Genomic DNA, 115,343 nt, shown 5'->3' with positions numbered 1-115,343 from the left:
GAGCGGGATAAAAGAAGGATAGGAAGATGAGAGGAGGTAGGCATAGGAACGCTGAATAAGGGTTCGGTATATTCTTTTTCTATGAATCAGAAATTTCCTGTGCTAATGAATGATGAAGCGAGCAAGAATAATTTATAATCCTACTTCTGGTCGTGAGTTGTTTAAAAAGAGCTTGCCAGAAGTATTACAAAAATTAGAACAAGCTGGATATGAAACATCTTGTCATGCAACAACTGGTCCTGGAGATGCGACTGTGGCAGCGAGGCAAGCTGCGGATCGTAAGTTTGATGTTGTTATTGCAGCAGGTGGTGACGGGACGTTAAATGAAGTAGTAAATGGTTTAGTAGGGCATGAACATCGTCCGAAATTCGGTATCATTCCAGTTGGGACGACAAATGATTTTGCACGTGCAATTGGTGTACCGCGTTCTATTGAAGAGGCAGCAGATATTATTTGTGAAGGTAAGACTGTTCCACTAGACCTAGGCAGAGCAAACGATACATATTTTATTAACATTGCTGGCGGTGGCCGCATTACAGAATTAACATATGAAGTACCAAGTAAGTTGAAAACAGTTTTGGGGCAGCTTGCTTATTATCTAAAAGGTATCGAAATGCTGCCATCATTACATCCAACATATGTTGAAATTGAGTATGATGGCAAGCTATTACAAGAAGAAATTACGATGTTTTTAATTACGAATACGCGCTCTGTTGGTGGTTTTGAAAAGGTTGCACCATATGCATCTATTAATGATGGGTTATTTGACTTATTAGTGCTAAAGAAGGGCTCTATTGCTGATTTAATTAAAGCAGCAACACAAGCACAGCGCGGTGAGCATATTAATAATCCAAAGGTGTTATATACGCAGGCAAATCGTATTAAGGTTCATTCACCGGATAAATTAATGATTAATCTAGATGGTGAATATGGCGGAGATGCACCGATGGAATTTGAAAATATATATCATTGTCTTGAACTATTTGTTCCTGAACATAAAGAGGATGCCTTATAAAAGGCATCCTCTTTTATGTTCAGGAGAGGGGAACAAGGAAGGCAGCAGGTTCTTATTTTTATTGCTATTTGTCGCAAGATCGATATCCTTTGTCGAATCGCTGATATCTTGAAAAAATTGCCGATAAAATTTCATTTATCATCTTCCACTAATAAACTCTATTGCTAAAACTTCTGTTTTTTCTTTTTATAAATAAAAATTGATAGCATCGTAATAAAATCGCCAAACGATTAGACTAGATTTGAATTGTAAATTGGGAGTTGGTTTGATTTTTATGGTATTTTTACAATCCGTTCATCTTACATCCACATTTACTTGCTACACTGAATGTGAAAAGGGCAGAAAGGTAGGGTGTTATGGAGAAGATAAAGGCAATACTCTTTGATAAAGATGGAACGTTAATGGATTTTCACTCAATTTGGATAAAGGTAGCAGAAGAACTTGTAGCTGAACTTGTAGAACTACATCGATTACCTCAATCATTACGGTTAACTATTTTAGAAAAAATTGGTGTTGAAGGGGCATTCGTTCATCCACGTAGTGTATTGGCAGCAGGAACAAGCCACGATATAGCGAAAATTTGTTGTAAGTATATACCGTCTGTTAAAGAGAGTGATATGCATCACTGGATAAGTGAAAAACTATTTACTCTTATGTACGAACATCGTTCACATATGAGAATGACAGCAGACTTACCAAAACTTTTACAAGTATTGAAAGAAAAAGGGCTCATTTTAGGTATTGTGACTGCGGATGATTTTGCACCAACAGAACTCTTTTTAAAGCAGTGTCAATTAGAGACGTTTTTTGATTATATTGTAGCTTCAGATACATTTCCAGCCCAAAAACCAGATAAGCAAATTGTAGAATCATTTTGTGAAGAGTTTGGGTTAGACCCAAGGGAGGTAGTAGTTGTTGGGGATACGCCAACAGATTTACATTTAGCAAAAAATAGCGGTGCTTGTTATGCGATTGGAGTTCTTTCGGGGACGGGTGATCTTCAAACATTAGCACCACTTGCAGATATTGTATTAGATTCTGTTGGGCATTTCATTTCTGATTCTGGAGAACTGATTTGGGAACGAGAAAAGTCTAATCTATAAATAAAATAAGTCTATATCGACTCGTATTAAGTCGATATAGACTTATTTTTTATGTCGAAATACTGAGAAGATTAGAAAGTTAGCGCATTTATAAGTTGGCATACATCTTGCAATATAGAAAAAGAAAATCATAGCATAGAAAAGGATGGGAGAAACGATGAATACAAAATTCGCTAAAGTAAATGAACAAATTCCAGGACCGAAAGCATCTTCTTTATTAGAACGCCGTCAAAATATCGTACCAAGGGGCGTGAGTAATGGGATTTCAACATTCGTACAGTCAGCTGATGGTGCGCTTGTAACAGATGTAGATGGAAATCAATTTATCGATTTTGCAGGAGCGATTGGAACAATTAACGTAGGACATTGCCACCCTGCTGTGAAAGAGGCGCTTCATAAACAAGTAGATCAATATATTCATACTGGCTTTAATGTAATGATGTATGAGCCATATATTGAATTAGCAGAGAAGCTTGCTGCATTAGCTCCTGGAAACTTTGAGAAACAAGTATTGTTTTTAAATAGTGGTGCTGAAGCGGTTGAAAATGCCGTGAAAATTGCTCGTAAGTATACGAAAAGAACGGGCATTATTGCGTTTTCGAAGGGATTTCACGGTCGTACATTGATGACAATGACGATGACAAGTAAAGTAAAGCCTTATAAATTTGGATTCGGTCCATTTGCACCAGAAGTATATAAAGCACCATTCCCATATGAATACCGTCGTCCAGAAGGTTTAACAGATGAACAATATGATAACTTTATTATCGAAGAATTCAAGAATTTCTTAATCTCAGAAGTTGCCCCAGAAAGCATAGCTGCTGTTGTAATGGAGCCTGTTCAAGGCGAAGGTGGTTTTATCGTTCCAAGTAAGAAGTTTGTGCAAGAAGTGCGCCGTCTTTGCTCTGAACATGGCATTTTATTTGTAGCTGATGAAATTCAAACAGGCTTTAGCCGTACAGGAAAATATTTTGCCATTGATCACTATGATGTCGTTCCAGACTTAATTACTGTTTCGAAATCATTAGGGGCAGGAGTACCGATTAGTGGAGTTATTGGGCGAAAAGAAATTATGAATGAATCAGCACCAGGAGAACTTGGTGGAACATACGCTGGAAGTCCATTAGGATGCGCTGCAGCATTAGCTGTTTTGGATATTATCGAGAATGAAAAATTAAATGAGCGAGCTCTGCATGTAGGGAAAGCTGTAATGGATCGCTTTGAGGAAATGAAGAAAAAGTATAACTGTATTGGTGATGTACGTGGTTTAGGAGCGATGTGTGCGTTTGAGCTTGTTAAAGACCGTACAACAAAAGAGGCAGATAAAGCATTAACAGCAAGTTTATGTGCTGAAGCAAATAAACGTGGACTGCTCTTATTATCTGCTGGAACGTATGGGAATGTAGTTCGTGTCCTAATGCCACTAGTTATTACAGATGAGCAATTGGAAGAAGGGCTTACAATTATTGAAGATTCCTTGCAAGCTTGTTATGAGCAAGCAGATATCGCTCGTGTGTAAATAATATTGAGATAAAACCTTTCCTTTTGGGTGGGAGAGAGCGTCCGTCCATGCATAGAAGTGGTCAGGTCCTTTTCCTACCCCATGCTAAGTAAAAAAAGAGAAAATGAGTGCGGATTCCCTTTTGTTTTTTTCATGGCATTAACCTATCTGCCTGAAAATCAAAATGGATTTACAACAAATGTGCAATCATTCTAGTTTACTCTGTTCGAAAAAAATACAGAAAATTCCCTTAAATAAAGATTTCACTTTATAATGAAATGTAAGTAATAATAAAGTGAAGCAATGGACCCTGAATTTGAGGAGTGGCTGGAATGGTTGCAGAAAAGGAACGAGCATTTATGGATTTAAAAGATGTGTTTGAATATGCATTTGATGAGATTTTTGTTACGGATGAGAAAGGGACTGTTGTCCGTGTAAATAGCACATGTGAAAGACACTATCAATTATCTGCTGAAGAGCTAGTAGGAAAACATGTAAAAGAGCTGCAAAAAGAAGGGATTTTTTATCCATCTGCAACATTGGAAGTAATTGAGAAGAAAAAGCCAATTGAACTTGTTCAAACAACAAAGTCGGGAGAGTATTTGCACGTTCGAACAAGACCTGTTTTTGATGAACAAGGGAATTTACGAAGGGTGATTAGTTACTCTCGTGACCTTACGGAACTCTATCAATTACGAAAAAAGGTAGAGGAGATGGATAATCAGTTAAAGACATATAAAAAAGAGTTAAGAGAAACGTATGAATATGAAGGACTTATTTTTAAAAGTATAGCTATGCAAAAAATAGTCGCAACAATCAAAAAAGTATCTATGGTAGATAGTACAGTTCTTATTTTAGGTGAGACTGGAGTAGGGAAAAGTAGATTAGTACGTCATTTGCATGAAGTGAGTCATCGCAAAAATGAAATGTTTTATGAAATTAACTGTGCGGCATTACCGACAAACTTAATTGAATCGGAACTGTTTGGCTACTCAGGTGGTTCTTTTACAGGCGCAAATCGCGAAGGGAAAAAGGGCATTTTGGAGTTAGCTCATAAAGGGACTCTTTTTTTAGATGAAATCGGTGAAATGCCACTTGAAATTCAGGCGAAACTGCTGCAAGTGCTACAAGAAAAAACATTCCGCCCAGTAGGAGGTAGAGAACTAAAAAAAGTAGATGTTCGAATTGTGGCAGCTACGAATAGGGATTTAGCTGAAATGGTAAAGCAAGGGACGTTTCGGAAAGACTTATATTATCGTCTTAATGTCATACCGATTCAAATTCCGCCGCTGCGCGAGAGAACAGAAGATATTTTACCGTTAGTTTATCATTACCTACAACATTTTAATGAAAAATATGGACGTGATGTAAAGTTAGCACCTAGCACATTACAAATACTCGTAGGGTATCCTTGGGAAGGAAATAATAGAGAAATAGAAAACGTAATTGAAAGGATTGTCATTACTGCTGATGACATTGTCATGATAGAAGACTTACCGATATCTATGCAGGAATCTACAGTTGAGCAATCCGGTCAAAGCCTCTATAAAATGTTGGAAGAAGTAGAACGAAATATTATTCTTAAAGCGTATAAAACACATGGATCAAGTTATAAAGTCGCAGAATTCCTGAAAATAAGTCAATCTGCAGCTACTAGGAAAATTAAGAAGTTTATAGGGGAGGAATATTTAGTTGGGAGAGAAGAAGGAACTTAAAAAAGTACTATCACGTTTTGATGTTCTTTTCCTTGCGATAGGTGCAATGCTTGGATGGGGGTGGGTTGTACTTTCGGGGGATTGGGTTACGTCTGCTGGTTCTATGGGGGCAGTTATTGCTTTTATTATAGGCGGATTACTTGTTATTTTCGTTGGATTAACATATGCTGAGCTTGCCTCAGCTATGCCAGAAACTGGCGGCGGTTTATTATATGTATATAAGGCATTTGGAAAGAAGGCAGCCTTTATTGCTTCTTGGGCAATGGTACTAGGCTATGTATCAGTTGTTACTTTTGAGGCTGTTGCACTTCCAACCGTTGTAGACTATGTACTACCAGACTATCAAAGCATATATTTATGGACAATTGGTGGCTGGGATGTATATTTAACATGGGCAATGATTGGGATGGGGGGAGCACTCCTTATTACAGCTATTAACTATTTTGGGGTAAAAACAGCAGCGGTATTTCAAAGCGTATTTACAATATTCATTGTCGCGACAGGTATCATGCTTGTCTTTGGTGCTGGCTTGAATGGCGATACGAAAAACTTAGAACCGTTTTTTATAGACGGTGCGGGCGGTGTGATGGCTGTCCTTATTATGGTTCCGTTTTTATTTGTTGGTTTTGATGTCATTCCACAAGTAGCAGAAGAAGTTAATCTTCCGTTCAAAGAAATTGGAAAGCTTTTAATTTTCTCTGTCGTTTGTGCCGTCATTTTTTATCTTTTAATTGCTTTAGGTGTATCGATGGCGTTAGATCAAAATACATTAATGCAGACAAAACTAGCAACAGCTGATGCAATGGGAGCTGTATTTGGTTCGAAAATCTTTGCGAATATCTTAATTTTTGGTGGATTAGCAGGAATTATTACAAGTTGGAATGCTTTTATTATAGGGGGTAGTCGCGTCTTATATGCAATGGCGAAAACAGGAATGGTTCCAGCTTGGTTTGGGAAAGTCCACCCAAAATATAAAACACCTTCAAATGCTATTATATTTTTAGGGATGCTTTCATTCTTTGCACCATTACTAGGAAGACCAGCACTCGTTTGGATTGTAGATGCTGGTGGGCTTGGCATTGTTGTTTCTTATCTATTAGTTAGCCTGTCCTTTTTAGTACTACGTAAAAAGGATCCGAATATGAAGCGACCATTCAAAGTGAAAAAAGGAAAAGTTGTTGGAAGTATTGCAACGATCCTAAGTATTGGGTTTATTTTGCTATATATGCCTGGAATGCCAGCTGCATTAATTTGGCCATATGAGTGGTTAATGGTATTAGGCTGGGTAGTTTTTGGAGGCTATTTCTTTGTTAGAATGATTTTCGGTAAGTATGAAGGAAACAACTTAGAAAATGAAGAGAATATAAAGGAGGAAGAGAACATTGGATAAAAAAGCGACGTATGTAAACTTAGATCAAAAAGCGATGTATATAAATGGAGAATGGATTAAGCTACAGGAACAAATTGAGATTAATAATCCGGCTACGCAGGAAGTATTTGCAACTGTTCCAAAAGGTGGGGTCACTGAGGCAAAGCAAGCTGTAGATGCCGCACATGAAGCTTTTAAATCTTGGTCAAAATTAACGGCAGCTGACCGTGCACAAAAATTAAAAAAATGGTTTACATTAATTGATGAAAACAAAGAAGAAATTGCAGCGATTATGACGAAAGAACAAGGAAAGCCGTTTGCAGAAGCACTTGGGGAAGTGAACTATGCAAATAGCTTTGTAGAGTGGTATGCGGAAGAAGGGAAACGAGTATACGGTGACATGATCCCAGCTTCTCACCCGAATAAACGCATTTTAGTAACGAAGCAACCTGTGGGCGTTATTGCAGCGATTACCCCATGGAATTTTCCAGCGGCAATGATTACAAGAAAAGTAGCCCCAGCACTTGCAGCAGGCTGTACAGCAGTTGTAAAACCTGCAAGTCAAACACCGTTAACAGCATTAAAATTAGCTGAACTTGCACATGAAGCTGATATCCCAAAAGGTGTTTTAAACATTGTAACAGGTAGTGCAAAGGCAATTGCCGATACTTGGATGGAAGATGGACGCGTAAGAAAGGTTTCATTTACAGGATCAACTGAAATTGGCAAAGAATTAATGTGTGGAGCTGCGAAAACGATGAAGAAAGTTTCGCTTGAGCTAGGTGGTCATGCTCCATTCATCGTAATGAACGATGCGGATTTAGATAAAGCAGTAGAAGCAGTAATTGGTTCGAAATTCCGTAATGCTGGGCAAACATGTATATGTACAAATCGTGTATTTGTGCAAGAAGCGGTGTATGGAGAGTTCGCAGCGAAATTCCAAAAGGCAGTAGGACAGCTTAAAGTAGGTGATGGATTTGGAGAAGGTACGACTGTAGGACCACTTATCGATGCCAATGCTGTAGAAAAAGTACAGGAACATATTGAAGATGCAATTAAAAAAGGTGGCGAAATTCTGTATGGAGGCCAAACACTTACAGAATTAAATGGTCACTTCATTGAGCCAACGGTCATTGGAGGCGCCAATGACACAATGTTATGTATGAATGAAGAAACATTTGGTCCAGTTGCACCAGTTGCGAAATTTGAAACGGTAGAAGAAGTCATTGAGCGTGCGAATAACACGCCATATGGTTTAGCGGCGTATGTATTTACAAAAGATATTAGCCAAGCCTTTCAAATTAGTGAAGCATTAGAATATGGAATTATTGGCTTGAACGATGGACTTCCATCCGTTGCACAAGCTCCATTTGGTGGATTTAAAGAAAGTGGGATTGGTCGTGAAGGCGGTTATTTTGGAATCGAGGAATATTTAGAAATTAAATATATTTCGTTAGGATTGTAATTTCTATTTGTTAGTAGCTATCTTCTACGGAAGATAGCTACTTTATTTTGTTTGTTGGGAAATAAGAGTTGGCAGTCTCTTATTTATTGTTGTTATTTGTCGGTTAGTCGATATCCTTTGTCGAATTGCTGATATATTTGAAATTGCGCCGATATATTTTGAGAAATGGTCGATATATTTGGGAAATCGCTGATAAAATTTTATTTACCATCTTGCGTCAAAGACTTTCCACAGCCCAAATAAAAAAACACTCTAAAAAAGAGTGTTTTTCATTAGGATTTATAAAGTTTTGATTTAGAATGCCCAATTCCCTTTACGGAAAATCGGTTCATGTGTGCCGTCCGCTGTAATACCGTCAATATCAAGCTCAGCAGAACCAATCATAAAGTCTTCATGTGTAATACTAGCGTTTGCACCATTTTCTACAAGCTCTTCTTTTGACATTGTTTTACCGCCTTCTAAGTTAAATGCATAAGCATTTCCAATTGCTAAATGGCAAGATGCATTTTCATCAAATAGCGTATTATAGAATAAAATATTTGTGTTAGAAATTGGTGAATCATGAGGTACTAATGCAACTTCTCCTAAGAAGTGAGAGCCTTCATCTGTCTCAACTAAATGTTTTAAAGCTTCTTCGCCAACGTCAGCTTTATAGCCTACAATACGTCCATTTTCGAATGTAAGTGTAAAGTTATCAATGATGTTGCCTCCAAAAACTAATGGTTTTGTGCTTGATACTTGTCCATTTACACCTGTTTTTAATGGCATTGTAAATACTTCTTCTGTTGGAATATTAGCCATAAATGGTACATTCTTTTCATTTAGGCTACCAGCTCCAGCCCATACATGTTTTTCTGGAAGTTCAATTGTTAAATCTGTTCCAGGACCTGTATAATGAAGAGCTTTATAATGTTTTTCATTTAAGTAGTCTACTTTTTTATGTAATGTTTCATCATGTTTTTTCCATGCTTCCACAGGGTTTTCTAGGTTTGCACGAGTTGCTTGGAAAATTGCATCCCACAGTTTTGCTTCCTGCTCTTCCGGTGCCACATCAGGGAATACCTTAGCTGCCCATTCTTTCGTAGGAACAGAGATCACACACCAGCTTACTTTATCTGCTTGTACATAATCACGGTATACTTTCATTGCTTCTCCAGCAACTTTATGAGCACTTGCAATTTTTTTAGCATCTACACCTTTTAATAAATCTGGATTTTCTGCATAGATGGACATAAATGCAGCGCCTTCTTTTGCTAATTCTTCACGTGCATGTGCCTTCCAAGCAGGAAATTCTGAGAATGCTTCTTCAGGGGCTAAATCAAATTTTAAACGTGTTAATACTTCATCGTTCCAATCTACATATACATGTTTTGCACCTGATTTATATGCCTTTTCTGTAACAAGACGGACAAATGGAGCAGCTTCAAGTGGGGCATTAATAGATAATGTTTGTCCAGGCTGAATATTAACACCGACATTGACTGCAAGAGCAGCATACTTTTCTAACGTTTGTTCAAATGACATATGTATAATCTCCTTTATTCGAAAGATTTCTTATATACATAATACAAGAAAATTTCAAAAATATAAATAGAACTCAATGTGTATTCACTTTTATCCAGCATCTCACCTCAAAAAACGAGGAAGATAGGTGGGGGCGGGCTGATTAAAGTTTCACTTTATATCGTTATAATAAAGTGGTGGTAGTTCAAAGAAATAAATAGTTAAGAAGTTTCTCTACTGCGAAGTCTTTTTCTCTTTGCGGGTTTGTTACAAATGATAACAATGTAGCCGACAACAAAGATGAAAGGAATTAAAAATACATAACTAGGAATGCCAAAAACATAATGACTTTTTATACTTAAAAATAATAGATGTAGGAAATCAAAAAGAGCATGTAATTTCATCGGAACCTCCAATGTGTTTTTTACAAATTATAACATTTAAGAAAGTGGTACTACATGTTCAAGACTAAAATTTAAGCTGATTTTAAAGTTGGAAAAGTAAAGAAAAGGCTACTTTTTCATAAAAGTAGCCTAAAAAACGATTAATATTTTTCTTTTACAAGCGACATGAACTGGGCCATTGTTGTATTAGGGCCAACAAAGTGTCGCTTAATTAAGTATTGTTCATTCGGCGTGCCTTTTGTAATATGAGTTCCATAATCGGTAGTTACTGCAAATTCATAATGTTTCTTCGTTTCTTCCACAGCTGGATCATTATAAGAACCTACCGGATAGGCAAGGGCAATGACCTTTTTGCCTGTAAGATTTTCGATTTTTTCTTTTGATGCACGTAATTCTTCATCATAATTAGCTGTATAAGCCATCATTGTATGGTTAGCAGTATGAGATTGAATGGAAAAAATACCTGAATCAAGCATTTGTTTTATATCATCTGTCGTAAGACGATTTGGTGTATCAATAGTACTTGAAACGAGGAATTCTGTTGCTGCTGGTTGGAATGTATCATCTTTTAATTTTTGTAAAATATGAAGAGCATTCATATTGTTTTTTCGACCATCATCCATTGTTACAAAGACAGGCTTATTGACGCGGTTTACATCACCCCAACGTTCAAACGTTAACATTGTATAACCGTTATCTTTTAAATATTGCATATGCTTTTCAAACTGTTCTGGTGGTACATATAAACCTAAATCACCATCACTTGGTCCAGGGTATTTTTCAATCGCATGGTACATAAGGAAAGGTACATATTGCTGGAATGTAATCGTAGATTTCACTAGGGGAACTTCTGTGTTGTCATCTTTTAATCCCACTGTTTCAATTTGAAATTCTCCACGTTTTAAATGAAATGATTGTAAATGAAACGGGAGAGCAAAATCACGAGCTTTGTCTTGTGATACAAAGGTTTGTTTACTTTCAGGGCCGTCAGCTGTACGCCAAATATTGTAACGCACTTCTTTAAATGAATCCTTTAAACCTTTTGTATAAAGTGTCGTATTTTTTGCGTTGTATTCAAATGGATCCCATGAAATGATTCCTTGTGTTAAAGGTATTTCTACTGCTTTGGTCTGTACTTCCTTCGTTTCGTGTTTGCCCTTGTAAGTTGCTTCTTTTGTTTGTTTTTCACTAGCAGTACTAGTGTTACAACCTACGAGAATAGCAGAAGAAAGCAAAGCGATACATGCATATTTCTTCATAATATCATCCTTCTATTGTGTTTTTATATTTGGCTCTTATATGTAATAAATTCTCTATCTGTTTTTTTATAAGAGATTGTTTATGTAAAGCATACCCTTGTCTATCATATCACTATGGAATATAGAGGGGAATAACTCTTTTGGGAGAATTCGACAAAAATGATGTGTATTTGCAAAGAATTTGTCTTGTGTAAAATTTTTTTGAACAAAAAAATTACCTTCGAAAATAGTAGTTTTCGAAGGTAGTTTTAAAGAACACTCTTTTCACTTTTGGTTTTTGTTGTTGGATATTTCTTCACTGCAAATAGACAAAAAAGATTTTCTGACCAATATTAGTATATATTTATCTCTTGATATATAAAAGAGAAATTTTATGAAAGGGTGTATGCAATTTTGCATATTATTAGATGCTCACTTTTTGAGATGAAAAAATCACCCTTATCCTCTCGAAATAGAAGAAGATAGGGTGATTCATGATTAAATAAATAATCCAGCAATCGTAGCGGATAAAATAGAAGCAAGTGTGGATGCAAATAGCATTTTCCAGCCAAACTTAGATACGACGCTTCCTTGTTTTTCAGACAGGGCACGGATTGTACCGACAATCGCACCGATTTGACTAATACTTGCGAAGCTAATTAAGAATACGGTAACGATTCCAACTGTACGTGGAGATAACGTTTTTGCAACTTCTTTTAAATCAAGAATAGCTACGAATTCATTTAACACAATTTTTGTTCCCATAATTCCACCAGCTGGGATGATATCGTGAGCTGGAATACCCATTAGGAATGCAAATGGAGCAAGAACATAACCGAAGATTTGTTGCAGTGTAATCGCATATCCCATTGCGCCTGAAGCTGCACTAATTACGTAGTTTACAACTTCCATAACACCGATAAAGGCAATCATTAAAGCAGCAACGATACCTGCTACTTTTAAGCCGTCTAGTGCACCGTTAATCATTGCACCGATAAAGCTGTCACCGAATAGGCTTCTATCAAATTTTTGAACTACTTCTTCTTCTTTTTGTGTGTCAACTGGTGTTAATAATGAACAAACAATTAAGCTAGAGAATAAGTTCAATGGAAGTGCTGCTAGTACATATTTTGCATCTAACATCATAACGTAAGATGCTGTAACAGAAGCTGAAACCGAGCTCATTGCTGAACAGCAAATGATAAACATACGGTTTTTATTGAAATGTTTTAAATCATTTTTAATAACGATTAATGCTTCACTTGAACCGAAGAATACAGAGTTCACTGCATGGAATGATTCAACGCGTGGTAAACCAGTAATTTTTGAAATCGCACCGCCGACAACGCGAACGATGAATGGTAAAACGCCTAAATAACTAAAAATAGAAAGTAGTGCTGAGAAAAAGACGATAATTAATAGTACATTTAAGAAAAAGACAAAGTCTCTTTGGATTCCGTTAAAGAGGAAATCAACACCTGTTGTACCAAGTTTAATCAGCTTGTTGAAAACTTTACTAATAAAAATGATAATTTGCTGACCAATCTTTGTGCCAAACATAAACCAACCAATTAAAATTTGGAAACCAATCATAATAGCAATTGCACGGAAGTTGATTTTACTTTTGTTGTTTGACAAAGCAAAACATAAACCTAACACGGCAAGAATACCGATAATGCTCATTACATATTGCATGTAGTTGCCCCTTTCAGAAGTTCGTATAAAGTTTTTGCATAAAACGCTCGTTATATAACTAATAAATACAAATTGAAAAACCAGCATAAAAACCGACATAAAAGCCCTTTCCTTTAGAGGGAAAAGAGAATCCAGCCAAGCATAGAAGCGGTCAGGTCCTTTTTTAGCCCCATGCCAAGTGAAACCATAAAGAGAAAACGAGAGTAGGTCACCTTTTGTTTTTCATGGCCGCGGATTATATGCTTGAAAAACCGACATCCTTTTTTAGGTTGAAGAGAGAATCCAGCCAAGCGTAGAAGCAGTCAGTGCCTTTTTCAGCTCCGTACCAAGTGAAACCAAAAAGAGGAAGCGAGAGCTGGTCACTTTTCATTCTTTATAGCCGCAGCTTATATGCTTGGAAATCAAAATGAAAATAAAGTTAGAGAAGTTTTATGTCATACGTAAGATGTCTGACCTTTTAGAAAAGTAAAAAATAAAAAAGACCCATATGGATTCACTTTCATCTATGAGAGAAAGCTAATCAATATGAGTCTTTGTATACACAAAAAGCTAGTATTCATTAGTTTTCCCCATAGTCCAGCAATTCTCGGTTGCCGGGTAGAAACTCTCGATCCATATTATCGAGTATATATGAGGTAACATCGTCCGTATTAAATTATTAGTAGCGTAACATTAATAGAGAAGCACCGTCAATAGCTTTTTTTCTTCCAATAGAAAAAGACCATGTAAGTATGATAAAATGTAACGCAGTGTTATGAAAAAGAGAGGTCGGAAAATGGTTAATAAAATGACGCCACCAGTTGAAAAAAACGAGTTCATAGATGTAGTATTTGAAGATTTAACACATGATGGTGCCGGTGTTGCGAAAGTAAAAGGATATCCTATTTTCGTCAAAAATGGATTACCAGGTGAAGAAGCACAAATTAAAATTATTAAAGTAAAGAAGAATTTCGCGTTTGGTCGTTTAATGAAGCTTCATACAGAAAGTCCATATCGTAAAGATGCAGAATGTCCAGTTTATAACCAATGCGGCGGTTGTCAGCTTCAGCATTTAACATATGAAGGACAACTACAAGCAAAACAAAAACAAGTGCGTGACGTAATGCAGCGCATCGGTGGACTACAAGATGTACCAGTTCATCCTGTTCTCGGTATGCAGAATCCTTGGGTTTATCGAAATAAAGCACAAGTACCAATTGGAGAACGTGAAGGCGGGCTTGTAGCTGGTTTCTATCGTCAAGGAACACATGACATCATCAATATGGAAACATGCTTAATTCAAGCAGAAGAGAACGATACGTTAATTCAAGAAGTAAAACGTATTTGTGAAAAACACGGTATCTCAGCGTATAACGAAGAGCGCCATAAAGGAACGCTCCGCCATGTGATGGCTCGTTACGGACAAGTAACAGGGGAAATTATGCTTGTCTTTATTACACGTACGGCAGAACTTCCAAATAAAAAGGCGATTATTGAAGAAATTACAGCGAAGTTCCCAAATGTAAAATCAATCGTTCAAAACGTAAACACGAAACGTACAAACGTAATTTTCGGAGACACAACAACAGTCCTATACGGATCAGAATATATTTATGATTTTATCGGTGATATTAAGTTTGCTATCTCAGCACGTTCTTTCTACCAAGTAAACCCAGAACAAACGAAAGTGCTATATGACAAAGCATTAGAGTATGCGAAGTTAGATGGGAACGAAACAGTAATCGACGCATATTGCGGAATCGGATCAATCTCACTATTCCTAGCGCAAAAAGCAAAAAAAGTATATGGCGTTGAAATCGTTCCAGAAGCAATAGAAGACGCAAATCGAAACGCTGCATTAAACAACATGACAAACGCTGAATTTGCAGTAGGAGAAGCGGAAGTCGTTATTCCAAACTGGTACAAAGAAGGTGTAATTGCCGATACAATCGTTGTCGATCCGCCGCGTAAAGGCTGCGATGAAGCATTACTAAACACAATCATCGACATGAAACCAAAGCGCGTTGTATATGTATCATGTAATCCGGCGACACTTGCACGTGACTTAAAAGTATTAGAAGAAGGCGGATATAAAACGCAGGAAGTTCAGCCTGTTGATATGTTCCCGCATACGACGCATGTGGAGTGTGTGGCTTGGCTTGCGTTGGTATAATAGAAAAGCAGTTGATATAGAAAAAATCTATACCATCTGCTTTTTGGTTTATAAACATACCATTTAGGATCGATTTTAGTTAAAATAAACATTGCCGATTTTCACAAATTATAAATGCACAAATGTACTTGTGTTTGATAATAAGTTATGAAGCATGATATAAGTGTAACATTTGGCTTTATATTTTTTAATCGAGAGTTTGAAGTTGTAACCATATTGAGAGGATTTGAGTTTGAAATGATAGATAATTTTTGGCGTGATTTACCACGACCATTTTTTGTACTTGCACCAATGGAAGATGTGACAGATGTTGTTTTTCGTCACGTAGTAAGTGAAGCCGGTCGACCGGATGTATTTTTCACAGAGTTTACAAACTCGGATAGCTATTGTCATCCAGAAGGTATGAAAAGTGTACGTGGCCGTTTAATTTTTACAGAAGATGAACAGCCAATGGTGGCGCATATTTGGGGAGATAATCCTGAATATTTCCGTCAAATGAGTATTGGCATGGCAGAGCTAGGATTTAAAGGTATCGATATTAATATGGGCTGCCCAGTACCGAATGTGGCATCAAGAGGAAAAGGTAGTGGCCTTATTCTGCGTCCAGATGTTGCAGCAGAACTAATTCAAGCAGCAAAAGCGGGCGGACTGCCTGTTAGCGTAAAAACACGACTTGGCTTTAAGGAGGTAAATGAGTGGGAGGAGTGGCTAACGCATATTTTAAAACAGGATATTGCGAACCTTTCTATTCATTTACGTACAAGAGAAGAAATGAGCCAAGTAGATGCGCATTGGGAGCTAATTCCGGAGATCAAAAAATTACGTGACCGTATCGCACCAAATACGCTACTAACAATCAATGGGGACATTCCTGACCGTCAAACGGGGATGGAGCTTGCTGAAAAATATGGTATTGATGGTGTTATGATTGGGCGAGGTATTTTTAAAAATCCGTTTGCTTTTGAAAAAGAGCCAAAAGAGCATAGCAGTAAAGAACACCTTGATCTTTTAAGACTACAGCTTGATCTTCAAGATCAATATGCGGAAGTACTGCCACGTTCAATCACAGGGCTTCATCGCTTTTTCAAAATTTATGTAAAAGGATTCCATGGAGCTGCTGAATTAAGAAATCAATTGATGAGCACGAAATCAACAGATGAAGTGCGTGCATTGCTTGATAAGTTTGAGGCGAGTGTTGATGAGACAGGGGACAGTGAAATGGTGTAACTCTCAAAAGTTAGAGGGAAATGAATTACATCAACTCATGTGTACTTATTTTAAAAAAAAGCAGCCAGCTCTCTGATTAGGGGGCGCTGCTTTTTTAAGTTTTTTGAAAAGGATTAACGAAACTATATTGAATTCGAATATTTCCAAGCGATATTATAAGAGACGCTTTCTACTCGTGAATATAGAATTGAAGGCGTAAGTTTTTAGTGTTAGAAAGCTCTTTAACTTAGTTGAAAGTGAAAGGTATAGTTTTTCACGGGATTATCGGGGATTTTTTCCATTTTTCATTTGTGATAATATGAATAAAGCTTAAGTGGGATAGATCTTATGGAGGTTATTATGAAAAAAGTCGCTGTAATACAGGATTTATCATCCTTTGGAAAATGTTCATTAACAGCCGCGATTCCGGTTCTTTCGGTAATGGGGGTGCAGGCATGTCCTTTACCAACTGCTATATTGTCTTCACAAACAGGTTATCCAAGTTTTTTCTGTGAAGATTTTACATCTAAAATGCAATATTTCGAAGAGGAATGGAGCAAGCTTCATGTAACCTTTGACGGAATCTATACTGGTTTCGTAACTGGCCGAGAGCAAATTGATAATATTTTTCGTTTTTTAGATAAATTTCATACAAAAGAGAACATCTTACTTGTTGATCCTGTGATGGGGGATATAGGGGAGGCCTATAAACTTTTTACAGAAGAATTGTTAGTACGAATGAGAGAACTTGTGAAATGTGCAGATGTGATTACACCAAATGTAACGGAGTGCTGTCTATTAACCGGATTATCTTATGAAAAACTATATAGCTATTTAAATGAAAGTGATTTTATCAAAGCGTTAGAAGAAGCTGGAAAGACATTGCAGCAAGAAACTGATGCTAAGGTGATCATAACTGGCGTGAATCCACCGTCAGCAAATCCAGATAAGCAGTTTATCGGGAATATGTATTTGGACGAGAATAAAACCTTTTATGACGCGATTCTGTATAATGGTAAAAGTTATTCTGGTACAGGTGATCTATTTGCTTCGGTCATAATGGGAAGCATGATGCGAGGAGAGGACCTAGAAAAATCTGTACAGCTTGCAGAGGCATTTCTAACAGCAGCCATTCATGATACTTCCTTGGAAAAAATTCCTGAAGTAGAGGGAGTTAACTTCGAAAAATATTTGAGAATGTTATTATAAAGTGAAACTTTAATCAGGATAAAATGTTAAAGTATTAATTTAGCGGACAGTAGTTTGAAAATTATATTTAACATAATATATAAATCCAAATGAAAAAACGAACATCAACCTATTCTTTTTTTAGATGGGAGAGAGCATCCGGCCATGCATAGAAGCGGTCATTGCCTTTTTTCGCCCCATGCCAAGTGAAAACAAAAGGAGAAGGCGAGTGGAGATCTTCTTTTGTTTTCATAGCCGCGACTTAGGTGCTTGAAAATCAAAATGGATATATATGTTGGAAAATCAAGTTGGATATATATAGTTTTTTAAGCACGTTAGAGAATACACTTTGACGGTTAGATAAATAACCAACATTTCAGGAGGAATAGCAATGGCTATGAGCAATAATGATATATTAAAGAGAGTAAGATATGCTATGGATATAAAAGATATAGATATGGTGGAAATATTTAAACTTGGTGGCATGGAAGTAACGAAAGAAGAAGTAGTTGATATGCTTACAAAAGTAAAGAAAAGTCCACAACATGAGGCTGAAAATGCGGATGTAGTCGAAGAGGATTACGTATTAACATGCGATATGATGATGTTAGAGGCATTTTTAAATGGATTTATTACTTTAAAAAGAGGAAAACAAGATCCGAAACCAGGACAACCTGCGGCACCTTTACAGAGTAATGAAAGTGCCAATAATCTTCTTCTAAAGAAAATGAAAATAGCACTATCTTTAACGAGTGAGGATGTGCTTGCTATATTAGATAGCGTAGGAGTTAAGGTGACAAAAGGAGAGTTAGGCGCTCTATTAAGAAAGAAAGGCCATAAGAATTACAAAGAGTGCGGTGATAGATACGCAAGGAATTTCGTAAAGGGATTAGCTGTAAAGTATAGAGGATAAGTATTGTAACATTTATGGTGAAGCAGTAAATGATATAATAGATAGAGTAGGGTGTTTGTAACCTACTCTTTTTTATTTGTAAAAATAATATGAACAAATCCGCTATATAAATACGGATTGAAAAACCGACATAAAACCATTCCTTTTAGATGGGAGAGAGGATCCGCTCATAGGTAGAAGCGGTCATTGCCTTTTTTCGCCCCATGCCATGTAAAAACAGAAGGAGAAAATGAGTGAAAGTCTCTTTCTGTTCTTCATAGCCACAATTTATATGTTAGAAAATCAAATTAGATATATATAGGTGATGAAATGGTACATACATATTTAGGTGAGACAATTCATTTTCATATAACTTATAAGAAGAAAAAATCAGTACGTCTTTATGTAGATTCGTACGGGAATGTGGAAGTACAAGCTCCAAAAGGAACGCCTGTTGAATACTTAGTCCAATTGTTAGAGGAGAAATGGGATTGGATTCAGAAAACACGTAAGGAAATGAAGGAGAGAATGCACGGGCCACAGGAGAAGGCTTATAATCAAGGCGAGAGCTTTTTATATTTAGGGAACACATATCCGATACAGATTTCTCAAGATGCAAGTATTGGGCAAGACAATGCAGTGTTTGAAGGGGATAAGCTGCATATATATGTGAAAGAGCTTGAGGATGAGAAAATAAAACAAGCTTTAAAACGATTTTATTACCAGCAGTGTAAAGCGTTAGTAGAGAAGAGTATAAAATCTTATCAAAGTAACTTTAAAATAAAGCCACGTTCCATCCGTATTTCAGATAGTAACCGTACATGGGGAACTTGTGATTCCAATCTACAATTAACGTTTAATTGGAAGCTGGCAATGGCACCGCCGAGGGTGATTGACTATGTAGTTGTTCATGAAATGTGCCATATGGTTCATTTAAATCATGATCGCTCTTTTTGGCGTCTTGTTGGGAAGATAATGCCTGATTATAAGGGAATGGAAAACTGGTTAGCGCTATCAAGTTGGAAGATGACGGTTTAGTAGTGACATCGTTGGAGCGATTACTATTACACTACAGTTTTAGTTTATAATTGCTTCTCCTCTTATAACTGAACTCACAAACATCCTAATGTATTGCCGCATACACTCTGGACATGTGGAGTGTGTGGCTTGTTAAAAATGAAGAATAGATATATGACTGTGAGTAAGAGCCTCTCCATGTGGATAGGCTCTTGTTGATTTTTGAAGAATCAGAAGGAATATATAGCTATATTTATTTTTCTTTCACGTTATCAAAGTGGTTAAAATTAAATTCATCAGCAAGAGTAAATGCTCGGAATCCATTTTAAAATACTGATTAATGATTATACATCACTAACACATTACAATAATTTTATAGGGAGTGGTTTGAGCTGGTATACTTTTGGTGGTAGCGCCATAGACAACAATTAGGTTTCGGTTTATAGGAATTCTGGTAAAGGGTTGCCCATTTATTAATAAAATTTGAGTATATGGGGAAATATTTAATCTTAATTGGCCATCGCTGCTCTCTAATTGGTTGTTAAAATAGTCTACTTTCACATTTCGATCCAGTGTATCTTTGGCCATAACAATTGCTCGAAATTGTGGAGGGTATATGAGGGGAACAGGCGCGTTTGCATCATAATATCCAGTTACCCTATCTCCTACTTCTACTATTACATTGTCAACAAAGTAAGTAGTAGGTGCTACTACGAAATTTACTAAAGTTCCAAATCCATTATCTACAGATATTAATTTGTAACAACCCGCTCCTGCCTCATTTTCTCCTATCGGAAAATCACTAATCATGGTTATGGTACCGTTAAAAGATTGGAATTTTATCATTCTTGTACCTCCATAGCTAATTAAACTCATACCTATATAGATTATGCATTTTTAAGGTTGTTGTGTTATTTATCAATTCTTTCTGGGTTCTTCTCTATTCTAGAACGCTAAGAAGAACCCTAATTTTAATCAGGGTTCTTTTTAGAAAAAGTGTAATTTTGCTTAATAGCTTAAGAAGGGCACCTCACCTTTCTTGTATTTGAAATAAACAAAATCAAGAAAAGTAATTGAATATTAGGGAGTAACGGCTATTGTCCTACTTTCCATACCGAATCCAATACTCTCCATCTTGTTCTTCCATCTTGTACCCATGATATCCATCTGCTAATAGCTCTTGCTGACCAGCTATATCCTGCATTGGAAGTGTTTCAATAGCTTTCCAGTCTTTCTTTTCATCTATCTTCAAGTCTTTAACGAAAATATAACGGATACGATCGTTATACTTTTCCTTCAGCGCCGCAATCTCCATCCCTTGCGCAAACTTATCTTTTAAACTTGGAATATTAAACGGCGCAACTGTACAACAAACGTAATCATATTTGCTGTCTGACTGTGTTAATTGTTCCATAATCACTTTTGCTAATATTTTTTGCATTCCATTACCACGGCACTTTGGATGAACATTTGAGATTTCTTGATAGATGACGCGGTCTAATTCTTCATGTGTTAAACCGATATCAAGCCCTAAATGTTCATCATCAATAGGCGGAGCTAAAAGAGCACGAAATGCAATCAGTTCTTGCTCTATAAATGCACCAATCATCATACCGTTACCATCTAGTATGTATTGAAATTCTTCGCGTGAGAGCGGTTGTAAGCTAGCTTTATTTTCTAATGCTTCAATTACAACATCCTGCAAAGATAAAATTTGCTCGATGTGCTCTAAAGATAATGGTGTAACTTGAAAGCTTTGCTCGTTTTGTTTTAATGTTCCTTCATAAAGAATGTTCATGTTGTAGTCCTCCTTTAGCGAACAACGTCTTGAAAGACTGTTAATTCATGTAGTATATTTTCATTCACATCAACACCTAATCCAGGCTTTTCCGTTAAGCGAATAAAAGGTACGTCATAGGAGAGATTGCCGACATCTTTCGTGAATTTTAACGGCCCTGTCAGTTCGACGCTTGTAATGATTTTTTTAGAAAAGGCAACATGGAATCCTGCCGAAGAAGCAACAGATGATTCAACCATGGAGCCAACTTGGCATTCAATGCCGGCCATTTCTGCTTGATGAGCGAGTTTAACAGCAGGATAGATGCCACCGCATTTCATTAGTTTAATGTTTACTTTATCAGCTGCTTGCATTTTGATAATTTGGCGCATTTCACGAGAATTTTTTAGTCCTTCGTCAATCATAAGCGGTATGTCTGTTTTGGAGCGAATATAAGCCATAGCATCAATATCGTCAGCTATAACAGGCTGTTCAATCCAATCGATGTTCAAATGTTTAAGTGAGCGCAAGGCAGTTAATGTATTTGCACTGTTTTTCCAGCCTTGGTTTACATCAACACGAATAGCAATATTACTTCCTACTCGTTCACGCACAGCTTCGATTCTTTCCACATCTTTTTTGACATCTGTCCCGACTTTCATTTTAAAAGATTGATAGCCTTTGTTCATCATGGAAGCAGCTTCTTCTGCCATATCTTCTGGAGAAGCGATGCTTAAAACATGAGTAATCGGAAACTCTTCATGATAACGACCACCGATTAATTGATATACAGGTTGCTTTAACTTTTTACCCATCACATCAAAACAAGCAATGTCAATCGCAGCTTTTGCAGTAGGGACGCCGTAAATGGTTTGATTCATGATGTCGTGTATTTTCTCAATATTCATTGGATTCATGCCAAGTAAGGCTGGCGCTAACGTATGTTTTAAAACATGAAAAGTACTTTCCCACGTTTCACTTGTAACGTGGTCATCGGCTACACCTTCACCATAGCCGACAATTCCTTCATCTGTTTCGATTTTTACAATAATTGAAGGCATATCATAATAAGTGCCGTAGCTAATAATAAATGGATCACGTAGTGGTAAACGAATTGCATAGAGATGGATTGCTGTAATTTTCATTGAATAGACCCCTTCCTGTTTACAATACTTTTGTACATTTGATATAGTGACGTTAAATAGTCGTTAAATAGTAATAAGGAGCTTGAGCAAATGGTGATAAAAATTGCAGTTATTGGTTCACATGATTTTATGCAACAACTTTTACCTGTTGCCCACAGAATGGAAGATATAGAGATTGAACCTTATATTTATGCTCTTCCAAAAGAATCTCCAGAAATTATTCAGCATTTAAATCCATGTGATGTTATCTTTTTTTCTGGTGCTTTACCCTATTATATTTCAAAAGAAATAAGAGAACAAATGCCAATTCCAAGCGTTTACTTGCAGCAAGATGAAATGGCGTTTGCGACATCTTTACTTTCCGTTTTATATCATCAAAACATTCGTCCAGAGCGCATTTCAATTGACTTAGTGGATTCTTCTTTTGTTACAAATGTTTTTCATGATATTGGTATAAAGAATACTCCGCATGTTATGGGTTATCAAGACATGTTTCCTAAGATGATTGAAATAAACGAAATTGTTACCTTTCATTATTCTAAATATCAATCGGGATTAATCGATTTAGCACTAACGAGTGTTCATGCTGTCTATGATGAGCTTATAGAACGTGGTGTTCCTGCAGAGCGAATGCTCGATCCGACAAAATCGATGATACAAGGGTTACAAGATGCAAAAGCAAAGGCACAGTTAGCAAAAAGTAATTCAGCAACTGTAGCAGTTTGTTTCGTATCATTCTCGTCAGAACATCATATGCCAATTGAACATCTCAACATGTTTGCTCGTGGAATTCACGGTTCATTTCGACAAGTAGATAAAACTTCATATGTTTTGTATACAACACGTGGTGATATTGAAGGGTTTATTAACACAAGTTCTTTCCAAACTTTATTTAACAATTCGAAAGATCCTATAGCGCTTGGATTCGGCTACGGAAGCACAGTGAGAGAAGCAGAGCAACATGCTAAAATTGCTCAAGGTTTCGCAGCTAATCATCCAATAGAGAGTTGCTGTTATATTTTGACGGATGAAAAAGAGCTGCTGGGTCCTTTTCCAAAAGAAAAAAAAGTACATAGCCTTAAAAATGATCATCCTGAGCTATTAAAGATAGCGAAAGAAACAAAGCTTAGCCCGGCAAACTTATCAAAAATTATTCAATTTAGTAAATCGCGTTCATCGCTCCAATTTACAGCAGCGGATCTTTCGAACTACTTACAAGTAACAAGACGAACAACAGAACGTATTTTAAAAAAATTAGTTGATTACGGATATGCAAATATTTGCGGCGAGGAAATGCCTTATCAACAAGGACGTCCCCGCGCTATTTATGAGTTAAAGATTCCTATCTACTCGTTTTATCCGGCTACGAAAGAGCAGTGACTAGGCTTCTAAAGTTGTTTCTTGCTCCTTTTGCAGTTGTAGTTTCTCAGTTTCGGAAAGTTTTGTAATTGTAAAACCTGTGAATCCATACAAAATAGAAATGATAGGTACAATGAAATTTAATATAGCATAAGGGGCGTATTCAAATGCACCTACTCCAAGAGTTGCGAGAATAAATACACCACATGTATTCCAAGGTACAAAGACGGAAGTTAAGGTTCCGCCATCTTCTAAAGCTCTGGATAGGTTTTTTGAATGAAGTCCTTTTTCTTTATAGGCATTTGCATACATTCGAGAAGGAACGACGATAGAAATATATTGTTCTGAACAAGTGAGATTCGTAGCAAAGCAAGAAAGGATTGTAGAAGATATAAGTCCTTTCGCTGATTTAGCAAGTTTTAAAATTTGGTTTACAATGACTCGAAGGATACCGGTATGTTCTAGGACCCCTCCGAAAGTCATAGCGACAATGGTCATGGAAACGGTATTCATCATAGAATCTAAACCACCACGGTTAAATAAATCATCAACTAGTTTGTTTCCAGTTTCGATGACAAAACCATTTTGTAAAGCGCTGACGGAGTCTGAAACAGAACTACCTTGAACAAAAACTTGGGATAAGAACCCTAAAATAATGCCGACAAGAATAGCTGGAATAGCCGGTACCTTTTTCGCAACTAACACCATAACAATTAATGGAATAACTAATAAGAAAGGTGAAATAACGAAACTATCTTGTAATACGTTTAATGTTTTTTCGATACCTTTTGTATCAATCGTATTTGCACCAAAGTTTCTGCCTAAGAATGCATAGACAAGTAGAGTAATAATTAACCCTGGAATCGTTGTAAAAAGCATATGGCGAATATGGACAAATAAATCGGTATTTGTTAAACCGGATGCTAAGTTTGTTGTATCTGAAAGAGGAGACATTTTATCGCCAAAATAAGAGCCAGAAATAATCGCACCAGCAACCATTGGAGCAGGAATACCCATACTAATTCCAATTCCCATACCAGCAACGCCGATGGTTCCCATTGTTGACCATGAACTTCCAATCGCCAATGCAACAATGACACAAATAACTGTAATGGAAACTAAAAATAGAGAAGATGTTAAAAGTTTTAAACCATAATAGATCATCGTTGCAACAATCCCGCCGCCAATCCAAGCGCCAATTGTTAGACCGACAAGAATAATAATGACGATAGCTGGGAGTGCAAGACGAATCCCTTTATACATTGCTTCTTCAATTTCTTTCCACGTATAGCCAAAACGCCAGGCAACAAGCGATGCAACTGTTGTCCCAATAATAAGCGGAACATGTGGACTTTGTTTTAGCACTACAATTGTAATCATCATGACAACGATTGTAATAATTATTGGAATGATAGCTATACCAAAGGACATTTCTTTTTTCATATTTTACCTCCTAATGTATATTTGTTTAATAATTTTAAATTGTCGCAAAATGGACGTTTATTATGGTTATAATAAACGTATTTTCTTACACTCGTCAATGTAAAAGGTTTATAATTTGCTGAAAATTCAGTTATAAATAAGGGGAAATACATATTTTTTTGCACCTTAAAAAAGGAGTTATTTTATTATTAAGAAGAGTAATTTGACATCCGAATGAATATTCAATATATTTTTAAAAACATTAGTATTAGAAAAAACTATTTTATTTATAGAGTTTAGGGAAGGAGAACAAAAATTGAAAACAATAGAGCTGCAAGAGCGTTTAACTGAAATTTTTCAGCATTTACACGAAAACCCTGAAGTAAGTTGGAAGGAATATGAGACAACAGCTTATATTACTAAATTTCTAGAAGAAGAAGGAATTTCATATAAAGTATTTGATGATTGTCCTGGGGTGATAGCCGAAATCGGAATGGGAAAACCGGTTATTGCAATTCGTGCCGATATGGATGCACTGTGGCAAGAGGTAGATGGGGAATTTAAGGCGAATCATTCCTGCGGTCACGATGCTCATATGACAATTGCGATGGGGCTTATTTTACAGTTGAAAAATGTCAATTGGGAAAGCGGAACAGTTAGATTTATTTTCCAACCTGCAGAAGAAAAAGGGAACGGCGCTTTAAAGATGGTGGAGAAAGGGGCTGTTGACGACGCTGATTTCTTATTCGGTGTTCATTTACGCCCAATTGAGGAATTACCTTTAAAAAAAGCAGCACCATCTATCCGTCATGGAGCAGCAGGGTTCTTAGAAGTGAATATACATGGGGATGATGCGCACGGTGCAAGACCACATCAAGGTGTGAATGCGATTGACGTCATTTCCATGATTAATATCGGATTAAAAAATCTATGGCTATCGCCGCAAAAATCATACTCTGTTAAAATGACGAAATGCCAAGCTGGTGGAGACAATTTAAATATTATTCCAGGGAATGGACAATTCGCTTTAGACGTAAGAGCTGAGAATAATATATTGCTAGAAGAGTTAATGAAAAAGATAGAGCATGTCATTCAGTCGGCTGAATCAATGGGAACGAAGATTTCTTATGAATGGGTTGATATTGCACCTGGAGCAGAGGTATCGGAAGAGGCAGAACAACTTATGCGTAAAGGGATTCTTGAAATATACGGTGAAGAAGGTTGCACACCGCCACTTTATACAACAGGGAGTGATGACTTTCATTACTATACAGTGAAAAGACCGCATGTAAAAGCTGTTATGTTAGGGTTAGGGGCCAATTTAAAACCAGGGTTACATCACCCTTATATGAAGTTTGATCACGCTTGTATCATGGATGGGGTAGAAATATTGAAGCAAACTGTGTTAAAAGCTTTAAAATAAAAACCTGATTTTATCAGGCTTTCTAGAGTATCAGGAAACGAGTACCGACAGATTTTTTGTCGGTATTTGTTGTTTGAGCGATATCCTTTGTCGAATGGCCGATATATTGTGAGAAATGGTCAATATATTTGAAAAAACGCTGATAAAATTTCATTTACCCATTCTTGTTTTCCTTCACAACCTGAAAGGCCTGATTTTATCAGGCTTTTTTCTGTGGTGTATAATAAAAAGTATTATTTCTTAAATGGGAGCAAACCAATGAACGAACAATATTATGATGCGGTATTCAATATAAAAACAGTAGGAGAACAAAAAGGATTCAATAAATCTTTACATTACCATCGCTATGAACCAACACCATATAGCGGGCTAGAAGAACTGTTGAATCAATATGAAATAAGTAGTAACGATCGGATCATAGATTTTGGGTGCGGAAAAGGGCGGTTAAACTTTTATATTCATCATAAGTGCGGTGCTTCAGCAGTGGGAATTGAAATGAATGAAGAGTTCTATAAAGAAGCGATGGAAAATCGTGAACGTTACGCGAGAAAGGTGAAAAATAGTAAAGATAAAATTGGGTTTCAATGTTGTTTAGCGCAAGAATATGAGATTAATCCGCGTGACAATCGATTTTATTTCTTTAATCCATTTTCTGTGCAAGTGTTTATGAACGTAGTGAATAACATTTTGCTTTCGGTAGAAGCGGTGGAGAGGGATGTTGATCTCATCTTATATTACCCTTCAGAAGATTATATTTTCTTCTTAGAGAATCAAACTGCATTTGAGCTGAAAAAGGAAGTTAGATTGCCGGGGGCTTATGAGAAAAATGGGAATGAAAGGTTTTTAATTTATAGATTAGGATCGTAAAATAGAAGTTGGAAGAAGAATATATTTATCAATATTTGTCGTTAAGTCGATATTCCTTGTCGAATCGCTGATATATTGAAAAAATCGCCGATATAATTGAAGAAACGATCGATATATTTGAATTATCGCTGATATAATTTTATTTACTATTTGATAAACTCAAAAAAGCAGGTGCCAAAGGCACCTGCTTTTTTAAAATCCACGTCCGTTTTATTAGTTACGGATTAAGTAATCAAATGCACCTAAAGCTGCATTCGCACCTGATCCCATAGAAATAATGATTTGTTTGTATGGATTATTTGTACAGTCACCTGCAGCAAACACTCCTGGTACGTTTGTAGCGCCGTGCTTGTCTGTTACAATCTCACCGCGAACACGTTCAACAGTGTCGCCTAACCAATCTGTGTTTGGCACAAGACCGATTTGAACGAATACACCTTGTAATTCAACGTGGTGAACTTCTTTAGTTTCACGATCGATGTAAGAAATACCGTTTACTTTGTCAGTACCAGTAATTTCTTTCGTTTGAACGTTTTTCAGAACAGTTACGTTAGGTAAGCTGTTAAGACGTTCTTGTAATACAGCGTCAGCTTTTAATTCTGGCATGAACTCAAGAACAGTTACGTGATTAACGATACCCGCTAAGTCGATAGCTGCTTCAATACCAGAGTTACCGCCGCCGATAACTGCTACATCTTTTCCAGTGAATAATGGACCATCACAGTGCGGGCAGTATGCTACACCTTTGTTTTTGAACTCAGCTTCGCCTGGTACGCCAACATTACGCCAGCGAGCACCTGTTGAAACGATTACGCTCTTACTTTTCAGAATAGCGCCGTTTTCAAGTTCCACTTCAATAAGTTCTTTTTTCTCTAAACGTTTCGCACGTTGTAGATTCATTACATCGATGTCGTATTCTTTTACGTGCTCTTCAAGGCTTGCTACTAGCTTAGGACCTTCAGTGCGTTTTACGCTGATGAAGTTCTCAATGCCCATAGTATCCATTACTTGACCACCGAAGCGCTCAGCAACGATACCAGTGCGGATGCCTTTACGTGCCGCATAAATTGCTGCACTTGCACCAGCTGGGCCGCCACCAACAACAAGAACATCGTACGGATCTTTATCAGAAAGCTCTGATGCATCTGGACCGTTACCCATTTTAGCTAAAATTTCTTCAAGTGTCATACGACCGCTTCCGAAAGATTCACCATTTAGGTAAACAGTTGGTACTGCCATGATATCTTTACTTTCTACTTCCTCTTTGAATGCAGCGCCGTCAATCATAGTATGTGTAATACCAGAGTTTAGAACGCTCATTACGTTAAGAGCTTGTACAACATCAGGGCAGTTATGACAACTTAGGCTGATATAAGATTCAAAATGATATTCGCCTTGAATGTTTTTTATTTGATCGATTAATTTTTGTTCAACTTTTGGAGCACGTCCACTAACTTGTAGTAAAGCTAACACTAATGAAGTAAATTCGTGTCCTAATGGAATACCAGCGAATACTACACCAGTGTCTTCATCAGGGCGATTTACGCTAAAGCTTGGTGTTCTCTCTAGTTCAACTTTTTCTACTGTAATCTTAGATGACATAGTAGCTAATTCGTCTACTAGAGATAGCATATCTTTAGATATGTTATCGTCTCCTGCGCTAACTTTAAGTAAGATATCGTTCTCCATTAACTGAAGGTATTGGGATAGTTGTGTTTTTATATCTGCATCTAGTATCATTTTGATCGAACTCCTTAAATTTTGCCTACAAGGTCAAGGCTTGGCTTAAGTGTTGCAGAACCTTCTTGCCATTTAGCTGGGCAAACTTCACCTGGATTGTTGCGAACGTATTGTGCTGCTTTAATTTTGTTAACAAGAATGCTTGCATCGCGGCCGATACCGTCTGCATTGATTTCCATAGATTGGATAACGCCGTCTGGGTCAATGATGAATGTACCACGAGCAGCAAGACCTTCTTCTTCAACTAATACATTGAAGTTGCTAGTGATTGTGCGAGTTGGGTCACCAATCATAATGTATTCGATTTTGCCGATAGTTTCTGAGCTATCATGCCATGCTTTATGTGTGAAGTGAGTGTCTGTAGATACAGAGTATACTTCAACGCCTAGTTCTTTTAAAGTTGCGTATTGGTTTTGTAAATCTTCAAGTTCAGTTGGGCATACGAATGTGAAGTCTGCTGGGTAGAAGCAAACTACGCTCCATTTGCCTTTGAAACTTTCATCAGTAACTTGGATAAACTCTCCATTATGGTAAGCATTCGCTTTAAACGGTTTTACTTCTGTGCCGATTAATAACATATTACAATTCCTCCTAAATGTGGGTTTTAAGCAACATAAATTAGCTTGCTCATAAAATAAAGTTTTTAATTAACTATAATAATTCTAATTCGATATTTATTATCATATAGAATTGTTTATTTTGTCAAGGGGAATGTACAACTTTATTGAAAAGAATTATCAATTGATTTGAAGATGTAAGGTTTTTTCCCTTGAAATGGATGAACTACTGGTAAAATCTATTGTTTCCTTTAACTCTATTATAGTAGAAGGTACGATGAATAACTCGAATTATAATTTGAATATTATTTGAAATTTCAAGTCATTCTTTTTAAGTGAGGTCATTCCATAAAAAATACTTTTGTATAGGTAAATAAAGCGACTATGTATATTAAAAACCGATTGGTGAAAATAATCAGTAGAGGATGAAGAAAAAGCACTGATTAAAGTTTTATCATTTTAACTGAGAAGCCCTTTCTCTAAACAAGGTATAGGTGGGGAGGAATTTTCGATAGGTGGTCGCTTACATGTTTTTTGTACGCGATTTTGATCCTATACGATATAATAAATATGGAAATATAAGGGGAGGAGAGCGTATATGGCAACCACAAAAGAGGGTGTACATGTAAAAGGAACAAAAAAGTCACTGCCGGATGGGTGGGCTACCTATGCCTTTCGATACGCTATTTTCCCCTCGCAAGAACAAGCAACGAGATTAGAAAGGGCGTTCGGATGTGAACGAAAAGTGTATAACGAATACGTTGCTGGTTTGTATGAATATCTAGAATCTATCGCTTTTGAATGTGGGTTCATTCGCTATAAGGTTCCGAATTACACAACGATTACCGCCAAATACGATTATTTAGATAGAAGTAACGATTCTTTTGTGTATAATGACGCAAAATGAGATTTCAGGCAGCCATTAAAAAATATAATGAGACATATGCAAAACGCCCTGTACAATACAAAAAAGCAGTGCGAAAAAAGATGAAAACAATCGGATATGTTCCCACATTAAAAGACATCAAAGGTATGCCTCAATTCCACAGTAGAAAACAAGGGAAATTCAGCTATACGACGAACCAAACAAATGGAAATATTAAAATTACGCAAGTGAATGGTTCTTATTTGTTATGTATTCCAAAGTTCCAGGAAGGTATTTCGATTCATCTCCACCGAGAATTACCAATTGACGGAATCATCAAAAAAGCAACCATTAAGAGAGAAGGGACAAACTACATTGTTTCTCTTTCTGTTGATTGGTTTTGTCCACATGAAAAACAGGTAGAATTAATTACTTCTGAAGAAGTAATTGGATTAGATTATAGTCAAAGTGAATTGTATGTAGACAGTGAAGGACGAACAGCGCAGTATAGCCGATACAATAAACTCATCGAAAAACGACAACGAAGAATGAACAAATCTTTAGCGCGCAAATGGAGATGATCAGTTTCGTCTAGAAGTAGCAAAACGTAAATTTTCATTTATGACGAATGCGCAGGCTTTACTTCATGGTGATTTACATACTGGTTCTGTATTTGTAAGAAAAGACTCTACCAAGGTGATTGATCCAGAGTTTGCTTTCTATGGCCCGATGGGATATAACGTTGGGAATGTGATGGCAAATTTAATGTTTGCTTGGGTAAATGCTGATGTGGCAAATGAAATTGGAACACTTGGTGTATCCGTTTTAGCAAAATACTATAACATCCCATTTTATGTCGCAGCACCAACGCCGACAATTGACTTAAAAACGCCAACAGGTAAGGAAATCCCAATTGAAGAGCGAGATGCTTCTGAGGTCATTAATCGATTTGGACAATATTCAGCTCCAAAAGAAAGTAAAGTATATAATCCAGCGTTTGATGTAACACCACATGAAAACATAACGGCAATTATTACGGAAAAGGGAATTGTTAGGGCTCCGCTTACTGAGAACTTAAGAAAGCTATTTTAGTCATTATGAAATATATAAGTGCAAATTGAAAACATAATATAAGACCCTTCTTTTTTGCGCGGAAAATCATTATCGGTCAAGGGTCCTTCTTTAAAACAGTATTTAGCGGCAATTTATATTGATAAGGCTTTTATTTCCAGTAAAGCGCTGAGCTTCCATGAAGGTTTGACAGATACGTCTATCGATGAAGGGGAAGCGAAGCAAGCGATGCTTAGCAAATCGAGTGAAGTCATTGTTTTAGCGGATCATACGAAACTCGGAAAGATTGCCTTTTATGAAGTGTGTAATAAACAGTGCATTACAAAAATTATTACAGATGAGCTTGTACCGCTGACACTACTGCAACAAGAATGTATTAACAACTATAAAGAATATGGGACACCAATTATTTTAGCAAACTAATCATCAAAAGGTTCACATCAAGGGGGATGTATATATGTTACTACAAAAAGAAAGAGAAGAGATTGTAGCGTATGGAAAGAAAATGATCACTAGCGGATTAACAAAGGGAACTGGTGGTAATATTAGTATCTTTAATCGTGAGCAAGGTCTTGTTGCGATAAGCCCAAGTGGCTTGGATTATTTTGAAACAATGCCTGAAGATGTAGTTATATTGAATTTAGATGGCGAGATTGTAGAAGGTGAAAGAAAGCCTTCTAGTGAACTAGATATGCATCTTATTTATTATAGAAAGCGTGAGGATATCAATGCGCTTGTGCACACTCATTCGCCTTATGCAAAAACAATTGCATCATTAGGATGGGAACTTCCAGCAGTATCTTATTTAATTGCTTTCGCAGGACCGAATGTACGCTGTGCACCTTATGAAACATTTGGAACAGAAGAATTAGCTGAGGCAGCTTTTGAAGGCATGATTGACCGTCGTGCAGTCTTACTTGCGAATCATGGTTTAATGGCTGGTGGGAACAATATAAAAATGGCGTTTACTGTTGCGGAGGAAATTGAGTTTTGCGCACAAATTTACTATCAAACGAAGTGTATTGGAGAGCCGAATTTGTTGCCAGAGGAAGAAATGGCAACATTGGCGAAAAAGTTTGATGGGTATGGTCAACAGTAAGATGAATGAATAGAAAAATCCCTTGAGAGTAATTACATTCTCAAGGGATTTTTTCTATTTCTTCAATAATAGATACATAAAATAAGGAGCCCCAATCAAAGCAACCATAATCCCCGCAGGAATTCCACTTGGTTCTACAATATGACGACCAATTGTATCTGCAAGTAATAATAGCCATCCGCCGATTAATATAGCGACAGGGATAAATAGTTGATGCCTTGGCCCAACTAAAGATTTTGCGATATGAGGGGCCATGAGTCCAATAAAGGCGATTCCTCCTGTGACCGAAACGGCAGAAGCTGCTAATGCGACGGCAGCTATGAGAAGCAAGCGGCGTTCTTTTTCAAGTGCGACACCAACACCGATTGCTACATGCTCGTTTAAGGCAAGGAGATTTAATCGATTTGCTTTATAGAAAGTAAATGGAATGAGTACGGCTAACCACGGAAGGAGTGCTAACACAAAAACCCAGTCATCTCCCCAAATGTTTCCCGCAATCCACTTTGCGATAAAGTCTACTTTTGCACGTTCAGCAGATGAAATAAGGACAATCATCGTTCCAGAAAGAGCAAATGAAAATCCAATTCCTGTTAGTGTCAGTCTTATCGGCTGAAGTCCAGCTGTTTTACTATATGAAAATATGTAAATGAGACAAGCTGTAAGAAAGGCACCAATAAATCCAACGATTGGTAAGAGGTAAACAAATGAACCTGCGTCGATTGGAAAATATAAAAAGAAAAGGGCAACCGCAACGCCAGCCCCTGAATTAATACCGATAATACCAGGTTCGGCTAAATCATTACGCGTTATGCCTTGCAGTATAGCCCCTGATAAGGCAAGTGCCATACCAGCTAATAGTGTAATTACAATTCGCGGTAATCGAAGAGAAAATAAAATAAATTCTTCTTTAAATGTACCTTGGCCCAAAAGTGTAGGTAGCAGTCTATCATAAGATAGTGAGGCTGCTCCTAGGCCCATTCCAATCGCGATGGTTGTTGCAATAAGCATCAGTAAGGCAAGCACGATTACTCGTTGTTTTTTAGCTTGTTGAATCATGAGAACGATCTGCCTCCTTTACGTACGATGAATAGGAAGAATGGTAAGCCTATGATTGCGATAATGGCAGCGATTGGTGTTTCATATGGAGCGTTAATTGTGCGTCCAAGTGTATCCGCTAATAGCATAAAAGAAGCACCAGCAAGAGCAGACATCGGTATAACAAATCGATAGTCAGGTCCGACAATAGGGCGGACCATATGAGGTACCATTAAGCCTATGAATGCCATATTCCCCACAAGTGCAACAGAAGCACCAGCAAGTAAAATGATAACGATAAAAAGAATGATTTTAATGACGATAATTTTTTGACCTAATCCGACGGCTACTTCTTCGCTCAGGCTAAGAATGGTCAATTTCTTTGAAAATAAGATTGCAATGAATATGCTAACTGAAATAATTGGAACAACGACTTGTAATTGACTCCATGATGTTCCGATTACACCCCCAGCAGTCCACATAGATACGTCTTGTGAGATTTTAAAGTAAATCCCGACTCCCTCTGAAACAGCGATTAAGAATGCAGAAACAGCAGCACCAGCTAGTACAATTCGAAGAGGTGAAAGTCCACCTTTTTTCACCATACCAATTCCGAAAACCATAATGGCTCCGACAGCAGCTCCGACAAAGCAAGCAATCATCATATAAAAATAATTTACGGAAGGGATAAATGCAATTGTAATTGCGAGTGCAGCATTCGCACCGCCAGTTAGCCCGAGTAGCCCTGGATCAGCGAGCGGGTTTCGCGTGATGCCTTGCATAATCGCACCAGAAACAGCGAGTCCAGCTCCAACAAAAATGGCTGCAATTTCACGTGGCAAGCGGAGTTCACGGATGAGGGAGAATTTTTCTCCACTAACATTGGAAGTCAGCGCTATCCATACATCCTTTATAGTGGTATCTGCTGCGCCAAATACCATGGCAATCATAAATATAATAAAGAACATAATGATTCCTAAAATGAGTTTGTATACAAAGGAAGTGGAACGTAGATTGTCTTTTGTCATTAGTTTCACATCTTTTCTTTTCATAGAATAAAGGAAGAGGAATCCTTTAAATAAGAATTCCTCATTGTTGTTATATTATTTACCAAGAAAGCTTTTCTTGAAGAAATCTAATTGGAAATCTAATGTAATTGGATCATTAAAGTAGAATTCTTTCGCGTTTACTTCAAAAGCTTTATTGTTTTTCACAGCTGGAATGTTTTTGTACGATTCTGTTTCTTGGAATGAATTATTCGTATCGTTGTTTTTACTTATAATTAAGTAATCTCCAGCATACTCAGGTAGAACCTCAGCAGATAATGCGTAGTAGCCATCTTTTAGGGCTTTTTCTTTTACTTTTTCAGGCATTTTTAATTTCATTTCTTGATAAAGAATTTCTGTTCCGCGGCCCCAGTTATCGCCGAATACATAAATTTGTTTGTCAAAGTTTTCGATAACAGAAACAGTTGTATCTTCACCAATTTTTGCTCTAATATCTTTTCCAGCAGCTTGCGCACGTTTTTTGAAGTCATCAACCCAAGCTTTTGCTTCTTTTTCTTTATTTAGTAGTTTACCGATTTCTAAATGTTGTGTTAAGTAGTCTACTTTTCCATATTTGAATGTTACAGTAGGAGCGATTTTCTTTAACTTATCAATATTTTTAATGTTTGATAAACCAATGATTAAATCTGGATTTAATTCGATAATTTTTTCAACATTTTCATCAGATACTTCTGTAACATCTTTTAATTTATTCTCAAAACGTGGATTCATTTTAGACCATGAATCTACACCAACAAGATTTACACCTAGGGACATTACGTTACCTGCGAATGATGATAGTACAACAACGCGTTTTGGATTTGCAGGAACTTCAACTTTCCCGTTTTCAGATTGGTATGTAATTGTTTCTGATTTGCTTCCCTTTGCAGTTGAATCGTTTTTCTTATCTGTCGAGCCGTTGCTACAAGCACTCATAACGAGCACGAATAGAACTGTAAGTGAAATGAATAATTTTTTCATTTTTCTTCTCCTTTTATAAAGTGTATGTAATGTATAGCTTTCTAACAAGGTAGGTGTCTCATAATTAATTGTGCCCACAAATCTTGATATTGAGATTTTTTATCATAAAATAGTTGAGTAGTCTATAAATAAGTGAAGCGTTATTTTCTCTTCCAATTTTGTTAATCGCTTACATATTGATAATGATTATCAATATTAACTCTTTAAATAATATAATTTTATCTTTTTGTCTTGTCAATAGTAATTTTGATTGTAAATTTAACGGAAAAAAGGTATATTTTATTGAGAATGATAATCATTTAAAAGAATGGTCGAGGAGTGAACACAAATGAATCCAGAAGAATTATTTGATGTGACCGTGATTGGAGGAGGTCCGGCAGGGCTTTACTCAGCGTTTTATAGTGGACTAAGAGAAATGAAAACAAAAATAATTGAATTTCAGCCACAGTTAGGTGGAAAAATACATGTTTATCCCGAGAAAATGATTTGGGATATCGGGGGATTGCCACCGGTTACTGGAGCAAGGTTAATTGAGCAGCTTGTAGAGCAAGGGTTAACATTTCATCCAGAAGTAGTATTAAATGAAAAAGTAGAATCAATTACTAAGAATCCAGAGGGGATTTTTGTGTTAATCACTTCCTCTGGTCAAAAACATTTTTCAAAAACAGTCATCGTAGCTACTGGAAGCGGCATATTAAAACCGCAAAAGCTAGCAATTGAAGGTGCAGAGAGATTTGAAGTATCAAATTTAAATTATACTGTAAAATCTTTAAAACAATTTAAAGATAAGACTGTTATCGTCTCAGGTGGTGGGAATTCTGCGATAGATTGGGCAAATGAATTAGAGCCAATTGCGAAAAAGGTTTATTTAACATATAGAAAAGATGCTTTAGCTGGTCATGAAGCACAAGTTACCCAGCTTATGAATAGCTCAGTTTCCTGCATCTTTCATACATCGATTACGAAATTAATTGCAGGCGAAAATCATGAAGCGATTGAACGTGTGGAACTGACTAATCACGAAACAGGAGAGGTTTCCTATTTACCAATTGATGAAGTAATCATTAATCACGGTTATGAACGTGATATGACGTTATTGGAAAATAGCGATTTAAATGTTGAAATTGCTGATGATTATTTTATTGCTGGGAGTACGAATAGTGAATCTTCAATAGAAGGATTATATGCTGCTGGAGATATTTTAAAGCATGAAGGGAAATTGCATTTAATTGCGGGTGCTTTCCAAGATGCTGGAAATGCTGTAAATAAAGCAAAACAATTTATTCAGCCAGATGCGAGTGAATATGGAATGGTATCATCACATAATGATGTATTTAAACAGCGTAATAGGGAGCTTATTAAGCAAATGATAAAATAGAAGAAAAAACAGAGGGGAAACGAGTGTAAATCTCATATATCTTTTTTATAGCAGATATATGAAAGATGTTTCAATTACTTTTGATAACAAATAAACACCCAGTCACTTTCCTATCTTTATTAAGAAAGGAAGGAGGCTGGGTGTTTATCTGTTTACTATGTTTTTTATCATTTGTATTACACCGGTTTCTTCAGGTCACGCCTTTTACGTGTATTTTGAAAGAAGAGAATACAGAGACGTGAACATTTTATTTGTAAAATTTTTTTATCTCTTTTTAGAGATAAGGAAAATTACGCTGTTCCTTGTGTGTACTGATCAGGAAATTGTTTGTTTTGTACAGAAGAAATGTATTGTTTTCCATGTTTTCTAGCAACAGATTCTAATATGTGACGTACACGTTTTGTAAGTTGCCCTTTGCTTTGGAATGCTTCGCAGTATGCATCATAGTAAGCATATTTAGCCCAGAGAAAATCACCTTGCTTGAATAAGAAATGATTTTGATACCATTCTCCAATGGTATTATAGTTTACGTCTTCATTTGCAGTCTTTGTTTGCTCAATAATTCTTTTTGGTAAAGCTTTAGAAAGTTGAGCGGCAGTGTTTGTTGTTTCCGCTTGTAATGATTGCTCTAACATTGTAATGATGTGACGAGTTGCCATATGTTAACTCTCCTTTTTGTAAATGGATAAATGCCATCTATATTTTTTGAATACTCACTATATTATTATACAATATATGGAATGCATCTACCTGCTTTTTGATTTGTATTTACAAAATCTTTTTATTTTGTTTACAAAATTGTCCTATAATGAAGTAAGATGAATGCTGTATATGAAAAAATAATAAGGGAATGAAACCATTGTATATAACGATAAAAGAAGCAGCGGAATATTTAAATCTTCCTGAATCTTACATTGAAGAATTAGTTCAACAAAAACGAATTCGAGCTTTGTATGACGGTGAGCAATATTTGCTGAATAAAGAACAGTTCAACACACATTTAGAGCAAATGGAAAAATATAAGCAGTTAGTAGAAGAAATATTAAATGAGCCAATTCCAGAGGATATGGATGTAAAAGACGAAGATTAAATTTCTTGGGTTTATAGCGTCGTATTCTATGAAAAATTATACAGAACCAGTTTTATAAATACCGTTTCAAGAGCTGTAGGATAAGCATCTTGAAACGGTATTTTTTATGATGAAATAATAAAGTTTTTTGTATAAGATGGAGGACTAATATCAGGATGGGCATTGATAGAAGCCATGTTAGTCTTTTATACATAAGGGGTATATGTACTCCCGTGTTAAAAACATATTTTTGTATAATGAGACAATCGTAGAGAACGTAACCTGTATAGATACATATACTATCAGTGCAAACGACTTATAAGAAACTGAAAGGAGTTTTCTCATGAGCACCATTAGTAATGACTTGCTGTATGAATTGATTGGAGAAAGTGTTAGAGTGAATCGAGGTGGACGAGAGTCCCAAAAAGGTACAGTGGTCGCAGTGTATTTGGATTATTTCATTTTATTAAGTGAAAACAAAACGTTTTACTATTATCAACTTCAACATCTAAAAAGTATTACAAAGAATGCAAAAGACGTTGCTGCAGATATTGGAGTTTTACCAATATTTGCAGAAGGTGAAGATTTTCAAGATTTACTACAAATTTTAAAGCATCGTTGGGTAAAAATTAATTGTGGTGGTCTAGAAAAAAATGAAGGAATTCTACAAGATGTTTCTTCTGAATATGTGACATTAATTGTAAAAGAGGAAATTGTACAGATTCCACATTTTCATATTAAAAATGTAACTTATGACATACAGGCACTAGAAGATGAAATATATGGCTATCAAGACTATCAGTCAAATAACTAATAATCCAATCAAAATATAATATATGTTCCATATTCAAAAAGTAAGGGGAACAAGATAATCAAGTGGATAATCGAGGCAAATAGTAATAAAGCAAAAGGAGGGATAAAATTGGAAAATATATTACCTGAAAATCAAATAGAAAGCTGGGTTTATCAAAGCGTAAAAGTAAATCTTGGAGGACCAGAAAGCTATACGGGTGTTTTGTTAGAGGTAGGCGATGATTATCTCATTTTACAAGGAAATACGGGAGAAGTCATTTATTATCAACGGCAGCATGTAAAGGGTGTTGTGAAAAAGAAAAAAGAGATAGAATTAAGTCCTTATTTTATTGAGCAATATTATGTGGATGGTACCTCGTTTCAAGAGATACTAGGTAGCCTTAAGTATAAATGGGTCAAAATCAATCGTGGAGGACTAGAAAGTGTAGAAGGGGTATTAAGTGAAGTAAATGAAGAGTACATTACAGTAATAAACCGTGATGAAATAATCTACGTTATTAATTTTTACATTAAAAACGTGAATCAAATCGTTCAAACTCATAAAGATGAAGAAGAGTAATGTATTAGTAAGAAGAGGAAAATATTTTTCGTTGAATTGCTATTATTTTACTATAGTTTAGATGTCCCCTCTGCTATTTATGCTGGTGGACAGAGATTATTGTGTCGTTCTGCATACATGCTTTCCCCTTAGTATTCTTTTTTAGCTACATGTGAATGAGAGAAAGAGAGGGAGCCACTCTTTGAAGAAGGGAGGATACAGATGAATGAACTAAGCAAAAATATTGGAGAATATATCTATGTTACATTAATTGGTGATAAAAGGTTTAAAGGAATATTAATTGATGTGGGCAATGATATTGTTGTTATTTATGATGGAAAAGATCATATCTATATTTCCTTATATCATATTCAGTATTATAAATTTATGGCGAGTTTTGTGGCCGAAATACAAAGAACAGAAATGGATTCTATCATGAAAAGCGAGTCGCCGTCCATTTCCCTACGAAAAGTCTTGAGCACAGCTAAAGGGATTTTTACAGAGGTTTATGTGGTGGGTGATCACTCTATCCATGGTTATGTTACAGGTGTTATGAATGACTATTTAGTATTCTATAGTCCCGTTTATAAAATAGTATATATTTCTTTAAAACATCTAAAATGGTTAATCCCCTATCAAGAAAATCAAATTCCGTACTCCCTCAGTAAAAATGAACTTCCAGTTAATCCATTAAATATTACAATAGCTAGAACATTTGAAGAACAGCTAATCAAAATGTCAGGAAAAATGATGGTGTTTGATTTAGGAGAACATGCAAATAAAATTGGGAAGATGACGAAAATTGAAGATAGTCATATTGAGTTAGTTAAGGCGCGTGATGAAAAAATATATTTAAATATTAAACATGTAAAATCGGTTCATTTTCCGTAAGGAGTTAAGAAGGCTTGCTTTTTCTTTTATATATGTAGAAGAAAAGGTCGAGCCTATTTTTATCCCGCTATTTGCGGGCAGTAAGAACCAAGCCTCAAGAGTCAGCGAAAGCATTGTCCAGCTCTAGCGGCTAGAATCTCCGGTCGTTTAGCCCCATCGGACGAGGTAAAAAGCGCCTCTCTGCCTAGGGCGCGGGCGTCCTGCGATTTTGAGCGAGCTGCTTCCGCTTTTCTAAAGAAGTTAGGAGGTGAATCAACTACCTGTAAAAGCCTGATTGGCGAGGGCTGATAATCGATCAGTGGGGGGATGAAGAAAAAGCCCACTGATTAACGTTTCACCTTATGTCGTTTTTTAATTTAGATCTATAATAGCTATTTCATATGGGACGATGTATTATGAAATTTATATGACGTAATAACTAGATGAGGAGGAATCCATATTTAAAGTAATGTTTAAATATGGTCAAAGAGTTACAGGTTGCTCTGACAACAATTTCATAAGTATAATTTAAAGAATTAACCAATGCAACATACTGTTATATTGCTTAAGAGGGGTTATTTGGATGAGTAAATTACAAAGCTTAATGCAGGAAGAAAAAGAAGCTTTAAAAGTATTTTTATTACTATTTTATATTATTTTATTTGTATATAACATTGTATATATACTGCAATGAACATAAACGAGGCACAAGTCGGATGGCCAGAGGGTGGACTAGGATTTTGGATATATATTTTTGTAAGTTTATTATTTCCGACTTCCATGTATCTTCAAAAGATAGGGCATACATATGCTGTTAAATATTTATTTTTAATGGGCTATATGCTAATTGATGTTATCAATAATGTAATGATTTATTTAAAAGCAGATCGCGTATTTGAAAATGGAAATATGGTAGAAATATTTCTAATACTTTTCGCACCGGTCTTTGTCAATAAAAAATATTTTTATTTAGTTGCTTTCAGCGTAATTGGGAAGTATACGTTTTTTACTTTATTGTTAAAAGATATAAAAGTTATTATCCCCTTAGTACTGTGTATTTTCTTTTTCATTATTTCCAACTCTTTATTAAAGAGGTTTCAGTCGTATGTTCGTACAGTTGTGACAGTGCTCAAAGATAGGGAAAAAACAGAAAATCTTGTGTTGATTGGAAAAATGTCTACAGCAATTGGGCATGAAATTCGAAACCCGCTAACAGCTTTAAAAGGATTTACTCAAATTCAAAAAGAACGCAATCCAACCGATGCTGTTAGTTACGATATTATGCTACAAGAAATTGAGAGAATCAATGGGTTTGTTAGCGAGTTAATGCTACTTGGAAAGCCAAGACCAACAACTTATCAATTGTGTGATATGCAAAAGATTTTGTTATATGTTGTTCAATTAATGGAAAGTTATGCAATGCAGTATGATGTAAAAATCGATATACAGGTAGATGAAGACTTACCTGATATAAATGGTGACGAAAAACAATTAAAGCAAGTAGTATTAAATCTTGTGAAAAACGGAATTGAATCTATGATGGATGGCGGAAACTTAAAGGTTTATGCATCTAAAACAATTGACCAAAAAATTTGTATTTTCATTCAGGATGAAGGATGCGGTATGGATAGTGAAAAAATAGATAAACTTGGAAAAGCTGTTTATACAACAAAGGAGAATGGAACGGGTCTTGGCTTAATTATTACACACAAAATTATTGCAGAACATCGAGGGGATATCAAATTTGAAAGTGATATTTGTGAAGGGACAAAAGTAGAAATAACATTGCCAACTATATCGAAATTAGAAACAAGAGCACTTTTCTGAAAAGTGCTCTTGTTGTGTAAATATAAACATTTTATAAAAAGATTCGAGAATGCTTTTTTTTATAAAACACTTAGTTTATAATGGAGAAAAATATCGGTATGCAGCTTCTTGCTCATATAACGGTTTGTAGTTTTTTGTTTTACGTGAACTAAAAAGAGGGGTGCATACGCATCCTTTTTTCTATGCAGATATTATGAAAGAGGTGGTATGATGGAATTAACATTAAATTCGACTGTATGTTTACACAACATTCAATTTCGAAAAGAGCAAAAGAATTATATTGTAAAAGATACAATTACAGGCGAAAAATATGAAATGCCGCCACTTTGTATTGATGCACTTGCAATGATGCGTGACGGCTTTTTATTAGGAGAGATCGAAGAGAAATTAAAGGAAGAATATCCAAAAGAAGAAGTAAACATTCTAGAATTTACGAGGCAATTGTTAGAACTAGAGCTTGTTGAAATGGTTGACGGAGAAGAAATCATTTGTACGAAAAAGAAAGATAAAGACTATTTTGCATGGGTTCGTCCTCGAATTGAACAATTTTTCTTTCATTTAAATCGAAAATACCGAAGCAGAGATCAATGATGATCTCTGCTTTTTTATTGCAAGAACGAAAATAGATATTCACCCAACTAAGGATTCCAGCATATGGTAACTTATGTAAGTAGACTGCTATAAAGTGAAACTTTAATCAGTGGGGGTTTTCTTCATCCCCCACTGATTATTAGTTGAACCAATCGGGCTTTTACGGGCAGTTGATCTCCCACCTAACTTCTTTGCCTTCGCTGAATTTTAAGGTGGGAGTCTTACTGCCCGTTAATGCGGGGTAAAGGAGTGAGGGCAGTGACAGGAAAGATTTTAAATTATTATGCTGGAGGAAATACAGCGAGAGGTTTTTATAGCTTATATGAGGAAAATGTAAGTGGATTGGAAAGGCTTTTTATTTTGAAAGGTGGTCCAGGAACGGGGAAATCCTCACTGATGAAAGCAATTGGGCGTGAGTGGGTTGGAAGAGGATATGATATTGAGCTTTTGCATTGTTCTTCTGATAATAAATCCATCGATGGTGTTATTATCCCAAAATTAAAAGTAGGAATTGTAGATGGAACAGCACCACATATCATTGAACCAAAAACACCTGGAGTTGTAGAAGAATATGTAAACTTAGGTGTTGCATGGGATTCCGAGAAATTACGAAAACATAAAGATGAAATTACACGGTATATTTCAGAAGCAAGTGGCGCATTTCAATCAGCATATGCTTGTTTCAAAGAAGCATTAGCTATACATGATGATTGGGAAAGAATTTATATTGATAATATTGATTTTCAAAAAGCGAATGAATTAACAAATCAGCTTATACAAAAGTTATTTGCAGATAACAAAGGAAAACAAGCGGTTGTAAAGCACCGCTTCTTGGGGGCAGCAACACCAAAAGGTGCGGTTGATTTTGTTCCAAATTTAACAGAAGGTATTCCGCATCGCTATTTTATAAAAGGACGCCCAGGGTCAGGGAAATCGACGATGTTAAAAAAATTAGCAGCTGCAGCAGAAGAAAAAGGCTTTGAAGTTGAAGTGTATCATTGTGGCTTTGATCCAAATAGCCTTGATATGATTATTGTAAGAGAATTAGGTTTTGCAATCTTTGACAGCACTGCACCGCATGAATACTTTCCTGAACGAGAAGGTGATGAGATTATTGATATGTACGATCTCATTGTTACTCCGGGAACGGATGAGAAATACGCTACAGAAATTCGCGATGTTTCCATTCAATATAAAACAAAAATGAGTGAAGCGATGTCTTTTTTAGCGAAAGCAAAAGCAGTTCGAGATAAATTGGAAAGAATTTATATTACTGCGATGGATTTTACAAAAGTAGATGCTTATAAAGATGAAATACAGAGTGAATTTGAGCGAATTGCTAAATTTGTTGGCAAGCAGCAAAAATGAAGTGATTGTAGAGCTGTCGGGAAGGACCTGACAGCTTTCTGAGAAATTTATTATTTTACATACGAAAGAGTTACAGAATTTGTGAGCGGGAAAGCTCACACGCTTTAGCTGTGGGAGTGGTCAACGATATATCGATGTTAAAATTAGAATAACACTTCAATAATAAGTAGATTATATTTGTCGAATTTCCAGGGAAATGATCAAAAAATGAGGATGATACATATGAGAGATAAAATTCAATTGGAATTAGAGAGAATTGAGAAAGAAAATAATGTGAAAATTTTATTTGCTGTCGAATCCGGAAGCCGTGCATGGGGATTCCCGTCGAAAGATAGTGATTACGATGTTAGATTTGTATACATTCATCCGGTAGATTGGTATTTATCCATAAATGAAAAGCGTGATGTTATTGAGTATCCAATTAGTGATGTTTTAGATATAAGTGGTTGGGATATTAGAAAAGCACTGCAACTATTTGCGAAATCAAATCCAGCATTATTAGAATGGATCCGTTCTCCGATCTTTTATTCTAAGAACTCGGATCTCCCAGAACGTCTACAGAAAATGAGCGAAAGCGATTTTGATCCAAAAGCAACGATTTATCACTACTTACATATGGCTTCAAAAAACTATCGTGAATTTTTACAAGGAGAGCGTGTGAAGTTGAAAAAGTACTTCTACGTATTGCGCCCTATTTTAGCTTGTAAATGGTTAGAAGAGAAAGGGATATTACCGCCTGTAGAATTTGAACGATTCATTAATGAATTGTCGCTAGAACAAAAGCTTTTAAATGAAATTGAAGATTTGCTAGTAAAGAAAAAAGCGGGTGTTGAGCTGGATGCTGGTCCAAAAAATATAGTATTAAATGAATTTTTGGAGGAGCAGATAAAGTATTACCAGGAATATGTGAAGGGGATTGAAAAAGGAAGGGGCATTGAAGTTGAGAAGTTGAATGATTTGTTTCGAGATATGTTATTTGAAATAGAGCACCAGTAGATTGGTGCTCGGTTTGTTTTAGCTAGCTTTACTTTGTTGAGGAATAAAGAAAATAGCGATGGCTGCAATAAGTCCAGCGATTGCAAATAAGTAAAAGTTCCATACTTGATCATATTGTAGAGTCATTAATATTCCTACAATAATTGTGCCAGCCTCTGCAGGAGACAGGGCCCAGCTTTTATCTTCTAGAAGTAATGGTAAAGCGGCACCGTAAATACCTAGATCATAGCCAACAGATGAAAACGACAATTTTTGTAATAGAGTTTGAAAAGTTTGTTTTTGTGGATTCTAGATGAGATGGAGAAGATGGTTGCATAGTATACACCTCTTTTAAATAGATTAATATACTAATTTATTAAAAATTAACATTATCCTTCAATTGTCGAATTTTATCGGTGTTTAAATAGTTGCCCCATAAAAAGAGCAATGTCTTTCTATGGGGCAAATTTAGTTTAAGGGAACTTATTCTCCATCAACCCGTTTCAGTGGTTTCTCTGCCGGCCCCTCAATTACATCTCCTTCGATTGAAAAGCGGGAGCCATGACAAGGACAATCCCACGTACAATCACCGCTATTCCATTCAACTTCACAACCGAGGTGCGTACAGGTTGTATCGACAATATGTAGTTTTCCTTCATCATCTTTATAAGCACCTGCCCGTTTTCCGTTTACTCTTACAACGGAACCTTCACCGTTTTCAAGGTCTTCTGGTTTACGAAGTGCAAATTCTAACTTGCCTTCAATTAAATGTTTTGCTACATCAAGGTTTTGGGAAACGAATGTTTTTATATCTGGATCTGAATGGAATCGTGATGGAGCAAAGAGATCTTTGTAAGGGCTCTTTGTTTTTGTAATCGCAGCTGTTAATATTTGGGCTGCAGCGGTGCTTGTTGTCATACCCCATTTTCGATAACCAGTTGCAACAAATATGTTTGGATTATTTTCATTAATATGGCCAATGTAAGGAACTTTATCTAAAGTAGTTAAATCTTGTGTTGACCATCTGTATGAAATCTCGTGTATTCCAAATGTTTCTTCTGCGAAAGAGTATAGTGCTTCATAATGAAGCATTGTATTGATTCCTTGTCCCGTTTTATGGTTTTCACCGCCGACAAGAATGAGTTTTTCCCCATTCATTGTTGTATAACGTAAGGAACGTGTAGGATTATCAATGCTTAAATACATACCTCCAGGATAATCTTTTTTTGCTTTTATAGCTAAAACGTAGGAACGTTCTGCATACATTCTTGTAAAGAAAAAGCTGGGGTCATAGAAAGGGAAATGGGAACTCGAGACAACATATCCACATGTAATACGATGTCCATCTTTTGTAATAACTTGTGGATATGAACCTTTCTCAATATCAATTGCAGTCGTTTGCTCATAGATTGTTCCGCCCGCTTCAACAAACTGATCTACCAGATTTTTTAAATAATGAAGAGGGTGAAACTGTGCTTGGTTTTTCATAACAAGCGCTGCCTGAACTGAGATAGGAATTGGAATGGAATCTACATAGTCACAAGGAATATTTAGCTTTTTATAAGCTTCGTATTCTTTTGTTAATTTGTGTAATCCGTCGTTGCAAGTTGTGTATAAGTAGGCATCTTCTTCAGTAAAGTCACAGTCGATGTTATTTGTTTGGATTGTTTCTTTAATAAATTGTAACGCTTTTTCATTTGCCTCATAGTATAGACGAGCTTGATCAGCTCCAAAATGATGAATCAACTCATCATAAATCAGGTCGTGTTGTGCAGTAATCTTTGCAGTCGTATGGCCTGTCGTTCCATTTAAAATGTTTCCGGAATCGATTAAAACAACTTTCATACCCTTTTTTGAAAGTAAATAAGCGGTTGTGATGCCTGTAATTCCAGCACCGATAATTGCAACTTCAGTTCTTATATTTTCTGCTAGTTTAGGAAAAGTAGGGAGTGAAGTAGAATCACGCCAGTATGGTTCTGGAAATCGGGGAAATGAATCGTTTGTCATCATATATTCCTCCTGTTTTAAAACAATTTACTACTTAATTTTTCCAATTTATATGAAATTCATGTAAAGTATTTTCTATTTAGAAGCAGAAAATAATATAAAGCGAACAGAAGGTAATTATAAATATTTATAAAACGAAAAATTATATTAGTATAATAAAAATCGCATGTTTCGTCATAAGGGTATTTTAAATGACAGTTAATTCTATAAAGAATTATTTCTGTTCGTATATAAGCTATTCTTGAATAAAACTAATTTTCTTATATGTGAAAGCATTGATATATATAATGGATAAAGGCTTATAAAATCTATGTTTTTTCTTTGGTAAAATAAAATATTATTATAAAAATATAACCACATTTTATTACTAGGTCATAAAAGTTATTGACAATACAGAAAGTCTATTGATATGATTCATCATGTGGAAAGGTTGATAAAGAGTAAAAAGAGAAATGTTTTTCATTAATAATAAAAGCAAAAATGAGTGACAATAGAGTGAGTATGATTTATGTATATAAATGCTTTTTATAATTACCTAGTTTTATCAATCTGGAAACAAGAATTGATTTATGCAAGTTGCGTAAGCGCGGCATAAGAAAGGGGCAAAAGGATGAAGGAGCTTCATACGTTTGGATGGTATGCAGCACGTGTATCGCCGCATTTGCCAAAAAAAGCATTTAAACCAGTTCCAACTCGTTTGTTTGGTGGACTGGCTTATTTACTTGTGGCGGTAGCTGGATTAATAACGATTGGTTTATTCGATTTAAATGTGTGGGCAAATCTCGGGATTGCAATTGTTCTCGGATTATGTTTTGCTTCACTTGGATTTTTAGGACATGAAATTTTGCACGGGACGGTTGTAAGAAAAGCTTGGCTTCGTGATTTCTTAGGGGCGATTGCATTTATGCCGTTGTCTACAGGACCGAAATTATGGAGAAAGTGGCATAATGCAACGCATCATGTTCATACGCAGCATGAAGAACATGATCCTGATGCGTGGCCAACGCTTGAAAAGATGAAGAAGAGTAAATTTTTAAGATGGGTGTATCGTATGCCCCTTCATGTACGTTCTTTCTTTAGTTTTCTGTCACTAACAATTCAATTTACAATACATTCAACTCGGATGTTCTTTCATTTTATAAAAGAATTTAAGTCATCGAATCAACGATCTGTATGGCTTCAACTTCTTTTGCCATGGACAGTATGGATTAGCTTACTATTTATTATGGGGCCTGCAAAGTGGCTGTTTGCTTATGTGATTCCGTTACTAATTGCAAACTTTATTGTAATGGCATATATTGCAACCAACCATCGTTTAAACCCAATTGTTCCTGTGAATGATCCACTAGCTAACTGTTTATCTGTAACAGTGCCGCGCTGGGTTGACGTTTTACATTTTAATTTCTCATATCATACGGAACATCATCTGTTTCCTGCTATGAGTTCAAAATATTATCCGTTAGTAAAAGAGAAGATTAAAGAAATGTGGCCGGAGCGTTATCATGAAATGCCGATGACAAAAGCATTAGCAGCGCTTTGGAACACGCCTCGTGTGTACTACCAAGGTAGTGAATTAGTTGATCCTCATAAGGAACATTTCTATGGTTCTCTAGGGAATGGACTAGATCCTGAGAATATTTCATATCGTGAGGAGCATATAGAGGAGCAAGAAACGATCAAAAAAGTGAATCCATGATTTTTGATGAATCATTTAGAAACCTCCAACTACAAAAGCAAGCTACCAAAGAGTAGCTTGCTTTTCTTTTTTAAAGAGAGACCGCCTTTTCTTTCTCTTTATTTACTTGTAAAGAATTACTTTGTTTACGCTGAAGTCTTTTCTCTAAGAGGTTTACGAGATAGGTAAATAAAAGTACGAGTGCAAGATAGTATATCCCAACAATAATATATGTTTCTAATTGTTGGAAGTTACCAGCAGCTATAGAGAGGCCGGAGCCCCATAATTCTGACATACCTACATAGGCAACAAGTGAAGAATCTTTTAATCCGATAATAAATTGGTTTCCTAGGGGCGGAATAGAGAAACGAAATGCTTGTGGTAATATAATACGCCGCATAGCGAGCGGATAAGACATTCCAAGAGAGCGTGCAGCTTCTAATTGCCCTCGATCGACAGATTGAATAGACCCGCGGAAAATTTCTGTAATATACGCCCCGTTATGAATAGCCAAAGCGATTGCACCAGCCCAAAAAGGTGTGAAGACAATAACAGATGTAATACCAAAGTAAAGAATTGCGATTTGTACGATTAACGGTGTACCACGGATAATAGCGATGTAAACATGAGCGATATTATTTAATACTTTATTATTAGAGATACGAAAGAAGGCAAATAGTAATCCAATTAATGAACCAAGTAGTAAGGAAGTTAATGTTAATTGTAATGTTATGACAACAGCCTTTAGAAGGGTAGGATACGTAGATGTGAAAATTTCAATCATTCGAGTCACCTCAATATAGAATTTATTTTCAGAAATAGATACAAATGCCCCACAGCTGAGGTGGGGCATCGCTTATGGGGTAAAAAATGATTTGTTCTTTAGAAGAAGTAAATCGTTTTATTTTATCTTTTCCTCTTCTCCAAGAATGTTTCGTCCAAACCATTTTTTACTGATTTTTTCATATGTGCCATCTTTAATGATTTCATCTAATGCCTTGTTTACCTTCTTCACCATTTCTTTATCATCTTTGCGAATTGCAATTCCCATTTCATCAAGATTCAATGGTTTGCCAGCTTCTTTTACATTCGACTTACCTTCTTTAATCATACGAAGACCAACCATTTGATCAGTAATAACTGCATCTACTCGGCCTGGTTCTAAATCCATAAGAGCAGTAATATCACTGTCATATTCTGTGATTTGATCTGTTTGTTTTGCAACTAGTGTTTTAAAGGTACTTGCTTTTACAACACCAACTTTTTTCCCCTTTAAGTCTTCTGCGGAAGAAATACTATCATTCTTTTTAGCTACGAAAATTTGAGCGCCAGAACGGTAATATGGGTTTGAAAAATTAACAGCCTTTAGTCGATCCTCTGTAATTGCCATACTTCCTAATATGACGTCATATTTTTTTGCTTTTAGACCTTGAATTAATGTTTCCCAAGGATTTGTAACTGGAACAGGCTTCATTCCCATTTTTTTTGCGAGTGCTTCACCAATCTCAACATCAAAACCAACTAACTTCCCGTCATTTTCTTTAAAGTTAAATGGTTTATATAAGCCGCTCATTGCATAGCGAAATTCCTTCTCGCCACCACCCGAAGTCGTACTACTTTCCTTACTACAGGCTCCAAGTAGGAATGATGCACATAGTGTAATAGCTGCAACAACAGTAAATATTTTCTTTCTCACAAAACCCCTCCTAGATATTTATCTTTTACATACGGACAATCATGCCACGTTTCAAAGTACTATGAGAGTTTTTCTATTGGGAGATAAGCTGTCCGTATGAGATTAAAATATTTTTATAAAATGTTTCGTAAAAACTGTTTTGCTCTCTCATTTGACGGCGCTGAAAAAAACTGTTCTGGTGGCGCATCTTCTACAATTTGTCCATTATCCATGAAGATGACGCGATCTGCTACATCTCGTGCAAAACTCATTTCATGGGTGACGATGACCATTGTCATTCCTTCGCCAGCTAGCTCCTTCATAACTTGGAGTACTTCTCCAACAAGTTCAGGGTCAAGAGCTGATGTAGGTTCGTCAAATAGCATGATTTTTGGATTCATCGCAAGTGCGCGTGCGATTGCAACACGTTGCTTTTGTCCACCAGATAAAAGGTGAGGTGTTACATTTGCTTTGTCTTGTAATCCGACCTTTTTTAATAAATCGTTTCCAATTTCTCTCGCTTTTGTTTTGTCCATTTTTTTTACATGAATAGGTGCTTCTACGATGTTTTCTAATGAGGTCATATGTGGAAAGAGGTTAAAGTGTTGAAATACCATTCCAACATTTTCGCGGATTTTGTTTAAGTTTGTACTTTTAGGATCAATTCGTTCCCCTTGTAAGTGAATTTCACCTTCATCGTACATTTCTAAAAAGTTAAGGCAACGAAGTAAAGTGCTTTTTCCAGAACCACTTGCGCCAATTAAAACAACAACTTCTTTTTCTTTTACTTCTAAATTGATACCTTTTAAAACGTCTAATGAACCAAATGATTTTACTAAATTTTGAACTTGAATCATACCAACCCCCCAGTCAAAATTGCCTTTTACAAATGTTGTCCCTTATTTTTGTTATTAGTCATAAAGTGTCAAAACCCTTTATTTTTTGCCAAAAACATTGTTTTAATCTAGATTACGTGAGAAATATTTTCTTGATTTTTATGATTAGTAAGGGAGGCCTCTTATTTGAAAAGGGATTCAATTTCCAAGATGTATTGAATGACAGATAATCCAATTAAAAGTCATTTTTGTTTTATCCCGCATTAACGGGCAGTAAGATCTCCACCTTAAGATTCAGAGAGAAACAAGGAAGATAGATAGGGAATCAACTGCCCGTAATTTGGAAAAGTTTGTCCCGTAGTAAGTGCGTTGCCAGTCCTTAATATCAATATCAGGCCAATTGACATAGTCGCTTAATGTATATGGCGACATAGCGTTTCGTAAATTTTTAATCCATTGTATATTTTCTTCTTCCTCTTCATCACATTCCCAAGATGAAATATATTCTTGGGCAATAATTGCTTTTCGGTGAAAATAAGCTGCTTCATTTGGAGAGATATCTTCTACAGCTTCTACAAGTGATTGGTGCCAAACGCTAGCTGAAGGGTTGGGAGCATGACTAAGAAAATGTTTTAGAACTTGAATTTCTTTAAGAGGAATTGGTTTATATACATAGGAACCAGAGCGTTTGAAATTTTCAGGGATTAGTGTTGAAAAGAAATCTTTTACCTAGTATATTAGTATATGTGATTTTAAAATAGAAATTTTTGGCACACTATTCGAAAGGGTAGGTCGCAAAGCTTAGAGTCTAAGGTAATACATTACTATTACTAGGATTGTCGGGTTGCAATTAAAAATTGCAACCCGACAATCTTTTTATTTTGCGAAATTGTTAAAAAATAACGCGAGGACAGTATAGACTCGCATTCGTCTTTACCTGAAAGGGGGTGATATCTAGAAGTAGTATGGGATCTTACGAATGAAGGAGTGTGAGTATGAAGAGTAAACAGGTTAGTATATTTGTCATTTGTTTAATGGTAATACAAATCATTGCACAGCCGTTTATACATATGGTAGAAGCAGCAACATATGACAAAGAAGCGAATGTCAGCTTAAAGCTCTCGGTAGAGGGTGGAGATGGTTCGCAAAAAGATGTAGACAAAGATTTTGTATATCAACTTGATTTAAGTACATTCGGATTAGAGGGTGGACATAAAGATGCAAAAATTATTGTTAAACTACCACCTGAAGTCGAATATGTAAGACATGGGAAGATTAGTGGTACGGATGCGATATATGATAAAGAAACGCATTCGGTCATTTATACATTTAAAGATTTTCTTCCAAATGGAGATTCTAAAGCGGTTCCTATTACAGTTAAGTTTCCGAAAGGAACAAAAGATGGAACGACAGCTACAGCTGTAGCAGATTTTGTATCTGATCAAGGAGGAAAAACTTCTAATAATGTAACTGTTGTAGCACATGAAAAAGAAGTCCCACCTGAACCACCTAAGAAACCAGAATGGAATATAGGTAAGACTCCTAATAAGTGGACAATTAAGCCAGGAGAAGAAGTCGAATATACAATTCGAGCTAAACATGTTAGTGGTCCAACGACGCTAGATTCTCTTTCAATCAAAGATCTGTTACCGAAGGAAGCACAATTTATTTCGGCGAGTGATAACGGAAAATATGATGCAAATTCACATACCGTAACATGGGATTTGAAGAATGTAGAAGGCGAAAAGGCTGTTACAGTTAAGGTGAAGTTTCCGGAAGAAAATTTTGGTGAAAATCAAAGTAAATCAATTCCAAATAGGGTTGAAGCGAAGCTGAAGCCAAAAGGTGAAGAGGAACTGACAAAACAAACACATGCATATGTTACAGTTTCAAATAAAGAAACAAAACCTCCTGTTATTCCACCAGATCAAGCTTTTTCAAATTTAGTAAAGGCTGCTCAAAAGCCTGAATACAGTAAAAATGAAGAAATTGCTTTTACACTGTATAACATTAAAAATCAATATTCTAAGGAAATAGATAATTTTGTTCTTCAAGATGATCGCTTTGATGAACAACTACGTTTTACGAGAATGCACACTGGTGTATTCTTAGGTGTAAGTGAATATAAGCTTTTATATAAAACAAAAAACAATCCAGAGTGGAAAGAATGGAAAGTCATTCGTAACAATAGAGGAGAGTGGCTAGATGTTTCCTCTTTATCCTTAGCTGAAGGCGACAAAGTAACTGGAATTCGATATGAATTTGGTAAAGTACCTGCGAATTTTGCTATAAGTTCTGGAGTTTGGTTGTACTTTAAAGTGGATGATCCCAATTTTAAAGAAGGCATTTTAAAAAATACAGCACATATTTCATATGATATCGATGGAAAGCAGTACCAAAAAGATGCTACCGCACAAGTGACAGTAAAAGAAAATCCGGAATCAAAAGTTACATTTAAGAAAAAAGCATTAACAAAGCCAGGAGAAAAGTATATCAAGGGTGATATAGTTGAATTTGAATTAACTGGTAACGCAGATTGGCAGTCTGCTCCTTTCAAACAACCGATCATTGTAGATTGGTTACCAAAAGGTTTGGAGTATGTTCCTGGTTCTGAGCAGTATACCCTTGCCAAAGGTGGTTGGGATAAGAAGTCATATGATGCTGCAAAAGTAAAGGTAGAAACAATAGCAAACTATAAAGAAAAGGGAAGAACTCTCTTAAGATGGAATTTTCCTGAGTTGGATATGTCATCAGGTGATGCGATAACTGTGAAATTTAAAGTGAAGGTAAATAACTTTGCAATGGCAGGTAAGTATTACAACAAAGCAGGTCTGATGTCTAATGTATCAAAGATTAAATCTGCGAATGAGTGGCAGCAAAAAACATTAAAAGATGAAAATGATCTGGATGGTGATGGAGATGTTACCGATCCAATCATTGAAAGTGAAGATGCTATAGAAATTGAAGAAGAACAATCTTTAAAATCAATTAAATATGTAAAAGGTGAATTAGATAAGGGTTGGAAAGGTTTACCAGAAGTTGCAACGACGGTACCAGGTGGAGAAGTAAAATACCGCTTGAAAATTGAAAATGGTGGAACTGTAGCAGTAAGAAATGGTGTCTTAATTGATATATTCCCGGCAGAGGGTGATCAATCAGTTTTACAAACAAAGAATCATGTTCAAGAACGTGGTAGTAAATGGACTCCATATTTAACTTCACCAATTCAACTTACCGAAGGCGACTTTATTAAAATTTATTATACGACTGCATCAAATCCGAAACGTGATGATTTGATACAAGATAATGATGTTTTCGTGAATCCAAAGGGAGCCAACGACCCTAACTGGTCTTTAGAGCCACCATCAGATTTAACAAAAGTAACTGCTGTTAAGTTTGAATTTGATAAGAATAAACTTGTATACCCTGGAGAAGAAGCGATACTAGAATGGTCAATGCGTGCGCCAGTTGATATAGATGATTCTACTGGAATTGCATGGAATTCGTTTGGATATAGTGCAATAAATGACGTAACTGGAAAATGGATTCAACCAGCAGAGCCAAACCGAGTTGGTGTACAGTTAAAAGCTTCGAAAAAGAGTTCATTAGGAGATTACGTTTGGCTAGATAAAAACAAAGACGGAATCCAAAATGACGGAAACACTGGTATGAACGGTGTAGTCGTAGAGTTACTAGATAAAGATGGAAAAGTCATTAGTATGACGAGAACTGGTAATGACAAAAAAGGAAATCCGGGTTACTACAAATTCGTAAATTTAGATCCAGGTGAATATCAAGTTAGATTTAAAATGCCAGATGGATATAAGTGGACGCAAAAGAATGCTGGAAATGATGAAAAAAGCGATTCTAACGTTGATAAAGATGGATACTCAGAAATTATCAAACTTGGTGAAGATGAACACAATATGACAATCGATGCTGGGCTAGTTGAAGATACAGTTGATGCTGGAGAGTTAGAAGTTACGAAAGTAGAAAAAGGTAGTAACAATCCGTTAGAAGGTGCTGTTTTCGAAGTTCGGGGTAAAGGTGATCAGGTCATCCAAACAATCACATCGGGCGAAGATGGAAAAGCTAGAGCAACTGATTTACCAATCGGTGAATATAAGTTAGTTGAAGTCACAGCTCCAGAAGGTTATAAACTAGACGGTAAATCATATGATTTCGAAATAACGAAAGACACAAAAACGCCGATTGAGATAACCGTTGAAAACGAATTGTTAGAAAAAGGCGTAATTGAACTTACGAAGGTTGATGCGAAAAATGTCAATCTGAAATTGAAAAATGCTGTATTCCAAATTTTGGATAAAGATGAAAAAGAAGTTGGGAAATTAACGACAGATGAAAATGGTAAGGCAATTTCTGACCAATTAGTATTTGGAAAGTACACGATTAAAGAAATACAAGCTCCAGATGGCTATATGCTTTTAAGAGATCCAATTGAAATAGAGGTCGGATCATCAGTACAAAAAATAACGATAGAAAATACGAAGAGTGAATGGGTAATTCCGGACACTGGTGGAATAGGGACCACTATTTTCTATCTTCTCGGTACGATACTTATGGTAATCACGGTATTTTTATTTTTCCGTAAAAGAAGCAGTAACTAATAGAGTTAAAAATTAATAGAGAAGGAGATAATAAATATGAAAAAGATTTTTAGTATGCTTTTAATGTTTGTATTAACATTTGCAACATTACCGAGCATGTTCGCAAATGCAGCAGCTCCAGAGAAAGGTTCTTTAACAATTCATAAGTACGAACAAGAAAAAGGTGCAGCAACAGGTGAAGGAACTGGTGAAGCGGGTCAAACAATTCCAGGAGATGCTAAGGCACTAGAAGGTGTAACGTTTGAAATTAAACAAATCAAATCTTTTGAAAAGATTACAAAAGATGGAGAGATTGTAAAAGAAGCTGTAAAAGATGTTGCAGATGCAAAAGCGATTACAAAAATAACAGGTAAAGATGGACAAGCTGCATTTACAGATCTTCCTTTAGGTCGTTATGAAGTAAAAGAAATTGCTGGTCCAGCTCATGTTAACTTAAATAAAAACACATATTATGTTGATATTCCAATGACAGCGAAAGACGGTAAAGAATTGAACTATGATGTTCATATGTACCCAAAGAATGAAACAAAACGTGGTGCAGTAGAATTAATCAAAACAGGTGCGAAAGATAAAGTATTAAAAGGCGTAGAATTTACTTTATATCATAAAGATAACACAGTAGTTGAAAATGGAGAAGGTTTAAAAACTGGCGATGATGGTGCAATTCGTGTAGAAAACTTACCATATGGTAACTACTACTTTAAAGAAACAAAAGCGCTAGATGGATATGTTTTAGATCCAACAAAACATGCGTTTTCAATTAAAGAGTCAGGTACAATTAATGCAGATGGTACAATTAAGTCTGGTGTAGTAGTGCCAGTAACAGTGAAAAACTATGAAGAACCAACGATTGACAAAAAGATTAATAATGATCTGGAACTTTTACCGATTAATCCGCTAAAAGATTACAACTATGATATTAAAACGTTGATCCCAGAGGATATTAAAGATTATAAGAATTATGTTGTAACAGATACTTTAGATAATCGATTAGTGATTCAAGGTAAACCAGTTGTGAAAATTGACGGTGTAGAAGTAGATTCAAGTGTGGTAGAAGTAGTTGTAGAAGGGCAAAAAGTAACAGCTACTGTAAAAGATTTCTCAAAATTAAATGGTAAAAAAGAGCTTCATTTACAAATCAAATCACAAATTAAAGAAGAAGTAGCAGCTGGAACAGAAATTCCAAATACAGCAACAATTGATTTTACAAACAACAATGATGTAAGTGGCCACAAGGAATCTAAGCCAGTAATTGTTGTTCCAACAACTGGTAGCATTGCATTAACAAAAGTTGACGGGGCTGATGGTAAAAAACTAGAAGGCGCAGAATTTAAACTACAAGATAAAAATGGAAACACTGTAGTAGTAAATGGTAAAGAAATGACAGGTGTATCAAATAGTGATGGTGTAATTAAATGGGAACAAATTCCATATGGTGAGTATCAAATCGTCGAAACGAAAGCACCAACTTATACAAAAGAAGATGGTACAAAAGCTTCTTATCAAAAATTAAAAGAGCCAATTAATGTAACGATTGATAAAGATAACCAAACAGTGAAATTAACAGTAGAAAACAACAAGAGCGGCTGGATTCTTCCTGCAACAGGTGGTATGGGTACAGTTCTATTCACTGTAGTAGGTCTTGTGTTAATGGCTGTAGCAGCTTTTGTATTCTTTAGAAAAAAACCTGTAAAAAACTAAGGTTATAGAGAAATATAGTGATGTAATGTGAAAAGAGGAGGGCGAGTAGCTCTTCTCTTTTTTGTGTTTTAGCACAATTAAAGAGGTGCTATGAAATGTAATATTATTTTTGGATGTGTTTTTTATTAGGACGTATATTCAACTAATTGTAAGTAATTTGTTAACCAAAAGAGTACGTGTTCTGTGGAATACCATGCATAGAATGGCTTTGACGATTTTGTTCTTGAAATATAGTTAATAACAATAAAACAAGGGTATTGTTTCTAAGAAAAATGTAGATATTTAATGATAGTATGAAAAATTCTCGTTGCAAACTCTCCATATTTTGTTATGATAGTGTTACGAAAACGTTTGCATAAATTTTAAAAAGGATGCAAAAGGAGAGATTATTATGAAGAAAACTTGGTGGAAAGAAGCGGTTGCTTATCAAATTTATCCACGCAGCTTTATGGATTCTAACGGCGACGGTATTGGAGATCTACAAGGTATCATTGCAAAACTCGATTATTTAAAGGATTTAGGAATAGATGTAATTTGGATTTGTCCAATGTATAAATCACCAAATGATGATAATGGATATGATATTAGCGATTATCAAGACATTATGGATGAGTTTGGAACGATGGCTGATTTTGACGAGTTACTAAATGAAGTGCATAAACGTGGTATGAAACTTATTATTGATTTAGTTATTAATCATACGAGCGATGAGCATCCGTGGTTTATTGAATCCCGTTCTTCTAAAGAAAATCCAAAACGTGATTGGTACATTTGGCGTGATGGAAAAGACGGAAAAGAACCGAATAACTGGGAGAGTATTTTTAATGGTTCTGCCTGGGAGTACGATGACGTAACAGATCAATACTTCTTACACATATTCTCACGTAAACAGCCGGATTTAAACTGGGAGAATCCAGAGGTTCGTGAAGCTTTATATGATACTGTAAACTGGTGGTTAGATAAAGGAATTGATGGGTTCCGTGTGGATGCAATCAGTCATATAAAGAAAGAAGAAGGCTTAAAAGATATGCCGAATCCAAAAGGCTTAACATACGTACCTTCTTTTGATAAGCATATGAATGTTGATGGGATTCAGCCGCTTTTAGAAGAGTTAAAAGAAAACACATTTTCTAAATACGATATTATGACTGTTGGAGAAGCAAATGGTGTGAAAATTGAAGATGCTGATCTTTGGGTTGGAGAAGAAAATGGTAAATTCAATATGGTATTTCAGTTTGAACATTTAAGCTTATGGGATGCAGAAAAGAAAAAAGAGCTTGATGTTGTGGAACTGAAAAAGGTGTTAACAAAGTGGCAAAAAGGATTAGAAAATAAAGGTTGGAATGCGCTGTATATTGAGAACCATGATAAACCTCGTATCGTTTCTACATGGGGAGATGATGAGCAGTATTGGCGTGAAAGTGCAACAGCTTTAGGAGCGATGTACTTCTTTATGCATGGAACACCATTTATTTATCAAGGGCAAGAGATTGGAATGACAAATGTTCAATTCCCGAATATTGAAGATTATGATGATGTAGCAATTAAGAATTTGTATCGTCAAAAGATTGAAGAAGGCGTGTCGCATCAAGAGATGATGGAAATTATTTGGGCATCTTGCCGCGATAATTCACGCACACCAATGCAATGGAACGATGAAGAAAACGCTGGTTTTACAACTGGTACACCATGGTTTAGTATGAATCCAAATTACAAAGAAATTAATGTTCAAAAGCAGAAAGTAGAGGATGACTCTATTTTTAATTTCTATAAAAAGATGATTGCACTTAAAAAAGAGCATAATGTATTTAATTATGGAACATATGATTTAATCTTAGAGGACGATCCACAAATTTATGCGTATACACGTACGTTAGATGATGAAAAAGTGATTGTTATTAGTAATATTTCAAATGAGGAAGCTGTGTATAATGAGAACTCGTTTGCGTTAGAACGCAAACGTTTGCTTTTAAATAATTATGATGTAGCTGAACATAATGATAGTACTACAATTACGTTAAAACCTTATGAAACAAGGGTTTATCGTATTTCTTAATAAAAAAGGATGCTCTTGTAGCATCTTTTTTTATGAAAAATAATAAATTTATATTGCAATGTGAAAACGCTTTTATTAAAATAGGTTTATGAAAACGTTTGCGTTGAAAAGGTATCGTTTTCATAAGTAAAAAGAAATTATTATCTATATCATTAGGGATTTTATAAATAAAGGGGAGGAAGAAACAGATGAAAATTACGTCTTTTGATTTTTGGCAGAAGTTCGGGAAAGCATTGCTAGTTGTTGTAGCAGTTATGCCAGCAGCGGGCTTAATGATTTCCATTGGTAAGCTAATTGGTATGTCTGCTGGGGATATAAATGCAGTACATACGATTGCTAGAGTAATGGAAGACATTGGTTGGGCAATTATTACAAACCTGCATATTTTATTTGCAGTAGCAATTGGAGGATCATGGGCAAAGGATCGTGCGGGTGGTGCATTTGCAGCGCTGTTAGCATTCGTCTTAACGAATAGAATTACGGGAGCTATATTTGGTGTAAACGCTGAAATGTTAGCGGATTCAAAAGCGAAGGTTTCTTCATTATTAGCAGGAGATTTACTTGTAAAAGATTATTTCACTTCTGTACTTGGTGCACCAGCATTAAACATGGGAGTATTCGTAGGGATTATTACAGGTTTCTTAGGAGCTACTTTATACAATAAATATTATAACTACAATAAATTACCACAAGCATTAGCGTTCTTTAATGGAAAACGATTTGTACCGTTCGTTGTTATCGTTTGGTCTACAATTACTGCGATTGTTTTATCACTTTTATGGCCATTCATTCAAAGTGGACTAAATGAATTTGGTCGCTGGATTGCAGAATCTAAAGATAGTGCACCAGTTGTTGCACCATTCGTATACGGGACATTAGAGCGTTTGCTACTACCATTTGGATTACATCATATGTTAACGATTCCGATGAACTATACAGAGCTTGGCGGAACATATACGATGTTAACAGGATCGAAAATTGGTCAAGTGGTCGCAGGACAAGATCCACTATGGCTTGCATGGATTACAGATTTAAATAACTTGTTAGCAAATGGAGACACAAAAGCTTATAACGATTTATTAAATAATGTCGTACCAGCGCGTTTCAAAGCAGGGCAAGTTATCGGTTCTACAGCTGCATTAATAGGTATTGCATTCGCGATGTACCGTAATGTTGATAAAGAAAAACGTGCAAAATATAAACCAATGTTCTTATCAGCTGCATTAGCAGTATTTTTAACAGGGGTAACGGAACCAATTGAATTTATGTTCATGTTCATTGCACCAGTATTATATGTTGTATATGCAATTACAACTGGACTTGCTTTTGCACTAGCAGATTTGATTAATCTACGCGTTCATGCATTTGGTTTTATCGAGCTAATTACGCGTACACCAATGATGGTGAATGCAGGATTAACAAGAGATTTAATTAACTTTGTTGTTGTATCAGCAGTATTCTTTGGTTTGAACTTTACATTATTCAATTTCTTGATTAAAAAGTTCAATTTACCAACGCCAGGACGTGCAGGTAACTATATTGATAACGAAGATGAATCTTCAGAACAAGCAACAAATGTAAAAGAAGGCGCATTAGCATTAAAGGTTATTGATTTGTTAGGTGGGAAAGATAATATTGCGGACGTAGATGCTTGTATGACACGCCTGCGTGTAACAGTGAAAAATCTAGATGTAGTTGCACCAGAAGCACAGTGGAAGCAAAATGGGGCTTTAGGCCTTATTGTAAAAGATAAAGGTGTTCAAGCAGTATATGGTCCAAAAGCTGATGTATTGAAATCAGACATTCAAGATATGTTAGGTGCATAATAAATGAAATTACTCACTTTAAACTGTCATTCTTGGCAAGAAGAAAACCAAGTAGAAAAAATAAAACATCTTGCTAAGACGATTCAAGAAGAAGATTACGATGTGATTGCCTTACAAGAGGTTAGTCAGTCTATTAAATCTCAAAATGTATGCGGTAACAAGAAAAAGGATAACTTTGGACTTGTATTACTTGCAGAGCTTGAGAAGTTAGGCTTAGAAAAGTACACTATTGTTTGGGATTTCTCGCATATTGGTTATGACATATATGAAGAAGGTTCAGCGATTATAACGAAACATCCAATTGAAAAACAAGGTTCTTTCTTTGTCTCAGAAAGTAAGGATACAGCGTATTGGAAAACACGTAAGATTGTTCATGCAACAATTTCTTATCAAGGTAAGAACATAACATTTTATTCTTGTCATCTTGGCTGGTGGAATGATGAGGAAGAATCGTTCCGAGGACAAGTGAATCGTTTAATAGAGTATGTAAATGGAGATGAACTTTCATTCTTAATGGGTGATTTTAATAATAATGCTCGTTTGCAAGGTGAAGGATACGAGTATCTTATGCAAAAAGGATTTTACGACACATATGAGCTAGCTTTGAAAAAAGATGAAGGAACAACTGTACAAGGAAAAATTGCTGGTTGGGATGAAAATAAGCAAAACTTACGAATTGATCTTATTTTAAGTAACAAACCAACAACAGTTATTTCTTCAAAAGTTATTTTCAATGGTGTAAATCGCAATGTTATTTCAGATCATTTCGGAGTAGTAGTTCAATTGGATATATAATATAGAAAGAATCCTCATAGCTATGTAAGCGCTGTGAGGATTTTTTTCTACGAATACAAGTATTTCCAAGATAAAATACTTGTATTTTTTATGACATTTCCTATATATTTGTTATTACTGAATGTAAAACCAATTTGGTCATTTTGTATGAATACTTTATCGACTTCGTTATATAATGAAGTAAGTGAAGTGTTTTGATTGGAAAAATCGTACATTTTCGTTTAATCCACGATGTAGAAAATGATATAATGGCAAAATGCATGTATCATTTTCGAAAGAAGGAAAAATATATAATTAGGTGATAGCTTATATGAAACAAATATGGCGTATTTATAAGACGGACTTACGGAATGTAGCCAAACATTGGGCTGCGATTGTAATTGTATTAGGGCTAATGATTTTACCATCGTTATATGCATGGTTTAACATTAAAGCTTCTTGGGATCCATATGGAAACACAAAAGAAGTTCCGATTGCAGTTTCTAACCAAGATGTTGGATCAAATTTAAGAGGAAAAGATATTAACATCGGGAAAGAAATTGTAGATTCTTTGAAAAAGAATAAAAACCTTGGATGGAAATTCGTTGATGAAAAGCAAGCAATTTATGGAGTAGAGCGCGGAGACTATTATGCAAGTATTACAATTCCTAAAGATTTCTCTGAAAAAATTGCAACAGTAATTAGCGACAATCCACAAAAACCAGAACTAGATTATTATGTGAATGAAAAGGTAAATGCGATTGCACCGAAAATTACAGCAAAAGGTGCATCAGGTATAACCGAAGAAATCAGCAAAAACTTCGTTAAAACAGCAAACGGTGAGATTTTTCAAGTGTTTAATGACCTTGGAATCGATTTAGAAACAAACTTACCAAGCATCGAAAAAGTAAAAGATCTTGTATTCAAGCTAGAAGCACAGTTCCCAGAAATGTATACGCTTGTGGATACAGCGTTAGATGATGCAACTAGAGCACAAGATCTTGTAAAAGTTGCACAAGAGGATCTGCCTGTTGTAGAAAGTGTGATTAATGATGGGCAGGCAACATTGAAAAGTTTAGATGAATTTTTCGCACGAAATGATGAAACGTTAAAGAATGCTCCAGGAACAATTAAGAGAGATTTAACGGTATTGAAAAAAGGTATGGATGGTGCGGCGGCCATAACTGACTTTTTAATGGGGCCAGGAATTAACTTGGATGTTCCAAATCTTTCACAGTTACCTAAACTTCCTGAGTTTCCGGCAATGCCGCAACTACAAATTCCGGAATTAAATACTGAGGGATATAAAAATATTGCAAGCACGATTAATCAAACAGTAAACAGTGTATTGAATTCAGCACGTACAGGAACGGCATATGCGAAAAGTGTGATGGATGGGTTACAAAATGGAAGTATTGATCCTGAAATAGCCAAGAAAAACATCACAACTGTTTCTAATAATCTCCAAACCCATATAGATAATCTTTCTTCAATCATTACGATGATGTCTACACTTCAGCAAAATGCAACGACTGATTTTGGTAAGAAGTTCTTTGGAGATAGAGTAAATCATTTAACTGCTATTAGAGATAGTCAACAAGATTTAAATAATCGATTTAAACGTCTTAATGAGCTAATTAGTACAGGGCAAGAAGTAAAACAAGATGTGAGAGATGGAATTAACCAAAAGCTAGATGCAACGAATGCTTTAATTGATAAAGCTGAGAAAGACTATAATGAAACGTTTGTAGCGGATTATCAAAAAGCAGTTAGTACTGCCGAAGAAATAGGACGGCTTAAAGATCAAGCTACTAATACAATAAATGAAACATATGAAAAGACAAAGACTGAATATAATAAAGTAAGAGATGGTATTGAAGAGGTTAAAACTAACGCCCAAAAAGCAGTGGAAGATATACAAAATAAAGGTATTAATGGGTTAGATGGAACGAAAGTAGCCTTAAATAGTTTAAACGGTCAATTCCAAGCAGCTTCAAATATGATTGGTGACATGATACCTGTCTTAGAGAATGCCAACAAAGTTTTAGCTGATGTAAATAGCGATAAAAACTTTAATGATCAAATTGCGAAGTTGAAAAAAGCACAAAATGGTCTACAAAAAGGCGTGGAATTAACGGATAAAGGGATTGACGCTATTAATAAAGGACAGCAACCAGCAAAAGATGTTATTGAAAGTATTAATGAAGTATCGAAAAATGTTTCGGCTGAATTAGGTGACATTTTAGCAAGATACGATTCAGAAATCGTTCCGAACTTCAATGCAGCAATTGCTCGTACAAAAGAGATGTCAAAAAATACATCTAAGATTTTAAACGATGCAGATAAAAAGCTTCCAGATGTAAAAAAACTGCTAGAAGATTCATCTAAAGGCTTAGTAGAAGGTAAAAAGAAAGTGGAAGATATTAAAGCTGAAATGCCAGCTACTGAGAAAAAGATTAAAGAATTAGCAGATAAAATTCGCAAGTTTGAATCGGAAGAGGATATAAAAGACATTATCCGATTATTAAAAAATGATGTTGAAAAACAAAGTGACTATTTTGCAAATCCAGTGAATTTAAAAGAAAATAAATTATTTGCGATGCCGAACTATGGTTCTGCGATGTCACCATTCTATACAGTGCTTGCGTTATGGGTAGGGGCATTGTTAATGGTTTCATTATTAACAGTAGAAGTACATGAGCCGGGCGCGAATTATAAGAGCCATGAGATTTACTTTGGACGTTTCTTAACGTTCTTAACGATAGGGCTTATGCAGGCGTTTATCGTATCAATGGGAGATATGTTCTTACTTGGTACGTATGTGGTTAATAAGTTCTGGTTTGTTGTATTCAGTTTATTTATCGGTGCAGTCTTTGTTTGTATTGTATACTCACTCGTTTCTATTTTTGGGAACGTAGGGAAATCGATGGCAATCATTTTACTTGTACTGCAAGTAGCTGGATCAGGCGGAACATTCCCAATTCAAATGACACCAACATTCTTCCAAGCAATTTATCCGTTCTTACCGTTTACGTATGCAATTAGTGCAATTCGTGAAACAGTAGGTGGAATGCTTTGGGATATTGTCTTGCGTGACCTTCTTGTATTAAGTGTCTTTGTCGTAATTATGCTTATTATGGCGTTATTACTGAAAACACCAATTAACAAATCGAGTGAAAAATTTGTTGAGAATGCAAAAGGAAGTAAAATTATTCACTAAAAAAAAGTTCCTACCGAGAGCGGTAGGAACTTTTTTATTTTAATCAAACTTTAATTTTTTTAATGCCTCTGCTAATGCATTATTTAATGGCTCTTCTTCTTTTTGTTGCTGCTTCATATATTTTTGAACGTAGCGCTTATCAGCTTTACTACCAGACTCTTTCTTGCGACGCTCTTGGAATGTAGAAAGTTTTTCGCGATAGCCACATTTACATGCAAAGATTTGTCCAGCTCCTTCACCGCGAAGTTCTAGCTTTTTCTTACATTGCGGGCATCGTGCATTTGTCGTACGGGATACATTTTTACGATGACCACATTCGCGATCTTGGCATACAAGCATTTTTCCCTTTTTCCCATTTACTTCGAGCATTGGTTTACCACAGTCTGGACAAGTTTTCGTTGAAATGTTGTCATGTTTATATTTTTTATCGCTCACTTTAATTTCGGTAACAATTTCTTTCGTATAGCTTTTCATTTCTGAAATGAATACTTCTTTTTTTAATTTTCCTTTTGCAATTGCTTCAAGCTTTTGTTCCCATTCAGCAGTTAGTGTGGGAGATTTTAGTTCTTCTGGTACTAAATCGAGTAACTGACGACCTTTTGATGTAATGTGAATATCTTTACCACGTTTTTCAATTAAGAATGAATTAAAGAGTTTGTCGATAATGTCAGCTCGCGTAGCTACAGTACCTAATCCACCAGTCGACTTTAACGTATCAGCAAGTTGTTTATTTTGTGTGTCCATATATTTTGTAGGATTCTCCATCGCTGAAAGTAAAGTCGCTTCGTTAAATCGTGCGGGTGGCTTTGTTTGACCTGATGTTTGAGCAACTAGTTTTATGTTTAATGTATCGCCTTCTTCAATGCGAGGTAAAATTTGCTCTTTTAAATCTTCAGCTGCATCGTCATCTTCAAATCGGTTTTCATATACTTCTTTCCAACCGGAATGTAAAATCGTTTTGCCGCGTGCAACAAACGTTTCATCACCAATTTTCGTGCGTAGTGTTAGTTGTTCATATTCAAAGGCTGGGAATAAAACTGCTAAGAAACGCTTTACAACTAAATCATAAATTTTACGTTCCTTATCTGTGAAAGCAGAGAAATTCACATAGCTCTCCGTTGGGATGATTGCGTGATGGTCACTTACTTTACTATCATCAACAAATGCTTTAGTGGATTTTATAGGTTTATTTAAAATTTTATGAGCGAAAGGACGATATTCTCCTACTCCACACGCTTTTAGACGCTCTGGAAGTGTTCCGACGATATCAGATGAAATATAGCGTGAATCTGTACGAGGATACGTTAGCACTTTATGTTGCTCATACAATTTTTGCATAATATTTAATGTTTCTTTTGCAGAATAACCAAAGATTTTATTCGCATCACGTTGTAGCTCTGTTAAGTCATAAAGACCAGGAGAAAATGATTTTTTCACCTTTTTATCGATTTCCACCACAGTAGCATTTTGTTTGTCGAGTTTTTTCACAATCGTATCAATTTTTGCTTTATCAAAACTGCGACCGTTTCCTCTAGCATCTTGCCAAGTCAGTTTTAATTTATTTGTTGTTTGAGCTTCAATTCCGTAGTACGTTTGCGCTTTGAAATTTTTTATTTCATCTTCACGACCAGCGATAATAGCTACAGTTGGTGTTTGTACACGCCCACAGTTTAATTGAGCATTGAATTTTGTTGTTAATGCACGAGTAGCATTTAAGCCAATATACCAATCTGCTTCAGAACGTGCGACAGCTGAAGCGTATAAATTGTCATATGCTTTACCTGGCTTTAAGTTTGCGAATCCGTCTTTGATTGCTTTATCGGTAACAGATGAGATCCATAGACGTTTAATCGGTTTATGAACGTTAACTTTATCGATAATCCAACGAGCGACTAATTCTCCCTCGCGACCAGCTTATCTCCATAATGATGTACAATAATAATATACTCAATATTAAAGAACATCAAAGATGCTTAATTATTAATTTCATAAGGATATAGGGGATGATAAACTTTAAAATTCATTGCACATAATTAAAAAAGGGGGAGAGTTAGTGGGGGAATTAATCTCAGTAAAAAGTGTAAATGAAAATTTAAAATTTATAACACAACCAGTTTGGATTGATTATGTAATTGAAGAAAGCCAAACAGTTAAAGAGAAAAAACATATTTCATTAATTGCTCTTAAAAACATCAAAAAGGACACATATGTAATTCATCACCTCAGCAATTTTATTATTGAAAAATGGGGGTATAAGTCATTTAATACGCAGAAAAAGCATGCTACAAATATAGTGAAGTTTTTAAATTACTTAATAACATATTATCCAAGTTTGAAAATCAAAAATTTAACAGAATTGACCCTCTCACATGGCTCAGCATACTTAAATTGGTTGGGTACCAATAAGGTTTCTCAAGATACTGTTAAAGACGCTGAAAGAACCCTAGTGCACTTCTATACTTGGGGAATAAACAAATTACTATTCTCAAAAGTTAGCTTAACTGATTTTAAACAAGAAAAAAACGAATACAATACGTTATATTATAAATCTCCTTTTACAGTGGTTTATCCACAAAAGAAAATTAAAGAAATTGAACACATTTTACCATCTGAATATATACCATTATTTTTAGAGATTGCCTCTACGCATACTCCCAGAATCGCTTTAGGAATATATCTACAAATATTTGGAGGGCTACGAGTTTCAGAAGTAGTTAATTTAAAACGTACACAAATATCAAAATCTATAACAAGTAAAGAGTTGATATTAAAAGTAGAAAATCAAAATTTTAGAACAGATCTAAAAGAACATGCCTCAGTAAAAAAGACACGATCTCAGGTAGCGTTAGATGTGAACGGTTGGGGAACTACCTTGATTCGACAGCATTTAAAGCTATATTCTTCTAAGCAAACTAATGCTTTGTTTTTAAACACCAATGAACAACCGATGTCAGGTAGAAGCTATAGACAGTACTTCGACAAATGCAAAACTAAATTAATATTCACCCTAGAAACTTCAAATAATATTGAACATCGCTTAGTAGCCCAGCATTTAAAAAGTATTAAATGGTCTACGCATATAGGACGTGGCACATTTACAAATCTCATTGCGAATGAGGCACAAAACCCTTATGAAATTGCACATTTACGAGGTGATTCTAGTTTAGAATCTGCACTCTCCTACATGGTTTCAACACCAAGAATGCATAAAAAAATTGAAGAGAAATTAGATAACATGCATGAGAAATACATTCCTAATCTTATTGAAAGGAAGTTGAAGGGGTATGACTCAATTGAATAAAGATTATTATTCAATTAAAGAAGCTTCGAAGATTCTTGGTAGAAGTATGGCTTCTATTCAAAATAGCATTTATTCAAAACAATCCAAGCATAAAGTGAATGTGGAAAAAATAAATGGGCAAGTTTTTATATCCAAAGAAGAGCTGATACAATACAAACAGTTTCTCCAAGAACGTGATAATTTTGTAGAGATTGACTGTGAATATGCGATGGATAAAATATCTAACGAAACAGAACAAAATAATTTGTTTAAGGAAACTCGAACGCTATTTATAACGTATTCACAAGCCTATTTTAACAAATGTACAGGCTCTACAGTTCATAAACAAACTACTATTGGTCAATTTATTAACTTTCATAACAAACTTCAAAAAAATTTATCTAGGGAAATCTTTGAAGTTGATATAGAGGAATTAAATCAATTGTTTTTAACTGAAGGCTTGCTTACTTCGAAGGAAAAATTGTTATTTACTAGGTTTCTATCATACGTATTTGATCAAAAAAATATGCCTTTAAAGAATAAATTGTTAGCTGTTCAAAAGCCTAAACATAAAGAACAGGAAATTTATTCGGCTTCAACTTTTAATCAAATATATAAGCATGTACAAAATATAGAACTTCATATCGAAAAAAGCCTTAATAGTAGATCGTATGCAAATATGTGGGTATATGTTACTTTACTATGCTGTGATTTTATCCGAGGAAGTGATTTGGTTCTTAACACACCTAGCTTAAATTTAATAGAACTTGATATTCAGGAAGCTGATTTTTACAGTAATAACTTTAAATTGAATGAGCATCAAGTTCAAATAGTAATTAAGACTTTGTATCTTTCTTTTAGAAATAAGCGTGCATCTAAAACAGGTGAGCTACTTACTTTCTTAGTGCCTTCTAACTTAGAGCTACCCCTAGCTTACGCGTTAGTTTTATCCGAGCGATTAAGAGAAAATGAAACATGTCAGTTAGAAACCTTTATTGCGGGGAAGTATCGCAAAATTAAAACTCAAGGTGGTAGGACTCATTTAAAATTTTTTAATGAGTATAAAAAATTTGAGGGATTTAGATTCAGTAGTTTAATAATGAATCGCTCTTTAGCAACATACCTATATGGATCTGTAACCGAAGGGGATGCTTTTGATTCCGAGTTAGCACTGACTTTAGCTCAAAATGCAAGATCACATAAAAATGAAGATACTACAAAAACTTATATACAGCTTATGAATAAAGATGGCTCTATTGGAAGAGTTGCCATAAATATTTTTCGAAGAGGAAATTTTGGATGGCTATATGAGCAATTATTAAGATTTACGTATACGGATAACTATAAAACCCTAAATCTAGAAGATAGAACCACTATTATTGAAGAAATAAAAGAACACATCTCTCTTAAAGAAACCGAATCAATAGCTGCTTATGTTTCTAATTATTTAACCCCTGCCATTATAGAGGAGGCTGATAATGATTCGGTTGTGGAAGTAATGAATGCAATCTATGAAAAGAGGCTAAAAGTTATACATCAAGTTATGTGCCTAAATAAACAGCAATTGCATGACTTATTTTCGGAATTATCAACCCATTCTATGCCATCTAAAATTGAACATGCACAGTGTTTAGTATTCCCAAATTGTGCTTATCCAGCTTTAATGAATTGCATGTATTGTGAATATGTTCTTCCACAAAATTTGATTCTAATTCAATTAAATCAGGAACTTCTAAGACTTTTAACTTCAATACAGGAAAGTGATAATGAAAATCTTTTAAAAAGGCAAAGTCGCTTTCTACTGCAATGTTTATTGATACTGAGTGAAGCTAATGACACTTTCGGTAAAAGTTATGTAAAAGCTTATGTAGATGTGAATCAAATAAATGATTTGTTAAAACGATATGCTTACAAAATCTATTTACCAGGAGATAACCATGGAGATTAGAAAAATTTTAAATGAATCACATTTTTATAAAATAGAGTCCATTCAACAAATTTCTAAAGATGACTTGTTATCAAAAGATTATAAACAGATATTTGGTGATTTAGTCAAAAGCGCGGTTATAAAAAATAAATCTTTTGAAGACAACCTGTGGTTTGTTTATGATCCTTTATCACAATTAAATTTGCAAATGAAATTTGATTTAATTAGCTATCCACAAATCAATGAACATCTAAAATACTTTATTTTACTTAGAATTATATCTGGAAAAACGCCTAAAACTACTTATGATGAGTTATCTGCATTACGAAAGGTTATACTTGAATCCCAAGGTTTCGAAAGTTTAGTTCAATTAAAGAGTATATTAGTTGAAGGTATTGATAAATATAAATATCTTGGTTATCACATGGTTAGTGTTACGTCTAATTTCATTGATTTTTATAGAATTGATAATTATCAAGAAATCCTTAATATATGCTCTAGTATGCCTAAACAATCAAAAGTATCCAGAGATTTACCTGACTTTCAAGATGTACTTGAGTTAGATGATGTTATCAATCATTATTTTAAAAATAATTCTTTAGAAGAAACTATAAGTTACATGCCAATTTTAGTTTGGTGGTTACTAACTAATACATTGCCTATGCGTCCAAGTGAGCTTCTAAAACTCAAAAAGGATTGCCTATCTTATAATGAGAACAAAAATGATCCGTATACAATTTCGATTCCACGGATAAAAAATAAGTCTGCTACCATTGATTTTTCTATAAAATATGATTCTGTTGTGATTGACCAAAAAACATATCAACTTTTAATAGAAGTAAGGGAGAAGGTGAATATGTATTTTCCTTACTCAGAATATTTTTTTCCATCAGAAATGTTCAGCTTAAATTATAAAATTAAAAGAAAAAAGCAGAATCCGATAATGAATTTACGTAATTTTAATGACTTAAAAGATCGATTCTATAAAATAATCGTAGAAGAGAAATATGGAAAATACAATTTGGAACGCGTGAAAGCTGGTGATACTCGGCATTTTGCTATCATCAATATGTGTTTGCAAGGTTTTAGTATGCATAATATCGCTACCCTAGCTGGACATAGTGAACTAAAAATTACGCAAGGTTACTTTAGTCATGTTAAGCATTTTGCACAATCGTATGTATATAGGCTAGCTCAACTAAAGCTTGAAACAGAGATTGGCTATAGAATGGACAATTCTATTATAGGTTGGAAAAAATATATTGTTCATAAATCTAACATTGAGAAAGAGAAGATAACTGAAAAGCACATAGGTAGAGTTCAATATGGTTTATGTTCAGAACTAAAAGAGAATTTCCCAAATACTTGTATTGAGTTCTGTGAGTTTTGTCCAAAATATATTTTTTCACCTAGTATAAATGAAAAAGACGAAGCTATTAAATGGCTGTCTAGTCATTCTGTAGATTTAAAACAAAGAATTGAAGAGTCTATTTCCCTTTTAGAAAGCTTATTTGGATTACCCCAAAGATACGGTCATGATTTAAATATAACTGAAAGAAAGTCAGCGGCTAAGAAGTTACAATACTATATGGAATTGAAATCGAAAATAGATGCTAATATTGCAGGTGATAAAAATGGTAAAAACTAAAAGAGGTAAACCACAACAATGGTCTGATGAGTATTTAAAGAACATTGCTCTAGAGGTTAAATATAAGCAGCCTAATCGAAAATTAACGTCGTTATTATTAGAAAAAGAAACTGGAATCGGAAGGAATACATGGAGTAGGCGAATGAAAGAATTTATAAATCATTTAAATTCACCTATTCATATTCCTAAACTGGACGAAAGCGGTATTATAACGATTCCTAGTGTTGAAGACCTTTTTTTAAAATATGGTGCTAACACAATAGAATTGAAAAATGAGATTGCCAAGTTATTAAACATTATTAGTGATCTCTGCACAGATGCTAAAAAATTAACAACACTTGAAGAATCTGTACCAAAAATGCAGTTAGAAATAGAGTACTTAAAAGAGCAATTATCTAAAGTGACAGGTCAGAAGATTCACTACGAAACACTGTATAATCAAATTGTTGCTGAAAGTTATTTTCCTCACTTATACGAACAATCAGAAAAGTTAAAACAAGCTAATGTGAAGGCAGAAGTTATTACCTTACCAAATCAAGCTTCACAAGTTTTAGAATTAAATAGCCCTAATAAGGTTTTTCAAAATGAATCAGAAATTGCAAATACTATTGATGTAAACGATAAAAAGATAAAAAAGCTTAATGAGTTATTTAATCTCGATTGGGAATAGATAGAAGAAACCCACACACTTTGAAAAAGTTTGATAAAAATGTGTGGGTTTTAATTTTGGATTCCTTAAGTTTTTATAAAAATGATTGAACATTTTATGTGGCCTACTTAAATAAATGCAGTTGTCAGTTTAATTACATTCCTTCATGATATAGCGCATATCGACTGCATCGTGTATGACATTACTTCTAAGCCACCAGCAACTATCGAGTGGGAATAATCTAGTGACACCTTACACATCCCAAAACGTTGATTTTGCGCTGTTTAGGTAAAACTCATAAGACTTAACGAAACCAAAATTCACTTGAATTGTCTCCAAGATTGTCGCCAAAAACTCTCACCGAATGATTGTCGGTGGGAGTTTTTATTTTAGGCTTTAGCCAGTCGAGTGCGTGAAACGCGCAAAACATAAATCCACCTGCTATGAAGTGACCTCATAAAGTTAGACATTATCTAACTATTGAAGGTGCAGTTCATAGGACGGGTGGTTCTGATTATGGCTGAAAATGTAGACAGATTGTAGACATGTGATTGCAGGAGAAGGATCTACCGAAGTATTATATACAAATGTCACGGTGGCATGGTGTATAATGTGGAGGTACAATCGTGTCATTAGAACCTATCTATCTAGAATTGCTGTTATAATCAATGTATAAGAAGAAAAATTGGAGGTATACAAATGTCAATTGCAGCACAACGTTCAGAATTACAATCCCAAATCTGGAAAATAGCCAATGATGTCCGTGGCTCAGTAGATGGATGGGATTTTAAACAATATGTTTTAGGAATGCTTTTTTATCGTTTCATTAGCGAAAACTTTTCTAGTTATATTGAAGCTGGAGATGAAAGTGTCATTTATGCAGAACTTCCAGATGATATTATAACGAAAGAAATCAAAGAGGATGCCATTAAAACAAAAGGGTATTTCATATATCCAAGTCAGCTGTTTGTTAATATTGCGAAAACCGCCAACACAAATGAAATCTTGAATACAGATTTAGCAGCGATATTTGCTGCTATTGAAAGTTCAGCAAATGGTTATCCATCTGAACTAGATATTAAAGGATTATTCGCTGATTTCGACACCACAAGTAATAGACTGGGTAATACTGTGAAAGACAAAAACAGTCGTTTAGCTGCTGTCATTAAAGGTGTTGCAGGGCTTAATTTTGGTAAATTTGAAGATAATCAAATTGACCTTTTTGGTGATGCCTATGAGTTTTTAATCTCTAATTATGCTGCCAATGCAGGGAAATCTGGAGGAGAATTCTTCACACCTCAGCATGTATCAAAACTTATAGCTCAATTAGCAATACACAAGCAAACAACAATCAATAAAATTTATGACCCTGCAGCCGGTTCGGGTTCACTTTTGTTACAAGCAAAAAAACACTTTGATGCTCATATTATCGAAGATGGGTTTTATGGACAGGAGATTAATCATACAACTTACAACCTTGCTCGTATGAATATGTTTTTACACAATATAAACTACGATAAGTTTAATATTGCTTTAGGAAATACGCTTTTAGATCCTAACTTTGGTGATGACAAGCCTTTTGATGCGATTGTATCTAATCCACCTTATTCCGTAAAGTGGATTGGCAGTGATGACCCAACCCTGATTAACGATGAACGTTTTGCTCCTGCAGGCGTATTAGCCCCAAAATCTAAAGCGGATTTTGCCTTTGTGCTTCATGCGCTTAGTTACCTTTCAAGTAAAGGTCGTGCTGCTATCGTTTGCTTTCCTGGTATTTTTTATCGCGGTGGTACAGAGCAAAAAATTAGAAAGTATCTGATTGATAATAACTTTGTTGAAACGGTTATTTCATTAGCGCCTAAACTTTTTTACGGGACTTCAATAGCGGTTAATATCTTGGTTCTTTCTAAGCATAAGAGCGATAATAAAACACAATTTATTGATGCAAGTGGAGTAGATTTCTATAAAAAAGGAACCAATAATAACATACTTACAGATCAACATATTGAAAAAATTATGAAAATGTTTGACAGCAAAGAAGATGTTGATCACATTGCAAAATCCGTTGATTATGATGCCATCGTTCAAAATGATTACAACCTATCTGTGAGCTCCTATGTGGAAGCAAAAGACACAAGGGAGGTCATCGATATAAATAAGCTGAATGCAGAGATAAAAACGACTGTAGCAAAGATAGAGCAACTTCGTGCTGAAATTGATGAGATTATTGAGGTGATTGAATCATGATTAAGCCGAATTATATGGAGAAATTGCTTGATGGGGTTGAGGTTGAGTGGAAGACGTTGGAAAATGTAGCTATTAAGATTTCATCTGGTGGAACTCCTCGCACGAGTGTTTCAGAATACTATGATGGTGAGATTCCTTGGCTCCGCACTCAAGAAGTGGATTTTGGTGAGATTTGGGATACTGGTGTAAAAATTACAGAATTAGGCTTGGAAAATTCCAGCGCAAAAATGATTCCTGCAAACTGTGTGATTATTGCAATGTATGGGGCAACAGTTGGAAAAGTAGGTATTAATAAGATACCTTTGTCTACAAATCAGGCTTGTGCCAATATTCAACTTGATGATAAGGTCGCAGATTATCGTTATGTTTTTCATTATCTTACAAGCAAATATAATCATATAAAATCACTTGGTTCTGGCTCACAAACGAACATTAATGCACAAATAGTAAAAAATTACCCCATACCCATCCCACCTCTTAAAGTTCAGGAAGAAATCGTCCGTATTTTAGACATCTTCACAGAGCTTACAGCAGAGCTTATAGCAGAGCTTACAGCAGAGCTTACAGCTCGTGAAAAGCAATATGAATATTATCGTGAAAAGTTGTTAACTTTTAACGAGGGTGAAGTTGAGTGGAAGACGTTGGGAGATGTAGGCGAATTTACACGAGGCAAGAGGTTTGTAAAAACCGACATACTTTCAGAGGGTTTCCCATGTATTCATTATGGTGAAATGTATACGCATTATAATATCTGGGCGGAAAAGACAAAATCGTTTGTTAGTGATGATTTAGCTTCAAAGCTAAGAGTTGCAGATCATGGTGATGTGGTAATTGTTTCCGCTGGCGAAACGATTGAAGATATTGGAAAAGGCACTGCATGGCTTGGTAATACAGGGGTTGCTATTCATGATGCTTGTTTTTCATATAGAAGTTCTTTGAATCCTAAATATGTTTCATACTTTACAAGAACCAAGCAATTTCATAATCAAATTAAAAAACATATATCTTCGGGGAAAATCTCGGCAATTAATGCGAACGGTTTGAGTAAAACAATAATTCCCATCCCACCCTTTGAAGAACAAGACCGTATCGTATCTATTTTAGACAAATTCGATGCCATGACATCATCAATTACTGAGGATTTGCCTCGTGAAATAGAGTTGCGTCAAAAGCAATATGAATATTATCGTAATATGCTTCTTACCTTTCCAAAAGAGGAGGTAAAGGCGTAATATGGGTGTTTCATTAATTGATATTGCAAAAACGTTAAAAGATAACGATAAAAAAGTTCAATTAATTTATGGCTTTAATGGAAATGGAAAAACCAGACTTTCAAAAGAATTTAGATTGTTGGTTGCACCTAAAAACGATGCAGAGACGGACGAAACGGGGCTAGCCACCAAAAAAATCATATACTACAACGCTTTTACGGAAGATTTGTTCTATTGGGACAATGATCTAGCAAATGATGTTGAATTAAAACTTAAAATTCATACCAATTCTTTTACTGAATGGGTGCTTAAAGAACAGGGACAAGATCAAAATGTCATTAGTCATTTTCAGAATTATACCGATCGTACATTAACACCTAAGTTCAATTCGGATTTCTCGGAAGTTACATTTTCTTATGAACGGGGAAATGAAGAACCTTCTCCAAATATTAAGGTTTCAAAAGGTGAGGAAAGCAGCTTTGTTTGGAGTGTTTTTTATAGCTTGCTTAACCAAGTGATTGATGTATTAAATATAGCTGAGCCAAGTGAACGAGAAACAGATCAACTTAATCAGTTGAAATATGTGTTTATTGATGATCCTGTAACTTCATTAGACGATAACCATTTAATTCAGCTAGCTGTAGACTTGGCTCAATTGATCAAAAGAAGTGAATCTAGAACACTAAAGTTTATTATTACAACACACAATCCTATTTTTTATAATGTGCTTCATAATGAATTCAATACAAAGACCTGCTACATGCTAGGTCGTCTAGAAGATGGTACTTTTGTATTAGAAGAAAAAGAAGGTGACTCCAATAGGGGGTTTTCTTATCATTTGCATTTGAAGAAGGTTTTAGAAGAAGCCATTGAGAATAATCAAGTGCAAAAATATCATTTCACTCTCTTAAGAAATCTATATGAAAAAACAGCTGCTTTTCTTGGTTTTAAGAAATGGTCAAGCTTACTACCTGGTGACAAACAAGCTTATTATAATCGTATTATGCACTTTACAACTCATTCCACACTAGCGAATGAAGGTGTAGCTGAACCATCTCCACAAGAAAAACAAACTGTTAGACTTTTGCTTAACCATTTGACAGATACCTATAAATTTTGGAAGGAGGCATAAAGATGAGCGACTACAAACCCATCGCAGAATCAAATCACTATATAGTTTTAGATAAGTATACCAAGATAGCAGAACAAGGTGTTGGCTATCAAACGGAAGCTAATTTAGAACGAGAACTGATTCAAGATTTAGTAAATCAAGGTTATGAACATCTACCAAGTGTAACCACTCCTGAAAAAATGCTTGCTAATGTCCGAGTGCAACTGCAAGGTCTTAATCGTGTACAATTTTCAGACGCTGAATGGATTAGATTTTGTGAGCAGTTTTTAGATAAACCGAGTGATAACCACATTGATAAAACCCGTAAAGTTCATAACGATTATATATATGATTTTGTCTTTGATGATGGGCATATTCAGAACATCTACCTAGTAGACAAGAACAATATTGCCAACAATAAAGTGCAGGTCATTTCCCAATTTGAACAGAAAGGAACGCATGCGAATCGATATGATGTTACCATCTTAGTCAATGGCTTACCGTTTGTGCAAGTCGAGCTTAAAAAGCGTGGGATTGCGATTCGTGAAGCCTTTAATCAGGTTCATCGATACAGTAAAGAGAGTTTCAATTCAGAAAGCTCTCTCTTTAAATATTTGCAGATTTTTGTAATATCTAATGGTACAGATAGCCGTTATTTTGCAAATACGACTAAACGTGGTAAGAATAGTTTTGATTTCACTATGAATTGGGCAAAATCGGATAATATCCTAATTAAAGATATAAAAGATTTCACAGCTACATTTTTTCAAAAAGATACTTTATTGAATGTACTATTGAAATATTCCGTATTTGATTCGAGCGACAACCTGCTGGTTATGCGACCCTATCAAATTGCCGCAGCAGAAAGAATATTATGGAAAATCAAGAGTGCATACCAAGCAAAAAAATGGAGTACCATTGAAAGCGGCGGATATATTTGGCATACAACAGGTTCGGGAAAAACACTTACGAGTTTTAAAGCAGCTCGCTTGGCTACTGAACTGGATTTTATCGATAAAGTATTTTTTGTTGTAGATCGGAAAGACCTGGATTTTCAGACGATGAAAGAGTATCAGCGTTTTTCTCCTGATAGTGTTAATGGTTCAGAAAGTACCGCAGGATTAAAACGCAACATTGAAAAAGATGATAATAAAATTATTGTGACGACGATTCAAAAACTGAATAACCTAATGAAAAGCGAAACAGAGTTACCTATATATAATAAGCAAGTGGTATTTATTTTTGATGAAGCTCACCGTTCACAATTTGGTGAAGCTCAAAAAAATATCAAGAAAAAGTTTAAGAAGTTCTATCAATTTGGATTTACAGGCACGCCTATTTTTCCAGAAAATGCGTTAGGTTCTGAAACGACTGCTTCTGTCTTTGGTCGAGAGGTACACTCTTATGTAATTACGGATGCCATTAGAGATGAAAAGGTTTTAAAGTTCAAAGTAGATTATAACGATGTACGTCCCAAGTTCAAATCGATCGAAAAAGAACAGGACGAGAAAAAGCTATCGGCAGCAGAAAATAAAGAAGCACTACTGCATCCTGAACGCATCAAAGAAATTTCTCAATATATTCTTAATAATTTTAGAGTAAAAACCCATCGTCTAAACGCGAATGGAAAAGGATTTAATGCCATGTTTGCTGTGAGCAGTGTTGACGCAGCCAAACTCTACTATGAATCATTAAATAAATTACAACAAGGAAGCAATAACACCCTTAAGATTGCTACAATCTTCTCCTTTGCTGCTAATGAAGAGCAAACTGCGATAGGTGAAATTCTTGATGAAACTTTTGAACCTTCAGCAATGGATAGTAGTGCAAAAGAGTTTTTAAGTTCAGCCATCAAAGACTACAATGCGATGTTTAAAACCAATTATGGCGTAGAAAGTAAAGAGTTTCAAAATTATTATCGAGACCTTGCTAAACGAGTAAAAGACAAAGAAATTGATTTGTTAATTGTTGTTGGAATGTTTTTAACTGGTTTTGATGCACCTACATTAAATACTTTATTTGTTGATAAAAATCTTAAGTATCATGGTTTAATGCAAGCTTATTCGAGAACAAATCGTATTTATGATTCCACCAAAACTTTTGGGAATATTGTTACTTTTAGAGATTTAGAACAAGCAACCATAGACGCTATTACTCGTTTTGGAGATAAAAGCACTAAAAATGTAGTACTGGAAAAAAGCTACAAAGAGTATATGGAAGGATTCACTGATGTGGCAACAGGTGAAGCCCGTCGTGGTTATGTAGACGTAGTAAAAGAATTAAAGGAACGTTATCCTAATGTTGATGAGATTGTTACTGAAAGGGATAAGAAAGAATTTGCTAAACTTTTTGGGGAATATTTGCGTATTGAAAATATCCTACAGAACTATGATGAATTTTCAGGTTTAAAAGCTTTACAAACAGTAGATCTGACTGACCCTAAAGCTTTAGAAGATTTTAAGTCTACTCACTATGTAACGGATGAAGATATAGCTGTTATGCAAGAGATTCAAGTGTTAGAAGAAAGAGCTGTTCAAGATTATCGTTCTTCATATAATGATATTCGTGATTGGCTTCGTCGTGAAAAAACTGGAAATGAAAAAGGAAATGCCTCTATTGATTGGGATGATGTTGTCTTTGAGGTAGATCTTTTAAAATCCCAAGAGATCAATTTAGATTACATTCTTGAACTTATTTTTGAGCATAACAAAAAAGTAAAAGATAAAGCATCCTTGGTTGAAGAAGTTCGTCGCTTAATTCGCTCTAGTGTAGGAAATCGTGCAAAAGAAAGCTTGGTAGTTGATTTTATCAATCAAGCTGATTTAGATAGTATTCAAGATAAAGCAAGTATTATTGATGCCTTTTTCTCATTTGCTCAAACTGAGCAAAAACGTGAAGCAGAAGAATTGATTAGTACTGAAAATCTTAATGAAGAAGCTGCAAAAAGATATTTTTTAGCTTCATTAAAAAGAGAATATGCCAGTGAAAATGGAACGGAGCTTAATGAAGTTCTTCCTAAAATGAGTCCTCTTAATCCTCAGTATTTAACAAAAAAGCGGAGCGTTTTTCAGAAAATCTCAGTTTTTGTAGATAAGTTCAAGGGAGTAGGTGGAAAGATTTAATAAATCTAAAATAGCGGTTAAACACCAGAATATTTTAGTCTCATTCTAAAGGAACAAAATTGCATTGGTGGTGGTGTAGAATTATTTCAGTCTACATCATCACCTTTTTATTTTCCGCTAAAATTGTATTTGTTAATCACCTCAAGCTCTATCGTTTGCACTCTTTTTAATTCTGTAATGTATGACAAGGAAGATTCTACCAACAATTTTAACGTATGTTCATCTAATGTCCATGGCTCACCTTTCATTTCTTTAGTTATCAAAGTCCCGAATTTCTTATAATCTGAAATAATTATATTGCGAGCCCTTAATCCCAATGAATCCTCGTTCGGAATAAATTTCAGAAGAAATCTAGTTAAACGTGAGACAAAATTATTTAATTTCTTATCTAGTTTCTTCAGAGATTCCCCTTCTTGCATTATGAAATCTACAAATAAACTATGAATTTGTTTTCCGCACTTATAGTAAAGAAATTCAATTGCGTTTTTTTGTATGGATTCATATTCTTCAAAAATATCATCTTCTTTAAGATTATAAAAATGAGAAAAAATACTTAATTGACTATTAAGAAATTTAGGCATCTCTATTTCACCAACCACAAATATTTGCCAATATGAGTGATATTCAGCATACGGAACATAGTCGAACAGCACGTTATTATATAGTTTTTTTAATTCGTCATCATCCCCATATAAAACATCAATAAGAAGTTTTATAAATAAAACTTTAGATAGGTCACTATTTTCAAAATCTCCCCATAGTAATTTGCGTTTATCCTTTTTGAATCCCAACTCCTTTGTTAAATGTACTAATAGTGATTCAGATATTAGATTTGGATTTTTCTTGGAATAGGCTTTCCCTCCTGCAATATTTTTAATAATAGAAAGATCGTATTTTTCGTATCTTAGTTGCCTATCTTCTTTACTATCTTGAGTTAAATCCTTCTGATGTCCATCATAGTCAGCCTTATTTTCATAACCTGCTAAAATGAGGTTTATAGAGAGAATAAGAAATTAAGACAAGAAGTAGAGATTCTTAAACAAGCTATGTCAATTATGACTGCCAAATAGAGGGTGTTCCTTACTATTCTTCTTGAAAACTGTGGTATATTAAACGGTATATAGTTAGTAAAGGAGTTTGAATAAATGGCAAAGAGTGTAGTAATTGCTGAGAAACCATCAGTTGCACGTGATATAGCAAAAGTATTAAAGTGTACAAAAAAAGGTAATGGATTTTTAGAAGGTGACAAATACATAGTGACTTGGGCTCTTGGGCATTTAGTGACGCTCGCAGATCCTGAAGTTTATGATAATAAGTATAAAACATGGAATCTTGAAGATCTTCCAATGCTTCCAGAACGTATGAAATTAGTTGTTATAAAACAAACGGGAAAACAGTTTAATGCTGTGAGACATCAACTTAGTCGAAATGATGTTAATGAGGTGATTGTGGCTACCGATGCAGGGAGAGAGGGAGAATTAGTCGCACGTTGGATAATTGAAAAGGCTAAAGTGAATAAACCAATTAAACGTTTATGGATTTCTTCTGTTACTGATAAAGCAATTAAAGATGGATTCGCTAATTTAAAGCCAGGTAAAGCATACGACAATTTATATGCTTCAGCAGTTGCACGTTCAGAAGCTGACTGGTATATCGGTCTTAACGCGACTCGCGCTTTAACGACTCGCTTTAATGCCCAGCTGAATTGCGGCCGTGTGCAAACACCTACTGTCGCTATGATTGCTAATCGTGAAGATGAAATCAAGAACTTCAAAGCTCAGACTTACTACGGCATCGAAGCTCAAACAACGAATCAGTTAAAGCTAACTTGGCAAGATGCTAACGGTAATAGCCGCAGTTTTAATAAAGAAAAAATTGATGGCATTGTAAAAGGTTTAGATAAGCATAATGCTACTGTTGTGGAAATTGATAAAAAACAGAAGAAGTCATTCTCTCCTGGTCTTTATGATTTAACTGAATTACAACGTGATGCAAATAAAAAGTTCGGTTACTCTGCAAAAGAAACATTAAACATTATGCAGAAATTGTATGAGCAACATAAAGTGCTAACGTATCCTCGCACAGATTCACGCTATATTTCATCTGATATCGTTGGAACACTTCCAGAACGTCTAAAGGCGTGCGGAGTTGGAGAGTATCGTCCTTTAGCACATAAAGTATTACAAAAGCCTATCAAGTCTAATAAGTCATTTGTTGATGATAGTAAAGTAAGTGATCATCACGCAATTATTCCGACAGAAGGATACGTTAACTTCTCAGCCTTCACAGATAAAGAACGTAAAATTTATGATTTAGTTGTAAAACGTTTCTTAGCAGTTTTATTCCCAGCATTTGAATACGAGCAACTAACGTTACGCACAAAAGTTGGTAATGAAACGTTCATTGCACGCGGAAAAACTATTCTGCATGCCGGCTGGAAAGAAGTATATGAAAATCGCTTTGAAGATGATGATGTAACGGATGAAGTAAAAGAACAACTTCTACCTCGCATTGAAAAAGGCGATACATTAACTGTAAAGTTAATTATGCAAACATCAGGTCAAACAAAAGCACCTGCACGATTTAACGAAGCTACTTTACTTTCAGCAATGGAAAATCCTACAAAATATATGGATACACAAAATAAACAACTTGCTGATACGCTAAAATCAACTGGCGGATTAGGTACTGTAGCGACACGAGCTGATATTATCGACAAGCTATTCAATTCATTCTTAATTGAAAAACGTGGTAAAGATATTCACATTACTTCAAAAGGCCGTCAGTTACTTGATTTAGTGCCAGAAGAGTTAAAATCACCTACACTAACTGGTGAGTGGGAACAAAAGCTCGAGGCAATTGCAAAGGGTAAACTGAAAAAAGAAGTATTCATTTCAGAAATGAAGAACTATACGAAAGAAATTGTTTCTGAAATTAAATCGAGTGATAAAAAATATAAACATGACAACATTTCAACGAAGTCTTGTCCAGACTGCGGTAAACCGATGCTAGAGGTAAACGGCAAAAAAGGAAAGATGCTCGTTTGCCAAGACCGTGAATGTGGTCATCGTAAAAATGTATCTCGTACAACAAACGCTCGTTGTCCGCAATGTAAGAAGAAGTTAGAATTACGTGGTGAAGGTGCAGGACAAATCTTTGCATGTAAATGTGGCTATCGCGAGAAATTATCCACATTCCAAGAAAGACGTAAAAAAGAATCTGGAAACAAAGCTGATAAGCGCGATGTTCAAAAATATATGAAACAACAGAACAAAGAAGAAGAACCATTAAATAACCCATTCGCAGAAGCATTAAAGAAATTAAAATTTGATTAAATAAAAAGAATTGCCCATCTAAAGTTTTGATGGGCAATTCTTTTTTTATATGTGAATTTTGATCAAAAGATTTTCAAAAGAGATTCTTTGTTCATCGTATAATACGGATTTATGAGGTATTTTTAATCAAGATTTGTTAAAGAAATATAACAACAATAGGAGGTTTACACTTTTGTAATCAATTACACTTTTGTAATTGATTACAAAAGTGTAATTGAATTTAAATTTTAGTTGTATTATAATTAACTTATAAATTTTCGTTTGTTAAATAATTAATGTGGAGGGTATTATATTATGACTAAATTTAAAAATGACCTTGATTTAAACGATAATCATAATGAGATGAATGATGTTACAGGTTCATTTGAATCATTAATGGAATCATTAGAAGCATACCAAGGTTATATTGGAAAAAAAGTATCTGAACACGCATCTAATAAAGAATGGCAATCAGTAACAGAGTTATCTAACCAAGGGGAGAAAGTTGACTTATTTATAAAGAAGGTTCATGAATTAAAAAATGAATGGACTAATTTAATATTTGATGAAGAAGAGCAAGTAGATAGTGATGGAGCAAATAGAGAAGAGATTTCTGCAACAGCAAGAACTAGTTGGAAAATTACTGAGGGGAAAATTCGTATCGAAACTGTGAGAATTGAGGGTACACCATATTCTAATGTCATTCCACTAGCCTTATTTAAAGGTATTGTTTTTTGTGCCCTCAACTATGTAGAAAAACATAAATATGTAAAAACCACGAATGTATTAAACGACATGGGTAATGAAATCATGTCAAAGAGCGAGTATAAAAGGGCCCCGCGCATTCCCATTTACGCTACATTTAAAGTATTAATGAAAGAGAATCTTTTTAAGAATGACGAGGGAAACTCTCATAAGTATTTACTGGCTGGCTCAAGGGAACAGTTAATTAACTGGGTTGATAGCTTAAAATAATAATGAGTTGTTAAGAAGTTGATTCGAAAAATCGTTGAATGACGGTTTTTTTGGTCAGTTTCTTTTCATTTTTACTGTCTTTTACTTCTGTTGTGATTCATATCATTTAAAATCGGTCGTGATTTTTGAATAATACTATTATGAAATGATCAAACTTTATTTCAAAGTAACATTCAAACAAGGTATGCGATAATGTTAGCCTGTTTTATTCCTTTTTAATTAAAAAATTCTAAGTCCGTTTTAGTAAAACTTCTTTATAAAAACTAACTCCTTCACCAAGTTATATCCACTTATTTCGTTCAAAATTTTTCGAAATGGGTGGGTTTCTTCTATATAATATAAAAGAAGCGCGTAATTTAAGGATAAATTACGCGCTTCTTTTTATGTGCAATTGTAAAAGTATTAGATATCATTATTAACTTAAGGATGAAAGGTGTTTTAGGATTTATGTGCAGTTACACTTTATAGAGATAAATCACTGTCTGTAGCTACAATTACTTCATTTACATCCTTTCTGATCAGTTGGCTTTTAACAGCATTAAACTGTTTGCCAGTTTGTTTAATTACTGTCAATTTCAAACGCTCAGGTAACATTGGCAAATCTTCTAAATTCCACTTTTTGTATTTCACATCATAGCTTTCTGGATCTGCTAATGTAACAAGATGTCCTAAAGCCCAAGTAACGATATATTTATTACCTTCAAGATAACCATTTCCTTTTTTATCACACTTCAATACACGTGCAATATCACGTGCAACAGAAGGTTTTTCAGCAATTACAACACTTTTTGCCATATTTCAAACATCCTTTCAAATTTCCGTAAGTTAAATATAGCATACATCCTTTGCGGATTCAGTTATGCCGAAGATTCTAACCTTTTGTTATTAATTAAATACTCTACATCTTTAAATAGTTAAGATGTGAAAGTTTTTAGTATTTCGTATATAACAAAATAATTGTTTTTCTTTTTGAAAGGAAAAACAATTATTATGCAAAGTGGAAAAGTATCAAAGCGCGACGTCGCGAAGTATATGAAACAACAAAATTAAGATGATGAACCATGTAATCTTGCGTTAGCGGAAGTGTTGGCGAAAATTCAAGTTTGGTTCAAAAATATAAGAAAAAAGCCTGTTTTTCCTTACCTCAAAAGGGAATTGGGCTTTTTTATTAATCTTATAGACAGGGTAGGTTTCCTTATATGAATAAAAAAGCGATATAAATAAATGGTATGCGTTGACACTGTAAATGAATTTCATTATCATTAAAGGAGGTTGTCTGATTATTGCTAAAATGTCAGATATAAAATCAATTATTAAATATAGTAAAGTATAAGTTTAATTGATAATCAAAATCATTTGTATCCCGCATGAACGAGCAGTAATACTCCCACCTCAAAATTCTGTGAAAGCAAAGAAGTTAGGTGGAAGACAAACTGCATGTAAAAGCTCGATTGGTTCAACTAATAATCAGTGGGGGATGGAGAAAACCCACACTGATTAAAGTTTCACTTTATGTTTTATATCATTCTATGTATAGATGAGGGGGATAAAATGATAGGATTATAGTCTGTTTGAAATCAAATGATAACGATAGAATATAATCTGCACCATGAAGAAATTATGAAAAAAAGATATTTGTTTATCATGCTTATTGTTTTATCAATTGCGTCTATTTTTATCGGTGTAAAAGATATTAAGCCGACAGACATTTTACATTTAGATCAAGGACAGCTCCAAATTTTACTTGTTAGCAGATTACCGCGCTTAATTAGTATTATTGTAGCCGGTATTAGTTTAAGTATAAGTGGCTTAATTATGCAGCAATTGAGCAGAAATAAGTTTGTATCTCCAACAACTGCGGGGACGATGGATAGCGCAAAGTTAGGCGTTTTAGTTTCATTGTTGCTATTTACGTCAGCAAGCCCACTTGAAAAAATGTTGGTAGCATTTATTTTTGCGTTAGCGGGCACATTTTTATTTATGCAAATTTTAAAGAGAATTAAGTTTAAGGATACAATTTTCATTCCACTTGTTGGGATTATGTTTGGAAATATTATTAGTTCCATTACAACATTCTTTGCTTATAAATATGACTTAATTCAAAATATCAATTCATGGCTACAAGGTGACTTTTCAATGATTATGAAGGGAAGATATGAAATTTTATATTTAAGTATCCCGCTTGTGATCATTGCCTTTTTATACGCAAATCGTTTTACCGTTGCTGGAATGGGAGAAGATTTTGCAGCGAATTTAGGGATGAATTACAACCGTGTGCTAAATATCGGTCTCATTATCGTCGCTTTAGTCTCTGCATTGGTTGTCTTAACTGTCGGAATGATTCCATTTTTAGGGCTTATTATTCCAAACATTGTTTCGATTTACCGCGGGGATAATTTGAAAAATAGTTTGCCACATACTGCTTTACTCGGAGCAGTTTTCGTACTTGCTTGCGATATACTTGGTCGCGTCGTGATTTATCCGTACGAGATTTCTATCGGTCTTACAGTAGGGGTAATCGGAAGCGGAATCTTCCTTTATTTATTGATGAGGAGAAACGCATATGCAACATAGAAAACAAATAAATCATAAAAAAATGTTGGCAGTGCTTGCCATTTTATCAGTTATAGCCATTGGGATATTTTTATTTATTAACTTAAATATGAATACATTAGATTATGCATTGCCAAGAAGAGGAAAGAAATTGTTGGCAATGGTTATAACAGGCGGAGCAATTGCGTTTTCGTCTATGATTTTTCAAACAATTAGTAACAACCGTATTTTAACACCTAGTGTCATCGGTTTAGATTCACTTTATATGTTTATTCAAACATTTGTTGTGTTTGTGTTTGGATCACAGCATATCGCGATGATGAATACAAATATTAACTTTCTTATATCGATAAGTTTAATGGTTGTATTTTCGCTATTCCTTTATAAGTTTCTCTTCAAGAGGGAAGGCAACAATATTTACTTCTTATTGTTAATCGGATTAATATTTGGTACATTCTTCCAAAGTTTATCTTCCTTTATGCAAGTGCTCATTGATCCAAATGAATTTCAAATTGTACAAGGAAAAATGTTTGCTAGTGTAAATAACGTAAAAACAGAGTTACTTGTAACGTCTATTATCGGAATTGTATTAGTTATTGCATATGTGTATAAGGAACTGAAGTTATTAGATGTATTATCACTAGGAAGAGAAGAGGCTATTAATTTAGGTGTAGACTACGATAAAGTTGTGAAAAAACTGTTAATTGTAATTGCGATTCTAGTTTCTATTTCTACAGCATTAGTTGGACCAATTACATTTTTAGGATTACTTGTAGTTAACGTTGCACGTGAATGTTTACGTACATATCAGCACAAATATTTAATAGCAGGTTCTATCTTTATTAGTATTATTGCTCTAGTAGGAGGACAATTGATTGTTGAAAGATTGTTTGAATTTAATACAACTTTAAGTGTTATTGTGAATTTTGTTGGTGGAGTATACTTCATCTATCTTCTATTAAAGGAGAGCAAGACATGGTAGAAGTAAGAAATGTATCAAAACAATATGGAAATAAAAATGTTGTTGAGGATGTCTCTATTAAAATAGCAAAAGGGAAAATAACATCCTTTATTGGGCCGAATGGAGCTGGAAAAAGTACAGTTCTTTCGATGATAAGTAGGTTATTAAAAAAAGATTCTGGTGAAATTTATATAGAGGATAAAGAAATTGGCGAATGGAATAGTAATGAACTTGCCAAGAAAATCTCTATTTTAAAGCAAACAAATCATATTAATTTAAGACTTACAATTCGGGAATTAGTTAGCTTTGGAAGATTTCCATATTCACAAGGCAATCTATCAAAAGAAGATTGGAATCATATTGAAGAAGCAATCCGTTATATGGAGCTTGAAGATATTCAATATAAGTATTTAGATCAGCTCAGTGGTGGGCAACGGCAAAGAGCATATATTGCGATGGTCATTGCTCAAAATACAGAATACATTTTGCTAGATGAGCCGCTTAACAATTTAGATATGAAACATTCTGTCCAAATTATGAAAGTGCTGAGACGCTTAGTTGAAGAGCTTGGCAAAACAATTGTAATTGTCATTCATGATATTAACTTTGCTTCTTGTTACTCCGATCGCATCGTTGCTTTGAAAGATGGAAAAGTAATGAAAGAGGGAGCAACACATGAAATTATTGATCCGGTTGTTTTGAAAGATATTTACGATATGGATATTCATATTGAAAAAATAGCTGGCAATAATATATGTATTTATTTTTCATAGTGGAAGTTATTTTGATAGTAATAACTTACTATCGACTTAAAATAATTTTAAAAATTTTATAGAGGTGAAGGAAATGAAGAAATTAGCAATGCTATTATTAACTTTCATGCTTGCTATTGTAGCTGTAGCATGTAGCAATAATGCTTCTTCTGATAAGAAGACAGAAGCAAGTGAAAGTAAAGAAATTACGATTAAGCACAAATTAGGAGAAACAAAAGTTAAAACAAACCCGAAAAAAGTTGTCGTATTTGACTTTGGTTCATTAGATACATTAGATAAATTAGGTGTTGACGTAACTGGTGTACCACAAAAGAATATACCAAAATACCTTTCTAAATATGAAGATAAAAAGTATACAAACGTTGGTGGTTTAAAAGAGCCAGATTTTGAAAAAATTAATGAAATTAATCCAGATTTAATTATCATTTCTGGAAGACAATCTGATTCATACAAAGAATTTGAAAAAATTGCTCCAACAATTTATGTAGAACAAGATACAAAAGATTATATGAAGTCATTTAAAGAAAACACAGAAATGTTAGCAAAAATTTTCGGTAAAGAAGATAAAGCGAAAAAAGAAATTGCAGCAGTTGAAAAAGATATAAAAGCATTAAATGAAAAAGCTACGAAAAGTGATAAAAAAGGTTTAATTATCTTAGCAAATGACGGTCAAGTAAGTGCATATGGTCCAAATTCTCGCTTTGGCATTATTCATGACGTATTTGGTGTGGCTCCTGTGGATACAGAACTTAAAGCGGATACTCATGGTAATAAGATTTCATTTGAATATATCTTAGAGAAAAACCCAGATTACTTATTTGTAATCGATAGAGGTGCTGTTGTTGGCGGTAAATCTTCTGCAAAACAAGTTGTGGAAAATGAAATTGTTAGCAAAACAAATGCTGCGAAAAACGGCAATGTAGTTTACTTAGATGCAAACTACTGGTACCTATCTGGTGGCGGTCTTGAGTCTGTATCAGCGATGGTAAAAGAAGTATCTAAAGCCTTAAAATAATAAGATGAGAAACAGTGATAGGATTCATTTCCTATCATTGTTTTTTTATAAGAAAGTAAAGAACTTGTTATTTTACGAGAATAAGAGTAGACTCTGAAGTAGATGAATAAGAGCACATGGGAGTTTGCGGATGCAGACTGAGAGTACGGCTAAACCGCCCGTTGACCATTGGAACCTGTTGGATAATGCCAGCGTAGGGAGAGTGTAAGCAGCACATGTTCAGGCACTTTGCATACGCGAAGTGTCTTTTTGTGTATCTCCCATAATAAAGTTAGGGGATGAAAAGAATGAATATACAAGAAATCGCAAAAGTAGTGGGGAAAGTAAGAGAATTCAATCCACTTGTGCATAATATTACAAATGTCGTTGTAACAAACTTTACAGCTAATGGTTTACTCGCATTAGGAGCTTCACCTGTTATGGCATACGCAAAAGAAGAAGTGGCAGAAATGGCAAGCATTGCCGGAGCACTTGTTTTAAATATGGGTACACTTCGTCCTGAAGAAGTAGAAGCAATGTTACTTGCTGGGAAATCAGCGAATGTGCATCACGTACCAGTATTATTTGATCCAGTTGGTGCAGGTGCAACTTCTTATCGAACAGAAGTTGCAAGACATATTCCGAGTGAAGTGAAACTAGCGATGATTCGCGGGAATGCAGCAGAAATTGCTAATGTTATCAATGAAAAGTGGGAGATTAAAGGTGTTGACGCTGGTACTGGAAATGGTGATGTTGTCGGAATTGCGAAACAAGCAGCAGATGAACTAGATACAGTCGCTGTTATTACAGGAAAAGAAGACATTGTAACAGATGGTGAGCGAACAATCATTGTTCGCAATGGTCATCCAATTTTAACGAAAGTGACAGGAACAGGCTGTTTATTAACTTCTGTAATGGGAGCATTTGCAGCAGTTGAAAAGGATTATGTAAAAGCAGCGGTTGCAGCATTAACGTTTTATGGGGTAGCAGCGGAAAGAGCTGCAAGTAAAACAGTAGAGCAAGGACCAGGAAGTTTCCAAATTGAATTTTTGAATCAGTTAGCAAACACTACTAAAGGTGATATTGAACAACATGGAAGTATCCAAGAGGTGCAGTAAGAAGGGATGAGAGGAATGGCACGTATTGATCAACAACAAATGTCAAAATTATTGCAAGTATATTTTATTATGGGGAGTAATAACTGCAAGCGGGATCCATTACAAGTAATGAAGGAAGCGTTAGATGGCGGAGTGACGCTTTTTCAATTTCGTGAAAAAGGTGAAGATGCTTTAACTGGAGAAGAACGAGTGCGTTTTGCAAAGCAGTTACAAGCGCTTTGCAAAGAATATGATGTACCTTTCATTGTGAATGATGATGTAGAACTAGCAATCGAGTTAGAGGCAGATGGTGTTCATATCGGACAAGATGATGAAGGAATTACATCAGTTCGTGAAAAAATGGGAGATAAAATTGTCGGGGTATCTACTCATACAATAGAAGAAGCTCGTTTTGCAATTGCAAATGGCGCGGATTATTTAGGTGTGGGTCCAATTTTTCCAACGAGCACGAAGAAAGATACAAAAGCGGTACAAGGAACGAAAGGCTTGCGGCATTTTAGAGAGATGGGAATTACAGTCCCGATTGTTGGAATTGGAGGGATTACCGTTGAAAATGCTGCTTCTGTTATAGAAGCGGGGGCAGATGGAGTTTCGATTATTTCAGCGATAAGTTTAGCAGATTCACCTTATGAAAGTACGAAAAAAATGACTGGTCTTTACTGACAGTCATTTTTTTGTGGAGGATATGCTATATATCGTTGAAACTCCGATATATAGAAAAACACTGATTATAGAAATGGCTCTTTTTTACAGAATAAAATAAACTATGCCGCTCAAACTAGGATATATGAATACATCTTGTTTCGGAGGGTACAACATGATTTCATTACAGGATATTGTAGCTGCTCATGAGAAAATGAAAGGCATTGTCCATATGACACCGCTAGATTATTCGAGCACGTTTAGTGAACTATCACATAATGAAGTGTATTTAAAGCTCGAAAATTTACAAAAGACAGGTTCTTTTAAAGTGCGTGGTTCTTATAATAAGATGGTTTCTCTTGATAAAGGTGAATTAGAAAATGGAGTTGTTGCAGCATCTGCTGGAAATCATGCACAAGGTGTCGCCTATTCTAGTAATATGCTCGATATTCCCTGTACGATTGTGATGCCAAAAGGTGCACCGCTTAGTAAAGTACTTGCGACTAAGCGATATGGTGCACATGTAGAGTTGCAAGGTGATGTATTTGATGATGCATTAGCTTATGCGCTAGATTTGAAAGAACAAACAGGAGCGAAATTTGTACATCCATTTGATGATGATGCTGTAATCTCTGGTCAAGGGACGGTAGGGTTAGAAATATTGCAGCAGCTTGAGGACGTCGAAGCTGTTATTTGTCCTGTTGGTGGTGGCGGTTTAATTGCAGGTGTTGCAATGGCGATTAAAGAACAAAAACCGTCGGTGAAAGTATATGGTGTACAAGCGCTTGCTTGTCCCGGGATGAAGCAATCCTTCAAAGAAAAGAAAGTGATTACTGTGGAATCTTCACCAACTATGGCAGATGGAATTGCAGTGAAAAGACCAGGAGAACTTACATTTCAGCTTGTAGAGCGATATGTAGATGATATTTTTTGTCTGGATGAAATGGAAATTGCGAGAACGATGTTAATGTTATTGGAACGAAATAAATTATTAGTGGAAGGTTCGGGTGCTAGTTCATTAGCTGCTTTGCTCTATCAAAAAATTCCTGTGAAAGAGAAAAAAGTGGTGTCGATTTTAAGTGGTGGAAATGTTGATGTTAACTTTATTACTCGTATTATTGAACATGGGATGGTTGAAGCGGGCCGCTTTGTTCATATTGCAACAATGATTAAAGATAAACCAGGACATTTGCAACATTTACTCGAAATTGTAAAAAGTTTTGAAGCAAATATATTACATATTCATTTAGAGCGGATTGGAACAAAAGTGTTTCCAGGATATGCACAGCTCCATTTGTCATTAGAGACAAAAGATAAAAACCATATTGAAGAAGTATTGAGTGGGATAGAAAAGAAAGGATATAACGTAGAAATTGTTGAATGAACAATTTCTACGTTTGATGAAATGAAAAAGCACAAACTTTATTCAGAATAAGTTTGTGCTTTTCTATGTTAAAACATAATTGAAATAAGTAGCATCCCAATTCCAATCGAAGCAAACGTTGCGACAAGACCAGGAATCATAAAGCTATGATTTAATACATATTTACCAATGCGTGTTGTTCCTGTACGGTCAAAGTTAATCGCAGCGACAATTGTTCCATAGTTTGGAATGAAGAAATATCCGTTTACGGCAGGGAACATCGCAATGAGAAGTGCTGGTGAAATACCAAGTGATAATCCAAGAGGCATTAAAGCACGTACTGTAGCTGCTTGGCTATACAGTAAGATAGATAGGATAAATAACGCAATAGCGAATAACCATGGTGCACTTGTTACTAGATGTTGAATGGATCCTTGAATCATATTTAAGTTTCCGTTAAAGAATGTGTCTCCCATCCAAGCGATACCGAAAATTGCAACAACAGCTGTAGCACCGGCTTTAAAGACATTTCCAGATACAATGCTTTCTACATTTGGTTTACAGAAGATAATAATAAGAGCAGCAATTGTAAGCATGACCATTTCGATTGTATTTGGCATAGAAAGACGAACTAATTTTCCGTCTATCATCCATCCTGGACGAAGTACTTCGAATGAACCAAGAAGAACAACAAGAACAGTTGCGAATAAGAAAAGAATAACAGATAATTTGGCACCTTTCGCACCGATAAATTCTTTCTTTTCTTCAAGTTTAGGAATCATACCTTCTTTTAAACGCTTTAAGTATTCTGGATCTTTATTTAACTCTTTGCCCATTTTGCTTGCAACGAAAGCTGCTAACATACAAGCAATAAAAGTAGAAGGAATACTTACTTTTAAAATATCTAGCAATGTAATTTTATAATCAGCTAGCATTGCTAATAGAGCCACAGTTGCAGCAGAGATTGGACTTGCTGTAATTGCTTGTTGTGAAGCGATAACGGCAATTGACATCGGGCGTTCCGGTCTAATTCCTGATTCGCGTGATACCTCTGCGATAACAGGAAGTACGGAATAGGCAACGTGTCCAGTTCCAGCACACAATGTAAATAAATAAGTTACAATTGGTGCGAAGAATGTGATGCGCTTTGGATTTTTACGAAGTGCTTTTTCTGCAAGATGGACAAGGTAATCCATTCCGCCCGCAGCTTGCAATGCACCGGCAGCAGTAATGACTGCTAAAATCATCAGCATAACGTCAATAGGAGGAGCGGTAGGTTGTAAGTGGAAGACAAAAACGAGGATTGCCATACCAACTCCACCCATTACTCCTAGGCCGACTCCACCAAGGCGTGCACCGATAAAAATGCAGACTAGTAAGGTAAGAAATTGTAGCCAAAACATAATAAAATACCTCCAAAATTCATATGGTAAGATATTTTTGAATAATTTAATTTGAGTGATAATTATTAAATTAAACAAATGAAGTGCTGTTATATAAACCTTTTTTATTATATAACACATAAAAAGTAACATTCATTATATTTAGTAAAATTATTTTAAGAAAATGTGAAATGAGGATATTAAGAGAGGAAAAGAAAAAAGCAGAAACGAGTTTATTCGTTTCTGCTTTTTTCTTTTAAAGAATGCTATTGTTTTCTTTTATATGCACAAAAATATTAATAGTAAAGATAATAATGGAAAGAACAACAAGAATACTTCCACCAGCAACAAAAGGGATAGCTGCATGGTAACCGTAAATTTCAAAGGCAAGTGCAATCATCATAATCGGTAGTCCGATATTTAAGAGCCAAAAATGTAATTTACCAAGTTTTGAGGTGCCGGCTTCTTTAAAAATATAATATAAAATACCAGCTATCATCATAGAAGTCCATCCTAGTAATAAAACATGCACATGAACTGCGGTCAATTTGAAATTAGATGAAATTGACATGAATAATCCCATACAAACACCGATGACAAAATAAATAGAAGAGATTTGAATGAAACGAATTCCCATTTTTACCCCCCTTAATATACTTGTATTTTTGCTATGATAAAATATATGACCAATAGATTGTAAGCAGTATCATATTATAAAAAAATGTGGATTTGTTTGTTTGAAAAAATAAATCATGCTACAATGAAAACGAATTAAGACCGGGGAGCCAATTGGCTGAGAGGATGTAAGAAAGCATCGACCCTCAACCTGATCTGGATAATGCCAGCGTAGGGAGTTACTTAAAGTGATGTAAGCACATGTTATTGTATAATAACTTGCATACAAGGCTTTCCTGCGAATTTTGCAGGAAAGCCTTTTCTTTTTTATACAACATTTTGCAAGGGGGATTTTAGTATGTCACAACAAGTTACCATTTCATTTTCAGTTGTACCACAAGCGAAAAACAAAGATGTATATTCCGTTGTTGATAAGGCAATTGAAGTCGTGCAACAATCTGGTGTTCGTTACGAAGTAGGTGCAATGGAAACAACGCTGGAAGGAGAATTAGACGTGCTTCTTGATGTCATTAAGCGTGCGCAACAGGCTTGTGTCGATGCTGGAGCAGAAGAAGTGATTACTTCTATTAAAATTCATTATCGTCCAAGTACTGGTGTAACGATTGATGAGAAAGTTTGGAAGTACCGTGATGAATATGAAAAACCAGAAACGATCTAATATAACAATTACAACGATTTGGCTTATCCTTCTCATTGCTATATGGGAAGGATCTGTTTCATTATTTCGAATTGAACCGTGGATTTTACCGAAACCTTCTGCAATCGTTCAAGAGTTGATTGGAATGAAAGATTTATTGTTACCAAATACAATGCAAACACTGCAAGAAGTTATCATTGGCTTATTTTTTGCGATTTTACTTGGAACAAGTATTGCAATTATTATGGATGTTATTCCGTTATTTCGCATTTTAATTAACCCGTTACTGGTTATCTCACAAACCATTCCAATTGTCGTGCTAGCACCTTTATTTATTATTTGGTTTGGATATGGAATGCTTCCAAAGGTGATGGTCGTTATTCTTGTTTGTTTCTTTCCGATTGCTCTCAGTATTTTAGAAGGTTTTCAAACAGTAGATAAAAACATGCTTAAGTTATTACAAACAATGCGTGCAACCAAATGGCAAATCTATCAAAAGGTAAAATTTCCAGCCGTGCTCCCATACTTTTTCTCTGGGCTGAAAATTGCCGTTACATATAGCGTGATGGGAGCGATTATTGGGGAATGGCTTGGTGCGAGTGAAGGATTAGGTGTCATGCTTACGCGTGCAACAAAATCCTTTTTAACAGCTCGTGTATTTGGCATTGCAGCAATTATCGTAATGGTGACATTACTCTTGTATTTTATCGTAGAATTTATGGCAAGACTAACAGCACCATGGATATACAGAAAGGACGACAAAAAATGAAAAAAGGCTTAAAAGTGATGCTAGCAGCGCTGCTAACGGTAGGCGTGGTTGGTTGTAATGCAGCGAAGAAAGAAGAGAGTGCAGATAAAGAAAAGAAAGTAAAAGTTGTGTTAGATTGGTTTCCGAATACAAACCACACTGGTTTATACGTAGCAAAGACGAAAGATTACTATAAAAAGCAAGGGTTAGATGTAGAAATCATTCAGCCAGGTGATAACGTATCAGCAGAGCAAATGATTGCATCAGGAAAAGCAGATTTCGGTGTAAGTTATCAAGAAAATGTAACATCAGCTCGTGTTGAAGGAATTCCAGTTGTCTCGATTGGGGCAATTATTCAACATAATACATCTGCATTTGCATCGCTGAAAAAAGATAATATTACTTCTCCAAAAGATTTTGAAGGTAAGCGCTATGGCGGTTGGGGTGCACCAGCAGAAGAAGCGACGTTAAAAACCATTATGGATAAACATCAAGCTGATTTTAGTAAAGTAGAAAAGATTGTTCTTGGACAAACAGACTTCTTTAAATCGATTGGTAGAGATGCAGATTTTGAATGGATTTATTATGGTTGGGACGGTATTGAAGCGAAACGCCAAGGAAAAGAATTAAATACAATCATGATAAAAGATTTAGATCCAGCATTAGATTTCTATAGCCCTGTCATTATTACAAGTGAAAAATATACGAAAAATGATAAAGACTTTGTGAAAAAATTCATGAATGCAACGGCAGAGGGATATAATTTTGCAATTAAAGAACCAAAAGAAGCGGCTGATATTTTAATTAAAAATGTACCAGATATTAATAAAGAGTTAGTTCAAGAGAGCCAAAAATGGTTAAGTACGAAGTATCAAGATGATGCGAAAGCGTGGGGAGTACAGAAGGAAGAAATTTGGACGAATTACATGAATTTCTTACATGATAACAAAGTTATTAAAAAGAAAATTGATGTAAAAGATGCATTTACAAATGAATTCCTTCCAAGTGAAAAATGAACGGATTACAAATAAACGATGTTGTGAAAGCATTTGATGGAAAAAATGTATTAGAAAAGATTAGCGCTTCTATACAAGAAGGGGAATTTGTCTCTTTTGTAGGTCCAAGTGGTTGCGGGAAAAGCACGCTGTTAAATCTGATTGCAAGTGTTGAAGAGGCGACTAGTGGTGAGGTAATTTATAACGATACCCTTGTTCAAAAACAGGATATTGTAAGTTATATGCCGCAGCAAGATTTGCTACTGCCATGGCGCTCAGCACTTCAAAATATTGTCCTCCCGCTAGAAATTGATGGGAAAGCAAAGAAAGAGCGATTGGCAGAAGGTATGGAAGCATTGGAGCAATTTGGTTTAGCTGAATACGCTAATCATTATCCAGATGCATTATCTGGTGGTATGCGTCAGCGCATTAGTTTCCTCCGTACTTATTTGTGTGAAAAACCGATTATGTTACTTGATGAACCATTTGGTAAACTCGATGCATTTACAAAAATGGAAGTGCATCGTTGGCTTTTAGATTCATGGCATCAAGAGAAGCAAACAATCGTGATGGTAACACATGACTTAGATGAAGCAATTCTATTATCTGATCGTGTATTTATCTTATCGCAAAGACCAGCGACGGTTATTGGTGAAGTGCGTGTGAATTTACCGCGTCCTCGCACAATGGATATGCTGACATCCATTGAGTTAAAAGAAGACAAAGCGAAGATTTTAGAGATATTAGCTCCTTATATGCGTAAGTAATAAAAGCCTCTTAACAATTTTTGGTATAATGATTGTTAAGAGGCTTTTTTATGTGGAAATCGTTAACTTTAGAATTTACTAGCCCTTATGCAATGGAGAAAATGTATGAAGAAATCTTTAGTGAAAAAGAGGAACAAAAAGATCGATAACGAATAAAATATAAGAGCATGGTATATGCTTATTATAAGACAATAATGATTTATAAAGGAGTGAAAGGATAAGATGACTTTATCAACTGTTCTTCAAATGGTTTTAGCTTGATATGGGAGAAGTCTGCCCATTTTTAAAGTGTAAGCCAAATTGAAGACAGCAGATAAAGAGCCTTAATCCTTTTTTACGATAATTATTTGTAATGGGTAAGGTGTGTTCACCTTACCCATTTTTCATGTATACACAATTAAATAAGACCTTTATTTTGCTGTTCTCTCTATTTGGCTTGTTAGTGGTAAAGAAAAGGAGAGAGCAAAAATGAGTGTATTAACAGTAGAAAATCTTACCCATACGTATGGAGATAAAAGTATTTTATATAATGCTTGTTTTCGATTATTGCAAGGTGAGCATGTTGGACTTATAGGAAGTAATGGTGCTGGGAAATCAACGTTGCTTCGTCTGTTAGCAGGAGAGATTCTACCTGATGGGGGAACAATTGAATGGTTTCCACATGTGAAGGTCGGTTTTTTAGAGCAGCATATTGAGTTACAAGAAGGAACAACAATTGAAGAATATTTACAAAGTGCTTTTTCTCACCTGTATACGATTGAACGTGAAATGATGGATATTGCTGAAAAGATGGCCAAGGAAACGGACTTAGAGCAGCTATTAACGCAATATGGAAAATTACAAAATGTACTAGAAGGTTCAGATTTTTATCAAGTTCATACAAAAATAGAAGAAATAGCAGCTGGTTTAGGGTTGTTAGATTTAGGAATGAAAAAAGATGTTTCAAAATTAAGTGGTGGCCAGCGAACAAAATTATTACTTGGGAAGCTTCTTTTAGAGAAGCCACACATTTTATTGCTAGATGAACCAACAAATTATTTAGATGCGGTTCATATCGATTGGCTAAGGGCGTATTTACAAGCATATGAAAATGCTTATATTGTCGTTTCACATGATGAATCATTTTTAAATTGTATTACAAATGTTATTTATCATTTAGAAGGGCAAACAATAAAGCGCTATGCGGGGAATTATGAAAGATTTTTATCAAGCTACCAACTTCAGAAACAACAATTACAAGCAACTTATACAAGACAGCAAAAGGAAATTGCAAATTTAGAGAGTTTTATTCAAAAAAATAAAATTAGAAAAGCGAAGCAGGCGAAAAGTCGTGAAAAGGTATTAGAGAAAATGAAAAAGCTAGGAAAGCTTAACGATGCACCAAGGCCGCGTTTTCATTTTCAAGTTCACACTGAACCTGTGAGTCGTATATTACAAGCGGAGCAGATTCAAATTGGTTATGCAGAACCATTGTTAGTTACAGGTCTTAATTTACAAGTAAAAAGAGGCGAAAAGATTGCAATTGTTGGTCATAATGGAATTGGAAAAACAACAATGTTAAAAACATTACTAGGGCAATTAAAACCATTAAGTGGAACAGTAAGTATCGGAGAACGGGTACACCCTGCATATTTTGCTCAAGAAGAATTTGCGGAAGAAATTACGCCACTTGAGCAAGTCTGGTTAGGGCGTCCGGATATGACGCAAAAAGAAATCCGGCAATCTTTAGCAAGGTGTGGTTTAAAAGAAGAGCATATTCGGCAGCCTCTTTACTTGTTAAGTGGTGGGGAACAGACAAAGGCACGTTTATGTGAGCTTATGTTAACGCGAAGTAATGTATTAATTTTAGATGAACCAACGAATCATTTAGATGTGTATGCGAAAGAAGCGTTAGGAGAAGCTTTGCGAAATTATCAAGGAACAGTTTTACTCGTTTCTCACGAGCCTTCTTTTTATAAATCTTGGGTGACACGAGTTTGGAATCTAGAGGAAATGAATGTTACGAAAAGATAAGAGGGAAATTTATTTTGGAGCGTAACTATATAAATACGCATTGAAAGACCGAGATAAACCATTCCTTTTAGGTGGGAGAGAGCATCTGTTCATGGATAGAGGCGGTCAGTGTTTTTTTTAGCCACATGCCATGTGAAAACAGAAGGAGAAAATGAGTGGAGAAATTCTTTTTTTTCATAAACATGACTTAGAGGTCGGAAAATTAAAATGGACAAAAGCATGAGAGCAGCTACGTTTTGTAGCTGCTCTCATACTTTTTACTGATTTACTTGCAAACGTTCTTGAATGAACAACAGCAACTTAACAATGCTGTCTTCTGTATAAATATCAAATTTTTGATGATGAAATTCACCATGTTCGTGATAAAAAATAAGTTCACCTTTTCCAGCCACTTCATTTATCAGCATATGAAAACTGAGTGGTGTTGCTACAATTGAGCCGTTATCATCTCTTAACAGAATTTGACAAAGCGTTTTTTGCTGTTCAACCTCATATAAAAAATCGTAATGAAAGGATTGAGCTATTTTTTCTATTTGAGAGAGGAGTAGGGTTTGTATAGCATGTGTTTCGTGCATAAAATGTAACCTCTTTTCTTGTATGCGCTGTTATCTAGTATAGTAATAATGAGTATACTTTGTACATAATTATTGCTCGTTATTTCTAGAGAGTGTCAAAATAAGTTGAACAACAATACGCAGTATATTCAGAAAAATATTATTGACAAAATTTTTTGTAAGATTTACTATTAGTACCATAACTTTTACAAAATTTAATACGGATACTCTTATCCAGAGAGGCGGAGGGACTGGCCCTATGATGCCCGGCAACCGAGCTTATGAAGAATCATAAGCTAAGGTGCTAATTCCTGCAAAACGATTTTCGTTTTGGAAGATAAGAGAGGAGCTTATTTTGTCTATTTGACACCTCTCTTATTTGAGAGGTGTTTTTTGTTTAAGAACAGATATAATATGAGGGGGAATTGTATATGAAAAAATTGTTGCTAAGTATTGTAAGTGGAACGGTATTATTATTAGGCGCATGTAGTGCGGATTCAGGTAAGGAAGCAAAAGCGCTAGATGAGAAAAAAGTTACAGTTGGTGTAACGGGGGGACCGCATGAACAAATTTTTGAGAAAGTAAAGGAAGTAGCAGCAAAAGATGGCTTACAAGTTGATTTAAAGGTATTTAATGATTATGTAGCGCCAAATGTATCGTTAGACGAAAAAGATATTGATGTAAATAGTTATCAAACGAAGTCCTATTTAGATGTATTTAAAGCAGAACGCAATATGAAATTAACAGAAGTATTTTCAACGGTAACGTTCCCAATGGGAGTATATTCGAAACACTTGAAAGATGTAACCGAGTTAAAAGACGGCGATGCGATTGCTGTGCCAAATGATCCAACAAATGAACTTCGGGCTTTAAAATTATTTGAAAAAGCAGGTGTTTTAAAAGTTGATCCAAAAGCAACAGAGAAAGCAACTGCAAAAGATGTGATTGAGAATCCCAAGAATTTAAAAATTGTTGAGTTAGAGGCGTCACAATTACCAACGCAGTTAGATGAAGTGAAAGCAGCAGCAATTAATACGAATTTTACATTAGGTGCGAAACTAAGCCCTGCTAAGGATTCTATTTTCCGTGAAGGAAAAGATTCACCATATGTAAACTGGGTGGTTGTTCGTACAGAGAATAAGGATGATGCAATCGTAAAAAAATTGAAGAAAGCGTATCAGTCTAAAGAAGTAAAAGAGTTTATCGAGAAAAAATTCGATGGTTCTGTTTTACCGTCTTGGTAGGAGCTGACTATAATGATTGAATTGAAGAATGTATCTAAGGTGTTTACAACAAAAAAAGGTAAGGTAGAGGCTCTGAAACCAACTTCCCTTAAAGTAGAAAAAGGAGAAGTGTTTGGAATCATTGGATATAGTGGTGCAGGGAAAAGTACGTTAATCCGCTGTGTAAATCTATTAGACAAACCAACAACAGGAAACATCATTGTAAATGAAAAAGATTTAACAACTTTATCTACAAAAGAATTAGCACAAGCAAGACAAAAAATAGGGATGATTTTTCAAGGATTTAACTTATTAAAAACAGTCAATGTTTATGAAAATATTGCATTGCCTTTACGTCTAGCTGGGATTTCAAAAACTGAGATTGAAAGAAGGGTAGAAAAATATTTACGTATTGTGGACCTTTTTGATAGAAAAGATGCATATCCAAGTGAGCTTTCTGGCGGCCAAAAACAACGTGTTGCAATTGCACGTGCACTATCTTATGAACCAGAGATTTTGCTAAGTGATGAAGCGACAAGCGCGTTGGATCCAGAAACCACGGAGTCAATCTTAGACCTGTTGCTAGAAATTAATGAGAAAATTGGGATTACGATTTTGCTAATCACACATGAAATGAATGTAATCCAGCGTATATGTGATCGCGTTGCTGTGATGGAACACGGAGCTATAGTAGAAAGCGGCACAGTGAAGGATATTTTTACAAACCCACAACATGTAACAACGAATAAATTTGTGAATAGTGCTTTGGCAGTTAAAATTCCAGAAGAAGTACAAAAAGAACTGGAAAATGCTGGTGAAACTGTAACACTTTCTTTTATAGGAATTTCCTCAGGGGATCCAGCACTTGCTGTTGCTACAAAACGATTTCAAGTATACCCCAATATTTTATCGGGTAATATTACACAACTAAAACATGAAGCGTATGGTAAGCTCGTTGTTCATATGCAAGGTGAAAAACACGAGGTACAACGGGCCTTAGCATTTTTAAAAGAACAAGGAATCATCGTAGAAGGAGGTAAAGAAGAGAATGGGAAACAAATCCTTTTTGGATGAATGGGGTAAGATGATATGGGAAGCGACGATTCAAACATTTCAAATGACATCTATTTCGTTGCTTATATCAATTATTATTGCCTTGCCACTTGGTGTAACACTTGTTTTAACAAGGCCTGGTGGTCAACTAGAGAATAAAATTGTATATCCTGTTTTGAATACAATTATTAATATCATTCGTTCTATTCCATTTATTATTCTATTATTCTTCATTCTACCGTTTACAAAGCTCATTATGGGGACCTCAATTGGTGTGAAAGGTGTGATTGTACCGCTTGTTGTATTTACAGCTCCTTATATTGCGCGTTTAATGGAGACAGCTTTACTAGAAGTGGATCGCGGTGTAATTGAGGCATATCAAGCGATGGGAGTTTCTACTGTGAAAATTATTTGGCACGTTATGGTTAGAGAAGCACGTCCATCTCTTGTGCTTGGTTTAACAATCGCAACGATTGGACTAATAGGTGCAACAGCAATGGCTGGGCTTGTAGGAGCAGGGGGACTCGGAGATTTAGCATATCGATTTGGTCATCTACGGTATGAACCAGAAGTGATGTATGCAACGGTATTTATGTTAATTATTCTTGTTCAAGGCTTACAGTCTTTAGGGAATGGGATTGCTAGAAAATTAAAGAAAGATTGATGAAATGCGGTGGCTCTATTATAAGAGGTACCGCATTTTTTATTTTTAGCGTATATAAACCAAAATAAAAAATGCCATAAACTCTTTTTTTAGGCGGGCGAGAGTAGTCGGTTAGATCCTGTTTCTGCACCATGCCAGGTTAAAACAGAAAGAGAAAATGAGTGGATTCATCTGTTCTTCTTCGGACAGTAACTTATATGTCGAAAAATCAAAATGAATTTATATAGGTATAAATAAATATGGAACCTGATTTTTTGTAAACTATATTATGGTATAATTAGAATTTTTAATGTAAAATGATGGTAAAAACATGTAAGGGAGGGAGCGGCATGGATGTTTTCTTAAGCATTGCTGAAGAAAGAATTCGTCAAGCAATTAATAATGGTGACCTTGATGACCTTCCGGGGAAAGGGAAACCACTACAATTAGAAGACATTTCAATGGTACCTCCAGACCTTAGAATGAGCTACAAAATTTTGAAAAACGCTGGTATGATTCCGGCAGAAATGGAATTACAAAAAGATATATTGAAAATAGAAGATTTAATCGCTTGTTGCTACGATGAAGTAGAACGAGTGAAACTAAAAGAGGAGTTAACGGCAAAAACTCTTCGATTTCAACAGCTAATGGAGAAGAGAAAAATAAAAGGAAATTCAGCATTTCGTATGTACCAAAATCAAGTGTTTAGTAAATTGCGCTAAGAGGGATAACATGAGAAAATTCCAAATGATGGAATGATTAGTAGCATATATTGAGGCAAAAGATTTAGTGCTGTTATTTATCAAAACTGAAAATTGTGGTGTTTGTGATGTGATGCTCCAGAAAGTAAATCACTTATTAGCGGAATATCGAACTGTAGAAAATATTGTAATTTCACTACAGGATATGCAAGAAATTTCATCCAAGTATTTAGTATTTACAGCTCCAACGGTTTTATTATTGCATCAAGGGAGAGAGATACTTCGTGAATCACGTTTTATCTCCCTAGAGAAGATAGAACGAGCATTACAATTATTTGAAGAATAAGGGAGGGGCTTAAATGGGCTTTGTGATAGCGGCATTATTGTTTTTAGTTTTAATGGGAATGATTGCAAAATCGATTAAGAAAAATAAAAGGAAAGTAAATCTTTATAAAACAGGAAATGGTGATAGTACGACAACTACTACTGCTTCTACACCAGTTTTCTTTGCAGGATCTGATAGTTCCAACGATTGTGGAAGTTCTTTTGGAGGTGACAGCGGTTTTTCAGGCGGTGATGGTGGTAGCTGTGGCGGTGGTGGGGATTAATGAGAAATACGCTCTTTACGGGCGTATTTCTTTTTAAACAAACGTTTGATTAGTTGGCTTGAACCCGCATAAAATCAGCTAAACAAACGTTTGTTTAAGAGTTTATAAGCTTATTGTATTGATAAATAAGGAATATATGATGTTATAAGGGGAATGAGCATGGAGAAGAAACCAAAGATCAAAAATAAAGGGAAGGTAGCATTATTTTTATTCGTTGCAGGTGGAGTATTTATAGTCAAACTTGCTTTTAAAGTCGGAGCGATTCATACACTTAAAATGTGGTTTGAAAATATTTTTTCCTAAATAAGGAATATATCCTCTTGTAAAAGAGGTTTTAGATTTGTTAATATTAGACTGAACGGTCGGTTTAAGTGAGGTGTGAACATGAGAAAAAGTGCAGAAGAGATAAAAAAAGAAATAGCGTACCAAGCAGAAGAGTTATTTTCACAAAAAGGATATGCTGCAACATCTATGGAAGATATTTGTGAAATTACAAAGCGTAGTAAAGGTAGCATTTATTATCATTTTAAAAGCAAAGAAGAATTATTTTTATTTGTAGTAAAACAACATACGTATGATTGGCTTGAAAAGTGGAATGAAAAAGAAAAGCAGTTTCATACAAGTACTGAAAAATTATACGGACTTGCAGAGTACCATGTGGAAGATATACAACAGCCTATTTTTAGTGCAGTAGAAGAGTTTTCTACAAATCAAGTCGTGAGCAAAGAAGTTTTGGATGAAATGCTGGCTTTAGCAAGAGCATCATACGGTGTTTTTGAAAAACTGATTGAAGAAGGTATGAAATCTGGAGAATTCCGTCAAGGAGATACTAGAGATCTTATGTACATTGTAAATGGTTTATTATCTGGGCTTGGGGTACTTTACTATGAACTAGACCCTACAGAAATGAAGCGCATTTACAAGAAGGCAATTGATGTACTGCTACAAGGAATGGCAGCTGAATCTTAAATCAGCACCTTTTCTTTTATATTAAATTAGACTGAACGGTCGGTTTAAAAAAGGAGGAATAACATGAAAGATTTATTCAAAAATCGAGCATTTATGCTTGTTATGGCGTCTGATATTTTACAGCAGTTTGCAATTTGGATTCGAAATATGGCACTTTTGTATTTCGTTATGGAGCGAACAAATAATGATCCCGTTTCAGTTTCATTATTATCTGTTATGGAATACGCGCCTATTTTTATTTTTTCATTCATTGGTGGTGCGCTAGCAGATCGCTGGAATCCGAAGAGAACGATGGTAGCAGGAGATATGCTAAGTATGTTATCTATTATAGGGATTATTTTCTTGTTAAAGATGGATTATTGGCAGGCTATATTTTTTGCTGCGCTTGTTTCAGCGATTGTTGGACAATTTTCTCAGCCTTCATCTTCACGGATATTTAAACGCTATGTAGAAGAAAAACATGTTGCAAACGCAATTGCAGTAAATCAAACACTACAGTCGCTATTTATGATTTTTGGGCCAGTTGTAGGATCGATTGTTTATACACAGCTTGGACTGTTTATTTCACTATATAGTTTAATTGGATTGTTTATGTTATCAGCTATTACTCTTTCATTTTTACCAAAGTGGGTAGAAAAAGAGAAACCCGAGAATATTTCATTATTGAGTGATATAAAAGAAGGTTGGCTGTATGTCCTGCAAACAAAAAATTTATGTATGATTACAATTACTTTCTCCATTATCGGCTTAGCAGTAGGGCTAACAAATCCATTGGAGGTATTTCTCGTAATCGAACGATTGGGATTGGAAAAGGAAGCTGTTCAATATTTAGCAGCAGCGGATGGAATAGGTATGTTGATTGGAGGCGTTGTTGCGGCAGTTTTTGCCTCAAAAGTAAATCCGAAAAAAATGTTTGTGTTTGGTATGATTGTATTGGCTATGTCATTTCTTGTGGAAGGACTGTCTACATCTTTTTGGATTACTAGTTTGATGCGATTTGGAACGGGAATTTGTTTAGCTTGTGTTAACATTGTTGTTGGAACGCTTATGATTCAGCTTGTACCAGAGAATATGGTAGGACGTGTAAATGGTACAATTTTACCGCTTTTTATGGGAACTATGCTAATTGGAAATTCACTAGCTGGGGGATTAAAAGAACTGACCTCACTTATTATTGTATTTTGTATAGCAATGTCACTTATTCTACTTGCGATTTTACCAATTTTACGTATGAAAATAAATGTAGAAGCTAGAAATAAAAAAGAGGATGCAAGTCAAAAGGGTGTTACGGATTCTTTGGTGTAGGAATTTTATTAGAAAAGGGGCGATTCACGCCCCTTTTTTGTATGGGAATTTTTTGACAACTGCATACACCAAATATATACTGATGTTGTAAAAACGATTTTACAGGTTAGGAGAAAAGATGTGAAAAATCAAATTTACGAATTACGCACTGAAAAGAATATTTCACAAGGTGCATTAGCTGATAAATGTAAAGTATCAAGACAAACGATAAATGCAATTGAAAATAATAAATATGATCCAAGTTTAGCACTGGCATTTCGTTTAGCAGAAGTGTTAGGAACGACGGTTGATCAATTATTTTTGTATAAGCAGTAGGGGGAGACGTTGTTGGGGAAAAGTAGGTTAGGCTTTTTATTTATGTGTGTAGTGGCAGTTAGCGCACTACCATTCGCGCTCTATCATTGGCTTACAGAGCTCCGCGTGAATTGGTATGCTTTGTTCGTTTGTAGTATTGCGTTATATTTTATTTTTAAATATTTAACATGGGATAATGTGGATGAATTGAGTGAAGAAGAAGGACAAAATGAGCTTGAAAAACATGTATTAAAAACAAGCGCAAGTATCACATACTATGTATTAGTCGTATTAATTTTTGGTTTATTTTTTGCCACAGTAGGTTTTGAAAAGTGGATTGATTTTCAAAATATACCGCTTTTATTCGCTTTATGTGCTGCTATTGTTGTAAAGCCAGCTGTAGAGTTTTTAGTGGTGAAAAGGTATCGATAGAATAATAGCAAATGTCCCTCTCTGTATACAGAGAGGGACATTTGCTATTATAGTGTTTCTGATTTTGGAGCAGGTGGTGTAACAGAAGTTGCATTTTCCGGTACTCGTGTTAGTATGAATCCACCTATTATAAATAAAACGATAATACTTAGTACACCAGCATTTGTTTGCCCTGTTAGTTGAGTAGTCACACCGACTAATACCGGCCCCATAATAGCTGCGAACTTACCAAAAATATTATAGAATCCGAAGAATTCATTTGCGGATTCTTTCGGTACAAGCTTTGCAAAGTATGAGCGGCTGAGCGCCTGAATTCCGCCTTGCGAAGTTGCAACAAGCATGGCTAAAATCCAAAAATCGAGTGTTGTTTTTAAGAAATACGCGTATGCACAAATAATGATATAAATAGTAATACCTACATATAGCATTTTCTTACCTTTAAACGTTTCAGATAGTTTTCCATATAGCAAAGCGAATGGACAAGCAACAATTTGTGTTACAAACAAAATAATAAGTAGGTTTGTCGCACTAATACCAAGGTCTGTTCCATAAGCTGTAGACATTGTAATAATTGTATCGACACCGTCAATGTAGAAGAAATAAGCAAGTAGGAACAAAAAGACAGTACGGTATTGACGGATATGTTTAAATGTATGAGCTAAACGCTTAAAGCTCATTGTAATCGGTTTTGGATGACGTTCAATATAATGCGTTTGCTCTACATTTTTGAGCATTGGAATTGTAAATAACCCCCACCAAAGAGCTGTAATAGCAAAAGAAATTTGGCTAGCAATACCAACTGATAATGGGATGGTTCCTTTCTGTGCAAGGATAATCAGAGCGATACAACCGATAAAAGGAATCGTACTGCCAATATAACCTAACGCAAATCCGCGTGTTGAAATACGATCCATTCTATCTTCTGTTGTGACATCTACTAAAAATGCATCATAGAAAATGTTTGCTCCGGCAAATCCAACTAAAGCGAGCATATAACAGCCTAGTAGTAAATACCATTGTGAAGTTGGAACAATGGCTAGCATACTTGTAAATATAATACCGAGCCCAAAAAAGAATGTGAAAAAGCGCTTTTTAAATCCTTTATAATCAGCAATTGTTCCAAGAATAGGAGCAAGGATAGAAATTAAAAGTGTAGAGAAAGAATTCGCATATCCCCAAAAAGCTGTGGAAGTTGCTCCAGATAGACCTGCTTCTTTTGCAGCAGCTTTGAAATAAATTGGAAATAGTGCAGTTGTAATGACGAGGGAGTATACTGAATTGGCCCAGTCATACAATATCCAGCTTTTTTCTTGTCTGGACATTTTTTTCATATCATGTTCCTCCTTAAGTCGTTCTAACATTAGTGTACAAAAATAAAAATGGGAAAAAGAGAAACAGAGGTAAGTTTTACGTAACTTTTACATATATACAAACTTCTTTACAATTGAAGTAAATCCTCTATTACAGTTCCGTCGGTTTCACCGAGATGTAATCCGAGTAACCGCGCGATAGTAGGTCCTTCGTCAATGAGACGCATATATGGAATAATTGCACCTTGACGAATGCCTTTGCCAGCAGCCATAAAGATAGTCTCATAGTTTGGTTTTGTTGGAGAATAGCCATGTGTACCAAACGTGTATTTTTTACTAGGAGTTACATCTTTTTCTGTGATTTCTTTTATAAAGTCTCCTGTATAGTTTTGGGTGAAGTAATAGCCTTCCCTTGCTTCAAGCATAAAAAGACAGTTTCCATCAGCCCCCTGCTCTTTTGCATCTTCATCATGAAGGATAGATTCGATTCCATTTTGTTTATCTTGAAGAAGTTCTTCAAGAAGGTGTTGGACAGTTTGTATCGTTTGGATATCATTTTTATCTTTTACATATACATAAGCAGAACCATCACAGCTTTGACAATAAGCTTTCCAAGATGTTAATTTTCCATTTTGATTTACTGAAATAAGCCCTTTTTGATGGAAAAGAACATTTAATTGAATCGCCTTATTCTCGCTGAGGGCACTATGATCACCGAGAGCAATAATTGTACTTTCGTCATACATACCAGCTTCTTTTAATGCCTTGATAATCTTCCCGAGTCTTTCATCGTGTCTTTGAATAGCGGCTCTTGTTTCTGGAGAAGAAAATCCGTGATAATGCCTTTGTGTATCTAAATCTGTAAAGTGAACAAGCATGACGTTAGGTTTTTTTGTTTGTATGGTGTGTACAGCAGAGGCTAGGACAAAATCATCAAGCTCAGGTTGTGATAATCCGTTTCTAATATGGCCAAAACGACGATTTAAATCTAGTTGATACAAAGGGCTTCCACTAAATAGCGAAACAAGGACCTGATTTTGCCACGGTCTGTTTGGAAAGATTTCAGGTAAGTTATAATCTATTTTTGCTCTTCCTGTAACAGGCCATAGAAGGGCAGCGGTTGTTAAATTGGCTTTTCTTGCCTCGTCATATAATGTCGTTCCTTTAATGGAATGGCGGTACCAATGCCAATCTGGTGATTCCCTTTCAGGCTGAAGTAATGTATTGCTTACAACGCCATGTTTATTAGGATAGTTACCAGTTACGATAGTAGCGTGGCTTGGATACGTTACAGAAGGATAAATGGCTTCTACTTTTTTTGCAATTGCACCTCGTTCGATTAAAGAGCGAAAATGAGGAAGTTCTTGTAATATAGGAAAATCTAAAGCTGATAAACAGTCAAAAGATAAAACAATTACATGATTTGTTAATGGATGGTCCATTATATATACCTCCTGTTATATAACTTATTATTATATATTACTATTAATACATAGTGATAAAAACTTATTTCTGAAGAAATTATATTGTTTATTTTTTGAATTTTTGAATATATAATAAATTATAAGGAAATGAATGGAAGGAGGAAATGGAATGGATGGATTTGAAGTATTTTTTATAATTGGAGCCGTAACAATTCTCGTTGTATTTGCTGTTTCATTTTTATTAAAGAAGCAATTTCCAAAGAGGTCGTTTGATATTATATTTGCACTTATTTTAATTCTTCTTTGTTTAGCTTTCTTTCCGTTTACCATCTTCGCTATTGGTGGATGGGATGGAATGGGGTATGGCATTGCATGTTTCTTTGTTTTAGTGGGAACAATCATTGGCATGATTACTCATCAATTTGTAAAACTCTTTCGGAAAAGTTATGTGTAAATTCAGTATAAAACCCTCAAAAAACGAAAAGAATATATAAAAATAAGAAAATTAGTTATTGTTTTAAAATAGAATTTATATTATGATATTAGGCAAATTTACTTTGTTATAACGATGAAAAAGGATTAGTACATGTCTCCCCTTTTTTGTAGAGAGAGAATCCGTTTGGCTGGAAGATTCTTGAAAAGGCGACATGGAACCTACCTTTGCGTTCTGCATATGCAGCGGGAAATTCCCGTTATCCAAAAGAGAGCATGTACAATTTTTGTACATGAATCAGGGTGGTAACGCCGGCAAAAGCTCGGTCCCTATTTAGGGGACGCGTGCTTTTTTTATTTTTTAAAGGAGGGAAAGAATATGGCAAAAGAACAAGTACAAGCTATTACGAAAATGGAAGAAGACTTTGCCCAGTGGTATACAGATATTGTGAAAAAAGCTGAACTTGTTGACTATTCAAGTGTAAAAGGATGTATGATTTTACGTCCGTATGGGTACGCATTATGGGAGAATATACAAAAAGTGATGGATGAAAAGTTAAAAGTATCTGGTCATGAAAATGTATATATGCCAATGTTTATTCCAGAGAGCTTACTGCAAAAAGAGAAGGATCATGTAGAAGGGTTTGCACCTGAAGTAGCATGGGTTACGCATGGTGGAGATGAAAAATTAGCCGAACGACTCTGTATTCGTCCAACATCTGAAACGTTATTTTGTGAGCATTTTTCAAAAATTGTACAGTCTTATAATGACCTTCCTAAATTATATAATCAGTGGTGCTCAGTGGTGCGCTGGGAAAAAACGACGAGACCATTTCTTCGCACAACTGAATTTTTATGGCAGGAAGGTCATACAATTCATGAAACGGCAGAAGAATCTCAAAAGGAAACACTAGATATTTTGAATCTATATGCTTCTTTCTGTGAAGATTATTTAGCAATTCCAGTAATTAAAGGGCAGAAAACGGAAAAGGAAAAATTTGCAGGGGCGAAAGCAACATATACAATTGAAAGCTTAATGCATGACGGAAAAGCACTTCAAACAGGAACATCTCATAACTTTGGTACGAATTTCTCTGAAGCGTTTGATATTAAATTTTTAGATCGTAATGGAAAATGGCAATATGTACATCAAACATCTTGGGGCGTATCAACTAGGATGATCGGTGGACTTATTATGGTTCATAGCGATAATAATGGGCTAGTGATGCCACCAAAGGTAGCACCAGTACAAGTTATCATTGTACCAATTGCTCAGCATAAAGAAGGGGTGCTAGAAAAAGCAATCGAGTTACAAGGAAGTATTCAAAAAGTTGCACGCGTAAAAATAGATGCTAGTAATAAAACACCAGGATGGAAATTTAATGAGTATGAAATGAAGGGTGTTCCAATTCGCTTAGAAGTTGGTCCAAAAGATATAGAGAAGAATCAAGTGGTACTTGTCAGACGCGATACGAAGGAAAAAGAGTTTGTGTCAATGGATCAATTAGAAGAGCGTATTACATCATTACTTGATGAGATTCACGATTCTCTATTTAATAAAGCAAAAGCATTTCGCGATGAACACACATATAGTGTTACAAACTTTGAAGAAATGAAGCAAGCAGCTGATGAGAAGCAAGGATTCATCAAAGCGATGTGGTGTGGTGAGCTTGCTTGCGAAGAAAAACTAAAAGAAGAAGTAGGAGTTTCATCACGGTGTATGCCATTTGAGCAGGAATCATTAACAGAAGCGTGTGTATGTTGTGGTGAAAAAGCTGAACATATGGTGTACTGGGGCAAGGCGTATTAATTTTTTGATTTTCAGACAATGCCATTTTCTTAATAACATTAACTTGAATATGGCGCATTCTCTACGAAATAAAATAGATAACAAGTTAGGGGAATCTCGTCTTTTCTAACAATAATATTTTGGTCATTTGTAGTTGCAATCTAAATTTTTTTTCATAAATACTCCTGATATTTTGAAAAAGGATAATGTGTAAGTTTTAAAATGGACCCTCATCTTGAATTTATAAAGTTCTAGATGAAGGTCCATTTATATTATAATTGAGCTATTTATATTATGTATTTTATAGATGGAGTTATTTTGGTTTAATTATTTTACTTTTTTTCTACGAACAAATAGTGTGATTCCAAATAGGAATGTAGTAATTCCCATTAAGATTGCTGTAGGATAATGTGTTGCAGTATTAGGTAGTTTATCACCTTGTCCTTTTACTTTACCACCATTGGCACCGTTGCCACCTTGAGAGCCATTGCCGCCTTGAGAGCCATTGCTATCTCCTTGTGAATCATCTCCATCTTGAGCCACTGCGTTTACGCCAAGGTTATGAAATTCATATTTCGCGGCATGTCCGCTACTTAAACCGCTAAAAAAGGATAAAGATAGTGCTAATGTGTTAAAGTAGTGATTTTTATCATTAGTGACCTCCTAAATATCAAATAATAATCCATCTAAAATACATCCTTTTGTAATATTTCATAGCAGAAGAGATTTTATGCAAAAAAAACCAAATGAAGAAAATGATAGTATTTGCTAAGAGGGATTATGCTAGAAAACAATTGATAATTATATTTGGAAAATGAATATAGATACATGTGTTAAGATTAAATAGTAATTTTATTTTAGCAAGGGAGGATTGAAGAATATAACATTATTTATATTCTGATAAACAGATGAAGCAAACAACAAAACAAATCATAACAAGTACATTTTTAGTAACTGCAGCATGTCTTGTTTCCACAAATGCTTTTGCACAAGATGAAAATTCAGCGATAGTAAATGCAACGAATTTAAATATACGCGAACAACCGACAACACAAAGTAAAGTTGTGGGGAAAGTAAAGCAAGGGACAACTGTACAGATTTTAGGAAAAGAAAAAGCTTGGGCTAAAATTTCTTATGATGGGAAAGAAGGTTATGTCTCTCTACAATTTTTAAAGATGAAAGTGTCAGAGCCTACTGTTGAAGCGAAACAACAACTAACAATTAATAGTGAACAAAAAGAAATAGGTGTTGTTACAGCGACACATTTGAATGTAAGGAATAGTCCTGCTTTGGGAAATTCAATTATTGGACATGTTACAAAAAATGAGAAAGTTAAAGTTTTAGGAAAAGCAAATGGTTGGGCAAAAATTGAGTATAAAGGAAACGAAGGTTACATTTCTTTAGAGTTTTTAAAATTTGGCGAAGTTGTACAAAATATAACGGCACCTCAGAACGACAAATCAACAATAATTCACAATGATACACAGGAAAATGGAACAATCACGGCAACAAGTTTACGAGTGAGAAGCCAAGCGAATACAAGCAGTGCGATACTAGGAAACTTGAAAAACGGAGAAAAAGTAACGATTTTAGGGAAAGCAAACGGCTGGGCGAAGATTAGTTATAAAGGAAACGAAGGTTATATATCACTAGAGTTTGTGAAACTAGAATCTGGTAAGCAAGAAGAGAAACCAGGAAACATCACAAATGAAGCACAAGAAGGTGGAATAATTACCGCAACAAGTTTACGAGTGAGAAGCCAAGCGAATACAAGCAGTGCGATACTAGGAAACTTGAAAAACGGAGAAAAAGTAACGATTTTAGGGAAAGCAAACGGCTGGGCGAAGATTAGTTATAAAGGAA

General features: G+C 35.2%; 95 protein-coding genes, 6 pseudogenes, 5 riboswitches and 1 other annotated feature. Of the genes and pseudogenes, 72 read left to right on the top strand and 29 right to left on the bottom strand.

Going from position 1 to position 115,343, the window contains the following annotated elements:
* The first annotated feature begins 109 nt into the window (after positions 1-109).
* The 6 genes from AC1M36_RS21715 to AC1M36_RS21690 all read left to right on the top strand — a co-directional run bounded on the left by AC1M36_RS21715 (position 110) and on the right by AC1M36_RS21690 (position 8,168).
* Positions 110-1,015 (top strand): diacylglycerol kinase, encoded by a 906-nt coding sequence (locus AC1M36_RS21715; RefSeq protein ID WP_336453205.1) that lies wholly within the window; start codon positions 110-112, stop codon positions 1,013-1,015.
* 356 nt (positions 1,016-1,371) lie between these two features.
* Positions 1,372-2,118, top strand: coding sequence for an HAD family hydrolase (locus AC1M36_RS21710; RefSeq protein WP_336453206.1), 747 nt, complete (start codon positions 1,372-1,374; stop codon positions 2,116-2,118).
* A 157-nt stretch (positions 2,119-2,275) separates the two neighbouring features.
* Positions 2,276-3,637 (top strand): 4-aminobutyrate--2-oxoglutarate transaminase, encoded by a 1,362-nt coding sequence (gene gabT, locus AC1M36_RS21705; protein ID WP_336453207.1) that lies wholly within the window; start codon positions 2,276-2,278, stop codon positions 3,635-3,637.
* A gap of 314 nt (positions 3,638-3,951) precedes the next feature.
* A complete protein-coding gene (locus tag AC1M36_RS21700; protein WP_336453208.1) occupies positions 3,952-5,334 on the top strand; it encodes a sigma-54 interaction domain-containing protein in 1,383 nt (460 codons plus the stop codon).
* Positions 5,312-6,724, top strand: a complete 1,413-nt coding sequence (locus AC1M36_RS21695) for an APC family permease (protein WP_336453209.1) — start codon at positions 5,312-5,314, stop codon at positions 6,722-6,724. Before AC1M36_RS21700 ends, AC1M36_RS21695 begins: the two co-directional genes overlap by 23 nt.
* The gene (locus tag AC1M36_RS21690; protein ID WP_336453210.1) at positions 6,717-8,168 is read left to right on the top strand and encodes an NAD-dependent succinate-semialdehyde dehydrogenase; all 1,452 of its coding nucleotides are present in this window, start codon (positions 6,717-6,719) and stop codon (positions 8,166-8,168) included. Before AC1M36_RS21695 ends, AC1M36_RS21690 begins: the two co-directional genes overlap by 8 nt.
* A gap of 294 nt (positions 8,169-8,462) precedes the next feature.
* On the opposite strand, the gene AC1M36_RS21685 is transcribed toward AC1M36_RS21690, so the two are convergent.
* The 4 genes from AC1M36_RS21685 to AC1M36_RS21670 form a co-directional block, all read right to left on the bottom strand.
* Positions 8,463-9,692, bottom strand: coding sequence for an aminopeptidase (locus AC1M36_RS21685; protein WP_336453211.1), 1,230 nt, complete (start codon positions 9,690-9,692; stop codon positions 8,463-8,465).
* Between the two features lie 200 nt (positions 9,693-9,892).
* The gene (locus tag AC1M36_RS21680) at positions 9,893-10,075 is read right to left on the bottom strand and encodes a hypothetical protein (RefSeq protein WP_336453212.1); all 183 of its coding nucleotides are present in this window, start codon (positions 10,073-10,075) and stop codon (positions 9,893-9,895) included.
* A gap of 140 nt (positions 10,076-10,215) precedes the next feature.
* Positions 10,216-11,334 (bottom strand): polysaccharide deacetylase family protein, encoded by a 1,119-nt coding sequence (locus AC1M36_RS21675; protein ID WP_336453213.1) that lies wholly within the window; start codon positions 11,332-11,334, stop codon positions 10,216-10,218.
* 477 nt (positions 11,335-11,811) lie between these two features.
* A complete protein-coding gene (locus AC1M36_RS21670; protein ID WP_336453214.1) occupies positions 11,812-13,008 on the bottom strand; it encodes a NupC/NupG family nucleoside CNT transporter in 1,197 nt (398 codons plus the stop codon).
* 552 nt (positions 13,009-13,560) lie between these two features.
* Positions 13,561-13,662: riboswitch (purine riboswitch) on the bottom strand.
* 121 nt (positions 13,663-13,783) lie between these two features.
* Between AC1M36_RS21670 and rlmD the strand changes: the two genes are divergently transcribed.
* From rlmD to AC1M36_RS21645, 5 genes are all read left to right on the top strand, one after another.
* The gene (gene rlmD, locus AC1M36_RS21665; RefSeq protein WP_336453215.1) at positions 13,784-15,160 is read left to right on the top strand and encodes a 23S rRNA (uracil(1939)-C(5))-methyltransferase RlmD; all 1,377 of its coding nucleotides are present in this window, start codon (positions 13,784-13,786) and stop codon (positions 15,158-15,160) included.
* Between the two features lie 237 nt (positions 15,161-15,397).
* A complete protein-coding gene (locus tag AC1M36_RS21660) occupies positions 15,398-16,387 on the top strand; it encodes a tRNA dihydrouridine synthase (RefSeq protein ID WP_336453344.1) in 990 nt (329 codons plus the stop codon).
* Between the two features lie 339 nt (positions 16,388-16,726).
* Complete coding sequence (locus tag AC1M36_RS21655; protein WP_336453216.1) at positions 16,727-17,575, top strand: pyridoxamine kinase; 849 nt, start codon at positions 16,727-16,729, stop codon at positions 17,573-17,575.
* A 370-nt stretch (positions 17,576-17,945) separates the two neighbouring features.
* On the top strand, positions 17,946-18,467 hold the full coding sequence (locus AC1M36_RS21650; RefSeq protein ID WP_479846180.1) for a YehS family protein: 522 nt from the start codon (positions 17,946-17,948) through the stop codon (positions 18,465-18,467).
* A gap of 309 nt (positions 18,468-18,776) precedes the next feature.
* A complete protein-coding gene (locus AC1M36_RS21645) occupies positions 18,777-19,484 on the top strand; it encodes a M48 family metallopeptidase (protein ID WP_336453218.1) in 708 nt (235 codons plus the stop codon).
* A gap of 333 nt (positions 19,485-19,817) precedes the next feature.
* On the opposite strand, the gene AC1M36_RS21640 is transcribed toward AC1M36_RS21645, so the two are convergent.
* The 3 genes from AC1M36_RS21640 to AC1M36_RS21630 form a co-directional block, all read right to left on the bottom strand.
* Entirely contained in the window at positions 19,818-20,309 is a 492-nt protein-coding gene (locus AC1M36_RS21640) for a hypothetical protein (protein ID WP_336453219.1), read from the bottom strand.
* Between the two features lie 256 nt (positions 20,310-20,565).
* Positions 20,566-21,261 carry a GNAT family N-acetyltransferase gene (locus AC1M36_RS21635; protein ID WP_336453220.1) on the bottom strand — a complete coding sequence of 232 codons (696 nt, stop codon included), beginning with the start codon at positions 21,259-21,261 and terminating at the stop codon, positions 20,566-20,568.
* A gap of 14 nt (positions 21,262-21,275) precedes the next feature.
* Complete coding sequence (locus AC1M36_RS21630; protein WP_336453221.1) at positions 21,276-22,385, bottom strand: mandelate racemase/muconate lactonizing enzyme family protein; 1,110 nt, start codon at positions 22,383-22,385, stop codon at positions 21,276-21,278.
* Positions 22,386-22,475: 90 nt separating this feature from the next.
* On the opposite strand from AC1M36_RS21630, the gene AC1M36_RS21625 reads away from it, so the two are divergent.
* Positions 22,476-23,765 carry a transcriptional regulator gene (locus AC1M36_RS21625; RefSeq protein WP_479846179.1) on the top strand — a complete coding sequence of 430 codons (1,290 nt, stop codon included), beginning with the start codon at positions 22,476-22,478 and terminating at the stop codon, positions 23,763-23,765.
* On the opposite strand, the gene nhaC is transcribed toward AC1M36_RS21625, so the two are convergent.
* The gene (nhaC, locus tag AC1M36_RS21620; RefSeq protein WP_336453223.1) at positions 23,766-25,187 is read right to left on the bottom strand and encodes a Na+/H+ antiporter NhaC; all 1,422 of its coding nucleotides are present in this window, start codon (positions 25,185-25,187) and stop codon (positions 23,766-23,768) included.
* 295 nt (positions 25,188-25,482) lie between these two features.
* Between nhaC and AC1M36_RS21615 the strand changes: the two genes are divergently transcribed.
* Positions 25,483-26,589, top strand: coding sequence for a M20 peptidase aminoacylase family protein (locus AC1M36_RS21615; RefSeq protein WP_336453224.1), 1,107 nt, complete (start codon positions 25,483-25,485; stop codon positions 26,587-26,589).
* Between the two features lie 258 nt (positions 26,590-26,847).
* Positions 26,848-27,456 (top strand): SAM-dependent methyltransferase, encoded by a 609-nt coding sequence (locus AC1M36_RS21610; protein ID WP_336453225.1) that lies wholly within the window; start codon positions 26,848-26,850, stop codon positions 27,454-27,456.
* A 213-nt stretch (positions 27,457-27,669) separates the two neighbouring features.
* On the opposite strand, the gene ahpF is transcribed toward AC1M36_RS21610, so the two are convergent.
* A complete protein-coding gene (gene ahpF, locus AC1M36_RS21605; protein ID WP_479846178.1) occupies positions 27,670-29,196 on the bottom strand; it encodes an alkyl hydroperoxide reductase subunit F in 1,527 nt (508 codons plus the stop codon).
* A 14-nt stretch (positions 29,197-29,210) separates the two neighbouring features.
* The gene (gene ahpC / locus AC1M36_RS21600) at positions 29,211-29,774 is read right to left on the bottom strand and encodes an alkyl hydroperoxide reductase subunit C (RefSeq protein ID WP_336453227.1); all 564 of its coding nucleotides are present in this window, start codon (positions 29,772-29,774) and stop codon (positions 29,211-29,213) included.
* 577 nt (positions 29,775-30,351) lie between these two features.
* Between ahpC and AC1M36_RS21595 the strand changes: the two genes are divergently transcribed.
* From AC1M36_RS21595 to AC1M36_RS21575, 5 genes and pseudogenes are all read left to right on the top strand, one after another.
* A complete protein-coding gene (locus AC1M36_RS21595; RefSeq protein WP_336453228.1) occupies positions 30,352-30,660 on the top strand; it encodes a helix-turn-helix domain-containing protein in 309 nt (102 codons plus the stop codon).
* A complete protein-coding gene (locus AC1M36_RS21590; RefSeq protein WP_336453229.1) occupies positions 30,657-31,199 on the top strand; it encodes a hypothetical protein in 543 nt (180 codons plus the stop codon). The genes AC1M36_RS21595 and AC1M36_RS21590 overlap by 4 nt, the downstream gene beginning before the upstream one ends.
* Positions 31,195-31,710, top strand: a pseudogene (locus AC1M36_RS21585) (phosphotransferase); the annotation flags it as partial. The gene AC1M36_RS21590 and the pseudogene AC1M36_RS21585, both read left to right, overlap by 5 nt.
* Positions 31,711-31,764: 54 nt before the next feature.
* Positions 31,765-32,112, top strand: coding sequence for a DeoR/GlpR family DNA-binding transcription regulator (locus AC1M36_RS21580; protein WP_336453230.1), 348 nt, complete (start codon positions 31,765-31,767; stop codon positions 32,110-32,112).
* Between the two features lie 34 nt (positions 32,113-32,146).
* Positions 32,147-32,788, top strand: a complete 642-nt coding sequence (locus AC1M36_RS21575) for an L-fuculose-phosphate aldolase (protein ID WP_336453231.1) — start codon at positions 32,147-32,149, stop codon at positions 32,786-32,788.
* 54 nt (positions 32,789-32,842) lie between these two features.
* Here AC1M36_RS21575 and AC1M36_RS21570 read toward each other — a convergent pair whose 3' ends face one another.
* The 3 genes from AC1M36_RS21570 to AC1M36_RS21560 are packed head-to-tail and all read right to left on the bottom strand — an operon-like array spanning position 32,843 to position 35,850.
* The gene (locus tag AC1M36_RS21570) at positions 32,843-33,844 is read right to left on the bottom strand and encodes a FecCD family ABC transporter permease (protein WP_336453232.1); all 1,002 of its coding nucleotides are present in this window, start codon (positions 33,842-33,844) and stop codon (positions 32,843-32,845) included.
* On the bottom strand, positions 33,841-34,875 hold the full coding sequence (locus AC1M36_RS21565; protein WP_479846177.1) for a FecCD family ABC transporter permease: 1,035 nt from the start codon (positions 34,873-34,875) through the stop codon (positions 33,841-33,843). The genes AC1M36_RS21570 and AC1M36_RS21565 overlap by 4 nt, the downstream gene beginning before the upstream one ends.
* 51 nt (positions 34,876-34,926) lie before the next feature.
* Positions 34,927-35,850, bottom strand: coding sequence for an iron-hydroxamate ABC transporter substrate-binding protein (locus tag AC1M36_RS21560; protein WP_336453234.1), 924 nt, complete (start codon positions 35,848-35,850; stop codon positions 34,927-34,929).
* A 328-nt stretch (positions 35,851-36,178) separates the two neighbouring features.
* Here AC1M36_RS21560 and AC1M36_RS21555 point away from each other — a divergent pair, with 328 nt between their 5' ends.
* A complete protein-coding gene (locus tag AC1M36_RS21555; RefSeq protein WP_479846176.1) occupies positions 36,179-37,228 on the top strand; it encodes an NAD(P)/FAD-dependent oxidoreductase in 1,050 nt (349 codons plus the stop codon).
* Positions 37,229-37,518: 290 nt separating this feature from the next.
* Here AC1M36_RS21555 and AC1M36_RS21550 read toward each other — a convergent pair whose 3' ends face one another.
* Complete coding sequence (locus AC1M36_RS21550; protein WP_336453236.1) at positions 37,519-37,887, bottom strand: hypothetical protein; 369 nt, start codon at positions 37,885-37,887, stop codon at positions 37,519-37,521.
* A gap of 191 nt (positions 37,888-38,078) precedes the next feature.
* On the opposite strand from AC1M36_RS21550, the gene AC1M36_RS21545 reads away from it, so the two are divergent.
* From AC1M36_RS21545 to AC1M36_RS21510, 8 genes and pseudogenes are all read left to right on the top strand, one after another.
* Complete coding sequence (locus AC1M36_RS21545) at positions 38,079-38,318, top strand: helix-turn-helix domain-containing protein (RefSeq protein ID WP_336453237.1); 240 nt, start codon at positions 38,079-38,081, stop codon at positions 38,316-38,318.
* Positions 38,319-38,640: 322 nt separating this feature from the next.
* Positions 38,641-39,111, top strand: coding sequence for a spore coat protein (locus AC1M36_RS21540; protein WP_479846175.1), 471 nt, complete (start codon positions 38,641-38,643; stop codon positions 39,109-39,111).
* A gap of 108 nt (positions 39,112-39,219) precedes the next feature.
* A complete protein-coding gene (locus AC1M36_RS21535; protein ID WP_336453239.1) occupies positions 39,220-39,669 on the top strand; it encodes a spore coat protein in 450 nt (149 codons plus the stop codon).
* A gap of 201 nt (positions 39,670-39,870) precedes the next feature.
* Positions 39,871-40,539 carry a DUF2642 domain-containing protein gene (locus AC1M36_RS21530; RefSeq protein ID WP_479846174.1) on the top strand — a complete coding sequence of 223 codons (669 nt, stop codon included), beginning with the start codon at positions 39,871-39,873 and terminating at the stop codon, positions 40,537-40,539.
* Between the two features lie 562 nt (positions 40,540-41,101).
* Positions 41,102-42,345 (top strand): annotated as a pseudogene (locus tag AC1M36_RS21525) (ATP-binding protein).
* 207 nt (positions 42,346-42,552) lie between these two features.
* On the top strand, positions 42,553-42,936 hold the full coding sequence (locus AC1M36_RS21520) for a hypothetical protein (protein WP_336453241.1): 384 nt from the start codon (positions 42,553-42,555) through the stop codon (positions 42,934-42,936).
* 258 nt (positions 42,937-43,194) lie between these two features.
* On the top strand, positions 43,195-44,304 hold the full coding sequence (locus AC1M36_RS21515) for a PRK06851 family protein (RefSeq protein ID WP_479846173.1): 1,110 nt from the start codon (positions 43,195-43,197) through the stop codon (positions 44,302-44,304).
* Positions 44,305-44,526: 222 nt separating this feature from the next.
* Positions 44,527-45,300, top strand: coding sequence for a nucleotidyltransferase domain-containing protein (locus tag AC1M36_RS21510; protein WP_336453243.1), 774 nt, complete (start codon positions 44,527-44,529; stop codon positions 45,298-45,300).
* A gap of 141 nt (positions 45,301-45,441) precedes the next feature.
* On the opposite strand, the pseudogene AC1M36_RS21505 reads toward AC1M36_RS21510, so the two are convergent.
* Positions 45,442-45,616, bottom strand: a pseudogene (locus tag AC1M36_RS21505) (MFS transporter); the annotation flags it as partial.
* 146 nt (positions 45,617-45,762) lie between these two features.
* Positions 45,763-47,286, bottom strand: coding sequence for an FAD-dependent oxidoreductase (locus tag AC1M36_RS21500; protein ID WP_479846193.1), 1,524 nt, complete (start codon positions 47,284-47,286; stop codon positions 45,763-45,765).
* 610 nt (positions 47,287-47,896) lie between these two features.
* On the opposite strand from AC1M36_RS21500, the gene desB reads away from it, so the two are divergent.
* Entirely contained in the window at positions 47,897-48,982 is a 1,086-nt protein-coding gene (gene desB / locus AC1M36_RS21495; RefSeq protein ID WP_336453245.1) for a Delta(10) desaturase DesB, read from the top strand.
* Positions 48,983-49,052: 70 nt separating this feature from the next.
* Here the strand turns inward: desB and AC1M36_RS21490 are convergent, their stop codons facing one another.
* From AC1M36_RS21490 to AC1M36_RS21475, 4 genes and pseudogenes are all read right to left on the bottom strand, one after another.
* Entirely contained in the window at positions 49,053-49,745 is a 693-nt protein-coding gene (locus AC1M36_RS21490) for an amino acid ABC transporter permease (protein ID WP_336453246.1), read from the bottom strand.
* A gap of 117 nt (positions 49,746-49,862) precedes the next feature.
* Positions 49,863-50,657 carry an ABC transporter substrate-binding protein gene (locus tag AC1M36_RS21485; protein ID WP_336453247.1) on the bottom strand — a complete coding sequence of 265 codons (795 nt, stop codon included), beginning with the start codon at positions 50,655-50,657 and terminating at the stop codon, positions 49,863-49,865.
* 113 nt (positions 50,658-50,770) lie between these two features.
* Positions 50,771-51,493 (bottom strand): amino acid ABC transporter ATP-binding protein, encoded by a 723-nt coding sequence (locus AC1M36_RS21480; protein WP_479846172.1) that lies wholly within the window; start codon positions 51,491-51,493, stop codon positions 50,771-50,773.
* A 273-nt stretch (positions 51,494-51,766) separates the two neighbouring features.
* Positions 51,767-52,177, bottom strand: a pseudogene (locus AC1M36_RS21475) (BBE domain-containing protein); the annotation flags it as partial.
* A gap of 54 nt (positions 52,178-52,231) precedes the next feature.
* Positions 52,232-52,324: riboswitch (cyclic di-GMP riboswitch) on the top strand.
* Positions 52,325-52,467: 143 nt separating this feature from the next.
* On the opposite strand from AC1M36_RS21475, the gene AC1M36_RS21470 reads away from it, so the two are divergent.
* From AC1M36_RS21470 to AC1M36_RS21445, 6 genes are all read left to right on the top strand, one after another.
* Positions 52,468-56,100: a SpaA isopeptide-forming pilin-related protein gene (locus tag AC1M36_RS21470; RefSeq protein WP_479846171.1), complete on the top strand. Its 3,633-nt coding sequence runs from the start codon at positions 52,468-52,470 to the stop codon at positions 56,098-56,100.
* A gap of 36 nt (positions 56,101-56,136) precedes the next feature.
* A complete protein-coding gene (locus AC1M36_RS21465; RefSeq protein ID WP_479846170.1) occupies positions 56,137-57,801 on the top strand; it encodes a SpaH/EbpB family LPXTG-anchored major pilin in 1,665 nt (554 codons plus the stop codon).
* A 391-nt stretch (positions 57,802-58,192) separates the two neighbouring features.
* Positions 58,193-59,857, top strand: coding sequence for a glycoside hydrolase family 13 protein (locus AC1M36_RS21460; RefSeq protein ID WP_479846169.1), 1,665 nt, complete (start codon positions 58,193-58,195; stop codon positions 59,855-59,857).
* A 188-nt stretch (positions 59,858-60,045) separates the two neighbouring features.
* The gene (locus AC1M36_RS21455) at positions 60,046-61,683 is read left to right on the top strand and encodes a PTS transporter subunit IIBC (RefSeq protein WP_336453252.1); all 1,638 of its coding nucleotides are present in this window, start codon (positions 60,046-60,048) and stop codon (positions 61,681-61,683) included.
* A gap of 3 nt (positions 61,684-61,686) precedes the next feature.
* Entirely contained in the window at positions 61,687-62,478 is a 792-nt protein-coding gene (locus tag AC1M36_RS21450; protein ID WP_336453253.1) for an endonuclease/exonuclease/phosphatase family protein, read from the top strand.
* 310 nt (positions 62,479-62,788) lie between these two features.
* Entirely contained in the window at positions 62,789-65,677 is a 2,889-nt protein-coding gene (locus tag AC1M36_RS21445) for a YhgE/Pip domain-containing protein (protein WP_336453254.1), read from the top strand.
* 39 nt (positions 65,678-65,716) lie between these two features.
* On the opposite strand, the pseudogene AC1M36_RS21440 reads toward AC1M36_RS21445, so the two are convergent.
* Positions 65,717-67,591: pseudogene (locus tag AC1M36_RS21440) on the bottom strand (DNA topoisomerase III); the annotation flags it as partial.
* Positions 67,592-67,730: 139 nt separating this feature from the next.
* On the opposite strand from AC1M36_RS21440, the gene AC1M36_RS21435 reads away from it, so the two are divergent.
* The 9 genes from AC1M36_RS21435 (at position 67,731) to AC1M36_RS21395 (ending at position 80,872) form a co-directional block, all read left to right on the top strand.
* On the top strand, positions 67,731-68,978 hold the full coding sequence (locus tag AC1M36_RS21435) for a tyrosine-type recombinase/integrase (protein ID WP_479846168.1): 1,248 nt from the start codon (positions 67,731-67,733) through the stop codon (positions 68,976-68,978).
* On the top strand, positions 68,962-70,905 hold the full coding sequence (locus AC1M36_RS21430) for a DNA-binding protein (RefSeq protein ID WP_479846167.1): 1,944 nt from the start codon (positions 68,962-68,964) through the stop codon (positions 70,903-70,905). Before AC1M36_RS21435 ends, AC1M36_RS21430 begins: the two co-directional genes overlap by 17 nt.
* Positions 70,895-72,532, top strand: coding sequence for a site-specific integrase (locus AC1M36_RS21425; RefSeq protein ID WP_479846166.1), 1,638 nt, complete (start codon positions 70,895-70,897; stop codon positions 72,530-72,532). The genes AC1M36_RS21430 and AC1M36_RS21425 overlap by 11 nt, the downstream gene beginning before the upstream one ends.
* Positions 72,519-73,202: a hypothetical protein gene (locus AC1M36_RS21420; RefSeq protein ID WP_479846165.1), complete on the top strand. Its 684-nt coding sequence runs from the start codon at positions 72,519-72,521 to the stop codon at positions 73,200-73,202. The genes AC1M36_RS21425 and AC1M36_RS21420 overlap by 14 nt, the downstream gene beginning before the upstream one ends.
* Positions 73,203-73,313: 111 nt before the next feature.
* Positions 73,314-73,421, top strand: a complete 108-nt coding sequence (locus tag AC1M36_RS21415) for a GMP synthase (glutamine-hydrolyzing) (protein ID WP_174101292.1) — start codon at positions 73,314-73,316, stop codon at positions 73,419-73,421.
* A 459-nt stretch (positions 73,422-73,880) separates the two neighbouring features.
* On the top strand, positions 73,881-75,428 hold the full coding sequence (locus tag AC1M36_RS21410) for a type I restriction-modification system subunit M (RefSeq protein ID WP_479846164.1): 1,548 nt from the start codon (positions 73,881-73,883) through the stop codon (positions 75,426-75,428).
* Entirely contained in the window at positions 75,425-76,660 is a 1,236-nt protein-coding gene (locus AC1M36_RS21405) for a restriction endonuclease subunit S (RefSeq protein ID WP_479846163.1), read from the top strand. Before AC1M36_RS21410 ends, AC1M36_RS21405 begins: the two co-directional genes overlap by 4 nt.
* Position 76,661: 1 nt before the next feature.
* Positions 76,662-77,771 (top strand): AAA family ATPase, encoded by a 1,110-nt coding sequence (locus tag AC1M36_RS21400; RefSeq protein WP_479846162.1) that lies wholly within the window; start codon positions 76,662-76,664, stop codon positions 77,769-77,771.
* Positions 77,772-77,773: 2 nt separating this feature from the next.
* Positions 77,774-80,872, top strand: coding sequence for a type I restriction endonuclease subunit R (locus tag AC1M36_RS21395; RefSeq protein WP_479846161.1), 3,099 nt, complete (start codon positions 77,774-77,776; stop codon positions 80,870-80,872).
* A 107-nt stretch (positions 80,873-80,979) separates the two neighbouring features.
* Here the strand turns inward: AC1M36_RS21395 and AC1M36_RS21390 are convergent, their stop codons facing one another.
* Positions 80,980-81,663 carry a hypothetical protein gene (locus AC1M36_RS21390; protein ID WP_479846160.1) on the bottom strand — a complete coding sequence of 228 codons (684 nt, stop codon included), beginning with the start codon at positions 81,661-81,663 and terminating at the stop codon, positions 80,980-80,982.
* Positions 81,664-82,017: 354 nt separating this feature from the next.
* Between AC1M36_RS21390 and topB the strand changes: the two genes are divergently transcribed.
* Both topB and AC1M36_RS21380 read left to right on the top strand, forming a co-directional pair.
* Positions 82,018-84,207 (top strand): DNA topoisomerase III, encoded by a 2,190-nt coding sequence (topB, locus tag AC1M36_RS21385; protein ID WP_479846159.1) that lies wholly within the window; start codon positions 82,018-82,020, stop codon positions 84,205-84,207.
* 294 nt (positions 84,208-84,501) lie between these two features.
* Positions 84,502-85,161, top strand: a complete 660-nt coding sequence (locus AC1M36_RS21380; protein WP_479846158.1) for a hypothetical protein — start codon at positions 84,502-84,504, stop codon at positions 85,159-85,161.
* A 477-nt stretch (positions 85,162-85,638) separates the two neighbouring features.
* Here AC1M36_RS21380 and AC1M36_RS21375 read toward each other — a convergent pair.
* Positions 85,639-85,956, bottom strand: a pseudogene (locus AC1M36_RS21375) (toprim domain-containing protein); the annotation flags it as partial.
* Between the two features lie 825 nt (positions 85,957-86,781).
* Between AC1M36_RS21375 and AC1M36_RS21370 the strand changes: the two are divergent.
* The 7 genes from AC1M36_RS21370 to ilvA all read left to right on the top strand — a co-directional run bounded on the left by AC1M36_RS21370 (position 86,782) and on the right by ilvA (position 93,586).
* On the top strand, positions 86,782-87,735 hold the full coding sequence (locus tag AC1M36_RS21370) for an ABC transporter permease (RefSeq protein ID WP_336453256.1): 954 nt from the start codon (positions 86,782-86,784) through the stop codon (positions 87,733-87,735).
* A 7-nt stretch (positions 87,736-87,742) separates the two neighbouring features.
* Complete coding sequence (locus AC1M36_RS21365; RefSeq protein ID WP_479846192.1) at positions 87,743-88,696, top strand: iron chelate uptake ABC transporter family permease subunit; 954 nt, start codon at positions 87,743-87,745, stop codon at positions 88,694-88,696.
* Positions 88,690-89,448 carry an iron ABC transporter ATP-binding protein gene (locus AC1M36_RS21360; protein WP_336453258.1) on the top strand — a complete coding sequence of 253 codons (759 nt, stop codon included), beginning with the start codon at positions 88,690-88,692 and terminating at the stop codon, positions 89,446-89,448. The genes AC1M36_RS21365 and AC1M36_RS21360 overlap by 7 nt, the downstream gene beginning before the upstream one ends.
* Before the next feature lie 73 nt (positions 89,449-89,521).
* Positions 89,522-90,463, top strand: coding sequence for a siderophore ABC transporter substrate-binding protein (locus AC1M36_RS21355; protein ID WP_336453259.1), 942 nt, complete (start codon positions 89,522-89,524; stop codon positions 90,461-90,463).
* A 106-nt stretch (positions 90,464-90,569) separates the two neighbouring features.
* Positions 90,570-90,680: riboswitch (TPP riboswitch) on the top strand.
* A gap of 70 nt (positions 90,681-90,750) precedes the next feature.
* Positions 90,751-91,560 (top strand): hydroxyethylthiazole kinase, encoded by an 810-nt coding sequence (gene thiM, locus AC1M36_RS21350; protein ID WP_336453260.1) that lies wholly within the window; start codon positions 90,751-90,753, stop codon positions 91,558-91,560.
* A 15-nt stretch (positions 91,561-91,575) separates the two neighbouring features.
* Positions 91,576-92,223, top strand: a complete 648-nt coding sequence (thiE, locus tag AC1M36_RS21345) for a thiamine phosphate synthase (protein WP_336453261.1) — start codon at positions 91,576-91,578, stop codon at positions 92,221-92,223.
* Between the two features lie 154 nt (positions 92,224-92,377).
* A complete protein-coding gene (gene ilvA / locus AC1M36_RS21340) occupies positions 92,378-93,586 on the top strand; it encodes a threonine ammonia-lyase (protein WP_479846157.1) in 1,209 nt (402 codons plus the stop codon).
* A 68-nt stretch (positions 93,587-93,654) separates the two neighbouring features.
* Here ilvA and AC1M36_RS21335 read toward each other — a convergent pair whose 3' ends face one another.
* Complete coding sequence (locus tag AC1M36_RS21335) at positions 93,655-94,968, bottom strand: anaerobic C4-dicarboxylate transporter (protein ID WP_336453263.1); 1,314 nt, start codon at positions 94,966-94,968, stop codon at positions 93,655-93,657.
* A gap of 235 nt (positions 94,969-95,203) precedes the next feature.
* Positions 95,204-95,584 carry a cytochrome-c oxidase gene (locus tag AC1M36_RS21330; protein ID WP_174101244.1) on the bottom strand — a complete coding sequence of 127 codons (381 nt, stop codon included), beginning with the start codon at positions 95,582-95,584 and terminating at the stop codon, positions 95,204-95,206.
* Positions 95,585-95,715: 131 nt separating this feature from the next.
* A riboswitch (TPP riboswitch) is annotated at positions 95,716-95,817 on the top strand.
* A gap of 103 nt (positions 95,818-95,920) precedes the next feature.
* Here AC1M36_RS21330 and AC1M36_RS21325 point away from each other — a divergent pair.
* The 5 genes from AC1M36_RS21325 (at position 95,921) to AC1M36_RS21305 (ending at position 100,743) form a co-directional block, all read left to right on the top strand.
* Positions 95,921-96,241 carry an MTH1187 family thiamine-binding protein gene (locus AC1M36_RS21325; protein ID WP_000082899.1) on the top strand — a complete coding sequence of 107 codons (321 nt, stop codon included), beginning with the start codon at positions 95,921-95,923 and terminating at the stop codon, positions 96,239-96,241.
* Complete coding sequence (locus AC1M36_RS21320; RefSeq protein WP_336453264.1) at positions 96,213-96,989, top strand: ABC transporter permease; 777 nt, start codon at positions 96,213-96,215, stop codon at positions 96,987-96,989. The genes AC1M36_RS21325 and AC1M36_RS21320 overlap by 29 nt, the downstream gene beginning before the upstream one ends.
* A complete protein-coding gene (locus AC1M36_RS21315; RefSeq protein ID WP_336453265.1) occupies positions 96,986-97,984 on the top strand; it encodes an ABC transporter substrate-binding protein in 999 nt (332 codons plus the stop codon). Before AC1M36_RS21320 ends, AC1M36_RS21315 begins: the two co-directional genes overlap by 4 nt.
* Positions 97,981-98,730: an ABC transporter ATP-binding protein gene (locus AC1M36_RS21310; RefSeq protein ID WP_336453266.1), complete on the top strand. Its 750-nt coding sequence runs from the start codon at positions 97,981-97,983 to the stop codon at positions 98,728-98,730. Before AC1M36_RS21315 ends, AC1M36_RS21310 begins: the two co-directional genes overlap by 4 nt.
* 468 nt (positions 98,731-99,198) lie before the next feature.
* The gene (locus tag AC1M36_RS21305; protein WP_336453267.1) at positions 99,199-100,743 is read left to right on the top strand and encodes an ABC-F family ATP-binding cassette domain-containing protein; all 1,545 of its coding nucleotides are present in this window, start codon (positions 99,199-99,201) and stop codon (positions 100,741-100,743) included.
* A 257-nt stretch (positions 100,744-101,000) separates the two neighbouring features.
* On the opposite strand, the gene AC1M36_RS21300 is transcribed toward AC1M36_RS21305, so the two are convergent.
* Positions 101,001-101,318: a hypothetical protein gene (locus tag AC1M36_RS21300; protein ID WP_336453268.1), complete on the bottom strand. Its 318-nt coding sequence runs from the start codon at positions 101,316-101,318 to the stop codon at positions 101,001-101,003.
* A 206-nt stretch (positions 101,319-101,524) separates the two neighbouring features.
* Positions 101,525-101,641, top strand: a riboswitch (SAM riboswitch).
* Positions 101,642-101,728: 87 nt separating this feature from the next.
* Here AC1M36_RS21300 and AC1M36_RS21295 point away from each other — a divergent pair.
* The 11 genes from AC1M36_RS21295 (at position 101,729) to AC1M36_RS21245 (ending at position 108,525) form a co-directional block, all read left to right on the top strand.
* Positions 101,729-102,541: a MetQ/NlpA family ABC transporter substrate-binding protein gene (locus tag AC1M36_RS21295; RefSeq protein WP_479846156.1), complete on the top strand. Its 813-nt coding sequence runs from the start codon at positions 101,729-101,731 to the stop codon at positions 102,539-102,541.
* Positions 102,542-102,553: 12 nt separating this feature from the next.
* A complete protein-coding gene (locus tag AC1M36_RS21290; RefSeq protein ID WP_479846155.1) occupies positions 102,554-103,594 on the top strand; it encodes a methionine ABC transporter ATP-binding protein in 1,041 nt (346 codons plus the stop codon).
* Positions 103,569-104,237 (top strand): methionine ABC transporter permease, encoded by a 669-nt coding sequence (locus tag AC1M36_RS21285; protein WP_336453271.1) that lies wholly within the window; start codon positions 103,569-103,571, stop codon positions 104,235-104,237. Before AC1M36_RS21290 ends, AC1M36_RS21285 begins: the two co-directional genes overlap by 26 nt.
* 329 nt (positions 104,238-104,566) lie before the next feature.
* Positions 104,567-104,938, top strand: coding sequence for a DnaJ family domain-containing protein (locus tag AC1M36_RS21280; RefSeq protein WP_336453272.1), 372 nt, complete (start codon positions 104,567-104,569; stop codon positions 104,936-104,938).
* 49 nt (positions 104,939-104,987) lie between these two features.
* Complete coding sequence (locus tag AC1M36_RS21275) at positions 104,988-105,263, top strand: thioredoxin family protein (RefSeq protein WP_336453345.1); 276 nt, start codon at positions 104,988-104,990, stop codon at positions 105,261-105,263.
* Between the two features lie 13 nt (positions 105,264-105,276).
* The gene (locus AC1M36_RS21270; RefSeq protein ID WP_336453273.1) at positions 105,277-105,525 is read left to right on the top strand and encodes a hypothetical protein; all 249 of its coding nucleotides are present in this window, start codon (positions 105,277-105,279) and stop codon (positions 105,523-105,525) included.
* A gap of 159 nt (positions 105,526-105,684) precedes the next feature.
* A complete protein-coding gene (locus AC1M36_RS21265) occupies positions 105,685-105,828 on the top strand; it encodes a histidine kinase (protein ID WP_336453274.1) in 144 nt (47 codons plus the stop codon).
* 81 nt (positions 105,829-105,909) lie between these two features.
* Entirely contained in the window at positions 105,910-106,494 is a 585-nt protein-coding gene (locus AC1M36_RS21260) for a TetR/AcrR family transcriptional regulator (RefSeq protein WP_336453275.1), read from the top strand.
* Positions 106,495-106,557: 63 nt separating this feature from the next.
* The gene (locus tag AC1M36_RS21255; protein ID WP_336453276.1) at positions 106,558-107,799 is read left to right on the top strand and encodes an MFS transporter; all 1,242 of its coding nucleotides are present in this window, start codon (positions 106,558-106,560) and stop codon (positions 107,797-107,799) included.
* 63 nt (positions 107,800-107,862) lie between these two features.
* Positions 107,863-108,114, top strand: coding sequence for a helix-turn-helix transcriptional regulator (locus tag AC1M36_RS21250; RefSeq protein WP_336453346.1), 252 nt, complete (start codon positions 107,863-107,865; stop codon positions 108,112-108,114).
* A gap of 12 nt (positions 108,115-108,126) precedes the next feature.
* Entirely contained in the window at positions 108,127-108,525 is a 399-nt protein-coding gene (locus AC1M36_RS21245; protein WP_420792367.1) for a hypothetical protein, read from the top strand.
* Between the two features lie 47 nt (positions 108,526-108,572).
* Here AC1M36_RS21245 and AC1M36_RS21240 read toward each other — a convergent pair whose 3' ends face one another.
* Positions 108,573-109,856: an MFS transporter gene (locus AC1M36_RS21240; protein WP_336453277.1), complete on the bottom strand. Its 1,284-nt coding sequence runs from the start codon at positions 109,854-109,856 to the stop codon at positions 108,573-108,575.
* A gap of 107 nt (positions 109,857-109,963) precedes the next feature.
* Positions 109,964-111,277, bottom strand: a complete 1,314-nt coding sequence (locus tag AC1M36_RS21235) for an alkaline phosphatase family protein (protein WP_336453278.1) — start codon at positions 111,275-111,277, stop codon at positions 109,964-109,966.
* 151 nt (positions 111,278-111,428) lie between these two features.
* Between AC1M36_RS21235 and AC1M36_RS21230 the strand changes: the two genes are divergently transcribed.
* Together AC1M36_RS21230 and proS are read left to right on the top strand one after the other, a co-directional pair.
* Complete coding sequence (locus AC1M36_RS21230; RefSeq protein WP_479846154.1) at positions 111,429-111,713, top strand: YesK-like family protein; 285 nt, start codon at positions 111,429-111,431, stop codon at positions 111,711-111,713.
* A gap of 105 nt (positions 111,714-111,818) precedes the next feature.
* Positions 111,819-112,026, top strand: a binding site (T-box leader).
* Positions 112,027-112,070: 44 nt separating this feature from the next.
* On the top strand, positions 112,071-113,501 hold the full coding sequence (gene proS / locus AC1M36_RS21225) for a proline--tRNA ligase (protein WP_479846153.1): 1,431 nt from the start codon (positions 112,071-112,073) through the stop codon (positions 113,499-113,501).
* Between the two features lie 306 nt (positions 113,502-113,807).
* Here the strand turns inward: proS and AC1M36_RS21220 are convergent, their stop codons facing one another.
* Positions 113,808-114,023: an LPXTG cell wall anchor domain-containing protein gene (locus tag AC1M36_RS21220; RefSeq protein WP_420792368.1), complete on the bottom strand. Its 216-nt coding sequence runs from the start codon at positions 114,021-114,023 to the stop codon at positions 113,808-113,810.
* Between the two features lie 365 nt (positions 114,024-114,388).
* Between AC1M36_RS21220 and AC1M36_RS21215 the strand changes: the two genes are divergently transcribed.
* Positions 114,389-115,343, top strand: a 955-nt coding sequence (locus AC1M36_RS21215) for an SH3 domain-containing protein (RefSeq protein WP_479846152.1), incomplete at its 3' end; no start/stop codon positions are given.

Source organism: Bacillus sp. Medicinal_06 (assembly GCF_056711665.1).
This window is presented reverse-complemented; position numbering and strand designations above follow the sequence as displayed.

Coding starts and splice junctions, on each gene's coding strand:
- AC1M36_RS21715 (WP_336453205.1), top strand. CDS start 110: ATGATGAAGCGAGCAAGAATAATTTATAATCCTACTTCTGGTCGTGAG.
- AC1M36_RS21710 (WP_336453206.1), top strand. CDS start 1,372: ATGGAGAAGATAAAGGCAATACTCTTTGATAAAGATGGAACGTTAATG.
- gabT (WP_336453207.1), top strand. CDS start 2,276: ATGAATACAAAATTCGCTAAAGTAAATGAACAAATTCCAGGACCGAAA.
- AC1M36_RS21700 (WP_336453208.1), top strand. CDS start 3,952: ATGGTTGCAGAAAAGGAACGAGCATTTATGGATTTAAAAGATGTGTTT.
- AC1M36_RS21685 (WP_336453211.1), bottom strand. CDS start 9,692: ATGTCATTTGAACAAACGTTAGAAAAGTATGCTGCTCTTGCAGTCAAT.
- AC1M36_RS21680 (WP_336453212.1), bottom strand. CDS start 10,075: ATGAAATTACATGCTCTTTTTGATTTCCTACATCTATTATTTTTAAGT.
- AC1M36_RS21675 (WP_336453213.1), bottom strand. CDS start 11,334: ATGAAGAAATATGCATGTATCGCTTTGCTTTCTTCTGCTATTCTCGTA.
- AC1M36_RS21670 (WP_336453214.1), bottom strand. CDS start 13,008: ATGCAATATGTAATGAGCATTATCGGTATTCTTGCCGTGTTAGGTTTA.
- rlmD (WP_336453215.1), top strand. CDS start 13,784: ATGGTTAATAAAATGACGCCACCAGTTGAAAAAAACGAGTTCATAGAT.
- AC1M36_RS21660 (WP_336453344.1), top strand. CDS start 15,398: ATGATAGATAATTTTTGGCGTGATTTACCACGACCATTTTTTGTACTT.
- AC1M36_RS21655 (WP_336453216.1), top strand. CDS start 16,727: ATGAAAAAAGTCGCTGTAATACAGGATTTATCATCCTTTGGAAAATGT.
- AC1M36_RS21650 (WP_479846180.1), top strand. CDS start 17,946: ATGGCTATGAGCAATAATGATATATTAAAGAGAGTAAGATATGCTATG.
- AC1M36_RS21645 (WP_336453218.1), top strand. CDS start 18,777: ATGGTACATACATATTTAGGTGAGACAATTCATTTTCATATAACTTAT.
- AC1M36_RS21640 (WP_336453219.1), bottom strand. CDS start 20,309: ATGATAAAATTCCAATCTTTTAACGGTACCATAACCATGATTAGTGAT.
- AC1M36_RS21635 (WP_336453220.1), bottom strand. CDS start 21,261: ATGAACATTCTTTATGAAGGAACATTAAAACAAAACGAGCAAAGCTTT.
- AC1M36_RS21630 (WP_336453221.1), bottom strand. CDS start 22,385: ATGAAAATTACAGCAATCCATCTCTATGCAATTCGTTTACCACTACGT.
- AC1M36_RS21625 (WP_479846179.1), top strand. CDS start 22,476: ATGGTGATAAAAATTGCAGTTATTGGTTCACATGATTTTATGCAACAA.
- nhaC (WP_336453223.1), bottom strand. CDS start 25,187: ATGAAAAAAGAAATGTCCTTTGGTATAGCTATCATTCCAATAATTATT.
- AC1M36_RS21610 (WP_336453225.1), top strand. CDS start 26,848: ATGAACGAACAATATTATGATGCGGTATTCAATATAAAAACAGTAGGA.
- ahpF (WP_479846178.1), bottom strand. CDS start 29,196: ATGATACTAGATGCAGATATAAAAACACAACTATCCCAATACCTTCAG.
- ahpC (WP_336453227.1), bottom strand. CDS start 29,774: ATGTTATTAATCGGCACAGAAGTAAAACCGTTTAAAGCGAATGCTTAC.
- AC1M36_RS21595 (WP_336453228.1), top strand. CDS start 30,352: ATGGCAACCACAAAAGAGGGTGTACATGTAAAAGGAACAAAAAAGTCA.
- AC1M36_RS21590 (WP_336453229.1), top strand. CDS start 30,657: ATGAGATTTCAGGCAGCCATTAAAAAATATAATGAGACATATGCAAAA.
- AC1M36_RS21575 (WP_336453231.1), top strand. CDS start 32,147: ATGTTACTACAAAAAGAAAGAGAAGAGATTGTAGCGTATGGAAAGAAA.
- AC1M36_RS21570 (WP_336453232.1), bottom strand. CDS start 33,844: ATGATTCAACAAGCTAAAAAACAACGAGTAATCGTGCTTGCCTTACTG.
- AC1M36_RS21565 (WP_479846177.1), bottom strand. CDS start 34,875: ATGAAAAGAAAAGATGTGAAACTAATGACAAAAGACAATCTACGTTCC.
- AC1M36_RS21560 (WP_336453234.1), bottom strand. CDS start 35,850: ATGAAAAAATTATTCATTTCACTTACAGTTCTATTCGTGCTCGTTATG.
- AC1M36_RS21555 (WP_479846176.1), top strand. CDS start 36,179: ATGAATCCAGAAGAATTATTTGATGTGACCGTGATTGGAGGAGGTCCG.
- AC1M36_RS21550 (WP_336453236.1), bottom strand. CDS start 37,887: ATGGCAACTCGTCACATCATTACAATGTTAGAGCAATCATTACAAGCG.
- AC1M36_RS21545 (WP_336453237.1), top strand. CDS start 38,079: ATGAAACCATTGTATATAACGATAAAAGAAGCAGCGGAATATTTAAAT.
- AC1M36_RS21540 (WP_479846175.1), top strand. CDS start 38,641: ATGAGCACCATTAGTAATGACTTGCTGTATGAATTGATTGGAGAAAGT.
- AC1M36_RS21530 (WP_479846174.1), top strand. CDS start 39,871: ATGAATGAACTAAGCAAAAATATTGGAGAATATATCTATGTTACATTA.
- AC1M36_RS21520 (WP_336453241.1), top strand. CDS start 42,553: ATGATGGAATTAACATTAAATTCGACTGTATGTTTACACAACATTCAA.
- AC1M36_RS21510 (WP_336453243.1), top strand. CDS start 44,527: ATGAGAGATAAAATTCAATTGGAATTAGAGAGAATTGAGAAAGAAAAT.
- AC1M36_RS21500 (WP_479846193.1), bottom strand. CDS start 47,286: ATGACAAACGATTCATTTCCCCGATTTCCAGAACCATACTGGCGTGAT.
- desB (WP_336453245.1), top strand. CDS start 47,897: ATGAAGGAGCTTCATACGTTTGGATGGTATGCAGCACGTGTATCGCCG.
- AC1M36_RS21490 (WP_336453246.1), bottom strand. CDS start 49,745: ATGATTGAAATTTTCACATCTACGTATCCTACCCTTCTAAAGGCTGTT.
- AC1M36_RS21480 (WP_479846172.1), bottom strand. CDS start 51,493: ATGATTCAAGTTCAAAATTTAGTAAAATCATTTGGTTCATTAGACGTT.
- AC1M36_RS21470 (WP_479846171.1), top strand. CDS start 52,468: ATGAAGAGTAAACAGGTTAGTATATTTGTCATTTGTTTAATGGTAATA.
- AC1M36_RS21465 (WP_479846170.1), top strand. CDS start 56,137: ATGAAAAAGATTTTTAGTATGCTTTTAATGTTTGTATTAACATTTGCA.
- AC1M36_RS21460 (WP_479846169.1), top strand. CDS start 58,193: ATGAAGAAAACTTGGTGGAAAGAAGCGGTTGCTTATCAAATTTATCCA.
- AC1M36_RS21455 (WP_336453252.1), top strand. CDS start 60,046: ATGAAAATTACGTCTTTTGATTTTTGGCAGAAGTTCGGGAAAGCATTG.
- AC1M36_RS21450 (WP_336453253.1), top strand. CDS start 61,687: ATGAAATTACTCACTTTAAACTGTCATTCTTGGCAAGAAGAAAACCAA.
- AC1M36_RS21445 (WP_336453254.1), top strand. CDS start 62,789: ATGAAACAAATATGGCGTATTTATAAGACGGACTTACGGAATGTAGCC.
- AC1M36_RS21430 (WP_479846167.1), top strand. CDS start 68,962: ATGACTCAATTGAATAAAGATTATTATTCAATTAAAGAAGCTTCGAAG.
- AC1M36_RS21425 (WP_479846166.1), top strand. CDS start 70,895: ATGGAGATTAGAAAAATTTTAAATGAATCACATTTTTATAAAATAGAG.
- AC1M36_RS21420 (WP_479846165.1), top strand. CDS start 72,519: ATGGTAAAAACTAAAAGAGGTAAACCACAACAATGGTCTGATGAGTAT.
- AC1M36_RS21410 (WP_479846164.1), top strand. CDS start 73,881: ATGTCAATTGCAGCACAACGTTCAGAATTACAATCCCAAATCTGGAAA.
- AC1M36_RS21405 (WP_479846163.1), top strand. CDS start 75,425: ATGATTAAGCCGAATTATATGGAGAAATTGCTTGATGGGGTTGAGGTT.
- AC1M36_RS21400 (WP_479846162.1), top strand. CDS start 76,662: ATGGGTGTTTCATTAATTGATATTGCAAAAACGTTAAAAGATAACGAT.
- AC1M36_RS21395 (WP_479846161.1), top strand. CDS start 77,774: ATGAGCGACTACAAACCCATCGCAGAATCAAATCACTATATAGTTTTA.
- topB (WP_479846159.1), top strand. CDS start 82,018: ATGGCAAAGAGTGTAGTAATTGCTGAGAAACCATCAGTTGCACGTGAT.
- AC1M36_RS21380 (WP_479846158.1), top strand. CDS start 84,502: ATGACTAAATTTAAAAATGACCTTGATTTAAACGATAATCATAATGAG.
- AC1M36_RS21370 (WP_336453256.1), top strand. CDS start 86,782: ATGAAAAAAAGATATTTGTTTATCATGCTTATTGTTTTATCAATTGCG.
- AC1M36_RS21360 (WP_336453258.1), top strand. CDS start 88,690: ATGGTAGAAGTAAGAAATGTATCAAAACAATATGGAAATAAAAATGTT.
- AC1M36_RS21355 (WP_336453259.1), top strand. CDS start 89,522: ATGAAGAAATTAGCAATGCTATTATTAACTTTCATGCTTGCTATTGTA.
- thiM (WP_336453260.1), top strand. CDS start 90,751: ATGAATATACAAGAAATCGCAAAAGTAGTGGGGAAAGTAAGAGAATTC.
- thiE (WP_336453261.1), top strand. CDS start 91,576: ATGGCACGTATTGATCAACAACAAATGTCAAAATTATTGCAAGTATAT.
- ilvA (WP_479846157.1), top strand. CDS start 92,378: ATGATTTCATTACAGGATATTGTAGCTGCTCATGAGAAAATGAAAGGC.
- AC1M36_RS21335 (WP_336453263.1), bottom strand. CDS start 94,968: ATGTTTTGGCTACAATTTCTTACCTTACTAGTCTGCATTTTTATCGGT.
- AC1M36_RS21330 (WP_174101244.1), bottom strand. CDS start 95,584: ATGGGAATTCGTTTCATTCAAATCTCTTCTATTTATTTTGTCATCGGT.
- AC1M36_RS21325 (WP_000082899.1), top strand. CDS start 95,921: ATGTCACAACAAGTTACCATTTCATTTTCAGTTGTACCACAAGCGAAA.
- AC1M36_RS21320 (WP_336453264.1), top strand. CDS start 96,213: ATGAATATGAAAAACCAGAAACGATCTAATATAACAATTACAACGATT.
- AC1M36_RS21315 (WP_336453265.1), top strand. CDS start 96,986: ATGAAAAAAGGCTTAAAAGTGATGCTAGCAGCGCTGCTAACGGTAGGC.
- AC1M36_RS21310 (WP_336453266.1), top strand. CDS start 97,981: ATGAACGGATTACAAATAAACGATGTTGTGAAAGCATTTGATGGAAAA.
- AC1M36_RS21305 (WP_336453267.1), top strand. CDS start 99,199: ATGAGTGTATTAACAGTAGAAAATCTTACCCATACGTATGGAGATAAA.
- AC1M36_RS21300 (WP_336453268.1), bottom strand. CDS start 101,318: ATGCACGAAACACATGCTATACAAACCCTACTCCTCTCTCAAATAGAA.
- AC1M36_RS21295 (WP_479846156.1), top strand. CDS start 101,729: ATGAAAAAATTGTTGCTAAGTATTGTAAGTGGAACGGTATTATTATTA.
- AC1M36_RS21290 (WP_479846155.1), top strand. CDS start 102,554: ATGATTGAATTGAAGAATGTATCTAAGGTGTTTACAACAAAAAAAGGT.
- AC1M36_RS21285 (WP_336453271.1), top strand. CDS start 103,569: ATGGGAAACAAATCCTTTTTGGATGAATGGGGTAAGATGATATGGGAA.
- AC1M36_RS21280 (WP_336453272.1), top strand. CDS start 104,567: ATGGATGTTTTCTTAAGCATTGCTGAAGAAAGAATTCGTCAAGCAATT.
- AC1M36_RS21270 (WP_336453273.1), top strand. CDS start 105,277: ATGGGCTTTGTGATAGCGGCATTATTGTTTTTAGTTTTAATGGGAATG.
- AC1M36_RS21265 (WP_336453274.1), top strand. CDS start 105,685: ATGGAGAAGAAACCAAAGATCAAAAATAAAGGGAAGGTAGCATTATTT.
- AC1M36_RS21260 (WP_336453275.1), top strand. CDS start 105,910: ATGAGAAAAAGTGCAGAAGAGATAAAAAAAGAAATAGCGTACCAAGCA.
- AC1M36_RS21255 (WP_336453276.1), top strand. CDS start 106,558: ATGAAAGATTTATTCAAAAATCGAGCATTTATGCTTGTTATGGCGTCT.
- AC1M36_RS21240 (WP_336453277.1), bottom strand. CDS start 109,856: ATGAAAAAAATGTCCAGACAAGAAAAAAGCTGGATATTGTATGACTGG.
- AC1M36_RS21235 (WP_336453278.1), bottom strand. CDS start 111,277: ATGGACCATCCATTAACAAATCATGTAATTGTTTTATCTTTTGACTGT.
- AC1M36_RS21230 (WP_479846154.1), top strand. CDS start 111,429: ATGGATGGATTTGAAGTATTTTTTATAATTGGAGCCGTAACAATTCTC.
- proS (WP_479846153.1), top strand. CDS start 112,071: ATGGCAAAAGAACAAGTACAAGCTATTACGAAAATGGAAGAAGACTTT.